Origin of the sequence: Rhodococcus sp. 15-725-2-2b (assembly GCF_002259075.1) — a bacterium.
In the GTDB taxonomy this organism is placed as follows: domain Bacteria; phylum Actinomycetota; class Actinomycetes; order Mycobacteriales; family Mycobacteriaceae; genus Rhodococcoides.
Window position 1 is genome coordinate 115,344 of the sequence record NZ_NPFL01000019.1, and the last position, 115,343, is coordinate 230,686.

Annotated in this window: 78 protein-coding genes (2 of these 78 cut by a window edge); 32 read left to right on the plus strand and 46 right to left on the minus strand. The window is 65.4% G+C overall.

Annotated elements, in window-relative coordinates; genetic code table 11:
• Positions 1 to 323, minus strand: partial view of an ATP-binding cassette domain-containing protein gene (locus tag CH306_RS21315; protein ID WP_094647890.1) — the beginning only. 2,062 nt of this gene lie to the left of the window's left edge; the window shows 323 of its 2,385 coding nt (coding positions 1-323); its start codon is at positions 321 to 323; its stop codon lies off the left edge, out of view.
• 6 nt (positions 324 to 329) lie between these two features.
• Positions 330 to 1,274, minus strand: coding sequence for a 4-hydroxy-tetrahydrodipicolinate synthase (dapA, locus tag CH306_RS21320; protein WP_094647891.1), 945 nt, complete (start codon positions 1,272 to 1,274; stop codon positions 330 to 332).
• 72 nt (positions 1,275 to 1,346) lie between these two features.
• On the opposite strand from dapA, the gene CH306_RS21325 reads away from it, so the two are divergent.
• Positions 1,347 to 2,246 carry a LysR family transcriptional regulator gene (locus tag CH306_RS21325; RefSeq protein ID WP_094647892.1) on the plus strand — a complete coding sequence of 300 codons (900 nt, stop codon included), beginning with the start codon at positions 1,347 to 1,349 and terminating at the stop codon, positions 2,244 to 2,246.
• Here the strand turns inward: CH306_RS21325 and helR are convergent.
• Together helR and CH306_RS21335 are read right to left on the minus strand one after the other, a co-directional pair.
• Positions 2,207 to 4,384, minus strand: a complete 2,178-nt coding sequence (helR, locus tag CH306_RS21330) for an RNA polymerase recycling motor ATPase HelR (RefSeq protein WP_094647893.1) — start codon at positions 4,382 to 4,384, stop codon at positions 2,207 to 2,209. The genes CH306_RS21325 and helR overlap by 40 nt on opposite strands.
• A 134-nt stretch (positions 4,385 to 4,518) precedes the next feature.
• Positions 4,519 to 6,714, minus strand: coding sequence for a sensor domain-containing protein (locus CH306_RS21335; protein ID WP_094647894.1), 2,196 nt, complete (start codon positions 6,712 to 6,714; stop codon positions 4,519 to 4,521).
• A gap of 285 nt (positions 6,715 to 6,999) precedes the next feature.
• Here CH306_RS21335 and CH306_RS29175 point away from each other — a divergent pair, with 285 nt between their 5' ends.
• The 3 genes from CH306_RS29175 to CH306_RS21345 all read left to right on the plus strand — a co-directional run bounded on the left by CH306_RS29175 (position 7,000) and on the right by CH306_RS21345 (position 9,945).
• Positions 7,000 to 7,167 carry a hypothetical protein gene (locus CH306_RS29175; protein WP_179272733.1) on the plus strand — a complete coding sequence of 56 codons (168 nt, stop codon included), beginning with the start codon at positions 7,000 to 7,002 and terminating at the stop codon, positions 7,165 to 7,167.
• A 42-nt stretch (positions 7,168 to 7,209) separates the two neighbouring features.
• Entirely contained in the window at positions 7,210 to 8,361 is a 1,152-nt protein-coding gene (locus tag CH306_RS21340; RefSeq protein ID WP_094648000.1) for a GNAT family N-acetyltransferase, read from the plus strand.
• Between the two features lie 501 nt (positions 8,362 to 8,862).
• A complete protein-coding gene (locus tag CH306_RS21345; RefSeq protein WP_094647895.1) occupies positions 8,863 to 9,945 on the plus strand; it encodes a GGDEF domain-containing protein in 1,083 nt (360 codons plus the stop codon).
• Positions 9,946 to 9,981: 36 nt separating this feature from the next.
• Here the strand turns inward: CH306_RS21345 and CH306_RS21350 are convergent, their stop codons facing one another.
• The 4 genes from CH306_RS21350 to CH306_RS21365 all read right to left on the minus strand — a co-directional run bounded on the left by CH306_RS21350 (position 9,982) and on the right by CH306_RS21365 (position 13,223).
• Positions 9,982 to 10,479: a DUF6328 family protein gene (locus tag CH306_RS21350; protein ID WP_032398097.1), complete on the minus strand. Its 498-nt coding sequence runs from the start codon at positions 10,477 to 10,479 to the stop codon at positions 9,982 to 9,984.
• Complete coding sequence (locus tag CH306_RS21355; protein ID WP_094647896.1) at positions 10,476 to 12,149, minus strand: cation:proton antiporter family protein; 1,674 nt, start codon at positions 12,147 to 12,149, stop codon at positions 10,476 to 10,478. The genes CH306_RS21350 and CH306_RS21355 overlap by 4 nt, the downstream gene beginning before the upstream one ends.
• A 195-nt stretch (positions 12,150 to 12,344) precedes the next feature.
• Positions 12,345 to 12,800: a tellurite resistance TerB family protein gene (locus tag CH306_RS21360; protein ID WP_032398482.1), complete on the minus strand. Its 456-nt coding sequence runs from the start codon at positions 12,798 to 12,800 to the stop codon at positions 12,345 to 12,347.
• A 90-nt stretch (positions 12,801 to 12,890) separates the two neighbouring features.
• A complete protein-coding gene (locus CH306_RS21365) occupies positions 12,891 to 13,223 on the minus strand; it encodes a hypothetical protein (protein ID WP_032398096.1) in 333 nt (110 codons plus the stop codon).
• Positions 13,224 to 13,415: 192 nt separating this feature from the next.
• On the opposite strand from CH306_RS21365, the gene CH306_RS21370 reads away from it, so the two are divergent.
• The 3 genes from CH306_RS21370 to pabB all read left to right on the plus strand — a co-directional run bounded on the left by CH306_RS21370 (position 13,416) and on the right by pabB (position 16,514).
• Positions 13,416 to 13,754 (plus strand): RNA polymerase-binding protein RbpA, encoded by a 339-nt coding sequence (locus CH306_RS21370; protein WP_027497120.1) that lies wholly within the window; start codon positions 13,416 to 13,418, stop codon positions 13,752 to 13,754.
• Positions 13,755 to 14,035: 281 nt separating this feature from the next.
• Positions 14,036 to 14,431, plus strand: a complete 396-nt coding sequence (locus CH306_RS21375; protein WP_230597022.1) for a chorismate mutase family protein — start codon at positions 14,036 to 14,038, stop codon at positions 14,429 to 14,431.
• Positions 14,432 to 14,441: 10 nt separating this feature from the next.
• The gene (gene pabB, locus CH306_RS21380; protein WP_094647897.1) at positions 14,442 to 16,514 is read left to right on the plus strand and encodes an aminodeoxychorismate synthase component I; all 2,073 of its coding nucleotides are present in this window, start codon (positions 14,442 to 14,444) and stop codon (positions 16,512 to 16,514) included.
• Positions 16,515 to 16,567: 53 nt separating this feature from the next.
• Here pabB and CH306_RS21385 read toward each other — a convergent pair whose 3' ends face one another.
• The 7 genes from CH306_RS21385 to CH306_RS21420 form a co-directional block, all read right to left on the minus strand.
• Positions 16,568 to 17,164 carry a hypothetical protein gene (locus CH306_RS21385; protein ID WP_032398095.1) on the minus strand — a complete coding sequence of 199 codons (597 nt, stop codon included), beginning with the start codon at positions 17,162 to 17,164 and terminating at the stop codon, positions 16,568 to 16,570.
• A gap of 100 nt (positions 17,165 to 17,264) precedes the next feature.
• Positions 17,265 to 44,039 (minus strand): non-ribosomal peptide synthetase, encoded by a 26,775-nt coding sequence (locus CH306_RS21390; protein WP_094647898.1) that lies wholly within the window; start codon positions 44,037 to 44,039, stop codon positions 17,265 to 17,267.
• Positions 44,040 to 44,705: 666 nt separating this feature from the next.
• Positions 44,706 to 46,268: an apolipoprotein N-acyltransferase gene (gene lnt / locus CH306_RS21400; RefSeq protein ID WP_094648001.1), complete on the minus strand. Its 1,563-nt coding sequence runs from the start codon at positions 46,266 to 46,268 to the stop codon at positions 44,706 to 44,708.
• Positions 46,269 to 46,287: 19 nt separating this feature from the next.
• Positions 46,288 to 47,841 carry an amidohydrolase gene (locus CH306_RS21405; protein ID WP_094648002.1) on the minus strand — a complete coding sequence of 518 codons (1,554 nt, stop codon included), beginning with the start codon at positions 47,839 to 47,841 and terminating at the stop codon, positions 46,288 to 46,290.
• Between the two features lie 59 nt (positions 47,842 to 47,900).
• Positions 47,901 to 48,437, minus strand: a complete 537-nt coding sequence (locus CH306_RS21410; RefSeq protein WP_094629971.1) for an FxsA family protein — start codon at positions 48,435 to 48,437, stop codon at positions 47,901 to 47,903.
• Between the two features lie 81 nt (positions 48,438 to 48,518).
• Positions 48,519 to 49,175: a response regulator gene (locus tag CH306_RS21415; protein ID WP_094647900.1), complete on the minus strand. Its 657-nt coding sequence runs from the start codon at positions 49,173 to 49,175 to the stop codon at positions 48,519 to 48,521.
• Between the two features lie 16 nt (positions 49,176 to 49,191).
• The gene (locus CH306_RS21420) at positions 49,192 to 50,355 is read right to left on the minus strand and encodes a sensor histidine kinase (RefSeq protein WP_094647901.1); all 1,164 of its coding nucleotides are present in this window, start codon (positions 50,353 to 50,355) and stop codon (positions 49,192 to 49,194) included.
• 17 nt (positions 50,356 to 50,372) lie between these two features.
• Here CH306_RS21420 and CH306_RS21425 point away from each other — a divergent pair, with 17 nt between their 5' ends.
• From CH306_RS21425 to CH306_RS21435, 3 genes are read left to right on the plus strand one after another with little or no spacing between them, the layout of a single operon-like run.
• Positions 50,373 to 51,140, plus strand: a complete 768-nt coding sequence (locus CH306_RS21425) for a TSUP family transporter (protein WP_032398089.1) — start codon at positions 50,373 to 50,375, stop codon at positions 51,138 to 51,140.
• Positions 51,122 to 52,678, plus strand: a complete 1,557-nt coding sequence (locus tag CH306_RS21430) for a TldD/PmbA family protein (RefSeq protein ID WP_094647902.1) — start codon at positions 51,122 to 51,124, stop codon at positions 52,676 to 52,678. Before CH306_RS21425 ends, CH306_RS21430 begins: the two co-directional genes overlap by 19 nt.
• Positions 52,675 to 54,051, plus strand: coding sequence for a metallopeptidase TldD-related protein (locus tag CH306_RS21435; RefSeq protein WP_094629974.1), 1,377 nt, complete (start codon positions 52,675 to 52,677; stop codon positions 54,049 to 54,051). Before CH306_RS21430 ends, CH306_RS21435 begins: the two co-directional genes overlap by 4 nt.
• A 16-nt stretch (positions 54,052 to 54,067) precedes the next feature.
• Here CH306_RS21435 and CH306_RS21440 read toward each other — a convergent pair whose 3' ends face one another.
• The 3 genes from CH306_RS21440 to cobN all read right to left on the minus strand — a co-directional run bounded on the left by CH306_RS21440 (position 54,068) and on the right by cobN (position 58,581).
• Entirely contained in the window at positions 54,068 to 54,493 is a 426-nt protein-coding gene (locus tag CH306_RS21440) for a VOC family protein (protein WP_032398478.1), read from the minus strand.
• Positions 54,494 to 54,576: 83 nt separating this feature from the next.
• Positions 54,577 to 54,957, minus strand: a complete 381-nt coding sequence (locus CH306_RS21445; RefSeq protein ID WP_094629975.1) for a PPOX class F420-dependent oxidoreductase — start codon at positions 54,955 to 54,957, stop codon at positions 54,577 to 54,579.
• A gap of 18 nt (positions 54,958 to 54,975) precedes the next feature.
• Positions 54,976 to 58,581: a cobaltochelatase subunit CobN gene (cobN, locus tag CH306_RS21450; protein ID WP_094647903.1), complete on the minus strand. Its 3,606-nt coding sequence runs from the start codon at positions 58,579 to 58,581 to the stop codon at positions 54,976 to 54,978.
• A 232-nt stretch (positions 58,582 to 58,813) separates the two neighbouring features.
• Between cobN and cobG the strand changes: the two genes are divergently transcribed.
• From cobG to cobJ, 3 genes are all read left to right on the plus strand, one after another.
• Entirely contained in the window at positions 58,814 to 59,944 is a 1,131-nt protein-coding gene (cobG, locus tag CH306_RS21455; protein WP_094648003.1) for a precorrin-3B synthase, read from the plus strand.
• Positions 59,945 to 60,012: 68 nt separating this feature from the next.
• Positions 60,013 to 60,639: a precorrin-8X methylmutase gene (locus CH306_RS21460; RefSeq protein WP_094647904.1), complete on the plus strand. Its 627-nt coding sequence runs from the start codon at positions 60,013 to 60,015 to the stop codon at positions 60,637 to 60,639.
• A complete protein-coding gene (gene cobJ, locus CH306_RS21465) occupies positions 60,636 to 62,129 on the plus strand; it encodes a precorrin-3B C(17)-methyltransferase (RefSeq protein WP_094647905.1) in 1,494 nt (497 codons plus the stop codon). Before CH306_RS21460 ends, cobJ begins: the two co-directional genes overlap by 4 nt.
• Here the strand turns inward: cobJ and CH306_RS21470 are convergent.
• The 3 genes from CH306_RS21470 to CH306_RS21480 are packed head-to-tail and all read right to left on the minus strand — an operon-like array spanning position 62,112 to position 64,860.
• Positions 62,112 to 62,876 carry a cobalt-precorrin-6A reductase gene (locus CH306_RS21470; RefSeq protein ID WP_094647906.1) on the minus strand — a complete coding sequence of 255 codons (765 nt, stop codon included), beginning with the start codon at positions 62,874 to 62,876 and terminating at the stop codon, positions 62,112 to 62,114. The two genes, cobJ and CH306_RS21470, sit on opposite strands and share 18 nt — an antisense overlap.
• The gene (gene cbiE, locus CH306_RS21475) at positions 62,855 to 64,129 is read right to left on the minus strand and encodes a precorrin-6y C5,15-methyltransferase (decarboxylating) subunit CbiE (RefSeq protein WP_256981230.1); all 1,275 of its coding nucleotides are present in this window, start codon (positions 64,127 to 64,129) and stop codon (positions 62,855 to 62,857) included. The genes CH306_RS21470 and cbiE overlap by 22 nt, the downstream gene beginning before the upstream one ends.
• A complete protein-coding gene (locus CH306_RS21480; RefSeq protein WP_256981231.1) occupies positions 64,102 to 64,860 on the minus strand; it encodes an SDR family NAD(P)-dependent oxidoreductase in 759 nt (252 codons plus the stop codon). The genes cbiE and CH306_RS21480 overlap by 28 nt, the downstream gene beginning before the upstream one ends.
• Positions 64,861 to 64,905: 45 nt before the next feature.
• On the opposite strand from CH306_RS21480, the gene CH306_RS21485 reads away from it, so the two are divergent.
• The gene (locus CH306_RS21485; RefSeq protein ID WP_045195190.1) at positions 64,906 to 65,319 is read left to right on the plus strand and encodes a TIGR03618 family F420-dependent PPOX class oxidoreductase; all 414 of its coding nucleotides are present in this window, start codon (positions 64,906 to 64,908) and stop codon (positions 65,317 to 65,319) included.
• 18 nt (positions 65,320 to 65,337) lie between these two features.
• Here the strand turns inward: CH306_RS21485 and CH306_RS21490 are convergent, their stop codons facing one another.
• Both CH306_RS21490 and CH306_RS21495 read right to left on the minus strand, forming a co-directional pair.
• The gene (locus CH306_RS21490; protein WP_032398474.1) at positions 65,338 to 65,916 is read right to left on the minus strand and encodes a nucleotidyltransferase family protein; all 579 of its coding nucleotides are present in this window, start codon (positions 65,914 to 65,916) and stop codon (positions 65,338 to 65,340) included.
• Complete coding sequence (locus CH306_RS21495) at positions 65,913 to 67,055, minus strand: M24 family metallopeptidase (protein ID WP_094647908.1); 1,143 nt, start codon at positions 67,053 to 67,055, stop codon at positions 65,913 to 65,915. The genes CH306_RS21490 and CH306_RS21495 overlap by 4 nt, the downstream gene beginning before the upstream one ends.
• A 27-nt stretch (positions 67,056 to 67,082) precedes the next feature.
• Between CH306_RS21495 and CH306_RS21500 the strand changes: the two genes are divergently transcribed.
• Positions 67,083 to 68,060 (plus strand): 5'-3' exonuclease, encoded by a 978-nt coding sequence (locus CH306_RS21500; RefSeq protein WP_094648005.1) that lies wholly within the window; start codon positions 67,083 to 67,085, stop codon positions 68,058 to 68,060.
• A gap of 19 nt (positions 68,061 to 68,079) precedes the next feature.
• On the opposite strand, the gene CH306_RS21505 is transcribed toward CH306_RS21500, so the two are convergent.
• From CH306_RS21505 to pafA, 7 genes are all read right to left on the minus strand, one after another.
• Positions 68,080 to 69,003, minus strand: coding sequence for a DUF4333 domain-containing protein (locus CH306_RS21505; protein WP_094647909.1), 924 nt, complete (start codon positions 69,001 to 69,003; stop codon positions 68,080 to 68,082).
• 94 nt (positions 69,004 to 69,097) lie between these two features.
• The gene (locus tag CH306_RS21510) at positions 69,098 to 71,884 is read right to left on the minus strand and encodes a DEAD/DEAH box helicase (protein WP_094647910.1); all 2,787 of its coding nucleotides are present in this window, start codon (positions 71,882 to 71,884) and stop codon (positions 69,098 to 69,100) included.
• Between the two features lie 27 nt (positions 71,885 to 71,911).
• A complete protein-coding gene (tatC, locus tag CH306_RS21515) occupies positions 71,912 to 72,883 on the minus strand; it encodes a twin-arginine translocase subunit TatC (RefSeq protein WP_032398078.1) in 972 nt (323 codons plus the stop codon).
• Between the two features lie 110 nt (positions 72,884 to 72,993).
• Entirely contained in the window at positions 72,994 to 73,260 is a 267-nt protein-coding gene (tatA, locus tag CH306_RS21520; protein ID WP_032398077.1) for a Sec-independent protein translocase subunit TatA, read from the minus strand.
• 86 nt (positions 73,261 to 73,346) lie between these two features.
• A complete protein-coding gene (locus CH306_RS21525; RefSeq protein ID WP_094647911.1) occupies positions 73,347 to 74,342 on the minus strand; it encodes a helix-turn-helix transcriptional regulator in 996 nt (331 codons plus the stop codon).
• Positions 74,339 to 75,331 carry a helix-turn-helix transcriptional regulator gene (locus CH306_RS21530; RefSeq protein ID WP_032398075.1) on the minus strand — a complete coding sequence of 331 codons (993 nt, stop codon included), beginning with the start codon at positions 75,329 to 75,331 and terminating at the stop codon, positions 74,339 to 74,341. The genes CH306_RS21525 and CH306_RS21530 overlap by 4 nt, the downstream gene beginning before the upstream one ends.
• 61 nt (positions 75,332 to 75,392) lie before the next feature.
• Positions 75,393 to 76,751 (minus strand): Pup--protein ligase, encoded by a 1,359-nt coding sequence (gene pafA / locus CH306_RS21535; protein WP_176459280.1) that lies wholly within the window; start codon positions 76,749 to 76,751, stop codon positions 75,393 to 75,395.
• Positions 76,752 to 76,849: 98 nt separating this feature from the next.
• On the opposite strand from pafA, the gene CH306_RS21540 reads away from it, so the two are divergent.
• Positions 76,850 to 78,319 (plus strand): bifunctional phosphatase PAP2/diacylglycerol kinase family protein, encoded by a 1,470-nt coding sequence (locus tag CH306_RS21540; RefSeq protein ID WP_094647912.1) that lies wholly within the window; start codon positions 76,850 to 76,852, stop codon positions 78,317 to 78,319.
• A 33-nt stretch (positions 78,320 to 78,352) separates the two neighbouring features.
• Here CH306_RS21540 and prcA read toward each other — a convergent pair whose 3' ends face one another.
• The 5 genes from prcA to arc all read right to left on the minus strand — a co-directional run bounded on the left by prcA (position 78,353) and on the right by arc (position 83,795).
• Positions 78,353 to 79,126 carry a proteasome subunit alpha gene (gene prcA, locus CH306_RS21545; RefSeq protein ID WP_094647913.1) on the minus strand — a complete coding sequence of 258 codons (774 nt, stop codon included), beginning with the start codon at positions 79,124 to 79,126 and terminating at the stop codon, positions 78,353 to 78,355.
• Positions 79,123 to 80,064: a proteasome subunit beta gene (prcB, locus tag CH306_RS21550; protein ID WP_032398071.1), complete on the minus strand. Its 942-nt coding sequence runs from the start codon at positions 80,062 to 80,064 to the stop codon at positions 79,123 to 79,125. The genes prcA and prcB overlap by 4 nt, the downstream gene beginning before the upstream one ends.
• Positions 80,061 to 80,255, minus strand: a complete 195-nt coding sequence (locus CH306_RS21555; RefSeq protein WP_008716348.1) for a ubiquitin-like protein Pup — start codon at positions 80,253 to 80,255, stop codon at positions 80,061 to 80,063. Before CH306_RS21555 ends, prcB begins: the two co-directional genes overlap by 4 nt.
• A gap of 194 nt (positions 80,256 to 80,449) precedes the next feature.
• Positions 80,450 to 81,949, minus strand: a complete 1,500-nt coding sequence (gene dop / locus CH306_RS21560; RefSeq protein WP_032398070.1) for a depupylase/deamidase Dop — start codon at positions 81,947 to 81,949, stop codon at positions 80,450 to 80,452.
• 82 nt (positions 81,950 to 82,031) lie between these two features.
• Positions 82,032 to 83,795: a proteasome ATPase gene (arc, locus tag CH306_RS21565; protein ID WP_045199741.1), complete on the minus strand. Its 1,764-nt coding sequence runs from the start codon at positions 83,793 to 83,795 to the stop codon at positions 82,032 to 82,034.
• 184 nt (positions 83,796 to 83,979) lie between these two features.
• On the opposite strand from arc, the gene CH306_RS21570 reads away from it, so the two are divergent.
• Entirely contained in the window at positions 83,980 to 84,465 is a 486-nt protein-coding gene (locus CH306_RS21570; RefSeq protein ID WP_094648006.1) for a hypothetical protein, read from the plus strand.
• Between the two features lie 34 nt (positions 84,466 to 84,499).
• On the opposite strand, the gene CH306_RS21575 is transcribed toward CH306_RS21570, so the two are convergent.
• The gene (locus tag CH306_RS21575) at positions 84,500 to 85,366 is read right to left on the minus strand and encodes a tRNA (adenine-N1)-methyltransferase (protein WP_045199744.1); all 867 of its coding nucleotides are present in this window, start codon (positions 85,364 to 85,366) and stop codon (positions 84,500 to 84,502) included.
• Positions 85,367 to 85,724: 358 nt separating this feature from the next.
• Here CH306_RS21575 and CH306_RS21580 point away from each other — a divergent pair, with 358 nt between their 5' ends.
• Positions 85,725 to 86,564, plus strand: a complete 840-nt coding sequence (locus CH306_RS21580) for a RecB family exonuclease (RefSeq protein ID WP_094648007.1) — start codon at positions 85,725 to 85,727, stop codon at positions 86,562 to 86,564.
• A complete protein-coding gene (locus CH306_RS21585) occupies positions 86,561 to 87,373 on the plus strand; it encodes a thioesterase family protein (protein ID WP_094629986.1) in 813 nt (270 codons plus the stop codon). Before CH306_RS21580 ends, CH306_RS21585 begins: the two co-directional genes overlap by 4 nt.
• 69 nt (positions 87,374 to 87,442) lie before the next feature.
• On the opposite strand, the gene hisG is transcribed toward CH306_RS21585, so the two are convergent.
• Genes hisG through metH form a run of 4 tightly spaced genes read right to left on the minus strand, consistent with a single transcriptional unit; the run spans position 87,443 to position 92,897 of the window.
• Complete coding sequence (gene hisG, locus CH306_RS21590; RefSeq protein ID WP_094647914.1) at positions 87,443 to 88,294, minus strand: ATP phosphoribosyltransferase; 852 nt, start codon at positions 88,292 to 88,294, stop codon at positions 87,443 to 87,445.
• Positions 88,295 to 88,340: 46 nt separating this feature from the next.
• Positions 88,341 to 88,604, minus strand: a complete 264-nt coding sequence (locus CH306_RS21595) for a phosphoribosyl-ATP diphosphatase (protein ID WP_032398466.1) — start codon at positions 88,602 to 88,604, stop codon at positions 88,341 to 88,343.
• A gap of 50 nt (positions 88,605 to 88,654) precedes the next feature.
• Positions 88,655 to 89,335: an HAD family hydrolase gene (locus tag CH306_RS21600; RefSeq protein ID WP_032398068.1), complete on the minus strand. Its 681-nt coding sequence runs from the start codon at positions 89,333 to 89,335 to the stop codon at positions 88,655 to 88,657.
• Positions 89,328 to 92,897 carry a methionine synthase gene (gene metH / locus CH306_RS21605; protein WP_032398067.1) on the minus strand — a complete coding sequence of 1,190 codons (3,570 nt, stop codon included), beginning with the start codon at positions 92,895 to 92,897 and terminating at the stop codon, positions 89,328 to 89,330. The genes CH306_RS21600 and metH overlap by 8 nt, the downstream gene beginning before the upstream one ends.
• A gap of 173 nt (positions 92,898 to 93,070) precedes the next feature.
• Between metH and CH306_RS21610 the strand changes: the two genes are divergently transcribed.
• From CH306_RS21610 to CH306_RS21645, 8 genes are all read left to right on the plus strand, one after another.
• A complete protein-coding gene (locus tag CH306_RS21610; RefSeq protein WP_032398465.1) occupies positions 93,071 to 93,973 on the plus strand; it encodes a PAC2 family protein in 903 nt (300 codons plus the stop codon).
• Positions 93,974 to 94,073: 100 nt separating this feature from the next.
• Entirely contained in the window at positions 94,074 to 94,421 is a 348-nt protein-coding gene (locus tag CH306_RS21615) for a hypothetical protein (RefSeq protein ID WP_032398066.1), read from the plus strand.
• Positions 94,421 to 96,910, plus strand: a complete 2,490-nt coding sequence (gene nirB, locus CH306_RS21620; protein ID WP_094647915.1) for a nitrite reductase large subunit NirB — start codon at positions 94,421 to 94,423, stop codon at positions 96,908 to 96,910. The genes CH306_RS21615 and nirB overlap by 1 nt, the downstream gene beginning before the upstream one ends.
• Complete coding sequence (locus tag CH306_RS21625) at positions 96,907 to 97,206, plus strand: Rieske (2Fe-2S) protein (RefSeq protein WP_094647916.1); 300 nt, start codon at positions 96,907 to 96,909, stop codon at positions 97,204 to 97,206. The genes nirB and CH306_RS21625 overlap by 4 nt, the downstream gene beginning before the upstream one ends.
• 46 nt (positions 97,207 to 97,252) lie before the next feature.
• A complete protein-coding gene (locus tag CH306_RS21630) occupies positions 97,253 to 98,776 on the plus strand; it encodes a TIGR02677 family protein (protein ID WP_094647917.1) in 1,524 nt (507 codons plus the stop codon).
• Positions 98,773 to 100,224, plus strand: coding sequence for a TIGR02678 family protein (locus CH306_RS21635; protein ID WP_256981232.1), 1,452 nt, complete (start codon positions 98,773 to 98,775; stop codon positions 100,222 to 100,224). Before CH306_RS21630 ends, CH306_RS21635 begins: the two co-directional genes overlap by 4 nt.
• 4 nt (positions 100,225 to 100,228) lie before the next feature.
• Positions 100,229 to 104,413, plus strand: coding sequence for a TIGR02680 family protein (locus CH306_RS21640; RefSeq protein WP_094647918.1), 4,185 nt, complete (start codon positions 100,229 to 100,231; stop codon positions 104,411 to 104,413).
• Complete coding sequence (locus tag CH306_RS21645) at positions 104,403 to 105,641, plus strand: DUF2399 domain-containing protein (protein ID WP_256981233.1); 1,239 nt, start codon at positions 104,403 to 104,405, stop codon at positions 105,639 to 105,641. Before CH306_RS21640 ends, CH306_RS21645 begins: the two co-directional genes overlap by 11 nt.
• A 12-nt stretch (positions 105,642 to 105,653) precedes the next feature.
• Here CH306_RS21645 and mshC read toward each other — a convergent pair whose 3' ends face one another.
• From mshC to CH306_RS21670, 5 genes are all read right to left on the minus strand, one after another.
• On the minus strand, positions 105,654 to 106,895 hold the full coding sequence (gene mshC / locus CH306_RS21650) for a cysteine--1-D-myo-inosityl 2-amino-2-deoxy-alpha-D-glucopyranoside ligase (RefSeq protein WP_032398059.1): 1,242 nt from the start codon (positions 106,893 to 106,895) through the stop codon (positions 105,654 to 105,656).
• Between the two features lie 24 nt (positions 106,896 to 106,919).
• Positions 106,920 to 107,693: an SCO1664 family protein gene (locus CH306_RS21655; RefSeq protein WP_179272770.1), complete on the minus strand. Its 774-nt coding sequence runs from the start codon at positions 107,691 to 107,693 to the stop codon at positions 106,920 to 106,922.
• Positions 107,694 to 107,728: 35 nt separating this feature from the next.
• On the minus strand, positions 107,729 to 108,319 hold the full coding sequence (locus tag CH306_RS21660; protein WP_032398057.1) for a DUF3090 domain-containing protein: 591 nt from the start codon (positions 108,317 to 108,319) through the stop codon (positions 107,729 to 107,731).
• A gap of 135 nt (positions 108,320 to 108,454) precedes the next feature.
• The gene (locus tag CH306_RS21665) at positions 108,455 to 109,162 is read right to left on the minus strand and encodes a histidine phosphatase family protein (RefSeq protein ID WP_094647919.1); all 708 of its coding nucleotides are present in this window, start codon (positions 109,160 to 109,162) and stop codon (positions 108,455 to 108,457) included.
• Positions 109,163 to 109,223: 61 nt separating this feature from the next.
• The gene (locus tag CH306_RS21670; RefSeq protein ID WP_371828408.1) at positions 109,224 to 110,054 is read right to left on the minus strand and encodes an undecaprenyl-diphosphate phosphatase; all 831 of its coding nucleotides are present in this window, start codon (positions 110,052 to 110,054) and stop codon (positions 109,224 to 109,226) included.
• 211 nt (positions 110,055 to 110,265) lie between these two features.
• Between CH306_RS21670 and CH306_RS21675 the strand changes: the two genes are divergently transcribed.
• The 4 genes from CH306_RS21675 to CH306_RS21690 are packed head-to-tail and all read left to right on the plus strand — an operon-like array spanning position 110,266 to position 114,144.
• Positions 110,266 to 111,198 carry an aldo/keto reductase gene (locus CH306_RS21675; RefSeq protein ID WP_032398054.1) on the plus strand — a complete coding sequence of 311 codons (933 nt, stop codon included), beginning with the start codon at positions 110,266 to 110,268 and terminating at the stop codon, positions 111,196 to 111,198.
• A 35-nt stretch (positions 111,199 to 111,233) separates the two neighbouring features.
• Positions 111,234 to 112,241: a heme/hemin ABC transporter substrate-binding protein gene (locus CH306_RS21680; RefSeq protein WP_094647920.1), complete on the plus strand. Its 1,008-nt coding sequence runs from the start codon at positions 111,234 to 111,236 to the stop codon at positions 112,239 to 112,241.
• Entirely contained in the window at positions 112,238 to 113,305 is a 1,068-nt protein-coding gene (locus CH306_RS21685; protein ID WP_094647921.1) for a FecCD family ABC transporter permease, read from the plus strand. Before CH306_RS21680 ends, CH306_RS21685 begins: the two co-directional genes overlap by 4 nt.
• A complete protein-coding gene (locus CH306_RS21690; protein ID WP_094647922.1) occupies positions 113,302 to 114,144 on the plus strand; it encodes a heme ABC transporter ATP-binding protein in 843 nt (280 codons plus the stop codon). Before CH306_RS21685 ends, CH306_RS21690 begins: the two co-directional genes overlap by 4 nt.
• Here the strand turns inward: CH306_RS21690 and CH306_RS21695 are convergent.
• Positions 114,119 to 114,484, minus strand: coding sequence for a hypothetical protein (locus CH306_RS21695; protein ID WP_052683718.1), 366 nt, complete (start codon positions 114,482 to 114,484; stop codon positions 114,119 to 114,121). The genes CH306_RS21690 and CH306_RS21695 overlap by 26 nt on opposite strands.
• Before the next feature lie 161 nt (positions 114,485 to 114,645).
• Between CH306_RS21695 and CH306_RS21700 the strand changes: the two genes are divergently transcribed.
• A protein-coding gene (locus CH306_RS21700) for a YncE family protein (protein ID WP_094647923.1) crosses the window boundary here: on the plus strand, positions 114,646 to 115,343 show its 5' portion. The gene runs 328 nt beyond the window's last position; the window shows 698 of its 1,026 coding nt (coding positions 1-698); its start codon is at positions 114,646 to 114,648; its stop codon lies beyond the right edge, outside the window.

Sequence of the window (115,343 nt, forward strand, 5' to 3'; positions counted from 1 at the left end):
CCCATGCGCTGTTGATCGACGATGATGGCCGTGGTGAGTCCGTCCATGACGTCGACATCCGGTCGGCCCAGCGTGGGCATGAATCCTTGAACGAAGGCACTGTAGGTCTCGTTGATCATGCGCTGTGATTCGGCCGCAATCGTACTGAAGACCAGCGAGCTCTTGCCGGAGCCGGAGACGCCGGTGAACACGGTCAGTCGGCGCTTGGGTAATTCGACATCGATGTCCTGAAGATTGTTCTGCCGCGCCCCCTGCACACGAATCAAATCGTGACTGTCGGCAGCATGCGGTGCCGAGCCCTGCGTGACCTTCTTCGTCGCCATGAGCAGTCAGGCTAGTCGTACCGGAACGTGCCTGCTTCTCGATTCCTGATCGATTCCGGTGGCCGACAGGGCAGCGTCGAGTCGTCTCAGATCTGCCGCCGAGGACTCCAGAAGTGGGCGTCGCACGGTCGCGTCGGAGATGACGCCGATCCTGGCGAGCGCGGCCTTGGCCATGACGGCTCCCTGCGTCGTGCGCATGACGGCATCGGTCAACGGCAGCAGTGACCGCTGTACTGCGTTCGCCCGGGGCAGGTCGCCCGCGCGGACCGCATCGATCAGCTCGGCGTAACGGTCTGCCACCACATTGCCGGTGACGCTGACCAGTCCTGTTGCACCGGAGGCTAGGTAGGGGAGCGCGAGTTCGTCGATTCCGCAGTAGTAGGCGAGGTCAGTCGAGGACATGACGGTCATGGCCTCGTACAGATCACCCTTCGCGTCCTTGACGGCACCGATGAGAGGGTGACGGGAGAGTTCCGCGAGCGTCGACGCCTCGATGGCCACACCTGTGCGCCCCGGGACGTCGTAGACCATGACGGGCAGCCCACCTGCCTCGGCAATGGCGACGATGTGCTCTGCGATGCCGGTCTGGGTGGGGCGCGAGTAGTACGGAGCGGTGATCAACAGTGCGTCGGCACCGGCTGCCGCTGCGGACCGAGCCATCTCGATCCCCGTGGAGGTGTCGTTGGTGCCGACTCCCGCGGTCACACGAAGAGCGTGATCGCGATGACGACGTGTCCGGGAAATCAGCTGCGAGATTTCGTGGCGCGTCAGGGTAGGTGCTTCTCCGGTCGTTCCGTCGACGACGACGCCATCACACCGTGTTGCCGACAGATGCGCGAGAAGGGCATCGACGCCCCCTCGGTCGAGCGATCCATCGGGGTGCATGGGGGTCGCCATGGCGACGACGTTCGTGCCGAAGCTCGTCGAGGCCGGCGACGCAGTGGTGATCATGGTCCGAGTGTGAACCGCCCGATAGATGAGGTCCAGCGATGCATTTTCGGTAATACTGCGTATTTTTGCTTAATGATCGATGTCAGTGCTCTGCACGCCCTGCGGGCCGTCGCAGCCCTGGGCACTCTTGCGCGGGCGGCCGACGAACTCGGCTACACCTCTTCGGCGATCTCCCAGCAGATCAAACGACTCGAACGGCAGATCGGTACCCCGGTGCTGGCGCAGGCCGGTCGGGGAGTCGTGCTCACCCCCGCAGGTCGGGCGGTGGTCGAGTCCGCGGGGGAGGTGTTCGACGCTCTCGAACGGTGCGTCGAGGCGGCTCGATCCGCAGACGAGGGCGTGCCACGTGGGGTCGTTCGGCTGGTCGGATTCTCGACCGCGGTGCGCGGCTTGCTGGCACCCGCGCTGGTCGAGCTGAATCGACGGTATCCGGATCTGACCGTGCACATCAGCGAGGAGGATCCGGATCGTGCACTGCACAGCGTGTATGCCGGTACCGCCGACCTGGCGTTGGTGCACGACGCAGACGGGGTATGGGTGCCCGCTCCTCCCTCGGTCGTTCGGCAACCGATTCACACGGACTTCGGCGACGTGATCATGAAGCGAACTCACCCCCTCGCTCGACGGAAGACCGCGTTGACCCATGCCGACCTCGCTCGGTACCCGTGGGTGACGAGCCCGGCCGGGACGGTATGTCACCAGTGGTTTCGTCGGCTGTTCGCCGAGGCGTCCGCCGAGGTCGACGTTCGCCATCTCGTCGACGACTTCTCCACGCAACTCGCGCTGGTCGAAGCCGACGATGTTCTCGCTCTGGTACCTCGCCTCGCGCGTCCGCTGCTCGGAGCCGGTCTCGTCGCGGTGCCGCTCGAGCACGCTCCCGCTCGTGAGGTGCAGGCTGCGTGGCGGCGCAGCGCCGACGCCAGCCCGGCCATTCATGCCGTGCTGGACGTCCTCGATGCGGCCTCGCGCTGAGTGGTCAGCAGCACCAGCCGTCCGGTCGCGCGTGTCATCGCCACGTACGTGTCGACGGCACCCTCGATTCCTGTCCCGAAGGAATCCGGGTCGATCAGAACGACCAGATCGAATTCGAGTCCCTTCGACAACTGCGGAGTCAGGGATCGGATTCGCTCCGACTCCGGAAATGCAGGATTGCCTATGACGCACGCGATTCCGGAGGGATTCGAGTCCAGCCATCGGTCGAGAATCGATGCCAGATCTGCCGTGTCTGCGTATTCGACGGGCACACCGGTGCTGCGGATGGAGACCGGAACATTGGCGTCCGGCAGCGCCGCGCGAATCACCGGCTCGGCCGCGGCCATGACTTCCCGCGGGGTGCGGTAATTGACACCGAGGGTGGCGATCCTCACCCGGTCGAGTCCGACCCGTCCGAGCCGTTCGACCCAGGACTCGGCGAACCCCTGCCGCGCTTGCGCCCGGTCTCCGACGATGGTGATGCTGCCCGACGGGCATCGTCGCAGGACCATCTGCCACTGCGCGTCGGTCAACTCCTGCGCCTCGTCGACGACGATGTGTGCGAACGGCCCCGCCGAGGGATCCGTCGGGATCTCCTCGAAGCCCGCCGAATCGACGAGTGCATCGCGAATTCCCTCCTGCCGCAACTGTGCAGCCATCATCTCGTCGTCGTCCGCGGCCATGAGTTCGTCGACCACGCGGTCCATTCGCGCACGCTCCGCAGCCGCGGCCAACTCGCGACGTCGAGTGCGGCGTGAATGCTCGGGATCTCCGAGCCGCATTCGTGCGGCGTCGAGCAGTGGCAGATCGGACACCGTCCACCGCGTCGGATCGGGTCGCTGGAGTGAACGAATCTCCTCGGGACCGAGCCAGGGTGCGCACCTACGGAGATACGCCGGAACGCTCCACAGATCTGCGACGAGGTCGGCAGCGTCGATGATCGTCCAGGATCGTTCGAGCTCCGTGCGCAGAGGCTCGTTGTTCTGCAACGACTTCCGTATCTCGGTTGGGTCCTCGTCACCGGCGTAGCGGTCGGACAGAATCGTCAGTAGCAGGTCCCAGACCTGTTCGCGAGCCTCGTTGTGCGCAGTGCCGGGATCGGGTGCCTCGAACGCCTCGGCCCAGTCGTCCGGCGTCAGCCTCAGGTCGGCCCACTCCGTCTCCACGATCATGTTCCGAGTCGGCGGCTGCTCGTAGAACGCAACGGCCGCCTCTATCGCCACGCTCATGTCGGCGGATGCCTTCAGCTGCGCGACAGCAGGATTCGGCTCTTCGACCACGTCCGTGCCTTCGGCGACGAGATCCCGGAGCGTGCAGGTCCGCACACCGTCCTCACCCAGACTCGGAAGGACGTCGGAGACGTAGGCGAGGTACGGCTCGTGTGGGCCGACGAACAGCACGCCGCCGCGGCTGTGTCCCAGACGCGATTCCGTGTACAGCAGATACGCCGTGCGATGCAGTGCGACCACGGTCTTCCCGGTTCCCGGGCCACCGTCGACGACCAGCGCGCCCCGGGCGTCCGCTCGAATGATGGCGTCCTGATCTGCTCGAACAGTGCCCAGCACGTCACGCATTCGCGGTGAACGTGCCGTACCCAGACTGGCGATGAAGGCAGACTGATCGTCGAGCGCAGCGTCGGTGATCGGTCCGGTCAGGTCGAACACCTCGTCCCAATAGTCGGTGATGGTGCCGTTCGTCCACCGATATCGTCGACGACTCCGCAGCCCCATGGGATTGGCGTGAGTGGCACCGAAGAAGGGTTCGGCCGCGGGGGAGCGCCAGTCGACGAGGAGTTGTTCACCCGATGTCCCCAACAATCCGAGTCGTCCGATGTATACCGGCTCGTCCGTACCGGAGGCCACGACTCGACCCAGGCACAGATCCACCCCGTACCGACGAAGTGAACGGAGACGTCCGCCCAACCTATGAATCTCGAAGTCCCGCTCCATCACCTCTCGGCCCATTCGGCCCGACGACTTCTGCGCGGCCGCGAGCTGCGCCGCGGTATCGGATCGAGACTTCTCGATGCTCGAGCGTATCGCGGAGAAGTGTCGTTCGTCGTGGCCGATCAGCGCTGGATCACGTTTGCGTGCGAGGCTGTCGGGTAGGGCGAAAATGCTTGGGTGCACATGCTTCACAGGACTCCGATCGAATGGTTCTCGGTTGCAGCGAGCCATTCTGAGCCCTGCACGGGGTCTTGCCGCAAGCCCCGGGGTGCGCTATATGTTGAAGGTGGAAAGGCGTGATCGTCGCTTTCCGATTCCTCCGCGATTCATTCGGCACCGAGAAGCAGATCGGCGATGGCACCGGCACCGACCGGCCGGCCCAAGAGGTATCCCTGCGCGAAGTCGCAGCCGGTAGCGGCCAGTGCCTCCAGTTGCTCCTCGGTCTCGACGCCCTCGCCGACGACGGTGACGTCGAATGCGCGTGCCAGTGCCACGATGGCCGAGACGATCGCGCGAGCTCTGGGAGCGGGCAGCCGAGCTATGTACGACTTGTCGATCTTGAAGCACTCGAACATGGGGTAGCGGTCGAGATACGACATGGAGCTGTGGCCTTTACCCATGTCGTCGAGGAGCAGAGCCACACCCATCGCGTGCAGGGCAGAGACGGTGTCGGCCACGCGTTCGGTGTCCGCGACCCACACGGTTTCGGTCACTTCGAGTCCGAGAGCGAAGGCAGGCAGTCCTGTCTCTGCGAGTATGGAAGCGACCTCGGCGGGAAAGTCGGGATCGCGGAGTTGCAGCGCGCTGACGTTGACGCGAACCACGATGTCGGAGAACGTCCGCCATCGCGCCGCGGCCGTGCATGCGGTACGCAGCGCCCATGCGCCCAATGGTGTTGCAAGACCTGTTCTTTCGGCGACGCCGACGAACTCGCTCGGTTCGATGGGCCCGAGCTCATGGTGATTCCAGCGGGCGAGTGCCTCCACCGCGACGATGTTCCGCGACGCGATGTCCACCAACGGTTGGTACGCGAGAGTGAGCTCGTCGGCGCGCAGCGCCGCTCGCAGATCTATCGACAGTGACCTGATGCGATCCGCGTCGTAGAGATCGGTGGGATCGAAAACGGCATGCCCGCCGGTCCCACTGTCCTTCGCGCGGTACATGGCCAAGTCGGCGCGGTGGATCAGCTCGTGCCGAGTCGAATTCGGTTCGGAAACCGCGATACCGATGCTGGCGCTCAAGGGGATGGGCACGTCCTCGGCCGAGAAGGGAACCGCAATGGAACTCGTGATGTGTCGCGCCAATTCCTCTGCATGAGCCACGCTGTCCACACCCTCGCAGACGATCAGGAATTCGTCGCCGCCCAGGCGCGCGATGGTGTCGGCGGCTCGGATCGCCGAGGCGAGCCGTTCGACGAACTTGACCAGCGCCCTGTCTCCGGCGTCGTGTCCCAAGCTGTCGTTGATGATCTTGAAGTCGTCGATGTCGAGCAGCAGAAGAGCCACGGTGCCGGACTGTTGTCTCGCGCGGTTCAGTGCCGAATCGATGACCTCGTATGCGAGGGTGCGGTTGGGTAGACCGGTCAGGGCATCGTGCGTACTGCGTCGTCGCAGTTGAAGTTCGAGGTCGATGCGTCGTATGGCCGCGGATACGATGCCGGCCACCGAACTGAGGAACGACACCTCTTCGTCGCGGTAGAGACGGGCCTCGACGCTGTGAATGGAGAGAACTCCCCACGCTTTTCCGGCAGCGGTGAAGATGGGAACTCCGACGCCGCTGCGCAGGCCGAGCGAGATCATCGTGTCGGTCCGGAATCGATTCTCGGTGTGACAGTCGTTGCACACGACAGGCTCCGAGAGGGTCAGGGCGAGTCCCACCAACGAACCGTCCCCGGAGGGAATGTCCTGACGCATACCGAGTACACCGCTGGCCGCGTCCATGGTCAAGTACGGGTCGGAAGGGTGCTCGAGGTGGGCGATGGCAGAGTTTCCCACGCCGATCAGGGTGGCTGCGGTGGCGGTTGCTGCGGTGAGCAAACTGGGTAGCTCGGCGATGACGGCGAACCGGCTCAGATCGGCCAGAGCCTTCTGCTCCTGAGCATGACGACCGGCGACCACTGCATCGGCCGCGATCCTGGCATTGCGCTGCTCCACCGTATGTCGGTGCCGAATGGTGGATGCCACCACGTCGGCACCGCCGTCGTCACGAGGGATCACATAGGACGACACCACCACTGGCATGCCGGTCCCGGTCACGTGATGGCGCAGCTCGCAGTACCCCTCCCATTTGCCTTCGGAGAGCAGCCCGGCGGCGATGTCGTCGGTGAGATCGACTCCGTCTGAGGTGAGCAGTTCCAAGGCCGAGAGTTGGCCGATATCGGCCACGTCATCGAGTCCGATCAGGGTTGATCCTGCGGGATTGATGTACAGAATTCTCCCCGTGAAGTCGGACAGCGCAACGAAGTCCGGAGAACGTTCCAGGAAGGATCGAAGACTCACCGGATCGTCCGGGAGATCGAACATCGGCCCTCCGATCCGTTTCGCTCGGGATACGAGCGCATCGCACCCATGTTATTCGTGGTTCACGTTCCAAGGGTACGAACACGGCGTAGACCTGTGTGGGCGGGGCGGACGGATTCGCTCGTCGCCGCTCGTCGGTCTGTCCACCATGGGCGTCGAGGGGACGTTCATCGACGAAGATCGCCACGTCGCCCACCATCGTGACCTCGACCCGCTCGAGTCTGTCGGACGGCGGAACGGTCACCACACCACCGTCCTGTACTCGACACGAACGCGACCGAAGAATCGATGACGTCCCCGGAGAGGAACGCAGCTGATCGTGACAACGATCTCGCAGTCGTCCCACACGGTCTTTGGCCGAGCGGGCTCACGGTGTCGATCACCTGGGTGGACGCCGACGTCGAACTGACGGTGCGCTTCGCGCTGTCGAGTGTCATGACGCCCGAGAATTCGTGAGCGTTGCAGGGGGCGAGACTGCAGTCCAAACTGGGACCCATCATGACGAACTACGATCTGCGCGCGAATCCACGAAAACTGCGGCCGCGTCCTGCGGTCCCGCGCGAGGCTGCGATCGAACTGACGTCCAGCGGGGTGCCTGTTTCCGAGCGTGACTTCTTCATCGAGGAATTCCGCGGGGTCACGATCGTGATTGCCCTTCCCGTGTTGAGCATCGCTGCGCTCGAGGCAGTGAAACGAACGGTCGGGGAGTTCGGTCCTGGTGATACGCGATTCATTTTCGTGGTTCCGGTCGACCACGTTCCGCAAGTCGCCGCCGCAGTCAATGGTGTGGCCATGGCGAGTGGAACTGTCTGGAACGACGAGTCCGTCGCCCGTCTGTGGCTCGCCATCGCAGACTCGGAATGCGTCGTGATCGGGGCGGAGGCAACCGCGGTCGCGCGCACCGCAGGCACCGTGTCTGCGAGCGTGCGGGCTTCGAAGATGGTTCTGACCGACCCGGGAGGAGGTTGGGGCGATCCTCCTCGCAGCTTCGCCGATTTGGACCTGCACCGCGAGCGTCTGGTCGCTCATCTGGCCGAACGGGGTCTCGACGATTTTCCGTCCGCGGCCGAGGCGGCACTTGCCTGCGGTGCATACAGCGTAAACCTTTGCCGCGGCGAGGATCTCGAGTTCGAGCTGTTCACATTCGACGGCCGGGGGACCGTCCTCACCCAGGGCCGCTACCTCCACTTGGCGTCCTTGCAGGTCGACGATTTCCCTGCAATCGAATCGTTGGTCGCACAGGGAGTGCGAGAAGGAGTTCTCAAGCAGCGCAGTCGGATAGAGATTGCCAGGATGGCGGTCGGAGGACTCGGTGCGCGGGTACTGCGTACCGGGCACCTCGCCGGTATCGTCGGGCTGGAGATAGACCGTTACGCAGGAACGGGATTCGCTGAAGTGTCGGGTCTGATCACGGTCGCCGAGTTCTCCGGACTGGGAGCGGGTGGCCTGCTGATGGACGGACTGTTGGAGGAGTGCCGCACGAGGGGCATCGCAAACCTTTTTGCGGTCACCGTCAGCAGTGAAGCCGCGGAGTTCTTCGTCAAACGCAATTTTGTCGAAGTAGGGCACCGGGATGTCCCTGCGGCGAAATGGGATGACTACGACGCCCATCGACTCGAGGCTGCGCGGTGTTTTCTTCGATCCGTCTAGACGGATCCCTATGAACAGTCACGGGGCAGCGCCTGCACTCGGTCCGGTTGCGACTACTTGACATAATGTTGATTATCGGCAAAAATGGCCCAGCTCGGAAGCTGACCGGCCGGTCGGCACGGCCGTCCGGTTCGTGTGAGTCGAAATGTACGGGTGTGTCGGCGTCCACTCTTCCACCGGCGTGCGCGCAGTTTTCGAGCGTCGCGTCGGCCATCCGCCGTCGGCCGGCTCGGCTCTTCGCTGTGATTGGATGACGTGCGTATCCCACCTGATCCAGGCCACCTCTCGGGCCGCTCCTGGGTCGGCCCCGTTTTCACTACTACGAAACGTCACAGTGACGTTTCGAGGTGATGCGGCGGGAGCTGGAATCTTCTCAGTGCGACGGTGATCATGTCGAAAACGGTCATTTCGATCGGTATTGGCTGAACGAGTGGTCGAAGAGCACGTTTCTGCTACTGTCCGTGAAATTGCTCGGTGCAGATACCAGCCGAAGGTCACCCGATGTGCGCCGTTCGTCCGTTCATCTCGGCCTCGGGTCGACGTGTGTCGTCGCAACAGCGCGCGGACGGTTCGGTGGCGGGGCTGTTGGATCTGGACGCGACTCGAACTCGCGTCATTCGATTACTCGTCGGCTCGGGGACGTTGTCGATCGGTCTCATCGGTTTACTGAGCGCACCGTCCGAGGAATACAGCGGTTGGCGAGTACATGCGGTGGTAGCAATCAGCCTGACCGCGTTTCCGGTCGCGTTGCGTTGGTTCTTCGGTCGATGGCCGGGACCGCGTCTGCTGACTGCATTCATCGTGTATTCGGATGTATCGATCGCCGCCGGTCTGTTGTTGAAGGACACGACAATGACTGCGATCGGCGGCACGGTACTCTTCGCCGTCATCACCACTCTGGCTGTGGTGGCGGTGCCGCTACTCCCCTGTCTCGTGCACATCGTTTTCGCCACCGGCGTCCTTGCGGTGGTGGCCGTACTCACCGTGCACGCGGACGTCGCCAGCGGCTGGGTCGTTGCCGCACACAGTATGACCATGCTGTTGATGTTCGCGTCTCCGCTCATTCTGATGGTGTACGTGAGCGAGCTCAGATCTCGGGCGCGGGAGTCGCTGGTGGACCCGCTGACCGGCCTGCACAACCGTCGCGGGCTGTTCGCTGCAGTAGCTGCTACCGCGATGACGACGCCGGATGTGGAACCGAAGGTGATATGCGCCGTCGCCGCCGATGTCGACGGGATGAAGGGTGTCAACGACAGCTACGGACATCACACCGGCGACGCGGTTCTCGTCGATGTGGCCCAGCACATGCGAGCGCTGGCGGCCAACCGCTGGATCGTCGCACGACTGGGCGGTGACGAGTTCGCGTGCATCGCCGTCGGGCGACCTGCCGACCTCGCCGACCGAACTGCAGAGCTCGTGGAGCGCCTCGGACGGGCCCGGATGTTGTCCGGACTCACCGTCAGTGTCGGGTCGGCAGTGGTACCCGTCGACGCGGACAGTGATGTGCGGCAGTCCGCACACGACGTACTCCGCATCGCGGACTCGGAGATGTATCGAGCGAAACGCAGTCGCTGGCCGGCGTGAGAGCAGACACCGAGCGAATTTGTCGTCACCGCAACGTCATCGAGTTTTCAGATACCACCGTGGGAGTGCCACCCACAACGTGAGGAGAAGGGTCAGAGCGACCAGTGCCGCTACGATGCCGACGAGCGGACCGACCACGAAGTCGAACGTGAGAGCCACTACTCCCACCAGTGCGATGCCGAGCATGAACAGGCCTGCGATCGCGAGTCGGTTGCCGACCCGTACGAGTACATCGATTTCTTTGTGACGGAACAGAATTCGGTGCATTCCCACCGGCGCAATCAGCAGGATGGTTGCAACGATCGACGCACTGACGGTGATCAGATACACCGCTCGGCCGAATGTGGACACGTCGTCGAACCGTTGTTGGAACGGCAGGGTCAGGAGAAATCCGGTCAACAGCTGAACCCCGGTCTGTTCGACGCGCAGTTCCTGAAGTAACCCGAGCCAGTTCCTGTCGAGCTGCTGAGTCGGCGTCTCTCCCCTGGCCCGTGCATTCCACTCGGCATTGGGAGGTATCGACCGATCGGTCACGGGCTCTCCTTGTGTGTTGCCGGTTCGGTCACCGGTCGGGTGACGCCGTCGACGGCGGGTGTACCACGATCGTCGGCGAGAGCGTCGTTGCCCTGGACCGGGGACGCATGGCCAACCTGGTCCGCCAGCTCCAAGCCCGCTCCCGCGTAGACGTTGAAGGCGATGTCGACACCGTGATCCCTGGCCCACTGCACTTCGTCGTCGTAGCGCGCGACAGCAGCGACCGTGCCACTGAACCCGGATTCGCGCAGACAGGCGAGGGCAGTGACGTTGGCGCCGTGACGCGGCATCGCCAGCACCGCGATTCGAACCGACTCGGAGTGGCGTAGTTGGTTCCAGAAGTCCAGGTCGGTCGCGTCGCCTTCGATCACTCGCAGGCCCTGGTCGGCGAGTCGGCGAATGCGTGGCCCGTCGTAGTCGACACCCACCACACCGAGGCGGTAGTGGTCGGTCAGCCGCTGATACGCCGCGAACCCGACACGCCCCATCCCGATCACGACGACCTCTGCATCGCCGGCGTCACCGGAACGTTCCTCCGGATGCAGACTGTTCTCGTCCTGCTCGGGCAAACGAGTCGCAATCTTCTCGACCATCAGGTGCCCTCGTCCGTTGACCAGCGCCGACGCCACGAAGCTCAGGGCCACGGCTATCGACATCTCGACCAGCCATGCCGGTGCCAGCAGGCCGGTCGTCACTCCGACCGAGACGACGATCAATCCGAATTCCGAATAGTTCATCAGGCTCAACCCGGCAAGGAGAGCTGTTCGATATCGCAACTTCATCAGGGCGAACAGCGCGAGATACAGCACGGACTTGAGCGGCAACAGAAACACCATCAGCAGTGCGACGCCGAGACTGGGCAGGTCGGGTAGACCGGACAGACCGATCGAGACGAAAAAGCCGACCAGCAGCAGTTCCTTGATGTGGAACAACGATCGAGACAGCTCGGACGATGCCGGATGCGACGCCAGCAGCACACCGATGATCAGTGCACCCAGGTCTCCTTTGAGACCCAGTGCGGAGAACAGCGCGTAACCGGGCACCAGCGCCATCACGATGCCGAAGAGGGATTGCATCTCACCGTGACCCAGTCCGCTCCATACTCGTCGGAGGATGCGAGTGACGGGCCACAGCAGCACCAGCATCAGCGCCCAGGGACTGGGCAGCGTGCCGCTGGTGACGGTCAGGAACACCACGGCGACGATGTCCTGCATCACCAGGACACCGATCGCCACCCGTCCGTAGAGGGCGTGTGACTCCCCTCGCTCCTCGAGGACCTTGACCACGAAGACGGTGCTCGAGAACGACATGGCGAAGGCGAGCAATGCGATCGTCATCAGGCTCTGCCCGGACAGCATGGCCAACCCCGCCACGGCAGCCAGCCACAGAACGGTGGTACCGACCACGACGCTGATCACCAGATGCACCGAGGTGGTCAGCCACACTTCCCGGCGCAGCAGAATACGAACGTCGAGCTTGAGACCGATTGCGAACAACAGCAGCGTCACACCCAGATCAGCGAGCAGCTCGAGCTGGGGCACCTCACCGACGTCGAGTGCATTGACGACGAAACCGGCAGCCAGAAATCCGACCAGTGGAGGCAGCCGTACCACCATGGCAAGTCCACCCAAACCGAAGGCGATGACGAGGTAGATCGCGGCAACTGTCATGCACGGTCCCTTTGCTGGTGGGCTGCAACCGGATCTCCAACGGATCGTTCGACATCGGCACATGCCGTCGGAGTGTCCTCAGTATCCCGGCAAGACCGCGATTTCACAGCGCACGAGGCTCGACAGGAACGGCGGTCGACGAAGCGGATTGCTTCGTCGACCGCCGTTCCTACGTGATACTTCGGCTGGGAACTCTCAGAGCTCGAACTCGGCCGGATCGATTCCGACCGCGAAGCACGCGTTGCGCACTGCGGCCTTCTCGTGATCGTCGAAATGGCCGTCTGCGCCGCCGATGATGATGCCGATCTGGATGACGGCTCGTGCTTGGTCGGGCTTCGATTTCAGTTTGCCGATCGTGGCTGTCGCCTCGACCTTCCCAAAATCGAAATCTCCCTGCAGCTTGTCGCAGTACCAGTCGAATTTCTGCCGAAGTTCGTCGGGCTCGAACACTCGCAGTGCCTCGTTACCGGCGATGAGAGATGCCGTCTTCTGGCGCTCGGCAGGATCGATGGTGCCGTCGGCCGCCGCGATCAGGGCGCACATGGCCATGCTGCCGTTGGCGAATTCCTTGTTCTTGAACTGGCTGGTCTTCGTCTGCAGCTGGCCGTTCAATTCCTGTGCCTTGGACTTGAGTTGATCCCAGAACGCCATGGAGCTCCTCACTAGGTGGTACTCGCCCGCACAGTCGCGCGGGCTTCGACCATTGTCCACGTAGTCCGTGAACTGGAGAGGAACTCCAGCTCAGCGCAGCCGTTCTGCATCGTGCGCCTTGGCCAACAGTTCGACGCACAGTCGGTGCAATTCGGCGGCGTCGGCACCCTCCGTCACCGCAGTGCTGACGTCCTCGGCAGCACACCGAACTTCGAACGCTCTGTCGGCCGCCGCCGATACCTCCTCGGCGGTCAACACGACAGCGTCGTCGGGAATCGACGTCCCTTTGGTCGCGCTGCGTTGCTCGTAGGCGCGTTGACGGCACGATTGACGGCAGTACCGCCGCTTCCGGCCGGTTCCGGAATCGGCGACCGGGCGTCCGCACCAGGTGCATGTCTGGTCGCGGCGGGTTCTGACGGACATGGTCGTTCAGCCTACTGCGGCCGCGAGGTAAGATCGCCCGATAAGCTGCGCCGATCGGACCGCGCCTGGACCCATCGGCTCGGGAACGAACCGGCGTGCGGCGACGTTGTAGATCAGTGGGTAGACGGTGTAGTTCGAAGTCGACGGATGGCTTCGGCGCACGTACCTACTATCGATGGAGAGGACTTCACCATGGCAGATCGTGTACTTCGAGGTAGTCGGCTGGGAGCGGTCAGTTACGAGACCGACCGTGATCACGACCTGGCACCCCGCCGCGTTGCGCGCTACCGGTGCGACAACGGCGAAGAGTTCGACGTACCGTTCGCCGACGATGCCGAGATTCCGGGTACCTGGGCATGCCGCAACGGCCTGGAAGGGTCGCTGATCGAAGGCACCGCGCCGGAGGCCAAGAAGGTCAAGCCTCCCCGCACCCACTGGGACATGTTGCTCGAGCGTCGCTCGGTCGACGAGCTCGAAGAACTCCTCAAGGAACGCTTGGACCTGCTGAAGGTGAAGCGCCGCGGGGCATGACCGTCGCCGCTCACTGCACCGCCTGATTGGAAACAATCCGGCGGTGCAGTTTTTTTGTGCTATTCGAACCTGCTGAATGTTTCGATGTGCTTTGTCGCATTAATTGTCCACCGAACGAGGATTCCAATACGATCGACTGGCGGTGTCAGAGTCCGAGGTGACATCATCGAGTATCGGTTGTCACACAAGTGGACGATTCGTGAACGGTTGCCGTAACAGTTATCGGACAATATCGATAAACAGCAGGCACCGGAGTCGAATAAACCAGGGGGCATCAACACGTGAGCCAGGATTCTGATCAGCGCTCGACCGACGCCTTGCGTACGGCGGCCTCCGATGCGAAATCGGAAGGTCATCGCGCAGTCGGCGAGCAGAAGCTTGCGGAGTTGAGGCGCGAGTTGGACGGAATCGACGAGGTTCTGCGCGCTGCAATTCGAGACCGCATCGATGTGTGTGTACGAGTTGCACACGTAAAACGTGAACATGACATTCCGATGATGCAACCAGGCCGCGTCGGACTGGTGACCGAACGAGCACGAGAATTCGCGTCGGCCAATGGACTGTCTCCCGATTTTCTCGAAGATCTGTATCGATCGATGATTGCAGAGGCATGTCGCGTCGAGGATTCGATCATCGATTCTCCGACGCCCGGGCCCGGCCTCGACAGTGAACGGTAGAAGCACTCCGATGACGATCCATACGCTCCTGGTGGACAATTACGATTCGTTCACCTACAACCTGTACAGCCTTCTGACCGAGGTGAACGGCCGACCGCCCACTGTGGTCAAGAACGACGTCGAGTGGACGTCGCTGAATTTCGACGCCTACGACAACGTCGTGATCTCGCCCGGTCCCGGGCGTCCGGATGTGGAGCAGGACTTCGGGATCAGTGCCCGCGTGATACCCGAGTCGGGTCTACCGATACTCGGCGTGTGCCTCGGGCATCAGGGTCTGTGCCATCTGTTCGGTGGCAGTGTCGATCTCGCGCCCGCGCCGATGCACGGCAGGATCACCGACATCACCCATACGGGTGTGGATCTGTTCGAAGGGATTCCGTCGCCGTACTCCGTGGTGCGATATCACTCGCTCGTCGTGACCCGCACCCCTGCCGACTTCGAGGAAGTCGCGTGGACGCCCGACGGACTGGTCATGGCTGTTCGTCACCGCAGTAAGCCCATGTGGGGAGTTCAGTTCCATCCCGAGTCGATCAGCACCGAATACGGCCGCGAACTACTCGCCAATTTCCGCGATCTGACGTTGGCTCGATCGAGCGCATCGAGTGCTGCGCGTACTCAGGATTCGATGTTCACCATCGAAACACGTTCGCTGGAAGGAGCATTCGACTCCGAGCAGGTCTTCGAAGCTCTGTTCGCGGACGGCTCGAAGAGTTTCTGGCTGGACGGCAGCGCGGCTCTCGAACCCGACTGCAGATTCACCGTCATGGGCGACTGCTCGGGTCCCCATGCGGAGTACGTGACCTATTCGGTTGCCGAGACCACGGTGACCGTGCAAGGTTCAGACGGTACGACCGAGCGCGTTCACTCGACGTTCTTCGACTACATCGACGACCGTTTACGAGAGCGGGCCACTCCCCCTCGGCACGACCTACCGTTCGCTTTCGGTCTCGGTTACGTGGGGTACCTGGGCTACGAACTCAAGGCCGACACCGGTGGGCAACTGGTGCACACCTCTGCGACTCCCGACGCGTCGATGGTCTTCGCAGACCGCGCGTTGGTGTTCGACCACGAGGCAGGCACCCTCTATCTGATGGGGTTGGCGACCACCCCCGGGGATCCTGTGTTGGCGACGTGGTTCGACTCGGTCACCGATACCCTGCATGGTCTGTCCCGAAAGGTCGCCCCCGACAACCGTCCGGGTGTGCCCGCCTCCGGCACTCCCCTGCTCGGAGCCGATCGGTCGCTCGAACCCCGCCTACGCCACGACCGTGCCCACTACCTCGATCTGATTTCCCAGTGCCTTGCCGAGATCCGTTCCGGTGAGACGTACGAGGTCTGTTTGACCAACACGGCGACCGTGGCCGGTTCCATCGACGCGACCGCCACCTACTCGTACATGCGTGAAATCAACCCCACTCCGTACAGCGCCCTGCTGAAGTTCCCCGAGCTGTCGGTGTTGAGTGCGTCTCCGGAACGCTTCCTGCGCATCGACGCCGACCGCATAGTCGAGTCGAAGCCGATCAAGGGAACTCGTCCTCGCGGAGCCACCGCGCAGGAAGACAACGCACTGAAGGCCGATCTCGTCGCGAACGAGAAGGACAAGGCCGAAAACCTGATGATCGTGGACCTGGTGCGCAACGACCTCGCCCAGGTCTGCGTGCCGGGGTCGGTGCACGTGCCGAAGCTGTTCGATGTCGAAACCTATGCTCCCGTACACCAATTGGTCTCGACGGTTCGTGGGCGCCTACGCGACGACGCGTCGGCCGCGGACTGTATCCGCGCTGCGTTTCCGGGTGGATCGATGACTGGAGCTCCGAAGATCCGCACGATGGCGATCATCGACAAACTCGAAGACGGACCGCGGGGGGTGTACTCGGGTGCTATCGGTTACTTCTCGATCACCGGCACCGCGGATTTCTCGATCGTCATCCGCACGATCGTGGCCACCGAACACGAAGTGACGTACGGCGTCGGCGGCGCGATCGTCGCTCTCTCCGATCCCGACGAGGAGTTCGAGGAGACCATGGTCAAGGCTGTGTCGATGCGCCGCGCGCTGACCGGAAGAACCGAAAACAGCGGGTAGGGCATTGACGCCCTACCCGCTGTTCGACACTCCCCGACTCGGGGTCGACGTGCCTACGGAGTGGTGAAGTACTCGAACACTGCAGGCTGAGCCTGCGGGTTTCCGTTGCTGGTACCGATGACTGCGCCCGCGACCGTACCGATGACGGTTCCGATGATGCACCCGGAGATGAAGTTCGGGAAGATCGACACACAGCCGATGGCGAAACCGAGGCCTGCGCCGATCGCCGTGCCGACACCACCACCGTTGTTCCAGCCGATCGCGAGCTGGTTGACCATGTTGTCGAACGCCTGCTGCTTGGTCCGCGGACCGGCGACATCGGCGACGGGAACCGTCTGCGGAGTCAATGTCAGTTCGCGACCCTCGGCACCGATCAGCGGTGCGATCGAGTAGACGGTGCCGTTGACGGTGTACTCCAGCGGGACAGATGCAAGCGTGGCACCGGCCTGGTCGATGACGGACACGGTCTCGCTTGTGGCGTCGACCCGGAACAGTCCGGCATCGAGGATGGTCGTGACCGTTCCGTCGGGGTTGACCGACGTCTCGTAGTTCACCGTGTCCGACGACGGGTCTGCCACAGCATGGCCCGCTCCGGTGGCCACCGCAGCGGTCAACGCCACCGCTACCGTTGCTGTTCTGATCAGTTTCACTTATGTCCCCTGGTGTTGGTTATTCGCCTTCGGCGGCATTCGTGCCGAATGCCGATGGTATTCGCAGATGTGCTCTTCGACGTGAAGAACACACCAATCGTTACTCGGGTGTATTTCCGAGATGAGAATCGACGACAGGCCCGATCACGTTGGCAGCGTCCGCATTGGTCATCTCGTTGTGGAAAACGTCGACATCGTGGATGACGATATCTCCTGTGACATACGGCCGCCATTCCTGCGGGGATCGAACAATTCCATCGCTCGCGCCCTTCGTTGCCGAGAAGAACAAAGCATCTCCGTCGAAGACGTCCGGGATGAACTCGGCCATCATTCGAGTCGAGTTCTCGAATCCCGCATTGATACGACGGAGGTGATCGGCGGAGACGCCGGTCGTCTGACCCAACGACTCGTCGAGCAGTTCGACCCCCCGTTCGTAGGTCAGTGGCTCTGTCGACGCCTGAGCCGACAGGTCGAGCCCCAATCCGGCGAGCAGATTCTCGACGCTCAACGCTCCCTCGGCCTGTTCGCCGTCGTGTCCGTCCACGTAGCTGTCGAGGAGAGCAAGGGTGGCGACGTCGCTGCCGGTGCTGCGCAGTTCCACCGCTATCGCATGAGCCAGTGAGCCGCCGAGCGACCACCCCAGAAGGTGGTACGGACCGACCGGCTGGACGGCGCGGATCTCGTCGGCGTACCGGTGGGCGAGATCGCGAATGGATCCGAAGCTCGACCCTTCCACGATGCTCGGCAGCTGCAGGCCGTACACGGGACGGTCGTCGCTCAGGTGTGAGACGAGACCGGCGTATCCCCATGACAATCCGATTCCCGGGTGGACACAGAACAACGGGGCCTTGGACCCGCTGCCGCGCAGCGGAATCACGACTCCGAACACAGAATCGAGGTCGGCGCCCCCCGCGTCGGCATCCGCGGCGACCCGCGCGGCCAACCCTGCCGGCGTCGGATCGACGAACAGTGCCTGCAGCGGCACCCGAACCCCGATGGCGTTCTCGATGGCAGGCACGATCTTCGTGGCCACCAGCGACGTTCCGCCCAACTCGAAGAAGTTGTCGTCCATGCCGACCCGTTCGACCCCGAGAACCTGAGCGAACGCGTCGGCGATCGCGGCTTCGACATCGGTGCCCGGTGCCCGGTACGGAGTTGTCGACACGGTCAGCTCGGGAACCGGCAGCGCCCGTCGATCGAGCTTGCCCACCGGAGTGAGCGGAATGTCGTCGAGCTCGATGATCGCCGACGGAACCATGTGCCGCGGGAGCACTTTGGCCACGCGATCGCGAAGTGCCTCGGTGTCGACCGATTCGCCGTCGGCCGCGAGAACGTAGGACACGAGGACGGTGTCACCGGACGCAGCCGTGTGACCGATCGTGGCGGCGAATCCGACCTGTTCGTGCTCGGTGAGAGCGGAGTCGATCTCGCCGAGTTCGATACGGAAACCGCGCACCTTGACCTGGAAGTCACTGCGCCCGACGAACTCGACGGCCCCGGCACTGCCCCAGCGCACGACGTCGCCCGTTCGATACATCCGATCGCCCGGAGTGCCGAAGGGATCGGCGACGAAACGCTCGGATGTCAGTCCGAAACGACCGAGGTATCCGCGGGCGGTGCCTGGACCGGCGATGTAGAGCTCGCCCGACACTCCGGCCGGGACCGGTCGGAGTCGTGCGTCGAGCACCACGAACCGGAATCCGGTTCCCGGCTTGCCGACATCCACTGTGCCACCGGGCATTAGAGGTCCGCCGACGCTTGCCTGGATCGTGGTTTCGGTCGGACCGTAGCCGTTGAACATCTTGCGGCCCGGTGCCCATTTCGCCACCAGCTCGGGAGTGCAGGCCTCGCCGCCGACCGCGAGGACCCGAACGGTGCCCAGACGTGTCTCGTCGATCGACGACAGCGCCGCCGGCGTCAGGAACGCATGCGTGACGTGTTCGGATTCGAGCAGGTCGGCCAAGTCGCCGCCGCCGAAGACTCCCGGCGGCACGATGACGACGGTGGCACCGACGCCGAACGCCATCGTCAGCTCGTAGATCGATGCGTCGAAACTCGGCGACGCGATGTGCGAAACACGCGAATCCCGAGTGGGGCGGAATCGCTCGATCACCTCGGCCTGGAGGTTGGCCAGGCCACGGTGCCGTACCGCAACGCCCTTCGGCCGACCGGTCGAGCCCGAGGTGTAGATCAGGTAGGCCGGGTGGTCGATGTGCAGGGTGGCCGTGCGATCGGCATCGGTCACCGCGTCCGCCGGATAGCGAGATAGCTCCGCGGAGGTTTCCGGATCGTCCAGAACCAGCCACGGGACCGTGTCGGGCAGCGAAGCCCTGTTATCGATGTCGGTCAGACCCATTGCGGAATGGGAATCTTCGAGCATGTGCGCGATTCGGTCCGCCGGGTAGTTCGGATCGACAGGCAGGAACGCGGCACCGGTCTTCGCCACAGCCCACACCGACAGCACCGACTCGATCGACCGAGGCAGCGCCAACGCGACGAACGTTTCGGGACCGACCCCGTAGTCGATCAGCATCCGAGCGATCCGGTTGGACCAGCTGTCGAGATCGGCGTAGGACAGGCTGATGCCTCGGTAGGTCACGGCCACTGCGTACGGATCGAGCGCGACCGCCGCCGCGAGCAACTCCGGCCACGTCCGAACTGCCGCGTCGGCGTTTCCTCGCGCAGGCACCAACGTGCGCTGCTCGTCGGCACCCAGAAGTTCGATGTCTCCGACCACCGCGTGTCGGTCGCGTCCGACGGCAGCGAGAACTCGGATCAGTCGCGCCGCGATGGCCTCGACGCTGGACGCGTCGAACAACGACGTGGCGTAGTCGAATGCGGCCTCGAAGCCGGACGGACGCCCCTGGTCGTCGAAGGTCTCGGACAGCAGCAATTGCAGATCCTGCTTGGCCACCGGAACGTCGAAGTCGAAGCCTTCGACGCGTAGGTTCGGCAGCTCGAGCGAGGCCTTCTCGTTGTTCTGGAACGACAGCGCGACCTGTGACAGCGGAGCGTAGGCCGTCGATCGCGTGGGATTGAGAACCTCGACGATTCTCTCGAAGGGCATTTCGGTGTGATCGAATGCGTCGAGGTCGTGTGTCTTGACCTGGTTCAGCAGATCGTCGAACGTCGCGGACTCGTCCACTCGGCTGCGCAGCACGAGCGTGTTGACGAACATGCCCACGAGGTCGTCGAGCGCCGCGTCACCGCGCCCGGCCACCGGGGTTGTGATCGCGATGTCGTCGGTGCCGCTCAGTCGTGCCAGAACGACCGCGAACGCGGCGTGCAGAACCATGAACATGCTGACGTTCTGTTCGCGCGTGATGGCGACGAGGGCGCGATGGATGTCGGCATCGACGGTGAAGCGGACTCGGCCGCCGCGGAAGTCCTGAGTGGTCGGCCTCGGTCGGTCCGTCGGCAACGGCAACAGATCGGGAAGACCCGCAAGCGCGGTGGACCAGTGCTCGAGCTGAGCCGCAGCCACACTCGACGCGTCCTGCTCGTCACCCAGCAGCGAACGCTGCCAGATCGTGTAGTCGGCGTACTGGACGGGCAGCGGCTGCCAGCTCGGTGCGTGACCGGCACTGCGCGCCGAGTAGGCGAGCACGACGTCGCGAGCGAGAGGTGCCATCGACGCGCCGTCGGCGGCGATGTGGTGCACCACCATGGCGAGTACGAAGACGGGATCCTCCGACGCGTCGTTGTCGGCGTCGAGCACCTCGAACAGCTCGACGTGCACCGGGATCTCGGTGGTCACGTCGAATCCTCGACCGGCCAACAGAGCCACGCGATCGGTGAGAACAGCGGCATCGATCCGTTCGGATTCGACCGCGGGCGCGACCTCGGCAGCCGGGTGCACGAGCTGCACCGGGAACTCGGGGCCGTCGGGGAAGGTCGTGCGCAGGGACTCGTGGCGCCCCAGAACATCGACCACCGCGTCGGCCAGCGCAGCGGTGTCGAGCCGTCCGGTCAGTTTGACGACCAACGGCACGTTGTACGCCGCCGACGAGGTGTCGAACTGGTTGATGAACCACATCCGCTGCTGTGCGAGCGAGAGCGGAATGTGCTCCGGACGCGTCGCGGCAACGAGGGCCGGCCGCTGCGTACGTGGGTCGGCCGAGCCGACTGCGCTCGCCAGACCCGACACCGTCGGGGTCTCGAAGATCGTGCGGACCCCGATCGATGTACCGAATTCGGCATTGACGCGAGCGATCACTCGCGTTGCGCTGAGAGAGTCGCCACCGAGCTCGAAGAAGCCGTCGTCCGCACCGACTCGACCCACCTCGAGGATCTCGGCGAAGACCGCCGCGACCGTCAGCTCGGCAGGCGTGCTCGGCTCGCGGTACGACGTGGCCGTGCCGAACTCCGGTACCGGAAGTGCTGCGCGGTCGAGCTTGCCCACCGGTGTGAGTGGAATCGACTCGAGCACGACGATGGCGCTCGGAACCATGTGCGACGGCAGCGCGGCGGCGAGATGATCGCGCAGAACGGCCGTGTCGAAGGTATCGACCGTCTCGGTCGGGTCGTCCCCCGTCAGGCGAACGTAGGCCACGAGAACGGTGGCACCGGTCGGCCCGGGAGTTCCGAATGTCGCCGCGAAGTCGACCGCCGGATGAGCAGAGAGCGCTGCGTCGATCTCACCGAGTTCGATGCGGAAGCCACGGACCTTGACCTGGGAGTCGCTGCGACCGACGTACTCGATGGTCAGATCCGGCGACCAGCGCACCACGTCTCCGGTGCGGTACATGCGCGCACCGGGAGCACCGAACGGATCGGCGACGAATCGTTCGGCCGTCAACCCCATCCGATCGTGGTAGCCGCGGGCCAATCCGACGCCCGCGAGATACAGCTCACCCACCACCCCGATGGGAACCGGCTGCAGTCGCGAGTCCAGAACCACCTCGTACACACCCCGTACCGGTCCGCCGATCGAGACCGGCTCGCCGGCCACCATCGGTGCACTGATGTTGGACATGATCGTGGCCTCGGTCGGTCCGTACCCGTTGAACAGGTTGCGGCCCGGAGCCCACTTGGTGACCAACTCGGCCGGGACCGCCTCGCCGCCGACGACCACGTCGGCGAACGTGTCGAGCCCCGAGGGATCGACAGAGGCGAGGGCGGACGGGGTGATGAAGCCGTGAGTGACCGATTCCTCGGCCAGCAACGATGCCAGCTCGGCTCCGCCGTACACGGTGGGCGGAACGATCACCATCGTGGCTCCGACGCCGAACGCGAGCAGGTACTCGAGCACGGACGCATCGAAGCTGGGCGACGAAACATGGAGTGTACGTGAGTCCTTCGTGACTCGATAGCGCTCGCGTTGCTCGGTAGCGAAGTTGTCGAGGCCGGAGTGGGTGACCACGACCCCCTTCGGAACACCCGTCGAACCCGACGTGTAGATGGTGTACGCGGCACTCGAGAGGGTTACGCGACCGTGGCGTTCGTCGTCGGCGATGGGCTCGTCGCTCACCGCGTTCGGGCCATCGGTGGCGAGGTCGTCCAGAACGATCCACGGCACGGTCGACGGCAGATCGTCGAGGTGACTGCGGGTGGTGACACCGAAAGACGCTCCGGAGTCGGCCAGCATGTGCTCGATGCGATCGGCCGGGTAGTTCGGATCGACCGGCACGAACGCGGCACCGGACTTGGCGACGGCCCAGACGGTCAGCACGGACTCGATGGATCGTGCGATTCCGAGCGCCACGAACGTCTCGGTACGAACACCGTGACCGAGCAGGATGCGGGCGAGACGGTTCGACTGTCGATCCAGCTCGCGGTACGTCAGCTCGCCGTCGACGCTGCGCACCGCGACGGCATCCGGGTCGACGGCAGCTGCGTCGGAGAAGATCTCCGGCAGCAACCGAGTCGATCGGCCTTCGAGTCCGAATACCGGTGCCAGCGAACCGAGTTCGGCATCGGCGAGCAGACTGAGCCGAGCCAGCGGCTGCTGCTCGTCGGCCAGTACCGCATCGAGTACCCGCTCGACTCGATCGACGATCGCGTGCACGTCCTCGATCTCGAACAGTTCGGGCAGGTACTTGGCCTTGAGGTTCAAGCGCTCGTCCACCGACGACACCAGGGTGAGCGGGTAGTGCGCGGCATCGGTTCCGAGGATGTCGGTCACCTGCATGCCGGCGAAATCCGTTGCCGCAGAAGCTCCGGCGCGGTCGACCGGGTACGACTCGAACACGGTGAGCGTGTCGAATGCGACGCCGGCACCGGCTGCGCGCTGGATGTCGGTCAGACCGAGGTAGTGGTGGTCGAGCAGTGCGGCCTGTTCGGCCTGCACGCGATCGACCAGAGCACCCAGAGTCTCGGCCCGATCGAGCGTGACCCGAACGGGCAGTGTGTTGATGAACAGCCCGATCATGCCTTCGATGCCAGGGACCTCGGGCGGCCGACCCGACACCGTGGCACCGAAGACGACGTCTTCGCGTCCGGTCAGAGTGGCGAGCACGATGCCCCACGCGGTCTGAACGAGGGTGTTCAGAGTCGAACCGCGGCGCGCTGCGAAATCGCGCAGTGCCGCTGTGGTCTCGATCGACAACGACCTTTCCGTCTCGCTCGAGACGGTGGACAACTGTAGGCCCCGATCACCGGTGACCAGCAGTGTCGGCTCCTCGACACCCGCCATCGCGCTGACCCACTGCGCCGTGGAGATGGCGACGTCGCGTTGCCGCATCCACGCGAGGTAGTCGCGGTACGCGGGCACGCGCGGCAGCATCGAATCGTCGGACTCGGTGACGTAGAGCGTGATCAGTTCCTTGACGACCAGAGGCGTCGACCAACCGTCGAGCAGGATGTGGTGGTTGGTCAGCAACAGTCGCCAGTGATCGTCGGCGAGGGTGATCAGCGTGAATCGAAGCAGCGGCGCCGAGTCCATCTCGAACCGCACACCGCGATCGGCGGCGAGCACGGCCTCGAGCGCGGAGTCGACGTCGGCCTCACCGCGTAGATCGACCTCGGCCCAGGGAACCGTCACCGAATTCTGCACGATCTGCAGGGATTCGCCGGCGCTGTTGTGCACGAACGCTGCTCGTAAGTTCGGATGGCGAGAGACGAGCTTGTTCACGGCGGAGTGCATCCGCTCGGCATCGACGACGCCACGCAGCTCGAGGCCGAGCTGCACCATGTAGGCGTCGACGCCCGCAGTGTCACTGCCGACCTCGCCGGCGAGGCGCGCGTGGAACAGCAAGCCGGCCTGCAGCGGCGACAGCGACCACACGTCGTCGAGGTCGGGGAACTGCTGCTCGAGCACCTCGATGGAGCGCTGATCGATGTCCACCAGCTCGAGGTCGGACGGGGTCAAGCCTCCCGCACCCTGCACCGAGGCGTGCTCGGTGATCGCGGTCAGCGCCTGCGTCCACAGTTCGATCAACCGATCGACCTCGTCGGAAGCGAGGATGCCCGCCGGGAACGCGAAGGTGGCGTCGAGCTGCGGACCGTCGGGCGTCGAGGTGGTGACGGCGTTGATGTCCAGCGCAGCCGGCACGGGCATGTCCGGATTCTGCGCGTCGCCGAGCTCGGCATCGGCGACGGGAATCCAACCAACGTCGGCCATGCCTTCGGTGGAGCCGGTCGAGAATCGTCCGAGGTAGTTGAAACTGACCTGAGGCGCGGCGAAACCGGAAAGCGCCTCGGTTCCAGCCGAATCGAGGTACCGCAACATGCCGTAGCCGATTCCGTGATCCGGGATCTCGAGCAGCTGTTCCTTGACCGCCTTGATCAGTGCACCGGCGGAGTCGCCACCTGACAACGCGTCGGCGACGTCCACCGAACCGAGGTCGAGTCGCACGGGGAAGATCGTGGTGAACCAGCCGACGGTTCTGCCGAGATCGGCTCCGGGAACCACGGCGTCTTCACGGCCGTGGCCTTCGAGCGTGATCAGGGCGCTGCTGACAGCGGCTCCCCGTTCACGACGCCACGCGGTCAGTGCCAACGCCAAGCCGGCCAGGAGGCCGTCGTTGACGCTGCCACGGAAGACGTTCGGCACCGTGGTCAGCAAGCGCTCGGTCACCTCGACGGGAAGTGATGTGCGGATGCGCTGCACGGTGGCGTCGACGTCGATGCGCTTGTCGAGTGGTCGCGAACCGATCGTCGGGTCGGCACCGCTCAGAATGCGCTGCCACAGCCCGATCTCGTCGGCGCGGCTCGCCGTGACCTCGGCCAAACCGGTGGACCACCGCCGCATCGATGTGCCGATCGGTGCCAGCGCAGGCGCGTCGCCGGCGATGATCTGGCTCCATGCCGTTGCGAGATCCGGCACGAGGATGCGCCAGGACACGCCGTCGATCACGAGGTGATGCGCGACGACGAGCAGTCGGCCGGACCCGTTCGGGCCCTGGAACCACACCATCTGAACCATGACGCCGTCGGCTGGGATCAGTCGATCTGCTGCGGCGTCGAGCTCCGTTGCGGCGCGGGAAGAGAATGCGGCACCGTCCACGGAATCGACCGAGACCGCATGGATGACCGACGCGGCGGACACGGTGCCGATCGGAGATACTTCCTCGTGCCAGATGCCGTCGGCATCCTGGTACAGCCTCGACCGGAGCATGTCGTGACGATCGAGCACGGCCTGGACGGTGCGCTCGAGCGTCTCGGTCTCGATGCCGACCGGAAGCTGAAGCAGGGCGGTCTGGGTGTAGCGGCCGAAGTCGGTGCTGCGGTCCAGCATCCAGCGAACGACGGGTGTCAGAGGCAGCGAGCCGACTCCCCCACCGTCGAGCTCTTCCAGCACGACGGCGTCGCCCCCGAGAACGACGACCTCGGCCAGCGCCGCAACGGTCTTGCGCTCGAAGATGTCGCGCGGAGCCAGGACCAGACCGGCCGCCTTGGCACGTGAGACCAGCTGGATGGACATGATGCTGTCGCCGCCGAGCGCGAAGAACGAGTCGTCGACGCCGACGGTGTCGAGGCCGAGCACGTCGGCGAACAATCCGGCAAGGATCGACTCGACTTCGGTTGCAGGCAAACGGCTTTCGGTCACGTTGGCCGAGAAGTCCGGAGCCGGCAGTGCACGGCGATCGAGCTTTCCGTTGGCAGTGAGCGGCAGCTCGTCCAGCACTATCAGCGCAGCCGGAACCATGTAGGACGTCAGCGAGTGCCCGACGAAATCCAGAACGGCGGAGTGGTCGAGGGTTCGACCCGCCTCGGCGACGACATATCCGATCAGGCGATCACCGGATCCGTCGTCACGGACCGAGACCACGGAGGCCGCGACACCGTCGTACGCCAGCAGAGCACTCTCGATCTCGCCGAGCTCGATGCGGAAGCCGTGCAACTGCACCTGCATGTCACTGCGGCCCAGGTATTCCAGTGCACCGTCGCGATTCCATCGCGCGGTGTCGCCGGTGCGGTACATCCGGGCACCGGGGTCTCCGGACGGATCGGCGACGAAACGGGTGGCCGACAGCCCGGCCCGGCCGAGGTAACCGCGAGAGAGCTGTGCCCCCGAGACGTACATTTCACCGGTCACACCCGGCGGCACCGGATTGAGACGGGTGTCGAGAACCGCGACGTGCAGCGCGGGAATCGCCTGACCGATGACGCTGGCCGAGGCCGAGGCGGCGAACTGTTCTGTCAGGGCCAGGTGACTCACGTGGACGGTCGTCTCGGTGATGCCGTACATGTTGACCAGAGTCGGAGCGGATTCGTCGTGCCGGGCGTACCAGCGAGCCAACTGACCGAGATCGAGTGCTTCTCCGCCGAAGATCACGTACCGCAGCGACAGATCGGAGTCCGCGGTTCCGGCGAGGTTTCCGGTCGCAACTCGATCCGCTTCCGCGAACTGGTAAAACGCCGTCGGTGTCTGGTTGAGAACCGTGACCTTCTCGCGTACCAGCAACTCGCGGAACAGCTCCGGGGAGCGCGCGGTGTAGTAGTCGACGACGACGAGTGTTCCGCCGTGCAGCAGCGGTCCCCACAGCTCCCATACCGAGAAGTCGAACGCATACGAGTGGAACATCGTCCAGACGTCGCGATCGTCGAAATCGAAGAGATCGGCTGTGTTCGCGAACAGCGTCGCCACGTTGCGGTGCGCGATCTGCACGCCCTTGGGGCGACCGGTACTGCCCGAGGTGTAGATGACGTACGCGATCGAATCCGCGCTGGTGCCACCCGAGCGGTCCGCATCGGTCAGCGGGGCACCCGACATGACGTCCAGTTCGGCGATCAGCTCGGGCGAATCGATCTCGAGGACATCGAGATCCGAGGCGGGCACTGCCGCACTGTCGGCAACCGTGGAGATCACACAGACGGGCGAGGCGTCCTCGAGCATGAACGCGAGCCGATCCGCTGGGTAGGACACGTCGATCGGAAGGTAGCCTCCACCGGACTTGATCACCGCGAGCAGAGCGACGATCAGCTGCTCGTTGCGCGGCATCGCGACCGCCACGAGCGATTCCGATGTCACACCGCGCTGGACCAGAAGCCGCGCGAGTCGGCTCGACCGGTCGTCCAACTCGGCGTAAGTCAGCGTGTGATCGCCGAAGACGACCGCACGCGAGTCGGGGTATCGCGCTGCTGCGGTGGCGAATCGATCGGCCAATGTCGCGTCGGATGCCACGAGACCTGCGTGGTTCCACTCACCCGTCATGGCATCGAGCTCGCCCGGGAGCAAGAGGTCGATGTCGCCGACTGCGCGCTCGGGATCCGTCGTCACCGAGGCGAGCACAGCACCGAATCGTGCCGAGAACTCCCGGACGGACGATTCCTCGAACAGATCGACCGCGTAGGTGATCGCGGCGGTCATCCCGGCCGGCGCACCGGACTCGTCGTACTGCTCGGCGACGGTCAGCTGCAGATCGAACTTCGCGACGTGCGCGTCGATGTCGACGGCCTCGACCGTGAGCTCCGGTAGTTCGAGCGCGGCCGAGGTGTTGTTCTGGAATTCGACCAGCACCTGGAACAGCGGCGAACGGTCCGTCGAACGCGCGGGATCGAGAACGTCGACCAGTCGCTCGAACGGGACATCGGTGTTATCGAACGCCGCCAGATCTGCTGTGCGGGTGGCACGGAGCAGATCGTTGAACGAGAGCCCAGGCGTCACCTGGGTACGCAGAACCAGCGTGCCGACGAACATGCCGATCAGATCGTCGAGCGCGGCCTCGCCTCGACCGGCGATCGGCGTTCCGACGGCGATGTCCTCGGTGCCGCTGATGCGTGCCATCAGAATCGACCATGCCGCGTGCACGGCCATGAAGACGGTCGCCTCGTTGGTGCGCGCCGACTCGACCAGTGCCGAATGGGTTGCTCGGTCGATCTCGAACCGAACACTGTTGCCGCGCATGGACTGCCGAGTGGGCCGCGGGTGATCGAGCGGCAACGGCAGTACGTCGGGAAGATCCGCGAGAGCGGTCTTCCAGAAATCCAACTGCTGCGCGGCGAGGGACGCGGGATCGGCCTCGTCGCCGAGGACGGTGCGTTGCCAGATCGCGAAGTCCGCGTACTGAACGTCGAGTGGTGCCCACATCGGAGCGCCGGTCGCTACGCGAGAACCGTAGGCGACCATGACATCTCGCGCCAAGGGTGCCATGGAGGCACCGTCGGCGGCGATGTGGTGCACAACGATCGACAGCACGAATTCGTCCGCTGCAACCCGATACAGCACCGCGCGGAACGGTAGATCGGTCGTGACATCGAAACCTGTTGCGGCAGAGGCAGAGATGGCCGACACGATCTCGTCGGCGGCCAGATCGACGACGGCGAGATCGGTTCTCACCGTCTGCGCATCGAGGATCTTCTGCTCGGGGCGCTCACCGTGGCTCGGGAACACCGTGCGCAGCGACTCGTGCCGTTCGAGAACGTCCCCGACCGCCGCACTCATCGCGTCGATGTCGAGTCGACCCGTCAGCCGGACCGCAAGCGGGATGTTGTAGGCCGCAGAGTCGACGTCGAATTGGTTGATGAACCACATCCGTTGCTGCGCGAGCGACAACGGAATCGAATCAGGTCGCGGCTTGGCCACGAGTGCGGGACGGCGCTCGGTGCCGGTCAGATCGCTGTGTACGCGCACCGCAAGCGACTCGACAGTGGGAGCCTCGAACAGTGCACGCACGCTGATCGTGGTGTCCAGGGCGGCATTGACCCGAGCGGTGAGTCTGGTGGCGCTGAGCGAGTCCCCACCGAGGTCGAAGAAGCTCGAATCGATTCCGACACCGCCGTCGATCCCCAGTACCTCGCCGAAGATGTCGGCAATGACCTGCTCGGTGTCGTTGCGCGGTGCACGCGAATCGTCCCCGAGATGAAGATCGGGTGCGGGCAGGGCGTTGCGGTCCAGCTTGCCGGCCGGTGTCAGCGGAATCGATTCCAGGGCGACGAAGGCCGTCGGGATCATGTGGGTCGGTAGCGAATTCGACACATGACTGCGCAGAGACACCGCATCGATCTGCTCGCCGGACCGCGGAAGGACGTAGGCGACGAGAATGGTGTTACCGGCCGGACCGTCGACACCGACGGTGGTCGCGAACTCGACGGAAGGATCATCGGTCAGGACGGCGTCGATCTCGCCCAGTTCGATGCGGAAACCGCGCACCTTGACCTGGAAGTCGCTGCGCCCGACGTATTCGAGCGTTCCCGACTCGGTCCACCGGACGACATCGCCGGTGCGGTACATCCGCGCACCCGGCTCGCCGAAGGGATTCGCCACGAAACGCTCGGCCGTCAGGCCGAATAGGCAGTGGTAACCCCGGGCGAGCGCCGGACCGGCGAGATAGAGCTCACCCGCAACACCGACGGGTACCGGGTGCAGTCGCGAGTCGAGGACGACCTCGCTGAACCCGATTGTCGGCGAACCGATGTCGATCGTCGAATCGATATGCAGCTGATCGCTGACGGACGAGAAGATGGTCGCTTCGGTCGGACCGTACGCGTTGAACATCCGGCGGCCCGGTGCCCAGCGGGCGACGAGTTCCGGAGGACAGACGTCGCCACCGGTCGCGACGACTCGCAGCTCCGTCAGGCCCTCCGGATCCACCGATGCAAGCGCGGCTGGGGTGACGAACGCATGCGTCACCTGCTGTGCAGCGAGCAGCTGAGCCAATTCGGCTCCACCGTAGACCGACGTCGGCGCGATGACCATCGTCGCGGCACCGGAGAGCACCATCAGCAGTTCGAGAATCGAGGCATCGAAGCTCGGAGACGCGAACGCCAGAACCCGAGCGTCCGGGGTCACCTCGAAACGAGTGCGCTCCTCCTCCGCCAGGTTCGCCAATCCCCGGTGAGTGACGGTGACGCCCTTGGGGACACCGGTCGAGCCGGAGGTGTAGATCAGGTACGCGACCTGATCGATGTGCATCGGGCGGATACGGTCGCCGTCGAGAACCGGCGCGGTCGAGTGACCGGCGATGTCGGCGCTCGTGTCGTCGTGATCGAGAACGGTCCACCGGGCGGATCCCAGACCCTCGACCGCGGATGTGTGCGCGGACACGGTCAGGCCGAGCGAGGCGTTCGAATCGACGAGCATGTGCTCGACGCGATCGCGCGGGTAGTTCGGATCGATCGGCAGGAATGCCGCGCCGGTCTTCGCGATCGCCCAGATTCCGAGTACCGATTCGATGGAACGTGGCAGAGCCAGTGCGACAACGGTCTCCGGACCGGCACCGCGAGCGATCAGCGTTCGGGCGAGAGCCGAGGACTGCGCGTCGAGCTCGGCGTAGTCGACCGTGCGCCCGTCATTCCACAGAGCGGTGCCGTGCAGGTTGCCCGCAGCAGCGGCGGTGAGGATGTCCGGGAGCAGTCGAACTGCTTCGGCAGCCGGCCCCTGGACCGGTGCCAACCGGACCAGTTCGTCGTCGGACAGCAACGACAGGGACCCCACGAGTCGACCGGTGTCGGTGGCAATGGCGTCGAGGACCCGCACGATCCTGTCGACCGTCGCCTCGACGACGCTGTGCTCGAACAACTCCGGCAAGTACTTCGCCTCGATGTGCAGCCGGTCGTCGACCATGGCGACCAAGGTCAGCGGATACTGCGCTGTGTCGCTGCCGTCGTGCACGTCGTGCACCTGCATTCCGGCGAGGTCGGTCTCGGCCGACAATCCCGCGCGGTCCATCGGGTAGGACTCGAACACCGTCAGGGTGTCGAAGGCGACGGCCGGTCCCACCGCACGCTGGATGTCGGTGAGGCCGAGGTAGTGGTGATCGAGCAGAGCGGCCTGTTCGGCCTGCACCCGCTCGAGGTACTCGCCGAGTGTCTCCGACGGATCGAGCACGATCCGCACCGGCAGAGTGTTGATGAACAGACCGACCATGGCCTCGATGTCGGAGACCTCCGGCGGGCGTCCGGACACGGTGGCACCGAACACGACGTCGGAGCGTCCGGTCAGAGTGCCGAGCACGAGGGCCCACGACGCCTGCACCATGGAGTTCATCGTCACGCCACGTACACGAGCGACGCTGCGCAGCCGGTCCGTCTGCTCCACATCGAGCGAGACCAGCGACCGACCTGCCAACGTCGACTCCTGGCGTCGGCTCTCGACCGGCGTCAACAGGGTCGGCTCGGACAAGCCTGCGAGCGCGTCGGTCCACGCGGCCAGTGCCGACGAACGGTCACGCTTCGCCAGCCATGACAGGTAGTCGCGATAGGCGGGAACCCGCGGGAGCACGGTTTCGTCGCCGTCGACCACGTAGAGCGTCAGCAGGTCCTTGAGCAGCAACGGTGTGGACCAACCGTCGAGCAGGATGTGGTGGTTGGTCATCACCAGACGCCACTCGCCGGGCGCCACCGTGATCAGCATGAAGCGCAACAGAGGTGCCTGCGCCATGTTGAATCTGGTGGCGCGATCGTCGTGTTCGATGCGATCGAGCTCGACGGCTCGATCGTCGGCGTCCAGTCCGGTCAGGTCGATCGACGACCAGGGAGCGTCCACGTCGTGGTGAACGATCTGTATGGACTCGCCGTCGTCGTTGTGAACGAAGGCAGTCCGCAGGTTCGCGTGTCTACGCAGGAGCGCTCGGGCAGCACGTCGGAACCGTGCCTCGTCGACGCTTCCGCGCAGCTCCAACACGAGTTGGACGATGTAGGCGTCGACGGACTGATCCGACAGCTCGGCGTGGAATAGCAATCCGGCCTGCAGGGGCGTCATGGACCAGATGTCGTCCAGCGTGGGATAGACCCGTTCGAGGTGGTCGATGGAACTCTGATCGAGCCGCACCAGATCGAGGTCGGACGGCGTGAAGCCACCGGCCCCCGGTCGCTGGGCGAGCTGTGTCAGCGCGGTGAGGGCCTGACGCCACAACTCCGCCAGTTCGGTGACCTCGGCGGCGGCGAGCACCCCGGTGGGGAAAGCGAACGTCGCCTCGAGGCGCGGGCCGGTCGGCGTCGCGGTGGTGACGGCATTGATGTCGAGCACTGCTGCTACCGGTAGATCGGCGTCCTGCGAATCGCCGACACCGGAGTCGTCGACCGGCAGCCAGCCGTGTCCACGCAGCTCGTCCGGAACGTCGGTGCTGTAGCGCCCGAGATAGTTGAAACTGACCTGGGGAGCCGGGAAGTCGCGCAGAGCAGCGGCGCCGTCCTCGTCCAGGTAGCGGAGCATGCCGTAACCGATGCCGTGATCGGGGACCGCCAGCAACTGCTCCTTGACCGTTTTGATCAGTCGTGCTGCGTCGGCACCGCCGGCGAGTGCGTCGTCCAGGTCCAGACCGGCGAGGGTGAGCCTGAGCGGGTAGATCGTGGTGAACCAACCGATGGTCCGGCCCAGATCGGCACCGGGTACCACGTGGTCCTCGCGGCCGTGACCCTCCAGCGAGATGAGAGCGTCGTCCACGGTCACTCCCCGACCACGTCGCCACACCGCCGTGGCGAGCGCGAGTGCGGCGAGCAGACCGTCGTTGACGCTGCCGTGGAACGCATCGGGCAGTGCTGTCAGTAGCCCCTCGGTGACGTCGGTGGACAACGTCATCTCGATCTTGTCCACCGTCCTGTACACGTCGATCTCGCGATCGAGCGCGCGTGATCCGATGAGCGGATCCGGTTGTGCCAGAACGTCGCGCCAGATCGCCAGCTCGTCACCGCGGGTGGCGGTGACCTCACGCAACCCGTGCGACCACCGACGCATGGAAGTGCCGACCGGAGCCAGCTCAGGAGTGTTCCCGCCGATGATCTGGGCCCATGCCGACGCGAGGTCCGGAACCAGGATTCGCCAGGACACGCCGTCGATGACCAAGTGGTGGGCGACGACGAGCAGACGGCTCCCCTCGGGGCCGGCGTCGAACCACACCATCTGGATCATCACACCGGAATCGGGTGCCAACCGGCCGACTGCTGCTTCTGCCTCGGCCGTTGCCTGCTTCGAGAACCCTTCTCCCCGAACGGTCGTCGACGCCACGCGGTGCACGACCGAGTTCGCCGCGATCGATCCGGCGGGAAGCACCTCCATCGTGGGGTGCTCACCCCGGTGCAGAACGCCGCGGAGCATGTCGTGGTGATCGAGGACCGTTTGCACGGTTGCCTCGAGCACATCCAGCTCGATATCGACCGGGAGGGTGAGAACCGCCGTCTGCGTGTGCTTGTCGAGGACAGCCGTCCGATCGAGCATCCAGGCGACGATCGGAGTCAGCGGTACGTCACCGACACCGCCACCTGGCAATTCCTCCAGTACGAGAGGTGCAGTGCCGTCTCCGGACGCGACCACCTCGGCCAGTGCCGCAACGGTCTTGTGCTCGAACACATCTCGTGGCGACAGAGACAATCCGGCTGCCTTGGCACGCGAGACCAGCTGAATCGACATGATGCTGTCGCCGCCGAGCGCAAAGAACGAATCGTCGACGCCGACGCGGTCCAGTCGAAGAACCTCGGCGAACAATCCGGCCAACGTCTTCTCGACCGCGTTGTCCGCATCGCGACCGGCCGTGACCTGAGCGGACCAGTCCGGTTCGGGGAGTGCGTTTCGGTCCAGTTTGCCTGCGGGAGTGAGAGGAATGGACTCGAGCATCACGAACGCCGAGGGCACCATATGCGCAGGCAACACCGAACCGGCATGCTCGCGCAACGCATCCGCCTCGACCCCGGCACCGGCCACCGGCAACACATACGACACCAACACCGTTGCCCCAGCAGCACTCTCACGACCGATGGTGACCACGAAATCGACACCCGGCACCGCAGCCAACACCGAATCGATCTCACCCAACTCGATCCGGAAACCACGCACCTTCACCTGGAAATCGCTACGCCCCACATACTCCAACGCACCCGAAGCATTCCACCGCACCACATCACCGGTGCGATACATCCGCGAACCCGCACCACCGAACGGATTGGCCACGAACCGCTCCGCCGTCAAACCCAACCGCGCGTGATACCCACGAGCCAACGCCGGACCCGCCAGATACAACTCACCCACCACACCCACCGGCACCGGATTCAACCGCGAATCCAACACCACCTCCGCGAAACCGATCGTCGGCGAACCGATATCGACCGACTCCCCCACCACCAACGCCGACGAGATCGACGAGAAAATCGTCGCCTCCGTCGGACCGTACGCATTGAACATCCGCCGACCCGGCGCCCACCGCGCCACCAACTCCGGCGCACACACATCACCACCGGTCACCACCACCTCGACCGACTCCAACCCCACCGGATCCACCGACGCCAACGCCGCAGGCGTGACGAACGCATGAGAGACCCGCTCCTGCGCCAACAACGACGCCAACTCCACCCCACCGAACACCAACGGCGGAGCAATCACCATCGTCGCCCCACCCGAGAACGCCAACACGAACTCGAGAATCGAGGCATCGAAACTCGGCGACGCAAACGCCAACACCCGCGACGACGGACCCACACCGAACCGAACCCGCTCCTCGGCAGCCAAGTTCCCCACACCACGATGAGTGACCACCACACCCTTGGGCACACCCGTCGAACCCGACGTATAGATCAGATACGCCGCATCATCGAGCCGCAACACACCCGAACGCTCGGCATCCAACACCGGAGCAGACGACCGAAACGCCAGATCCGCCACCACATCGGCATCATCGAGCACCACCCACGACACCCCACCCACACCCGACAACACACCCACATCGGCACCCAACGTCACACCCACCACAGCACCCGAATCGACCAACATGTGCTCGATCCGATCCACCGGATACTTCGGATCCACCGGCAAGAACGCACCACCGGCCTTCGCCACCGCCCACACCGCCACCACGGACTCCACCGACCGCGACAACGCCAACGCCACGAACGACCCCGGACCCACCCCACACGACATCAACATCCGCGCCAACCGCGACGACGCCGCATCCAACTCACCATACGAAACAGACCGCGACCCCGACACCACCGCAACACCACCGACACCAGCAACACCCACAGCACCAGCCAACAACTCCGGCAACACCACACCCGCCACAGACCGCGGCCCCCGAACCGGAGCCAGCGAGTCGTACTCGTTGGCAGACAAGATCTCGATGTCACCGACTCGGATGGACGGCACGGCGGTCACGGCGTCGAGGATTCGTACCAGGCGATCGGCGAGAACTCGGACGGTATCCGCGTCGAACAGTTCTGTGGCGTAACGGAATCCGGCTTCGATGCCGACCGGTGCGCCGGACGCGTCGAATTCCTCCGAGATCGTCAACTGCAGATCGAAGTTGGAAATGTCGTTGGGTAGCTCGATGCTCTCGATCGACAGTCCGGGCAACGTCACGGTCGGTCGGTCGGTCTGCTGGAACTCGAGCATCACCTGGAACAACGGCGCATGGGCAGTCGACCTCGCGGGATCGACCGCGTCCACCACCCGTTCGAACGGGACATCCGAATGCGTGAACGCGGCCAGGTCCACGGAGCGAACGTCCGAGAGCAGGTCCTCGAACCGCATCGAGCCGGGAACCTGAGTGCGCAGAACGAGGGTGTTGACGAACATGCCGACGAGTTCGTCGAGTGCGGCGTCTCCTCGGCCCGAGATCGGCGTTCCGACCGAGATGTCCTCGGTACCCGAGAGTCGGGCCAGCAGTACGGCAAGAGCCGCGTGCACGATCATGAACGAGCTCGAATTGTGTTCGGCGGCAACAGTAGCGAGGCGGGCATGAACCGAGGCGTCGATCTCGAACGTCACGCTGTCGCCGCGCAGGGAAGCCACCGCGGGACGCGGTCGGTCGGTCGGCAGCGTCAGAACCTCGGGGCTGCCGGACAGTGTCTCGACCCAGTAGGCGAGCTGCTTGGCCATCAACGACTCGGGATCGGACTCCGCGCCGAGGAACCGGCGCTGCCACAGTGCGTAATCGGCATACTGCACCGGCAACGGTTCCTGGCTGGGTGCATGCCCCGCGGCGCGGGCACTGTAGGACACCATCAGGTCGCGGGCCAGCGGGGCGCTCGAGAACCCGTCGGAGGAGATGTGGTGCACCACCATCACGAGCACATGCTCGTTCTCGCTGACCCGAACCAGTCGAACTCGCAGCGGAACATCGGCCACGACGTCGAAGCCCGAGCCTGCGACGTCGGCGATCAACTCCATGACGTGGCGCTCGTCGTTCGCGAGGATCGGAGTCAGATCCGGCAGTGCAGATTCCACGTCGAGGATCGACTGCACCGGAGCGTCGTCGGTCAGCGGGAACATCGTGCGCAGCGACTCGTGTCGACCGAGCACGTCGGCGATGGCCGAGTGCATCGCATCGACATCGAGCGCGCCGCTCAGGCGCATGGCGAACGCGACGTTGTAGGCAGCCGATTCGGTGTCGTACTGATTGATGAACCACATCCGCTGCTGGGCCAGCGACAGGGGCACTGCATCCGGTCGCTCCTGCGGGACCAGCCGAGGGGCGGCTGCAGCGTCGTGCTCACCGAGTTCGATGCCTGCCGACAGCGCTCGCACGGTGGGGGCGTCGAACAGATCCCTGATACCGATATCGGTTCCGAGTGCCGCATTGATTCGCGCGACCAACCGCATCGCGATCAGCGAGTTGCCGCCGATTTCGAAGAAGCTCGACGTGACACTGACCTGGGCCATACCGAGCAGATCGCCGAAGACTCCGGCGACGATCTCCTCGACCGGGTTCTCGGGCCCGAAGAATTCCGATGCAGCGACAGTGAATTCGGGCGCAGGCAATGCCTTCCGGTCGAGCTTGCCGCTGGCGTTGACCGGCAGCGAGTCGAGTACCACCACGTGTGAGGGCACCATGTACCCCGGGAGACGGCGCGCGGCCTCTGCGGTCAGATGCGCAGGATCGACGGCGTGGCCGGGCGCACCGACCACGTAGGCCACGAGGGTCTCACCGGTGTTCGGGTCCTTGTGCACCAGTGCGATCGCCTGTGCGACCGATTCGGATCGAAGGAGAACCGCTTCGATCTCTGGCAGTTCGATCCGGAGCCCTCGCAGCTTGACCTGAAAGTCCGTGCGGCCGATGTACTCGAGCTCGCCGTCGGCGCGCCAGCGCACCAGATCACCTGTGCGATAGAGCCTCTCGCCCGGCTCGCCGAACGGATCCGCGACGAAGCGATCCGCTGTCAGGTCGCCTCGGCCGACGTACCCGCGAGCGAGTTGTACACCGGCGAGATACAGCTCGCCGGGAGCACCGATCGGAGCCGGTCGCAACGACGCGTCGAGCACGTACAAACGCGTGTTCCACACCGGTGCGCCGATGGGAATCGAGACGGACTCGCGCCCGGTCACGTGGTAGTAGCTGACGTCGACTGCCGCCTCGGTCGGACCGTAGAGGTTGTGCAGTTCCGCGAGTGAGAACTGCGCGAACTGAGCCGCGGTGGCAGGTGGAAGCGCCTCGCCGCTGCAGAAGACCAGTCGGAGCGAGACACATTCCGCAGCCCGTGCACCTGCTGCGAACACCGCGAGCATCGACGGCACGAAGTGCGCCGTGGTGATGTGCTCCTGCGCGATGATGCGGGACAGATACACGGGATCGCGGTGTCCGTCGGGTTCGGCCACGACGAGCTTGGCACCGACCTGTAGGGGCCAGAAGAACTCCCACACCGAGACGTCGAACGTCGCCGGAGTCTTCTGCAGAACGGTGTCCGCAGGCTCGAGGTGATATTCGTGCTGCATCCACAGCAACCGGTTCACGATGGCCGAGTGCGTGACTGCGACACCCTTGGGCCGACCGGTCGAGCCGGAGGTGTAGATGACGTATGCGGTGTTCGAGCCGTGCAGTCTTCCCAGTCGGTCCGAGTCGGTGACCGTGGAGTGGTCGCGATCGGAGACGTCGAGCAGATCGACGGCCAGGACCGGAGTTGCAACCGGGATGTTGATCCAGTCGCGACTGGTGGTGAGGATGCACACGGGCTGGGCGCTGGAGAGGACGTAGGACGACCGCTCGACGGGATGGTCCGGGTCGATCGGTACATAGGCACCACCGGCCTTGATGATCGCGTACATGCCGACGAGCAGATCGATCGACCGGCGAATCGCCAGGCCGACATGGGATTCGGGGGTCACGCCGAGCGAGATGAGATGACGCGCGAGCTGATTCGCGCGTTCGTCCAGTTCGAGATAGGTGATGTGTTCGTCCTCGAACACGAGCGCTGTCGAGTACGGACTGCGCTGTACCTGTCGGTCGAACAGACTGCTGAGCGTCATGTCGGCGCCGCCGGCCGGAATCTGCTGGTGGACCGGAGGTTCGATCAGACGTGCGGTGTCGTTCCACTCGAACAGGACGAGTTCCCGCTCCGCGGCGGACAGAATGTCGATGTCTGCGGTGCGTACGTCCGTCGACGTTCCGATGGTCGACACGATCCGCAGGAAGCGATCGACGAACCGGTCGATGGTTTCGGGATCGAACAGATCCGTGGCGTAGGTGAACGACGCCGACAGTGCACCGGACGGGTCGACAGGCTCCTGATCCACACGCAGCTGTAGATCGAATTTTGCCGTGTCGGTGCCGATCTCCTCGAACCGAACGGTGAGATCGGGCAGCTCCAACGTGACGGCTGCATTGTTCTGGAACTCGAGCAGAACCTGGAACAGCGGCGAGTGGTCGGTCGACCGCACCGGATCGAGTACGTCGACCAGACGCTCGAACGGGATGTCGGTGTTGTCGAAGGCGGCGAGGTCGGAGCGACGAGTGTCGGCGAGCAGATCGGTGAAGGTTGCTTGCGGCTCGACCTGTGTTCGCAGAACGAGGGTACCGACGAACATGCCGACCAGGTCGTCCAGGGCCGCGTCGCCTCGACCGGCGATCGGCGTACCGACAGCGATGTCCTGAGTTCCGCTCAGCCGCGCGAGCAGGAGTGCAAGCGCCGAATGAACAACCATGAACAGGGTCGAGTCATGTTCGGCAGCAACCGAACTCAATCGTGCGGCGACGTCGGCCGGAATCGTGAACGGGGTGACGCTGCCGCGCATCGACTGCCGGATGGGACGCGGACGATCGAGCGGCATCGGCAATACGTCCGGCAGATCCGCCAGAGCCGACTGCCAGAATTCGATCTGCCGCGACGCCACCGAGGTGGAATCGCTCTCGTCGCCGAGAACGGCGTGCTGCCACAACGCGAAATCCGCGTACTGGACGGCGAGTGGCTCCCACACCGGAGCCGAACCGGCGGATCGGGCACCGTAGGCGACCATCACGTCTCGGGCCAGCGGTGCCATCGACGCACCGTCCGCCGCAATGTGGTGGACGACGATGGAGAGTACGAAATCTTCCGAACCGGTCCTGTACAGCACCGCACGGAAGGGAAGATCGACCGTGACGTCGAATCCTGTTGTCGCGGCAGCACGGACGAGCGCATCGACCGAGCCGGCGTCGACGTCGACCACATCGAGGGGCAGCGTCGATCCGGTGACGTCCTCGACCGGTGTGATGACCTGGTTCGGCAGATCGCCCACGGTCGGGAACACGGTGCGCAGCGACTCGTGCCGGGACAGAACGTCGCCGACGGCCGCAGCCATCGCATCGACGTCCAGTCGACCGGTCAGTCGCACGGTGAGCGGGATGTTGTACGCGGGCGAGGACACATCGAACTGGTTGATGAACCACATCCGCTGCTGTGCGAGAGACAGTGGGATCGAATCGGGCCGGTCCACGGCGACGAGCGCCGGACGGCGATGCAGCGATGCGCCCTTGGCCTCGGCGCGTTCGGACAGGGTCCTCACGGTCGGCGCCTCGAAGAGGTCCAGCACCTTGAGATCGGTTCCGAGAGCCGAATTGACCCGAGCGATCAGACGCGTTGCCACGAGGGAGTTTCCGCCGAGATCGAAGAAGCTGTCGGTCACGCCGACCCGGTCGACCTCGAGAACGTCGCGGAACACGGTCGCCACTGCGGCCTCGTACTCCGTTTCCGCGGCCTCGAATGCACCCTGCGAACCGAGTTCGGGTTCGGGGAGTGCGTTTCGGTCCAGTTTGCCTGCGGGAGTGAGAGGAATGGACTCGAGCATCACGAACGCCGAGGGCACCATATGCGCAGGCAACACCGAACCGGCATGCTCGCGCAACGCATCCGCCTCGACCCCGGCACCGGCCACCGGCAACACATACGACACCAACACCGTTGCCCCAGCAGCACTCTCACGACCGATGGTGACCACGAAATCGACACCCGGCACCGCAGCCAACACCGAATCGATCTCACCCAACTCGATCCGGAAACCACGCACCTTCACCTGGAAATCGCTACGCCCCACATACTCCAACGCACCCGAAGCATTCCACCGCACCACATCACCGGTGCGATACATCCGCGAACCCGCACCACCGAACGGATTGGCCACGAACCGCTCCGCCGTCAAACCCAACCGCGCGTGATACCCACGAGCCAACGCCGGACCCGCCAGATACAACTCACCCACCACACCCACCGGCACCGGATTCAACCGCGAATCCAACACCACCTCCGCGAAACCGATCGTCGGCGAACCGATATCGACCGACTCCCCCACCACCAACGCCGACGAGATCGACGAGAAAATCGTCGCCTCCGTCGGACCGTACGCATTGAACATCCGCCGACCCGGCGCCCACCGCGCCACCAACTCCGGCGCACACACATCACCACCGGTCACCACCACCTCGACCGACTCCAACCCCACCGGATCCACCGACGCCAACGCCGCAGGCGTGACGAACGCATGAGAGACCCGCTCCTGCGCCAACAACGACGCCAACTCCACCCCACCGAACACCAACGGCGGAGCAATCACCATCGTCGCCCCACCCGAGAACGCCAACACGAACTCGAGAATCGAGGCATCGAAACTCGGCGACGCAAACGCCAACACCCGCGACGACGGACCCACACCGAACCGAACCCGCTCCTCGGCAGCCAAGTTCCCCACACCACGATGAGTGACCACCACACCCTTGGGCACACCCGTCGAACCCGACGTATAGATCAGATACGCCGCATCATCGAGCCGCAACACACCCGAACGCTCGGCATCCAACACCGGAGCAGACGACCGAAACGCCAGATCCGCCACCACATCGGCATCATCGAGCACCACCCACGACACCCCACCCACACCCGACAACACACCCACATCGGCACCCAACGTCACACCCACCACAGCACCCGAATCGACCAACATGTGCTCGATCCGATCCACCGGATACTTCGGATCCACCGGCAAGAACGCACCACCGGCCTTCGCCACCGCCCACACCGCCACCACGGACTCCACCGACCGCGACAACGCCAACGCCACGAACGACCCCGGACCCACCCCACACGACATCAACATCCGCGCCAACCGCGACGACGCCGCATCCAACTCACCATACGAAACAGACCGCGACCCCGACACCACCGCAACACCACCGACACCAGCAACACCCACAGCACCAGCCAACAACTCCGGCAACACCACACCCGCCACAGACCGCGGCCCACGAACCGGAGCCAGGCGAGCGCGTTCGGCGGTGGACAGCAGGTCCACATCGCCGATCCTCAGATCCGGCTCGCCGATCACAGCGTCGAGCACGCGTACGAGGCGGCGGGCGAGCTGAGCCATGCTCGCGGCTTCGAACAGTTCTGTGGCGTAGTCGAAAACGACCGCGACATCGTCGGACTCGTCGACGGTGACTACCAGGTCCATGCCAACCCCGTCACGCGGCAGCGCGGACGGACCGAACCGGAGCGCAACCTGGGCAAGGGGGCTGTACGACTCCGAGCTCGGCAGACCGAGGGCCGTGACGACGTCCTCGAAGGACGTCTCCCCGTGCGCCATCGCAGCATCGAAGTCGGTTCCGGACGCATCGACGAAATCGGCGAACGAGTGCCGAACGTCGGGTCGGGACCGCAGCACCACGGTGTTGCCGTCACCCGCAGGCACGGCGATCGACACGTCGTCGGTGTTGGCCAGTCGCGAAAGCAACACGGCGAGAACGGATTCGAGCACCACGAACGGAGTCGTGGAACGTTCGGCGGCCAACCGAGCCACTGCGGACCACGATTCGGATCCGATGGTCACCTCGTGGGATGCGCGAACATGACCGATGCGCGAGGGGCGCGAACGGTCGGTCGGAAGATCGAGGAGATCGGGGGCATCGGCGAGCCGGTCGGTCCAGTAGGCGAGCTGGGCTGCGGCGCGACGTCGACGTTGGCCTTCGCGTGCGCTGTCCGGATGTACGTCTAGAACGGCGACATCGGGTCCGGCCGCGATGAAGGATTGCACCATGTCGACGAAACTCGAATGGTGTGCGGTGAGATCGTCGTCGTCGTACCGGTTGGGGTTGGCCCTGAAATCGACGAACGTCCTTGCCGGAGAACCGCTCTGATAGACGTTGACCAGAAGGTCCTCGACAGGACCCGAGGTCACGATGTTGAATTCGCCGACGATCGAGCCGAGTTCGATCTGCTGATGGAACAGCATCATGTTGACCATCGGGCCGGACAGTTGCTTGTCGCTGCCCGAAGCCGCCAGCTCACGCCGGATGTCCTCGATGCTGAAACGCTGGTGCCGCAGGGCCCCCATCAATTCGAGCTGGACCTGCTGAACCAGCTCGCCGACGGTCGCGTCCTGGGGCACATGGATCGAAATGGGTGCGACGTTGACGAGCATCCCACCGGATCGGCGAAGCAGCGCGGTGGTGCGCGCGGACACCGGGATGTTGACCGAGACGTCCTCTCGCCCGGTCATCCGCGAGAGGTAGCAGCCGAAGGCGGCGATGAACACCGCGGCCGCGGTTCCGCCCTTGGTCGCGTCGGACGCTTCGAGCTCGGTGACGACATCGTCGGGGAGAGCGACGCTGCGCAATTTACTGGCGGCGATCGTGCGCCCGGCAGTATTGGACAGGGTGGCTCCGTCGTGGATGTCCGCGGCGCGAGCGGTCCAGTACTCCTTGTCCGTCTCGAAGCGAGACGACGTCCGGTATTCCTGATCGAGCTCGTAGAGCCGCCGAAGCTCGGCCGCCTTGTTGGGGGCAGGCTCGACGTGTTCGACGGCCGCGGTGTACAGGGCTGCGGTTCGATTGACGAGCGTCATCGCGCCGTAACCGTCGAGTGCGACGTGATGAATCTTGCTGTACCAGAGGTTGCGATCGTCCTCGACCTGAATGATCCAGCTCTCGACGAGTGGATCGTGTTCCATGTCGACAGGTTGCACGTAGTTCTCTTCGATCCAGGCCAGCGCAGAGGTCATGGGATCGTTTTCGCCGCGCAGATCCAGGTAGTGCACGGACTGGTCGATGGAGTGATCGACCATCTGGACCGGTTCGCCGTCCACCTCGGCCAGTCTCAGGTAGGCGGATTGAAATTCGTGTGCTGCGAGAGCCGACGCGTCCTGGAGAACGGCGATGTCAAGATCGCCGCGGAGGTCGACGTATTGCGCGATACAGACCGGGACGTCAGGAGCGAGCTGTTGAGCGAACCACATGCCACGCTGAGCGGACGACAGCGGGAACCCGTTCTCGAAGCCGGGGCCGGTCGGAGGCGTCTGAGACCCACCGGTGATTGCGGCGCGCATTCAGATGCCCTTCGGCGGCACGGTCACGACGACAAAGGCCGACGTCGAGTCGATCGACTCGGAGCCCTCGGGTCGGTTGGGAGTGTCGAGCCGCGGCGGCCTGTGCGCGCGATTGAGCAATTCTGGCTTCCGTTCTGGTCTGCGTTCGTGTCGTTTCACACACGTTCGGTGGTGATATGGCTCTGTATCAATTCGTCGCGCATCACCGATCGGATTGAAACAGGGAGAGAACCCGGTTCTACCGGATGGAACAAACCGTGAGTTCCACGAATGAGTGTGTGGTGACTCTCGAATCCATTGTCCTGTACGACACGAACTCCCCTCCCCGCCAGGCGTACGACACGCTCGACACTGTCGGCGTCGGTGCAGCGCTCACATACCAACGCGAGACTGTCGGTCATCCACTGAAAGTCGAGCCCGGAAATCCCGCGTCGAGCATCCCAGCGGCTTACAAAGATACAACATCGGCAAGGTTCTTTTGGACGGTAATCATAAGAACCATCGATCGCCGTCTCCAGCCTGTTACAGAAGTGACCGCGAGTGCTACTCGAACAGATGCTATTCGGTCGATCGAATGACTCCGCGTGCCGGGTCGAACGACTTTGCCCTACTCGTATCCGACTCGGCGACGCGAAAAACCCACTGTTCACCGACTCGGCGATTGTTTCACGAGGCGGAACGGCGGCGCCCGGACAGAAGCGTTGCGCCGAGTGCTCCGACGGCTGCCAGACACAGCACCAGTTCCGATCCGACGCCGATTCGTGTCGCGACGGTGAGGGATTGTCGCAGTACGACACTGGACACCAGCACGTCAGGGGTGAACAGCGGCGTCTGCTGCAGAACGTGTCCGTCGGGCGACACGATCGCGCTGACGCCGCTCGTCGCCGCCACCACGACTGTTCTCCCGTGCTCGACGGCGCGCACTCTGGACATCGCGAGTTGTTGGTAGGTCATTTCGGTGTCACCGAAGGTCGCGTTGTTGGTGGGTATGGCGATGAACTCTGCGCCCGATCGGACCGATTCCTCGAGGGCGCGATCGAATGCGACTTCGTAGCACGTCGCTATTCCGGCCGCTATTCCCCCGGCGCGTACCACTCCATTTCCGTCGCCGGGGACGAAATAACCCGCTCGGTCGGCATATTCCGAGAACAAGCGGAAGAAACTTCGGAATGGCAAGTATTCGCCGAACGGTTGAATTATCTTCTTGTCGTGCCGCTCACCGGGCCCATCGGTACCGTTCCACGCAATCACCGAATTGGTGTTCGTGCCATCGGCATTGACCAGTACCGTGCCGACGAGAATCGGAGCCCCCACGGCCACCGACGCCTCTGTGATGAGAGTCGCAGCGTCGGCATTTCTCAACGGATCGATATCGGACGCATTCTCGGGCCATACGACGAGATCCGGAGCAGGCTGCCTGCCGGCCTCGACGTCAGCGGCCAACGTCATCGTCTCCCGCACGTGATTGTCCAGCACCGCTCGCCGCTGTGCGTTGAAATCCAGACCCAGCCGCGGAACGCTTCCCTGGACCGCCGCGATCGTCACCGTCCGTTCGTCGCCCTCCGGTGCAGCGTTGCTGTGCAGCGTCGGTAGCAGCATCAGCGCCACGATGGACGCCACCGTCGTTGCGGCGACCGGTCCGAGGTACGAACGCACTCCTCCTCGTCGACCGACCGCGAACAGCAGAGCAGCCGCTCCGGTTCCGGTCAGCGCCACCCCGAAACCGAGCAACGGTGCACCCCCGATGCTCGCCAAGGGAAGCAGCCAGCCCTCGGGTTGTCCGAATGCCAGTCGACCCCACGGAAAGCCACCGAAGGGAACACTCGATCTGAGCCATTCGGTCAGGCTCCAGGCCAATGCCATGGACAACGGCCACCATGCACTCCGTGCCGCCAACACCCCGAGCACTCCGAACAGGCCGACGAAGACCGATTCGGCGAGGGCGAGCGCCAGCCAGGGCATCGGTCCCACGTACACACCGATCCATGGGAGCAGCGGAACGAAGAATCCCAGGCCGGCGGCACAGCCGTAGCCGAATCCCGCTTTCAGCGATACCGAGCCACGGCCGCCGAAGCCGGTCAGAACGAGGGCCAGCAGCGCGATACCCAGCGGTGCCAGGAACCACAGGGTTCGCGGCGGAAAGCTCGCGAATATCAGCGCACCACCGGCAACTGAGAGCGCAGTGGACAGTGCGGCCCGGCGCAGCCGCTCCGCCGATGACACCACCATCTCGACACCCGAAGCGGACTCAGTTCTCATGGATGACCTGTCCGCGATGCACGGTCATCGAGCACCGTGGAGCCGTGGACGACGGGTCGAGACCGGGCAAGGGGGATACCCCCGCGCGTGGGTCCGTCGACCACCGTTGCACGCTGTCCTTGGGTGCTCGGACGACGAGCTCGTCGACCTCCCACACCGCAAAGGACGCGGGAGCCCCCGGCACCAATGTCCCTGCCAATCCGTCTCGGACTCCGCCCGCGCGCCATGCTCCGCGGGTGGAGGCCGAAAACGCTGCCCGGGGCGAGATGGCACTGCCCGGCGTGCGGTGATCGACCGCCGCCCTGACCGTCGCCCACGGATCGAGTCGGGTGACCGGCGCATCCGACCCGAACGCGAGCGACACCCCCGCCGACGCCAAGCGCGCGAACGGATGCAGCGCCGACGCCCGGTCTGCGCCGAGCCGTGCCGAGTACAACCCTTCCGTGCCGCCCCACAGTGCGTCGAACATCGGTTGCATGCTGGCGATCACGCCCCACGACGCCAATCTGTCGGCCTGTTCGGGTGCGACCATGGCCAGATGTTCGAGCCGGTGCCCGCACGCGGCGACGGTAGGAGTTCCGAGTTCGGCCACCACCTGCTCGAATGCAGTGACGGCAGCCGAAATCGCCGCGTCACCGATGACGTGGAAACCAGCCTGCACTCCTGCCGTCGTGCACGCCGAGATGTGTGCTGCGATCGCATCGACGTTCTCGTACGACACGCCCGATCCGGCATCGTCGGCGTACGGCGACGACAACCATGCGGTCCGCGACCCCAGCGAGCCGTCGACGAAGATGTCGCCGGCCAACCCGTGGGCACCGGTGCTCTCGAGAAGCTGTCGGGCCTGCTCGGCCGTCTCGACCAGCTCGCCCCAGTATCCGCGCACCTCCACTCCGTGTCGGGTGGACATCAGTTCACGGAAGTCGTCGATCCCCGACACGATCGGACCGGCACATTCGTGGACAGCGACGATTCCCTGCGCCGCAGCACTGTCGAGCGCAGCCGTTCGAGCCCGATCCCGGGTATCGGCCGTCATCATCGACCGCGCGGTCAGCCGGGCGAGGTGATGAGCGGCAGCGGTGAGCGGAGACTGCCCCGCGAAGCCGCTGGTCGATTCGATACCGGCGGCGGCAACGCGCAACGGCGTCGAGACGGCGGCCGAATGCGCATCGATGCGAGCGAGATACACCGGGCGCCCGGGCGCGGCCGCATCGAGGTCGGCTGTCGACGGTGCGCGACGTTCGGGCCACTCGGTTTCGTCCCACCCGTGTCCCCAGACGAGAGCGTCCGACGACGACGATGCGTGGTCGGCGAGCACCCGCATACAGTGTTCGAGCGAGATACAGCCGGACAGATCGAGTCCGACCAACGACAGCCCCAGGTCGGTGACGTGCACGTGAGTGTCCACGAACGCCGGTGCCACGAAGGACCCGGCCAGATCGGTGATGCGGACCCCTGGGTGGAGCGCTCGCCCGGTGCGATCCTCACCGATCCAACTGACGATTCCATCGGTCACGGCCATGGCGGTGGCGTCGGAAGCCATCGGACTGTAGATCCGTCCGCCGCAGAACAATTCGGTGGTCACGAACGACCAGTCTGCCCCTACCGGTGTGGCTTCCGGAAATCCCCACCGGCGGGATCGAACCGGTCCGCCTCGATCACCTGTCCCTCGAGGATCAGCGCAGAACCGGATGCATTCGGCGCGCGAGTACTCCTGTCGACGTCATCGTCGAGGATCTCACCGTCGATGACGGTGGGGCGCATGCGCCGGGTCGCGGTCGCAACCTGCGGCAACCAGCGTGCGGCGGCCCACATCACCGCTGGGCGTAGCAGCCACCTGGTCGGCGGGATCATCAAGAGCAATCCGATCACCGTGGTCACCAGACCCGGCACGAACATCGCGACCGACCCTGCGGCGAAGAGAGCTCCATCGGCCACGGCTCCGCCGGCCGATCGTTCGCCTCTCGATGCCCTCTGCAGACCGTCCAACACGCGTCTGCCCTGCGATCGCACCAGCAGTGACCCGACCAGCGATCCGCCGATCAGCAACACCACTGTCCAGAGCACACCGAGTGCGCTTCCCACGGCGACCAGCGCTGCGACCTCGACCACGACATAGAGTACGAACAGAGCGAGCATGACGGTCCTTTCTTCGCTTCATCGGTACAACGCGCGGGGCATCGAAATCGCTCCCGGTGTGACCGGTTTGCCGGGAGATTCTCAGGAACCCGGCCGCACGAGTCCGGTTTCGTACGCCAGCACGACCGCCTGAACTCGATCACGGACACCCAATTTCGTCAGAATTCGGCCGATGTGGGTCTTGATCGTCGCCTCGGACAGATGCAGCGCGGTCGCGATCTCCGCATTGGACAAGCCGGTCGCCAGGTGCACCAGCACCTCGCGCTCACGGCCGGTGAGAGCGTCGAGAACGGAGGCGTCGGTGGTCGACGGAGTCTGTGCGACGAACCTCGAGAGCAAGCGCTTGGTCACCTTCGGTGAGACGACGGCGTCGCCTGCGGCCACGCTGCGAATCGCGGAGACCAGGTCCTCCGGTGGAGTGTCCTTGAGAAGGAATCCACTGGCCCCCGCCCTGAGTGCACCGAGGACGTGTTCGTCGAGATCGAAGGTCGTCATCACCAGAACCTTGGCGTCCGAACCGGATTCGGTGATGGTGCGGGTAGCGGTCACGCCGTCGACACCGGGCATCCGGACGTCCATCAGCACCACCGCCGGTGCCAGTCTCGCTACGGCTTCGACGGCACCTGCCCCGTCGGCCGCCTCCCCCACCACCTCGATGTCGTCCTGCGCCTCGAGCACCATGTTCAATCCCATGCGCATGAGTTCCTGGTCGTCCACGACGACAACGGTGATCGACACCGACCCAACCTAGCCCTCACTCGATCGGCAGTGTCGCCCGCACGAGCCAAGTGCCGTGTGGCGTCCGACCCGCATGCAGGGTTCCTCGAAGCACCGCTACTCGCTCACGCATTCCGAGCAGTCCGTGCCCACCGCCGTCCGCGGACGTCGGTGCGCCCGAGCCGGTGCCGTTGTCGGAAATCTCGACGGTGACCGTCTCCTCCTCGCGAACGACCTTGACGACGGCGCGCGGCGCATGGCCGGCGTGCCGGAGAACGTTGGTCAGCGATTCTTGGACCAACCGATGAACTCCGAGGCTGATCGCCGGGCTGATGTCGTCCAGATTTCCGGTCTGTTCGAGTTCGACGTTCAACCCGGCCCGACCCATCATCTCGACGACACGCGCCAGTCCCGCTGTCCCGTACTGGGGCATGTCGTCCGAGTCGGGCGACGTCCGCAGCAACGCGACCGTTCGACGCAATTCCGCGAGCGCCGACCGGCCCGTGGCGGAGATGTTGGCAACGGCCTGCTCTGCGCGCTCGGGGTTGCGTCTGATGGCATACGAGGCACCGTCGGCCTGGACCACCATGACACTGACGCTGTGGGCAATGACGTCGTGCAGCTCGCGTGCGATGCGCGTGCGCTCGGAGATCACGGCCTCCTCGGCGCGTCGGTCCCTGTCGTACTCGGCCACGACGAGACGGGCCTGCGTCGCTTCGTCGTATGCCCTGCGGGCACCGAGAAATTCCGCCGCAACCCACGACAGCGCGTACATCAGCGCGCTGAACAACAGCGTCGTGAAGACCGGTTGGTCGAACAGGTACAGGCTCGCGGCGGTGTACGCAGCGAGCGCGGCGGCATAGATGCCGGCCTGGATTCGACCGACGTACGCAACCAGGGTGTAAAGCATGATCGGCAGGGCCAGAGCGGCCGGGTGACCGTTGTACGCATCGCCCGCCAGGCTGCCTGCTGTGTCGGAGGCGAGCGCGGTGACGAGAGTGAGCGCTGCGATCGAGCGCGGCAGACGGCGCCGCCATGCAACGGGAATCGTCAGCACGACCGAGAACACCAGGAACAACGGTGCGTTGAGACCGTCGACCGAGCTGACGAACACCAGAATGTCGAGGACGAACAGCCCGGCCGCCAGCAGGGCGTCGGCCACGAACGGCTGCCCACGGAGCCACAGACTGAATCGACGCATGTGATTGAGTTTGCCGTATGACTGCTGCCGACTGGGGATTGCTGATGGTCGCTGCCACGGCCGCCGGTTGGGTCGACGCCGTGGTGGGCGGAGGTGGTCTCATCCTGCTGCCCGCCATCCTTCTCGTGGCCCCTCAGCTGACGCAGCAGGCGGCGCTGGCGACGAACAAGGCAACTGCCGTGTTCGGTACCGTCGCCGCCGTCGTCACCTTTTCGCGCAAGGTCCCGCTGAACTGGCCGGTGCTGATTCCGGCCGCCGTCCTTGCCGCCGTGGCCTCGGCCGCAGGCGCTGCTGCGGTGTCGTTGATCGATCGCGAGCTGTTCATCCCGATCATCATGGTCGTTCTCGTCGGTGTGGCCGTACTGGTCACCTGCCGTCCGACCATCGGCCGAACGGCGGCACCGTCGCCGCCGACCCATCGCAAGGTTCTGATCGTCATCGGCTGCGCAGCCGCCGGAATCGGCTTCTACGACGGCATTCTCGGGCCCGGCACCGGAACGTTCCTCATCATCGCCTTCGCCACGCTGCTCGGTACCGAGTTCGTGCGCAGCGCCGCGATGGCCAAGGTGATCAACGTCGGGTCCAACGTCGGTGCCCTCGCCTTCTTCGCGGTCACCGGCAGCGTCTACTGGCAACTCGGAGCGGTCATGGCGGTGTGCAACGTGTTCGGTGCCGTCCTCGGGTCGCGTACAGCGGTCGCCCGCGGTGCCGGATTCGTGAGAATCGTCCTGCTCGTCGTGGTGGTGGGGATGGTCGTCCGACTCGGATGGCAACAATTCGGCTAGCGTCTTCAGGCGTGACGAGACAATCGGATCGGTCGGTCGACGCCGACTTCCTGGCTCTGCCCCTGCAGGCCCTCGCGGACGCCGCCCTGAGCACGGCACGGACCGCCGGGGCAACGCACGCCGATGTTCGCGTGCAGCGCTCGACGACTCAGTCGATCTCGCTGCGCGACGGCTCCGTTCAATCCGCCGTCGACGCCGGGGAGATCGGTCTCGCCGTGCGGGTCGTCGTCGACGGGACCTGGGGTTTCGCATCGCACGCCGAACTCGGCACCGACGCAGCCGCAGCCACGGCCCGGAGCGCAGTCGAGGTGGCCACAGCGCTGCGCGCACTCAATCGTGAACGCGTGGAACTCGCTGCCGAGCCGGTGTACTCGAACGCAACGTGGGTGTCGGAGTACGACATCGACCCCTTCGAGGTACCCACCGCCGAGAAGGTGTCACTGCTCGCGGAGTATTCGTCCCGGCTGGCCGCGTCGGATGGCGTCGACCACGTCACCGCCTCGGTTCTGCAGGTCAAGGAGCAGTCGTTCTACGCGGATCTGGCCGGCAGCAGCATCATTCAGCAGCGGGTGCGACTCCATCCTCAGTTCGAGGCCACCACCGTGGATCGATCCGCCGGTGCGTTCGAGACCATGCGTACCCTCGCGCCACCGGTCGGACGAGGCTGGGAGTACCTGGGTGAGAACGGCACCTGGGACTGGGCCGACGAGCTTGCGCAAATACCCGAATGGTTGGCCGAGAAGGTGAAGGCACCGTCGGTCGTGGCAGGACCGACGGATCTCGTCATCGATCCGACCAACCTGTGGCTCACCATTCACGAATCGATCGGGCACGCAACGGAATACGATCGGGCCATCGGCTACGAGGCCGCTTACGCCGGCACCTCGTTCGCGACTCCGGACCAGCTGGGTACGTTGCGCTACGGATCGCCCATCATGCACGTCACCGCGGACCGAACCGAGGTCAACGGTCTGGCCAGCATCGGCTGGGACGACGACGGAGTGGCATCGCAGAAATGGGATCTGGTGCGCGGCGGGACGTTGGTCGGCTACCAACTCGACCGAGTGTTCGCCCCGAAACTCGGTCTCGAGCGGTCCAACGGGTGCTCGTACGCCGATTCTGCGCATCACGTGCCGATCCAGCGTATGGCGAACGTGTCGCTGCAGGCCGACCCCGACACCGATCGATCCACAGCCGACGTCATCGGTGAGGTGGAGGACGGCATCTACGTCGTCGGCGACAAATCCTGGTCGATCGACATGCAACGGTACAACTTCCAGTTCACCGGCCAACGCTTCTACCGAATCCGCAACGGCGTGCTCGACGGCCAGGTGCGTGATGTGGCGTACCAGGCGACCACCACCGAATTCTGGGGTTCGATGGAACTGCTCGGTGGACAGTCCACGTGGCGACTCGGCGGCGCATTCAACTGTGGCAAGGCCCAACCCGGGCAGGTTGCCGCCGTCAGCCACGGCTGCCCCGTCGCGTTGTTCCGCGGCGTCAACGTCCTCAACACCCGATCGGAGGCAGGCCGATGATCGCTCCGCAGCTCGTGATCGAACGTGCACTCGCCCGCGCGAGTGTCGACGACACCATCGTGATCGTCACCGACTCCAGTGACGCAACGTTGCGGTGGGCCGGAAACTCCATGACCACCAACGGAATCGCCACCTCGCGGCGTTGGGAGGTCATCTCGATCGTGCGCGGGGCGGACGGCACTCGAGTCGGTACCGTGTCGTCGACGAGTGTCGACCCGGACGACATCGAGGCGGTGGTGCGGGCGAGCGAATCGGCAGCACGATCGGCAGAGACCGCGGAAGACGCGATGCCGCTGCTGCCTTCGGATTCGGTCGGGTCCGCTTCCGGAACGGAGAACTGGGACCGCGGTGCGACGCACACGTCGATCGACGTGTTCGGTTCGCTGGCAACGGAATTGAACGTCGGATTCGACGGCGAGGACACGCTGTACGGATTCGCGCAGCACACCGTCGACAACGTCTGGCTCGGAACCTCGACCGGTGTGCGCCGTACGTTCACCCAACCCACCGGATCGGTCGAGATCAACGGCAAGCGATCCGGGGCAAGCGCCTGGGTGGGCACAGGAACAACCGACTTCCGGGACGTCTCGGTCCGAACCATGTTGGCGGAACTGTCCACCCGACTCGGCTGGGCCCGGAACACCGTCGAACTGCCCGCCGGTCGGTACGAGACTCTGCTGCCCCCGTCGGCGGTGGCCGATCTGATGATCTACCTGATGTGGACCATGGAAGGCCGCGGAGCGCAGGAAGGCCGCACCGCTCTCTCGCGGGCCGGCGGAACGAGAGTCGGTGAGAAACTCACCGACCTGCCGCTGACGCTGTACTCCGACCCACGCGCATCCGGACTCGAGTACGCGCCGTTCGTGATCGCCGGCTCGTCGAGTGATGCGGTATCGGTGTTCGACAACGGCATGGACATCGAGCGGGTCGACTGGGTGCGCGACGGTTCGGTCGCGGCCCTGTCCTACCCGCGTGCCGCCGCGCAGAAGTTCGGGGCACCCGTCGCGGTGCCGGGCAACAATCTCGTCATGACCGGCGGCACCGATACTCGGCTGGAGGAGATGGTTGCCGCAACCGAGCGGGGCCTGCTGCTGACCACGCTCTGGTACATCCGAGAGGTCGATCCCACCTCGCTGCTGCTCACCGGGCTGACCAGAGACGGGGTCTACGCCATCGAGGACGGTCGGATCACCGGCGCAGTGAACAACTTTCGCTTCAACGAGAGCCCGCTCGATCTGTTGCGACGCGTCACCGAGGCGGGCGCAACGGAGGCGACACTGCCGCGCGAGTGGAAGGACTGGTTCACTCGCACGGCGATGCCGCCGCTACGCATCCCCGACTTTCACATGTCGTCGGTGAGCGCCGCGCAGTAGGGCTCGGTAGCGCGACCTACTTGTCGGGGCCGGAGAGCTCGAGTGCGATGTTGTCGGGGTCGCGGAACTCCACGATGGACAGTCCGGGCCCGGCGTCCTTGATGCCCTCGTGCGCGATACCCAACTCGTCGAGTGTCTTCACGGCGTCCTCGAGGGCGGCGCGGGTGTCGACGGTGAAACTGAGGTGATCGAGTCCGCAACGGTCCTCGGCGAATGTGTCGTCGCTCGGTGCGACCGGGCGCAGACCGAGCAGGCCACCACCGAATTTGTAGATGACGCCGCCGAAGAGGAACCACAGCGCCTTCTTGGTCTCTTCGTCCGCGTCGGGATCCCAGGCGTACGCGACGTCGAAGCCGAACACCGAGTCGTAGAACGACCGGGACCGTTCGATGTCGCTGACGGTGAGGCGAACATGGTTGTAATCGGTCACTGCGATTGGCACGTGGTGCTCCATTCCGGCAGCAGGGGAAGCTGCCTCACGAAGCATTCGGAACCGCGCATGCGAACGATGGCACCAATCGCGACTCAGGCGGCGGTGATCGCCAATCCGACGGAACCGCTCTTGCCCCGTCGCAGCACACTTCCCTTGACCGTGAGCCATCCGATGAGTCCGTACTTCGACGCGATCGCCGAGCGAGCCTTTTCCGTCTCGGCCCCGTCGAGAATCTCGGCCCGCGCGTCGACCGCGTCGCCCTGAGGGTTACCGCGCATGTCGCACGGTGCCAGCGTGACTGCGGGGTTGCGGCGAATCCGTTTCACCTTCCACGAATCGGCCACCGTCCAGACCAGCAGCCGATTCCCGTCGAGGGCACCCCACAGCGGAGTCGGAACCCCTGTGCCGTCTTTCTTGAACGTCGTCAGCAGTACGTATTTGCCTTTGGCAATGTCTTCGAAGGTGGCAGCCATACTGCTCAGAATACGTCGCTATTCGCCCTCGAGCTCGCCCTCGGTTTCCAGATACACCTTGCGCAACCCGTCGAGAACCTGCTTGTCCGGCTCGGCCCACATCTTCCGTTCGGCCGCTTCGAGCAGCCGCTCCGCGATACCGTGCAGCGCCCACGGATTGGACTGTTGCATGAACTTCTGGTTCTGCTCGTCGAGCACGTACGTCTCGGCCAGCTTCTCGTACATCCAGTCCTGCACCACGTCGGTCGTCGCGTCGTAGCCGAACAGATAGTCCACGGTCGCCGCCATCTCGAACGCGCCCTTGTACCCGTGCCTGCGCATCGCCTCGAGCCACCGCGGGTTCACCACCCGGGCGCGGAACACTCTCGCGGTCTCTTCCGAGAGCGTGCGCGTGCGAACCGATTCCGGCCGCGTGCTGTCACCGATGTACGCCTCGGGCGACTTCCCGGTCAACGCACGCACGGTTGCGACCATGCCTCCGTGGTACTGGAAGTAGTCGTCGGAATCGGCGATGTCGTGCTCACGCGTATCGGTGTTCTTGGCGGCAACGGCAATGCGCTTGTAGGCGGTGCGCATGTCGTCCGAGGCGGGAACGCCGTCGAGACCACGGCCGTACGCGAAGCCGCCCCAGGTGGTGTAGACCTGCGCCAGGTCGTCGTCGCTGCGCCAGGTCTTGCTGTCGATCAGCTGCAGCAACCCGGCACCGTACGTCCCCGGCTTCGATCCGAAAATGCGTGTGGTGGAACGCCTTTCGTCACTGTGCTCGGCGAGATCGGCCTGCGCATGCGCTCGAACGTAGTTCTGATCGGCCGGCTCGTCCAACGCGGCGACCATCCGAACCGCATCGTCGAGCAATGCGAGCACATGGGGAAATGCGTCACGGAAGAACCCGCTGATGCGGACCGTCACGTCGATGCGGGGTCGGCCGAGCTCGACGAGATCGATCACCTCGAGCCGAGTGACTCGGCGCGACGCCTCGTCCCACACCGGTGACACGCCCAACAGTGCGAAGACTTCGGCGATGTCGTCGCCGGAGGTCCGCATGGCCGACGTGCCCCACACCGACAGCCCGACCGATTTCGGCCACTCGCCGTGGTCCTGGCGGTAGCGAGCGAGCAGTGACTCCGCCATCGCCTGACCGGTCTCCCACGCCAACTTCGACGGCACGGCCTTCGGATCGACGGAGTAGAAGTTGCGGCCGGTGGGCAGAACGTTGATCAGCCCGCGCAGCGGTGAACCGCTGGGCCCTGCCGCGATGAAACCGCCGTCGAGCGCGTGCAGTACCTGGGCGATCTCGCGTGAGGTCCCGCGCAGTCTCGGAACGACCTCGGCTGCGGCGAACTCGAGAATCTGTGCAACCACGCCGCCGTGCTCGCCCGCCACTCGCGCGGCCGCTGCGGGATCCCACTGAGTTGCCTGCATCGCCGCGACCAATCCGTGGGCGACGGCCTCGATACTGTCGACGCGGGTGCGATCCTCGTCTCCGTCCTCGCTCAGACCCAGCGCCTCGCGCAGACCTGGAACCGTCTGCTCCCCGCCCCACATCTGCCGAGCACGCAGCATGGCCAGAACCAACTCGACCTCGGCATCGCCGACGGGTTCCTGGCCGAGAATGTGCAGGCCGTCGCGGATCTGCACATCCTTGATCTCGCACAGCCAGCCGTCGACGTGCAACAGCATGTCGTCGAACACTTCCTCGTCGGGGCGCTCCTCCAGTCCGAGGTCCTTGTGCATCTGCGCCGCGGTCATCAGCGTCCAGATCTGCTGGCGGATGGCAGGCAGCTTGGCCGGATCGAGTGCCGAGATGTTCGCGTGCTCGTCGAGCAATTGCTCGAGCCGGGAGATGTCACCGTAGCTCTCCGCACGCGCCATCGGCGGAATCAGGTGATCGACGAGAGTGGCGTGCGCTCGACGCTTGGCCTGCGTGCCCTCCCCCGGATCGTTGACGAGGAACGGGTAGATCAACGGCAGGTCGCCCAACGCCGCATCGGTTCCGCAGGAGGCGGACATACCGAGTGTCTTGCCCGGCAGCCATTCCAGGTTGCCGTGCTTGCCCAGGTGGACCATGGCGTCCGCACCGAAGCCGCCGTCGGCCTCGGTGGCCGAGATCCACCGGTAGGCCGCCAGATAGTGATGGCTCGGCGGCAGGTCCGGGTCGTGATAGATCGCAACCGGCTTCTCGCCGAATCCCCGAGGTGGCTGCACCATGATCACCACGTTGCCGAATTGCATTGCTGCGATGACGATTTCACCGTTCGGATCGGCAGACCGATCGACGTAGAGATCGCCCGGCGCGGGGCCCCAGTGCTCGATCACGCCGTCGCGCAGATCTGCGGGAAGCTGCTCGAACCACCGGCCGTACTGCGCGGCCGAGATGCGAATGGGATTGCCCTCGAGCTGGGCGTCGGTGAGCCAGTTGGGATCCTGGCCGCCGCGGGCGATCAACGCGTGAATGAGTGCGTCACCGTCGCGAGCAGCCAGACCGGGCACCGAATCCGGGCCGTCGAGCGGTCCGAGGTCGTAGCCGGCGGCGCGCATGTCCGACATCAGCGCGATCGCGCTCGCCGGAGTGTCGAGACCGACGGCGTTGCCGATCCGCGCATGTTTGGTGGGATAGGCCGAGAACATCAGCGCGATGCGGCGGTCGGCAGCGGGAATATGCCGCAGCCGGGCGTGCCGCACCGCGATGCCCGCCACCCGAGCAGCACGCTCGTGGTCCGGAACGTACGTGGTCAACCCGTCGTCGTCGATCTCCTTGAACGAGAACGGAACCGTGATGAGCCGGCCGTCGAACTCCGGGACGGCGACCTGAGTGGCCACGTCCAGAGGGGAGAGTCCGTCGTCGTTCTCGGACCACGTCGCGCGAGAACTCGTCAGACACAGTCCCTGGAGGATCGGGACGTCGAGGGCAGCGAGTTCGGCGACGTCCCAGGCCTCGTCGTCCCCGCCTGCCGACGCTCCGGCCGGTTTGGTGCCTCCCGCGGCGAGAACGGTGACGATCAGGGCATCCGCCGACTTCAGCGTGTCGAGCAGGTCGGCTTCCGCGGTGCGCAGCGACGCGCAGTAGATCGGGAGCGCGGTGGCACCGGCGTTCTCGACCGCGGTGGCGAGAGCGTCGATGTACGTGGTGTTACCGGCAAGATGTTGGGCGCGGTAGTAGAGGATGGCCACCGTCGGACCGTCGGAGCTCGCGGCGGAGTGTCGCTCGAGGTGACCCCACGTCGGGAGGTGTCGTGGGGCGTCGAAACCGTGCCCGGTCAGCAACACGGTGTCGGAGAGAAAGTTGTACAGCTGACGCAGGTTGTCGGACCCACCTTCGGCCAGATAGTTGTGCGCCTGCGCGGCGACGTTCGCGGGGACCGTCGAGATCTCCATCAGGTCGGCGTCGGGTGCCTGCTCGCCGCCGAGTACGACGACGGGCAGTCCGGTGGCGAGGACGGCGTCGATGCCCGACTCCCAGGATCGACGAGACCCCAGGATGCGCACGATGATCAGCTCTGCCGTCGCAGCCATCGCCGGTATGTCCTCGGCGAGAAGGCGAGAAGGGTTTCCCCAGGTGAAGTCGGCTCCACTGGCACGGGCACTGAGCAGATCGGTGTCCGATGTGGACAGCAGCAAGAACACGGGTAACGCCCTCCTCGGGGGTTTCGCGCCCCTGGAAATCGGTGTGTCGGTCTTCGACTCGTCGGCGAGAGGGTCTGACTCCTGCCCCGTCCCGAGGGACTGGATGGGGCGTCACAGTGGCGCGACCGTACCGGATTCTCGCCGGTTTCCTCTCGGCCTGAGCCGTGGACATCGAATGCTACCGGGGCGAGCATGGAATCGGGCCACCCGCTGCGCTTGTAGCCTGGTGACCATGAGTTCGCCAGAGAGGTCGGTGCCCGACGGCTGCCCCGGAGCGCTGACGACCCATCTGGCCGCGGACGGGCCGCTGGCACGAGTTCGGCTGCCGGGCGGAGTCGTGTCGCCGGGCCAGATGCAGGTGCTGGCGCAGGCCGCTGCGGAGCTGGGTGACGGCACATTGGAACTGACCTCGCGGGGCAACATCCAGGTGCGCGCGGTGTCGGATCCGGACGGCTTCGCGAGCAGGCTGGCCGACGCAGGATTGCTTCCGTCCTCGACGCACGAGAGGGTCCGCAACATACTCGCCTCTCCACTGTCGGGCCGGGTGGGCGGCCTCACCGACGTGCGCGCGCTGATCGGCGCGCTGGACGAAGGCCTGTGCGCACGAGCCGACCTGGCCGAACTGCCGGGGCGAACGCTCTTCGCGCTCGACGACGGCCGCGGCGACCTGTGCGGACTGGAACCGGACTTCGGTGCCTACGCCCAGCCCGACGGTTCGTTCGCCGTGCTGCTGGCGGGCCGGGACAGCGGCGTTCGCGTGGACCGCGACAAGGTCGTCTCGACGCTGCTGGACTGCGCCGGTGCCTTCGTGGAACTGCGGCAGTCCCAGTGGCGGGTGGCCGAACTGGATGACGGCCCGGCGCAGATCATCGACCGTCTCGGGCTCTCGGCCGGCCACGCCCTGACGTTGCCCGCACCCGTGGAGGTGCCACCGATCGGATGGCTCGACCAGGACGACGGTCTGGTGGTGCTGGCCGCAGGCTTGGCCAACGGTGTTCTTGGGGCGCGGCTCGCCGAGTTCCTCGCCGCCATCGACCGTCCGTTGATCATGACGCCGTGGCGATCGCTGATCGTGTGCGACCTGGACGAGGAACCGGCCGAACAGGTCGTCCGCGTGCTCGCCCCGATGGGACTGATCTTCGACGCAGCATCTCCGTGGATTCGGGTGAGTGCGTGCACCGGATCGCCGGGGTGCGAGAAGTCGTTGGCCGACGTGCGAGCCGACCTCTCCGCGGCAGTCGATGCCCGGATGACGCCGCGCGACGAGCGGCAACACTGGTCCGGGTGCGAACGGCGTTGTGGACGGCCCAAGGGCGAGGTGACCGACGTCATCGCGACGGGAATCGGCTACCGCGTGTCCTGAGTGGGTGCCTTCACCCCAGGTGCGACCGGTTTTCTGCTGAGGGGTCCCTCTCCCCTATCGTGAAACGCATGCACGACTACGTCCGCGACGGCGCGGAGATCTATCGGCAATCGTTCGCGACGATCCGAGCCGAAGCAGATCTGTCTCGGTTCGCACCGGACGTGGCACAGGTCGTCGTGCGCATGATTCACGCGGTCGGAGAGATCGATCTGACCGAGACCATCGGCTACACCCCCGCGGTCGTGGCCTCCGCTCGCGCGGCACTGAACTCGGGCGCGCCGATTCTGTGCGACGCCAACATGGTTGCCGCCGGTATCACCCGTCGTCGTCTTCCGTCCGACAACGAGGTGCTGTGCACCTTGTCCGATTCGCGGGTGCCGGAGCTGGCGAAGCGGATGGGCACCACGAGAACCGCTGCGGCGCTGGAGTTGTGGGGCGACAAGCTCGACGGTGCCGTCGTCGCGATCGGCAATGCACCGACTGCGCTCTTCCACCTGATGGAGATGCTCGCGGCCGGAGCGCCGAAGCCGGCGGCCATCGTCGGCGGCCCGGTCGGATTCATCGGGGCGGCCGAGTCGAAGGAGGACCTGATCGCCGCGGACCTCGGCGTCGAGTATCTGGTCGTTCGAGGCAGACGGGGTGGCAGTCCGATCACCGTCGCGGCCGTCAATGCCATCGCGAGCGAGCAGGAATGACCACTACTGGAAAACTGTGGGGTGTCGGCGTCGGTCCCGGCGATCCGGAGTTGTTGACGGTCAAGGCCGCTCGTGTGATCGCCGAGGCCGATGTGGTCGCTTTCCACAGTGCGCAGCACGGTCGCAGCATCTCCCGCGGACTGGCGGCCGGGTACATGCGGGACGGGCAGCTCGAGGAACATCTGGTCTATCCGGTGACCACCGAGACCACGGCGCATCCCGGTGGATATCAGGGTGCGATCGACGAGTTCTACGAATCCGCTGCCGCACGGCTGGCGGCCCATCTCGATGCGGGACGCTCCGTAGTGCTTCTCGCCGAGGGCGATCCGCTGTTCTACAGCTCCTACATGCACATGCACAAGCGATTGGCCGACCGCTTCGAGGTCGAGGTCGTGCCCGGCGTGACGTCGGTCAGTGCGGCCTCGGCCGCGCTGGCAACTCCGCTCGTGGAGCGAGACGAAGTGTTCACCGTGCTTCCCGGCACGCTGCCCGCGGACGAACTCACGCGCCGACTGCGCGGCACCGACGCGGCCGTGATCATGAAGCTGGGCCGGACCTACCCCACGGTGCTCGAGGCACTGGAGCGTTCCGGCCGGTTGGGTGAGGCGCGCTACGTCGAACGCGCCAGCACGCCCCAGCAGCGAGTACTCGACGCCGCAGACGCCGACAACGTGCCCTACTTCTCGATGATCGTCGTGCCGAGCCCGTCCAACCGAGCCGAAACGCGCACCGGCACCGGAGAAGTGGTCGTCGTCGGCCTCGGTCCAGGCGACGACGCATGGACGACCGACGAGGTGCGCGCCGAACTGGCCGCCGCCACCGATCTCGTGGGCTACGTCACCTACATCGATCGGGTACCTCCGAGACCCGGACAGGTTCGACACGCCAGTGACAACAAGGTCGAATCCGAACGCGCCGCCTTCGCACTCGATCTCGCCAAACAGGGTCGCCGAGTGGCCGTGGTCTCCTCCGGCGATCCGGGGGTGTTCGCGATGGCCACCGCCGTGATCGAAGTGGCAGCCGAGCAGCAGTGGAACTCGGTACCGGTACGGGTGGTGCCCGGAATGACGGCCGCCAACGCCGTCGCCAGTCGAGTGGGCGCACCGCTCGGCCACGACTACGCCGTCGTCTCCCTCTCCGACCGCCTCAAACCCTGGGACGTCGTCGCAGCACGGCTCTCGGCGGTAGCCGGAGCCGACATGGCGATCGCAATCTACAACCCGGCCTCGAAATCACGAACGTGGCAGGTTGCGGCGATGAAAGACATTCTGCTCGAACACCGTTCGTCGCAGACCCCCGTGGTCATCGGACGCGCAGTTGGCAGCGCGCAGGAATCCGTTCGCACCGTCACTCTCGGCGAACTCGACCCGGAGTCGATCGACATGCGATGCCTGCTCATCATCGGATCGTCGATGACGACGGTGGTCGAGACGGGAAGCGGACCGAAAGTGTTCACCTCCCGCCGGTACCCGTCAGAGGGTGGAGCGTAATCGATTCGTCAGCCAGTCCACGGCGGCCGCGATGTCGAACACCGTCGGCGCCGAACCGGTGCGCGCAGGACGGTCGACCACGATCACCGGAATCGATGCCGCTCGGGCAGCATCGAGCTTGGCCCGCGTCATGTCGCCGCCGCTGTTCTTGGTGATCAACAGGTCGATTCGGTTGTCCGCGAGCATCATCGCCTCGTGGTCGACGTCGAACGGCCCACGGCTCAGGTGCAGTGTCATGTGCGGCGGGACCGGGCCGGTCGGAGGGTCGATCGCTCGGACCAGAAACCACGAGTGATCGACACTCGCGAAATGATGAACACCCTGCCTGCCGGTCGTGAGGAACACCCTGCTTCCGGGGGTGATCGCCGACGCCGCGCCGGGCAGTGAGGCTACCGAGGTCCATCGATCACCCTCTCCCGCGGTCCACGGTGGCCGAGTCAGAACCAGCAGCGCGACCAACGCTTCCCGCGTGGCCTGCTCGGCGTGTGCACCGATGGTGGAGGCGAACGGATGTGTCGCGTCCACCACCACGTCGATTGCGTTGTCTCGCAGCCACACTGCAAGGGCGTCCGGACCACCGAAGCCACCGATTCGCGTCCGTCCGACGGGCAGAATCGGCTCGGCAACCCGTCCGGCCAACGAGGTGATCGTCTCGATCCCCTGCACCGCGCCCAGAGCGACCGCGAGTGCCCGCGACTCCGTCGTACCACCGAGAATCAGGACTCTCACCGTTCGGTCGCAGTCCATTGTTTTGTCGCACACCATTGCGTGACCGGCAGCTGCGGTCTCCACGTCGTGAACGCGCCCAACGGTTCACCGCGATAGATCTGGAACCTGCGGAGCTCTCCGCCGTACTTCGCCGCCGCGGTCAGCAACAACGAATCCGATTCTGCGGTCACCGAATTGGCGACCAGTCGTCCGCCGGCGCGCACCGCGTTCCAGCACGTCTCGAGCATGTCGGCCCCGGTCAACCCGCCACCGATGAACACCGCATCCGGCACCGAATCCGAGTCGGAGACCGCAGCGAAGCTCCCCGGGGCATCGCCGTGCACCACGAGCCCCGGAACTCCCAGGCGCATTGCATTGGTCTCGATCTGCTCACGGCGTGCCTGCGAGCTCTCGAACGTCACTGCGCGACAGGATCGGTCGGTCCGCATCCATTCGATGGCAATGGTTCCCGAGCCGCCTCCGATGTCCCACAGCAACTCTCCGGGTGCCGGTGCCAACGCGCTGAGAGTGAGTGCTCGAACCTCCCGCTTGGTCATCTGGCCGTCTCCGGTGTACGCAGAGTCGGCGAGGCCGGGATTGCGGGTGTGGCGGGGCGCGTCGGGATCTCGGACACACAGCAGTGCAACGACATTGAGTGGATCGACGCCCTCGAACGTCGACTCTCGGGCGATTCCGCCGACGACCCGCTCGGCCGGTCCGCCGAGCTGCTCGAGGACGGTCAGTTCACTCGATCCGAAGCCGTTGGCGCACAGCACAGCCGCGATCTCGCCCGGCGTACTGCTGCCCCGGCTCAACACCAGTATCCGGCGACCGTCGGCCAACTCGGGTAACACCGTCTCGGCCGGGGTGTTCACCAGGGACACCGTCGAGGTGTCCTGTAGTGCCCAGCCCAGTCGCGCGCATGCCAGTGACACCGAGGACGGTGCCGGGTGGACCCGTACGCGATCGGCACCGAACTCCCGCACCAGCGTGACCCCGATGCCATGGAACATCGGATCCCCGCTGGCCAGCACGCAGACGCGAGCACCTGCGCAGGCGTCGAGCATCGGCCGTAGATTCGGCACCAACGGACTGGGCCACGTCCTGGTCTCGGTGCAGTGCTCTCGCACCTCCGCGATCTGGCGGGCCGAGCCGAACACCACATCGGCGTGCTCGATCGCCGTGCGGGAACCGACAGACAGTCCGTCCCAGCCATCCGCACCGATTCCGACGACCACGATCGGGTTGGGCACCGGTGCCACCATCAGCGCGGCATCCTGCGCCAGAGCCATTGCGGCAGTAGACGCATGCCGAAGAACACCGGTCGCAGAGTGCCGGGGATCCACACGGTGGCCCGACGCTTGCCCAGCGCGGTGACCACGCCGTCGGCGACCTGATCCGGTGTACTGGACATGGGCGCGGGTGTCATCCCCTCGGTCATGGAACCGATGACGAATCCCGGACGAACGAGTAGGAGATGCACCCCGCTACCGTGCAGGGAATCGCTCAGTCCACCGGCGAACCCGTCGAGACCGGCCTTTGCCGACCCGTACACGTAGTTGGCGCGCCGCACTCGAACTCCCGCCACCGACGAGAACACGACCAGGTCGCCGCTCCCCTGCGCTCGGAGCAACTTCGCCGCATGCGTCAGCACCGAAACCTGAGCCAGGAAGTCGGTGGTGATGACCTCGAGAGCGTGCTGAGCGTCGTTCTCGGCGCGCGCTTGATCCCCGAGGATGCCGAACGCCAACACCACGATCCCGATCGGACCGTATCGCTCGGCAATCCGGCTCACGAGCTCGGCGTGGGTGTCCATCGCGTTCGCGTCGAACTCGACGGTGTGAACGGCGTCCGCGCCTGCCTGCTGCACTCGTCGTTGCTGGGCATCGAGGTCGCTGCTGCGCCGAGCTGCCAGTACGACGGTTCGGCCGGAGGCGAGTCGGGTAGCGACCTCCAGTCCGATCTCGCTGCGCCCACCCAACAGCAACAGCGTTCCGGCCGCGGGTTCTGCTCGTCTGCTCACGCCGACCAGTCTTGCCGATGAAATCGCATTCACTACAGTCGGGGCATGGCCGCCATTCCCGCAGACGCGACTGCCCTCGCCGACGACGCATTCGAGTTCCTTGCCGAGCGGCATCTGGCCACTCTGACGACACTGCGACCCGACGGAACCCCGCACGTGGTCGCCGTCGGGTTCACCTACGATGCCGAATCCCGCTGCGCTCGGGTCATCACCAACGACGTATCGCAGAAGGCGATCAACGCCGGCCGTGGCGCCTACGCCGCCGTCACCCAGATCGACGGCGCCCGCTGGCTGACGTTGGAGGGCCCCGCGTCGGTCCGAAACGATCGTGAATCGGTCGTCGATGCGGAGAACCGCTATGCGCAGCGCTACCGCGTACCCAGGGAGAACCCCACCCGAGTCGTCATCGAGATACAGGTCCAGCGGGTACTGGGTAGCCGTTCGCTGCTCGACCGGTAGCGGCCGTCCCGTCTGCTTTCACCGCCAGGGAAGCACGGTCAGGTTCGGCCATTCGGTCGTCCACCGGGCAGCCTTGGCCTCGTACACGTGCCGCATCGGCAACCGCGGGTTCGGCCGCACGATTCCCGCGAAGAGATCCTCGAATCCGTGCGGTGCGTACACGACGTCCGTACCGCCCTGGTCGGTGGTGATGCCGAAGCAGCACGTCGTGGAGACGAAGTGATCGATCGCATCCTCGGTGCTTCGGTACGGTGCGATCGCAGTGCCGAAATGCTGCTCGTACCACAGGTGTACCCGCGCCTCGTTGCGTACTTCGACGTCCACACCGAGGTCGGCGAACACCGATGCCGCGCGCTCGATCACCTCGTTCTCCGATTCGTAGGACAGATCGGAGTCGTCGAAGTAGAAGAAGTCGTAGTCCCGGATACCCGCACGAAGGTCCCTACCGGCCAGGTGGTTCCAGACCGTCTGGAACAGGCCACCCGCCGTCAGGTACCACCCGGGAAGCTTCAGTTCTGGTGCACGTCGAAGTATCTCGGCGACAGCAGGATTGGATCGAACGATCGAGACGAACTCGGGCTCGCCTCGATTCGTCACGCCGGCAGGACGGCCAGGCCGTGCGGCCGCAGGTTGACCGACTCGCACCCGTCCGCGGTGACGACGACGATGTCCTCGATGCGCGCACCCCACTGTCCGCGGAAGTAGATTCCCGGCTCGATGCTGAACGCCATTCCTTCGGTCAGCGTGATGTCGTTGCCGGCAACGATGTACGGCTCCTCGTGCACCGACAGGCCGATCCCGTGCCCGGTCCGGTGCAGGAACGCCTCGCCCAGACCGGCGTCGACCAGCACGTCGCGGGCTGCCGTATCGATGGACTGCGCCGTGACGCCGGGCACCACCGCATCGACAGCTGCCTGCTGGGCCCGCTCGAGTACCGCGTACTGCTCGGCGATCTCTGCCGAGGGCTCGCCGAGACTGTAGGTGCGGGTCGAGTCGGAGTTGTATCCCGGTGCAACGGGTCCCCCGATGTCGATCACCACGATGTCGCCTGCCTCGACGACTCGATCGGAGACCTCGTGGTGCGGGTCGGCACCGTGAGGCCCGGACCCGACGATGATGAATTCCGGTGCTGTGTGGCCTTCTTCGACGATCGCGGCCGCGATGTCCGAGGCGATCTCCGCTTCCGTGCGGCCTACTCGAAGCCACTCGCCCATCCGGGCGTGCACGCGGTCGATGGCGTACCCGGCGCGGCGCAACGCGTCGATCTCAGCCGCATCCTTGACCATTCGAAGTTCGCGAAGCACGTCGGTGGCCAGCACCGGGACCGTGCCGAAGACACCCGCCAACGGCACGAAATGCAGGGCAGGCATGGCGTCGGCGACGGCTGTTCTCGTTCCGCCGGGAACTGCCGCTGCCACCAGTGCGTACGGATCCACACCGTCGACCCAGTCGACGAGCGTCAGAGACAGCTCCTGCGCCGCGGAATCACCCAGTGCGGCGAGCTCGAGCCGCGGAACCACGACCGTCGGGGTGCTGCCGTCTGCCGGAACGACCAGAGCGATGAGACGCTCGAACGAGCTGGCCTTCGATCCGATCAGGTACTGCAGATCGGGACCCGGGGTGATCAACAGGGCATCCAAGCCTGCTTCCGACGTCAGGCGAGCCGCGCGGGCGAGTCTGGACGCGTAGACATCGCTGGAGAAACGTGAGGAACTGACCGAAGAATCGACACTCATACCTTCAGGCTAATGCCGTACGGCAAGATGAGCCCCATGACCGCCCCCGGAAAGTCTCCGTTGCTGCTCCTCGACGGTGCGAGCCTGTGGTTCAGGGCCTACTACGCACTGCCCGAGTCGATTACGGCCCCCGACGGGCGACCCGTCAATGCCGTTCGCGGCTTCCTCGACATGATCTCGGCGTTGATTGCGCGCACCGAACCCAGCCGACTCGCTGTGTGCCTCGATCTCGACTGGCGCCCACAGTTCCGCGTCGACCTCGTGCCGTCCTACAAGGCGCATCGTGTTGCCGACGCTGCCCCGGAGGTCGCCGAGAGCGAGGAAGTTCCGGAGACACTGACACCACAGGTGAACATGATCATGGATGTGCTCGCCGCATTGGGGATCGCGACCGCAGGCGCAGACGGTCTCGAAGCCGACGACGTGCTGGGAACCCTGGCAGCACGCGAGCGTCAGGACCCGGTGGTCGTGGTCAGCGGGGACAGGGATCTACTTCAGGTCGCCGCGGACGAACCGAACGAGGTGCGCGTTCTGTACGTGGGACGCGGTTTGGCCAAGGCCGAATTGTTCGATCCCGCACTGGTTTCCGAGCGCTACGGTGTTCCCTTTCATCGAGCGGGTGCGGCGTACGCGGAACTCGCCCTGCTGCGCGGCGATGCCTCGGACGGCCTGCCCGGTGTCAAAGGGATCGGTGAGAAGACGGCATCGACGTTGATGCTGAACTACGAATCCGTCGCTGCGTTGCGCGCTGCGGCCCTCGACCCGGCATCGGACATGGCCAAGGGCATCCGGGCGAAGCTGGCCAATGCGAGTGAGTACCTGGACGCCGCACTTCCCGTCGTCCGAGTTGTCACCGACGCCGATGTCGTCCTGTCGAAATCCGACGAGATTCCGGCCGAGCCCGCCGATCTCGACGCGCTGAACACACTCGCCGAAACCCTCGGTATCGAGAACGCCGTGGCCCGCCTCGTCGCTGCCATGGCGGCCACGGCCTCGACAGCCTGAACGGCCGACCGACGCGGGACTACTTGGGTAGGGAGACCTCGTAGTTGGCGTCGTCGTCGAGGAAGGTCAACGTCACCGTCTTGAACGCACCGTCGACCGTCAGGGTGCAATCGACACTGGTCTTTGCCTTGACCTCGATGTTCTGGGGGCAGGACACACCGGAGACGTCGGACGCCCCGTAGGACTCGGTGACGACCGTGCGAATGCCCTCCTCGGCCGCCGCGGTATCGAGGGTGGTCGTGCGGCCGAAGGCGAAGAACAACACCACAGCGATCACTGCGACCACGGCGACGACGGCACCCGCGATGATCAGAGGCTTCTTGGACTGTGATCCGGCCCGCCCTGGCCCCTGCTGATTCGGGTATTGCTGATTCGGATACGGCTGGTTGGGATTCCAGGGCTGCTGCGGCGGCTGTCCGTACTGCCCTTGTCCGTACTGCCCACCACCGAATTGCTGTGGTGCGTAGGGGTTCTGGTAGGCCGCATCGCCCGAAGCAGGCACGCCGGCACCGGGATAGGGCGCGCCGTACTGCTGACCGGCCGGATACTGACCGGTGGGGTTCTGGCCCTGGGGGTAGCCGCCCTGCGGATTCGTGCCCTGGGGGTAGCCGCCCTGCGGATTCGTGCCCTGGGGGTAGCCACCCTGCGCGTTCGGGGCCTGGGGGTATTGACCCTGCGGGTAGCCGGCAGATGGGTACTGGCCCTGGGGATACTGGCCCTGGGGATACTGCCCCTGCGGGTACTGGCCGCCGGGCTGCTGCGGGCTCTGCCCGTACGGCGTGGCCGGCGGCTGTCCGTACTGACCCCACGCCGACGGCGTCGGTTGATCGGCCGAGGGGCCGCCGGGTTGCGTCTCCGGCGTGTCGTTCGCGGCACCGTCCTGCTGATCGGGCTTGCGCGACCAGCTGTTGTCCGGATCGGTCGGACCGTATGGGCCGCTCATCTCGCCTCCACTGAAAATTCGGATTCGTCGGGGGTACAGTATCCCGCCCGTACGACTCTCCGCTGTACCGACCCGGCAGTCCGATTCGCTCCTGTCATGCGGCATCGACGGCGACCACACCGCGGCGCAGAGCCGCGATCGCCCGCGCCGCAGTGCGCGAGAGTTCCGGCTCCGGGGCCGCGAGCCGAACCTGATCCAATAGGTCGATCACCTGCCGACACCAGCGCACGAAGTCTCCGCCCGACAGTGCTTTGCCGTTGTCGCCCGCGGTGACGAGAGCATCGACCAACGAATGGTTCGACGCCCACTTGTAGATCGCCTTCACGAATCCCATGTCGGGCTCTCTCGTCGGCGGAAGCTTGTGCCGAACTTCGTCGGACCTCAACTCGTGCCACACCCGCACCGTCTCGGTCAGCGCGTGTCGAATCGGACCCGTCGGACCGTGCGGAGTGATATCGCCCTCCGACCTGGACTCGTAGACCACCGCCGAGACCACCGCCGCCAACTCTGCCGGAGAAAGGCCTTGCCACAGGCCGCCGCGCAGGCATTCGGCGACCAGGAGGTCGGACTCCGAATAGATCCGACTCAGCCGTGCGCCATCGTCGGTGACCTTCGGATCCTTGCCTGCCGTCACGTACCCGCGGTCGGCGAGCAACGCCAGGATACGGTCGAACGTTCGGGCGAGGGAGTTCGTCGTCGCCGATACCTTCTGGCGCATCGTTTCGGTCTCCCGAGCCAGCCGGTTGTAGCGCTCACCGGTGCGGCCGAGCTCGTCGCGATCGGGGCGCGCGTGCACCGGATGCGATCGAATGGCTCTCCGAAGCGTGGCCAGTTCCTTGTCGTCCGCTGCGGTCGATTTGCGGCGGACTCGGTCCGACGGCTGCGAGATTCCGCGTGTGACCAGGGCGGCCGCGAGATCGCGCCGGGTCTTGGCGGTGCGATGATCGACGAAGCGCGGAAGGCGCATGGTGCCCAAAGACGTTGCAGGCGAGGGGAAGTCCGCGGCCGAAAGCCGCCCGGCCCATTTGTCCTCGGTCAGTACGAGCGGCCGCGGATCGGCCCGGTCGTCATCCGCCTCCAGGACCACCGCGAGACCGCTGCGGCGACCGGTCGGCACCGAGATCACGTCGCCGCGCCGCAAGGCACGGAGTGAATCGACTGCCTTGTCCCGTCGATCGGACCTGTTCTGGCGTTCGAGGGTCTTCTCACGATCCTTGAGCCGCTCACGCAGCCGCGCATACTCGAAATACTCGCCGTCGGGGCCGCCGAGGCGTGCCCCGAGCGCCTCCAACGTCTGCATGTTCTTCTCGATGCCGCGCACCATCCCGACGACGGACCGGTCGGCCTGGAACTGGGCGAAGGACCGTTCGAGCAACAGACGCGAATCGGCCGCACCGAACTGTTCGATCAGGTTGATCGACATGTTGTATGCCGGCGCGAACGAACTGCGCAGCGGGAAAGTGCGGGTCGACGCCAGACCGGCGACCTCGGTCGGCTCCGTACCGGGCTGCCACAGCACGACGGCATGCCCCTCGACATCGATACCGCGCCGCCCGGCCCGGCCGGTCAGCTGGGTGTACTCCCCCGGCGTCAACTCGGCGTGTGTCTCACCGTTGAACTTGACCAGCTTCTCGAGCACGACGGTTCGAGCAGGCATGTTGATCCCGAGAGCCAACGTCTCGGTGGCGAAGACCGCCCGGACCAGGCCCTTGACGAACAACTCCTCGACGGTATGCCGAAAGACCGGCAACATCCCGGCGTGGTGAGCGGCGAATCCACGCTCGAGCGCGTCGCGCCACTCCCAGAAGCCCAGGACCTCCAGGTCCTCGCGTGGCAGCTCCGAGGTGTGCTTCTCGACGATGTACCGAATCTCCTCGGCCTGCTCGGGCGTGGTCAGCACCAGCCGCGAACGCATGCACTGGGTCAGCGCGCCGTCACAGCCTGCGCGGCTGAAGATGAATGTGATCGCCGGGAGCAGACCTTCTTCGTCGAGTTTGGCGATCACATCGGGTCGGGCCAGTGGGCGGTTGTTCGCTCCGCTGCCGTGACCGCCACCGCGACCTCCGCCGCCTGCCCGACCGCCTGCCCGACCGCCTCGGCCTCTGCTGTGTGGTGCATGCCAGCGGTCCATCGAGTCGAGGGACTGACGTTGTTTGACGTGTCGTACGAGTTCCCGATCGACGACGATCTTCTGACTGCCGTCCGCCGACTGGGCTCGCGTGTCGAACAGATCGAACAATCGGCGACCCACCATGATGTGCTGCGACAGGGGTACTGGGCGGTTCTCGTCGACCACGACCGAGGTGTCTCCGCGGACCGTGCTCATCCAGGCACCGAACTCCTCGGCGTTGCTCACCGTGGCCGAGAGGCTGACCAGTCGAACGTCGTCGGACAGGTGCAGGATGACCTCTTCCCACACCGCGCCTCGGAAACGGTCGGCGAGGTAGTGCACCTCGTCCATGACGACGTGCGAGAGACCTCGCAATGCGTCCGAGGATGCGTAGAGCATGTTGCGCAGCACTTCGGTCGTCATGATGACGATGGGGGCATCGGGGTTGATCGACGAGTCTCCGGTCAGCAGCCCGACCGTGTCACGCCCGTACCGCGCGGTCAGCTCGGCGAACTTCTGGTTGCTGAGCGCCTTGATCGGGGTGGTGTAGAAGCACTTGCGCCCGGCGGCGAGCGCCAGGTGCACCGCGAATTCGCCGATGACGGTCTTGCCTGCACCGGTGGGGGCGCAGACCAGAACGCCGTGACCGTTCTCGAGTGCCGTACACGCGTCCACCTGGAACCGATCGAGCGGGAAACCGAGTTCGGACGAAAAGCGTTGCAGCTGGGTGGGTCGGGGGCTCGTCCCCGTATCGACGATCGGCTCGGTCATGCGATCGACCCGACGGTTCGGCCGCGGTCAGATCGTGTCGTCGTACTGTGCCTGCACTCGGGTCGCGGTACCGAAGCCGCTGGACGGCGGTGTCGGAGCGACGGCATCCGGTGACTCGATCGAACTTGCGCCGTCGATGCGCGTTGCTTCGTCATCTGACACATCACCCCATTCGTCTCTTCTCTTGCGCAACTTACGCTTGTCGTGAATCCGCGCAATCTGCACTGCCATCTCGAAGAGCACCGTCAACGCCAAGGCCAAGGCCAGCATCGAGAAAGGGTCCTGCCCCGGAGTCGCGATGGCCGCGAAGACGAACAGCCCGAAGATGAGACCTCGACGCCACGCCTTGAGTCGCTCGTAGGTGAGTACGCCGACGAAATTCAGGGCGACGACCAGCAACGGAATCTCGAAGCTGACGCCGAAGATGATGAGGAGGTTGATCAGGAATCCGAAGTACTGGTCACCGCTGAGCGCGGTGATCTGGACGTTGTCACCGATCGAGAGCAGGAAGTGCAGGCCCTTGGCCACCACGAAGTAGGCCAGGACGGCTCCGGTGACGAACAGCGCCGCGGCTCCGGTCACGAACGAGACCGCGTATCGACGTTCGTTCGCGTACAGACCCGGGGTGATGAACGCCCAGATCTGATACAGCCAGATGGGACAGGCCAGGACGACACCGGCGGTGAACGCGACCTTGAATCGCAACAGGAACTGATCGAACGGCCCGGTCGCGAGCAGACGACACTGGTCGTCGTTGCTCAGATTCGCGCGGAGGCTCGGATCGAGCGTGCAGTAGGGACCTCGTAGGAGGTCGCCGAGGCTCTCGACGCCGAAGATGGTGTGCGAGTACCAGAAGAACCCGAAAGCAGTCGTCAGCGCGACGGCGACCAACGACCACAGGAGCCGGGTTCGCAGCTCGTACAGGTGATCGACCAACGACATCGTGCCGTCGGGATTGACTCGGCGCTTGCTACGCCGCGGATCGAACGGAATGCGCATGGTGTTCTACGGTCAGCCTTCTTCGGTCGGACGACGGCGCGGAGCCGTCACCGACAGCAGTGAACCTTCGGTGCCACCTGGCACCGAAGGTGTGCTGAGCGGCCGTGCGCTCAGGCAGACTTCGCGTCGTGCTGGGTCTCGGTGTTCGGCTGCACGACAGGCGCAGGCGAAGGCAGCTGAGCGGGAGCGGTCGGCTGCTGCGCCGTCGCGGTGTCGGCGTCGGACTTGCCGTCGTTCTGCATCTCCTTCACCTCGCTCTTGAAGATGCGCAACGACCGGCCGAGTCCGCGAGCAGCCTCGGGCAGCTTCTTGGAACCGAACAGAATGATGACGACCACCGCAACGATGGCCCAGTGCCAAGGACTGGTGAATCCCATGCGAACCTCCTACAGATCAGATGAATCGAGCGTACCCGACCGCGGGCATCGCCTCCGGCAGCAGCGGGTGTCGGTTTGCCCCGTGTTCACGTCGGGACGGTGCCGTCCGCGCTGGTGGCATCGAGCTCGGCATACGCATCCAGGGCCGAGCGGGCACGATCGCGGACGGAGTTCACCAAGGATTCAGGTGTCAGTACCGTGACGCCGCCGCCGAAGCCCAAGGTCAATCGAGTCATCCACTGCAGCGTCGCGAACCTCATCGTGACCACGATGGAACCGTCGGCATCCGCGGCGACCTGCGTCATCGGGTAGTAGTCCAGAATCCAGGTGAAGGCCGGCGACACCTTCAGCCGGGCCTGCGAAAGCGAGGGATCGTCGTTGAAGATCTCGAAGGCGTCCTCGTCCTGCACCGATTCCGGAGGCGCGGCGGGTTCGTCGAGTTCGGTTGCCGAGTCGATGCGGTCGAATCGGAACAGCCGCACTCCCTCGGCGCTTCGGCACCACGCCTGGACGTAACTGTTGTCGTCGACGACGACCGTCCTGATCGGGTCCACGGTCCGTTCGGTGACGACATCCCGCGATGCGGAGTAGTAGGTCAGCTGCAGGGCATGCCGGTGACGCAGCGCAGAACGAACGGTACTCGAGACCGGTCCCTCCTCGGCACCTGCGCTGTCGTGATCCGACGAGAGCGGCACGTTGGCCGCAGCCGAGCCCGCTGCGGTCTCGATCTTCGCGATAGCGCGCTGAGCGGCGGACGGGTCGACCATGCCGGGCATGGACGTCAGGGATCGAAGCGCAACCAACAGGGCCGTCGCCTCGGTCGACGTCAGGCGCAGCGGTCGATCGATTCCGGCCGAGAACGTGACGTCGATGCTCTCCTCGGAGAACGACAGATCGATGAGATCACCCGGACCGTAACCGGGCAGACCACACATCCAGAGCTGATTGAGATCGGCCATCAAAGTCGCCGTCGACACCCCCAGCTCACGCGCGGCCTCCTCGGCACTCAAGCCGGGATTGGCCATGAAGAACGGCACCATGTTGAGCAACCTGGCCAGCCGAACCGACAGTCGCGCGCTCATCGCTGGTTCTCCACGTCGGCCGCTGTCTGCAGGGTCGAGATCACGTCGGCGCGCAATTCCGCGGGTTCGAGAACCACCGCATCCGCGCCGTGACCGGCGATCAACCGCGAGACCCAATCCCAGGACCGCACGGGCACCTCGACGACCGTGCCGCTTCGGGTGCCGAGACTCTGCACGCCCACCACCGTTCCCATTCTGCGCAATTCCAGCGCCCTTCCGTCCTGCAGCCACACTCGGGCCGTGCCCGATACCGAGGACGTGCCCGCCACTCGGCGGACGATCTCCTGCAGATCGACACCGTCGGGCTTGCGGACGCTCTGCGGGGTGCCGAACGACTTGACCTCGTCGCCGATTCGGGACAGGCGAAACGTGCGGGTGTCGTCGCGGTCCACGTCGTGCCCCACCAGATACCAGCGGCCGCGAAACGTCACGACGCCCCACGGCTCGACGGTTCGGGTGGTGAACGGCTCGGTCAACGACGGGCGGTGTTGGAACCGTACCGACTTTCCGTCGTCGATCGCGGCCAGCAGGGCACCCAGGGCGGGTTCGGAGCCTCGGGTACGGGCGGGAACCGCGGTCACCGCTGCGGCGGACTCGTTCTGGTCGACCTGAATTCCGGCGGCGCGGAGTTTGAGCAACGCACTCTGTGCCGCCGAGGTGAGCTCCGGCGATTCCCACAGTTTGACCGCTACTGCGACGGCGGCCGATTCCTCGCTGGTGAGGTCGATGTCGGGAAGTTCGTAGGCATCGCGGTTGATGCGATAGCCCTCGACGCCGCCGAACCTGGTGGCGGTACCGGTTTCCAACGGGACACCGAGGTCACGCAGTTCGTTCTTGTCTCGCTCGAACATTCTGCTGAACGCTTCGTGGCTGGTGGAGTCGTCGTATCCGGCAACGCTCTCGCGGATCCACTCCGCGGTCAGGAACTGACGTGTCGACAGCAGACAGATGACCAGATTCATCAGGCGTTCGACTTTGGTGGTGGCCACGACAGTCGAGCCTAGTTGCTCACCGGTGGACGCAGCGGTAACGACCCGACTGCGTCCGGCACTACATCGACGCGATCAACCGTTCCACTCGCTCGTCGACCGATCGGAACGGGTCTTTGCAGAGCACGGTTCGCTGAGCCTGGTCGTTCAACTTCAGGTGTACCCAGTCGACGGTGAAGTCGCGACCCGCTTCCTGAGCGGCCGTGATGAATTCTCCGCGCAGCTTGGCCCTGGTGGTCTGCGGCGGCAGGTCGACGGCCTCGTCGATCTGCTCGTCCTCGGTGACTCGCTTGGCCAGACCCTTGCGCTGCAGCAGATCGAACACTCCGCGGCCGCGCTTGATGTCGTGGTAGGCCAGGTCCAGCTGAGCGATCTTGGGATCGGACAGCTCCATCGAGTAACGGTCCTGGTAACGCTGGAACAGTTTGCGTTTGATGACCCAGTCGATCTCGGTGTCCACCTTCGCGAAATCCTGTGTCTCGATGGCGTCGAGCGTTCGTCCCCACAGGTCGACGACCTGCTCCACCTGAGTGTTCGGCTCGCGAGTCTTGAGATGCTCGACGGCTCGCGAGTAGTACTCGCGCTGGATATCGAGGGCGCTGGCCTGTCGTCCCCCGGCGAGTCGAACGGGGCGACGTCCGGTGAGATCGTGACTGACCTCGCGGATTGCGCGAATCGGATTGTCCAGCGCGAAATCTCGGAAGGACACGCCCGCCTCGATCATCTCGAGAACGAGGGCTGCTGTACCGACCTTGAGCATCGTCGAGGTCTCGGCCATGTTCGAGTCGCCCACGATGACGTGCAGTCGGCGGTACTTCTCGGCGTCGGCGTGCGGCTCGTCGCGCGTGTTGATGATCGGCCGCGAACGAGTGGTGGCCGAGGAGACGCCTTCCCAGATGTGCTCGGCGCGCTGCGACAGGCAGAACGTCGCAGCCTTCGGCGTCTGGAGCACCTTGCCAGCGCCACAGATCAACTGACGCGTGACCAGGAACGGCAGCAGAACGTCCGAGATTCGGGAGAACTCGCCGGCACGTTGGACGAGAAAGTTCTCGTGGCAGCCGTAGGAGTTACCCGCCGAGTCGGTGTTGTTCTTGAACAGATAGATATCGCCCCCGATGCCCTCTTCGGCCAGGCGCTGCTCGGCGTCGATCAGCAGGTCTTCCAGTACCCGCTCGCCTGCGCGGTCGTGGGTTACCAGCTGCAACAGACTGTCGCACTCGGCGGTGGCGTACTCGGGATGCGAGCCCACGTCGAGGTACAGGCGGGCTCCGTTGCGCAGAAATACATTCGAGCTGCGACCCCACGAAACGACTCGGCGGAACAGATAGCGAGCCACTTCGTCCGGACTCAGCCGTCGATGTCCGTGGAAAGTACATGTGACACCGAACTCTGTCTCGATGCCCATAATTCGTCGCTGCACACTTCGACACTACAACGCAACCCGCGGATCGATGTGTCGGAGCGCCCCGATGTCGTCCGTCCGTGAGGATGCCGTCGCACGTGCCTAGGCTGGGCGTCATGACATCCACGCGCACCCCGATCTCAACGGCCGTCCACGCGTGGGATCTGTCCCTGGTGGCACGAAGCGCCGCCCTGCGGCAGAGCAGAGCGGACGGTGGACTGCGTGCCCTGAGCAACGCCGCCGATCACGGTCGTCTGTGGCTCGGGGCGGCTGCGCTTCTCGTGGCCGCAGGTGGCCCGGCCCGACGCGGCGGCGTCCGGGGGCTGGTGGCGCTGGCCGGTGCGAGCTCCGTGGCGAACGGGCTGCTCAAACCGCTGTTCCCGCGGACTCGTCCCGATTCCGAGTCCGTTCCCGTCCTGCGTCAGGTTCTGGCTCCGCCGGTGTCGTCGTCGTTTCCCTCGGGCCACTCGGCGTCCGCAGCTGCGTTCGTCACAGCGGTGGCGATCGAATCCCCCGTCGCAGGCGTGCTGCTGGCACCCGTTGCGGCCGCGGTGTGTTACTCGAGGGTCCACGTGGGCGTGCACTGGCCGACGGACGTCATCGCCGGCGCCGCTCTCGGCTCGGCCATCGCGTTGTCCACTCGTCGGTGGTGGGCCGTGCGATCGGAAAAGCCTGCCGATCTCGGCTCCCCGGTCCAGGTCGAGCCACTGCCGGGCGGCCGGGGGCTACTGGTACTCGTCAATCCGGGGTCGGGCACCGATTCGGACGCGGTGCCCGACGCGATCCGTCGAGCACTTCCCGATGCCGATCTGTTCGTGCCGAATGCCGATCAGGACTTCAACGAACAACTGGAGCAGCGCATTCGGAACACGTCCCCACGTGCCCTCGGTGTCTGCGGTGGTGACGGAACCGTGGTCAGCGTCGCCGCATCCGCGGTGCGCAACGGATTACCGCTCGCAGCATTTCCGGGTGGCACCCTCAACCATTTCGCGCGCGACACCGGATTGACCGTCGTGCAGGACACCGCTGCCGCCGTGGAAGCGGGCACCGCCGAACTGGTCGACATCGCCGAGGTGTCCGTCGACGGCCGCAGTGTGTCGTTCGTCAACACCGCAACGTTCGGTGGCTACCCCGACTCGGTTCGGCTACGTCAGAAATTGCAACGCCGAATCGGCAAATGGCCCGCGGCCGCCATCGCGATGACGCGGGTCCTGGCGGCTGCGGAACCACTGAACATCGGGCTCGACGGCACCGAGCAGTCGGTCTGGATGCTCTTCGTCGGCAACGGCAACTATGTACCGGCCAACCAAGTACCCATGTCTCGCAGCAGTATTCACACCGGCACCCTCGATGTCCGGTTTCTTCCGTCCGAGCCGAAAGCGTCCAGGACCAGACTGCTGTGGGCAACGTTGACCGGCACCCTCGGGTCCTCGCCCGCCTACGTCCGTCGAGCGGTGAAGGAGTTGACCGTCGAGGTGGAGGGTGCCCCCGTTGCCCTCGCGGCCGACGGTGAAGTGGTGGGCGACGGACGAAGGTTCGAGTTCACCAGTGACAAGAACGGCCTCGCGCTCTACCGAAAGCGATAGCGCGCGAGGCCGAACGAGTGTCGGGACCATCGGTCAGGACGGCGGTGCACCTTCGATGTCGGGTGCCGTCTCGACCGCTGCAGTCGGCGCCGGCAACATGTCCTCCAGCGCAGCCCCGGCAATGCGTCTGAACGCTCGTCGCGGCCGCGCCTGGTCCAGCACAGCGACCTCGAGCGCCGACACCTCGAGAACCTTCTTCTCCGGCTCGCCGCCCGCCGCGGGCGGCGCAGTCGGACCTGCCGTGAGTGCGTCGACGGCCACACGTACCGCGTCTGCCAGGTCCAGCCCGGCGCGGTAGGTGTCCTTCAGTGCGGCCACGATCGGCTCGGTCGTCCCGCCCATGACGACGAAATCCTGCTCGTCGACGATGGATCCGTCGTAGGTGATGCGGTAGAGCTGCGTGGCGATCGGCTCGTCCTGGTGCGACACCTCCGCGACACAGATCTCGACCTCGTACGGCTTGAGCTGCTCGGTGAAGATCGTGCCGAGTGCTTGCGCGTACGTCTTGGCAAGCGAACGGCCGGTCACGTCGCGCCGATCGTAGGTGTAGCCCTTGATATCGGCGTGCTGGATACCGGCCTTGCGCAGGTTCTCGAACTCGTTGTACTTGCCCACGGCCGCGAAGCCGATCCGGTCGTAGAGTTCGCTCACCTTGTGCAACGCGGTCGAACGGTTCTCGGCGACGAAGAGGACCCCGTCCGCATACGTCAGCACGATGACGCTGCGGCCGCGGCCGATTCCCTTGCGCGCCAACTCCGAACGATCGCGCATGATCTGTTCGGCAGATGCGTAGTACGGCATCGTCATGGTGCGCTACCCCCTTCGCTCACTTGCTGGCCGGCCCGAGTGTGGTGCTCGGCACCACCGGAATGCGCTGCACTCTCCGTCCGCTCCGCGAGAACCGACCGAGCTGCAGCCGAAATCCTCTCGTGTGCAACGTCGTCCGCCCCAACACTGGTGATGGCAACTGCCGTCGGGTAGATCCCGCGGGTGACGTCAGGACCGCCTGTGGCCGAGTCGTCGTCGGCGGCGTCGTACAGCGACTCCACCGCTGCACGAATCGCCTCCTCCTCGGTCATTCCGGGGCGATAGAGCTTCTTGAGCGCGGACTTGGCGAACAACGATCCCGATCCCACGGCGTGGTAACCCGAACGCTCCTCGTATCGCCCGCCGACCACGTCGTAGGAGACGATGCGTCCGGCTCGATCCGGGTCCGAGATGTCGATGTCGAATCCGACCAGCAACGGGACGGCGGCGAGCCCTTGCATCGCGGCACCGAGGTTGCTTCGCACCATCGACGACAGCTTGTTCGCCTTGCCGTTGAACGTGAGCGGCACGCCTTCGATCTTCTCGTAGTGCTCGAGTTCGACGGCGAAGAGCCGAACCAGCTCGATCGCGATGCCCGCGGTTCCGGCGATACCCGCGGCGGAGTAGTCGTCGGTGACGTAGACCTTCTGCATGTCGCGGTTGGCGATCAGATTGCCCTGCGTGGCTCGCCGGTCACCCGCGATCAGAACACCGCCTGCGTAGGTCAGTGCAACGATCGTCGTTCCGTGTGGAGCGATCCCGGACTTGTCCGAGCCGCCGTTCGCAGTGTTGGTCGCCAGATCCGCCGCGATACCGCTCTCGGGCAACAGATGAGGGGCGTGCCGACGAAGATAATCGGAGAACGACGAGCTGCTCGTCCCGAATGGGATCGCCGTTCCGTCGCCTGCCGACCGTGGGTCCGAACGATCCACCGTCACTGGCCGCCCTTCTGAACGTAGGCGCGGACGAAGTCCTCGGCGTTTTCCTCGAGCACGTCGTCGATCTCGTCGAGAAGGTCGTCGGTCTCCTCGGCCAGCTTCTCGCGTCGTTCCTGACCACCGGCTCCGGTGTCGCCGGGAACCTCATCGTCGTCGCCGCCGCCAGAGCGCCGTGTCTGCTCCTGTGCCATAGTCGCCGACCTCCTCCGTGTATCGAGAAAACAGATCTACTGCACTCTCACCGGTCGATCCGAGGTGCACCGTCGTGGATGTGCAAGTGCAACCGAACGTTCCGCCGAAAGTGCACGGACCTTTACCCTACCGACTGACCGACTCCGCCGGTCGACAAGACACCGCCTTTGGTCGGCGTCGGTCCCGGGGTGCGTCAGTTGGTGAGCTGATCGACGAGCTCTGCGGCGCTGTCGACCGACTCCAGCAGTGCACCGACGTGCGATTTGGTGCCCCGGAGCGGCTCGAGAGTCGGGATGCGAACGAGGGAGTCACCGCCGAGATCGAAGATGACCGAGTCCCAGCTCGCCGCAGCGATGTCTGCCCCGAACTTGCGCAGGCACTCGCCGCGGAAGTACGCCCTCGTGTCCTCCGGCGGCGTGCCGACGGCATCGAGCACCTGCTGTTCGGTGACCAGTCGATCCATCGACCCACGAGCGACCAGCCGGTTGTACAGGCCTTTGTCCAGCCGAACATCGGAGTACTGCAGGTCGACCAGATGCAGTCGCGGAGCCGACCACCCGAGCCCCTCGCGCTGGCGGAATCCCTCCAGGAGGCGCAGTTTCGCGGGCCAGTCCAGCAGATGGGCGCACTCCATCGGATCCCGCTCGAGAAGGTCGAGGACCATGGCCCACTTGTCGAGCACGTCGAGTGCGCGCGCATCGTCACTGCCCTCGGCAGCGACGAACTTGGCAACGCGCTGGTGGTAGATCCGCTGCAGCGCAAGCCCGGTCAGTTCGCGGCCGTCGGCGAGAGCGACGGCCTTGCGCAGCGTCGGATCGTGGCTGATCTGATGGACTGCGGTCACCGGCCTGGCCAGCTGCAGATCGGACAGGTCGACGCCGGCTTCGATGATGTCGAGCACGAGCGCTGTGGTGCCGACCTTGAGGTAGGTCGACATCTCGGCGAGATTGGCGTCGCCGATGATGCAGTGCAGGCGGCGATACTTGTCCGCGTCCGCGTGCGGTTCGTCGCGCGTGTTGATGATGCCGCGTTTGAGGGTGGTCTCGAGGCCCACCTCCACCTCGATGTAATCCGCCCGCTGCGAGAGCTGGAAGCCTGCTTCGTCGCCGGACTGGCCGATTCCGACGCGTCCGGACCCGGTGATGACCTGCCTCGAAGCGAAGAACGGCGACAGACCCGCGATGACCGCCGAGAACGGCGTCTCGCGCGACATCAGGTAGTTCTCGTGAGTGCCGTACGACGCGCCCTTACCGTCGACGTTGTTCTTGTACAGCTGCAGGCGCGGCGCTCCCGGGACGCTCGACGCATGGCGGGCTGCGGCTTCCATCACCCGCTCGCCTGCCTTGTCCCAGATGACTGCGTCCAGCGGGTCACGTACCTCCGGAGCCGAGTACTCGGGGTGGGCGTGATCGACGTACAGGCGAGCACCGTTGGTGAGAATCATGTTGGCTGCGCCGATCTCGTCGGCGTCGATCACCGGTGCGGGGCCACTGAAGCGTCCGAGGTCGAAGCCGCGAGCGTCACGCAGAGGCGATTCGACCTCGTAGTCCCAGCGCGTGCGCTTGGCCCGGGGAACTCCGGCGGCCGCCGCGTAGGCGAGCACTGCCTGGGTCGACGTCAGGATCGGGTTGGCGGTGGGTTCGGTGGGCGAAGAAATGCCGTACTCGACCTCGATACCGATGATGCGCTGCATGTGTCGAGCCTAGACGTCGACCGAAGAGCGCTTTCGGGGCGCGCCCTGTGCGGACGCGCCCCGAAAGTGGTGTTCGACGAAGCTACAGGTACTGGCCGGTGTTGGCCTCGGTGTCGATCGCCCGGCTCGCGCTGGCGTTCTTGCCGGTGACCAGCGTGCGAATGTAGACGATCCGCTCGCCCTTCTTGCCGGAGATTCGAGCCCAGTCGTCCGGGTTCGTGGTGTTCGGCAGGTCTTCGTTCTCGGCGAACTCGTCGACGATGGAGTCGAAGAGATGCTGAATCCGCAGACCGCTGTTTCCGGTTTCGAGTACCGACTTGATGGCGTACTTCTTCGCGCGGTCCACGATGTTCTGGATCATGGCCCCGGAGTTGAAGTCCTTGAAGTACAGAACCTCCTTGTCGCCGTTGGCATACGTCACCTCGAGGAAGCGGTTGTCGTCGCTTTCGGCGTACATGCGCTCGACGACGCGGTCGATCATCCCTCGGATGCAGGCTGCGCGGTCTCCAGCGAACTCCGCGACGTCGTCGGCGTTGACCGGCAGCGAATCGGTCAGGTACTTGGAGAAGATGTCCTGTGCCGATTCGGCGTCGGGCCGCTCGATCTTGATCTTGACGTCCAGGCGACCGGGCCGCAGGATCGCGGGGTCGATCATGTCCTCACGGTTGGAGGCACCGATCACGATGACGTTCTCCAGCCCCTCGACGCCGTCGATCTCGGCGAGCAGCTGCGGAACGACCGTCGTCTCGACGTCGGACGAGACGCCCGAACCGCGGGTTCGGAAGATCGAGTCCATCTCGTCGAAGAACACGATGACCGGGGTGCCCTCGGACGCCTTCTCCCGTGCGCGCTGGAAGATCATGCGGATGTGCCGCTCGGTCTCGCCGACGAACTTGTTGAGCAGTTCGGGGCCCTTGATGTTGAGGAAGAACGACTTCGCTTCCTTGGCGTCCTGCCCGCGGGCCTCGGCGATCTTCTTGGCCAACGAATTGGCAACGGCCTTGGCGATCAACGTCTTTCCACAACCGGGAGGGCCGTAGAGCAGCACACCCTTGGGCGGACGCAGGGAGTACTCGCGGAACAGATCCTTGTGCAGGAACGGAAGTTCGACGGCGTCGCGAATCTGCTCGATCTGTCGCCCGAGACCACCGATGTCCTCGTATCCGACGTCCGGCACCTCTTCGAGGACCAGGTCCTCCACCTCGGCCTTGGGGACACGTTCGAAGGCGTAGCCGGCCTTGGTGTCGACGAGCAGGGAGTCGCCGGGGCGAAGTTTGCGGGACGGTTCGTCCGGGTCGATCGGACCTTCGTCGTTGACCATGTCGATCAACGGCTTGGCCAGCCACACGACTCGTTCCTCGTCGGCGTGACCGACGACGAGTGCCCTCGATCCATCGCCCAGAAGCTCACGCAGAGTGCTGATCTCGCCGACCTGGTCGAAGGTGCAGGCCTCGACGATGGTCAACGCTTCGTTCAGTCGCACCGTCTGTCCCGGTGCGAGTGAATCGGCCTCGATGTTCGGTGAACACGTCAGCCTCATCTTGCGTCCCGAGGTGAACACGTCGACCGTTCCGTCCTCGAACACGCTCAGCAGAACGCCGTAGCCGCTCGGTGGTTGGCCGAGGCGATCCACCTCCTCCCGGAGCGCGATGAGCTGCTGTCTCGCCTCTTTGAGGGTGTCCATCAGTTTTGCGTTGCGCAGAGACAGTGAATCGACGCGACCTTCGAGTTCGCGTACCTGCTCGGGGGACTCCCCCAGTTGACGGCGCAGCGAAGCAGCTTCGGCTCGCACGGCGTCCAGTTCGGCTCTGGCCGCGGCCACATCCGGATTGTCTGTTGAGCTCATGAGCGACTCCTCCCAGTGACGATCTTTCAACGCTACCGGCACCGGCCCGAATGTGCGGACCGACACCACGATCGGGTCGTGTGAGCACTGCGTCTCGACCGCACCGAGCGTCGGTCGAATTCATGTTAGCCTCACCTGACCAAATGGCAGACCGACCATGGAATCAGGGGCTTCACCAGTGAAGATGCGTAATTTCTCGGTAGCTGTCGCGCTCGCGACGGCGGTGATGTCGGTAGCCGGGTGCAGCTCGGCCGATGAATCCGATCAGACCGATCACAATTCGACGTCGGCCGCGGAGAGCAGCGTTCCGGCAGCCGATGCGCCCGCCGTCGCGCCGCCGACATCCGGTGATCTCGAAGTATCTCTGCTGCAATTGGTGGCCCCGAACGTCGACGCGGCGACGAAGGCGGCGTCGGTCGAGAACGGGCAGGCACGCCTGACCAACCTCGAAACGATGACCGCGGCCCTGGCGAACTACGGCGCGATCACGTTCGAGGTTGCCGAACCGACGGTCGAGGGCGAGACGTCGACCGCCGACGTCGCGATCGCCACCCCTCGGGGAACGGCAGCTCCGTCCCCTCAGACCTGGGTGCTGATCGATGGCGACTGGAAGCTCTCCGATGCCAGCACCTGCCGGATTCTCGCTATGGGGCAGGCTCCCTGCGCCTAGACCGAGAGGTCGGAATCCTCGCCGACGCCGATCGTCATCCCTTGCCGGATCGACGCTGCGGCTTCGGCGTGACAGTGCCCTCGGCGAGGCGTCGAACACTCACGAGGAATGCGGTGTGCCCCTGCATCCGATGCTCGGGCCGAACCGCCAGTCCCACGACGTGCCACCCGCGCACCATCGACTCCCACGAACGGGGTTCGGTCCAGCATTCCTGTGCGCGTAGGGCTTCGACGACCTTGGACAGCTGCGTCACCGTCGCGACGTAGACCAACAGCACTCCGCCCGGAACGAGAGCTTTCGATACGGCGGGCAGTGCGTCCCAGGGGGCCAGCATGTCGAGAACCACCCGATCCACCTGCTCCCCCGGTCGATCGACACCGAACCGATCCACGTCGGCCACCGTCAGGTGCCAGTTGGACGGCCGCTCGCCGAAGAACGTCTCGACGTTCTTGATCGCGTAGTCGGCATGGTCCTGGCGGATCTCGTAGGAGATGACCGTTCCTTCCGTACCCACCGCACGCAGCAGCGAGCACGTCAGAGCGCCCGATCCGGCACCGGCCTCAAGCACTCGCGCCCCGGGGAACATATCGCCCTCGTGGACGATCTGGGCTGCATCCTTGGGGTAGATCACCTGCGCGCCACGCGGCATCGACAGCACGTAGTCGGTCAACAGCGGCCGAAGCGCGAGGTAGGGGGTGCCGTTGACGGACGTGACGACGCTGCCCTCGTCGGCCCCGAGCAGTTTGTCGTGCGTGATCCCGCCCCGGTGCGTGTGGAATTCCTTGCCCGCCTCGAGCACCACCGTGTAGTGACGGCCCTTGCCGTCGGTGAGCTGGACTCGGTCTCCGACGCGGAACGGACCGCTGCGGGCGGGTCCGGTCGGTACCGGCTCGACGGGCATCCCGTCGTCGATCGTCGTAGCGTCGTCGAGTTCGATCTCGTCGACGGTCGCGGTGACCACCTCGTCTGCACCTGGAGCCGGAACGTCGACGATCGCGTCGACCTTGGAACCGTCGCTCGCCGCGGACGCGGAATCACCGAAGGACACAGCATCACCGGACGGCACAGCGGAACCTGCTTTCGTTGCTCTGTTCGACGCCCGACCTGTTGGTCCGACACCTGGGACGACTCGACGTGCCAGACTACGGCCTTGACCGAAGATGTCGGACCAACGGCATAGTCTCGCAGTCGTGAGTATTTCCGTGTCGACGCCCATCGACTTGCCTCTACTCGACCTCGGCGACAGCGCGCGACCGCCGCTGGCGGTGCCGAGCCCCCGCAGCACGCCGGCGTTGTCGCCCTCCCGCGCAGGCGATTTCAAGCAGTGTCCTCTCCTCTACCGCTTTCGCGCGGTCGACCGCATTCCGGAGGTCTCCACCGAAGCTCAGGTCAAGGGAACTGTGGTGCATGCCGCACTGGAGGCTCTCTACGCGTTGCCTGCGCAGGACCGAGTGCCGACGACTGCGCGCGACCTGGTGGATCCGGCGTGGGAGCGAGTGGTTGCCCAGTCGCCCGCCATCGAGTCGTTGGTTCCTGCCGACGAGCGGACGGCTTTTCTCGATCGCGCTCGGGCTCTGGTCGCCGGATACTACGAACTCGAGGACCCGACTCACTTCGAGCCCGAGTCCTGCGAGCAACGGGTGGAGATCGATCTGGACGACGGCACGCCGCTTCGGGGATTCATCGATCGAATCGACGTCGCACCCAACGGCATGATCCGCGTCGTCGACTACAAGACGGGCCGGGCTCCGCGGGAGTTCACCGAGTCCAAGGCGCTGTTCCAGATGAAGTTCTACGCCCTGATGATCATGCGCATGCGCGGCGTCGTTCCGGCGCAACTGAAATTGATGTATCTGGCCGACAAGCAGGAACTGACCTACGCTCCGGACGAAGACGAGCTGCGCAGGTTCGAGCGCATGCTGTCTGCCATCTGGAAAGCGATTCTGGCCGCAGGCGAGACCGGCGACTTCCGCGCCAAGAAGGGCGCACTGTGCAAGTGGTGCGACCACCAGGCCCTGTGCCCCGAGTTCGGCGGCACTCCCCCGCCGTATCCGGGTTGGCCGCAGACGGCCCAGGCTTCTACGGTGTCCGAGCAGTGACGATTCCGAACGCCTTCTTCGTCCCCGCCGGTGTCGGCAGTGAAGGCCACGAGAGGGTCACCGCCACCGAGCACACCGTCAGCCTGTGGGCACCGACGATGCAGCACGGGGCACCGCCGTCCGCCCTGTTGGTCCGTGCACTCGAGCGCGTCGACGCGCGCGAGGACACCCGGATCAGTCGGGTGGCCGTGGACATCCTCGGACCGGTTCCGGTCGGCGACATCGAGATCCGAGCATGGACGGAGCGTCCCGGTACCAACATCGAGCTCGTCGTGGCGGAACTCTGGGCGGCCGGTGCCTCGGGAACTGCGCGCGCTGTCGCCCGGGGCAGCGCATGGCGTATGCGCACCACGCCGACGGACGACGTGGCTCACTCGGGCGATCCGGTGATGCGACCGGTGAGCGACGGTGTCGACTACACCTTCGGTGGCACCTGGTCGTCGGGTTATCTCGACGCCGTCGAGTTCAAGATCCTCACCGGACTCGGAGCCGACGGACCGGGTGAGATCTGGGCCAGGCCCACACCCGTTCTCGTGCAGGGTGAATCGATGACACCCCTGGAACGACTCTTCTCGATTGCGGATATCGCCAACGGCATCGGTGCGAAACTGCCGATCGACGAATGGACGTTCTTGAACACCGACCTGACCGTGCACGTGTTCCGAGTGCCGCAGGGTGAATGGGTAGGAGTCTCGGCGGAGACCTCCACCGGTCCCGACGGTATCGCCATGTGTGCAGGCACGCTCAGTGACGAACTGGGACCGGTCGGGCGCATCGCGCAGACGGTATTGGTTCGGCGTCGCACCTGACGAGCGACAACGATCGGGGCACCCGCGGCGCGCACGCAACGCGCGACACGACCCGTCGGCTACCCGGACTCAGAATGCTCGACAGGACCTGATGTCGGACGCGAGGATCGCCTTGGCACCCAGCTCGGCGAGCTGATCCATGACGTTGTTGTGGACCTTGCGAGAAACCATGGCGCGCACGGCAACCCAGTTGTCGTCGACCATCGGGGCGAGGGTCGGCGATTCGATTCCCGGGGTGATCTTCACGGCCTCGTCGAGGATCGCCTTGGGGCAGTCGTAATCGAGCATCAGGTACTGCTGCGCGAAGACGACGCCCTGGACACGGGCGATGAGTTGCTTGCGTGCGGAGTCGGTGCCCGGAGCGCCTGCTCGTTCGATCAACACACCCTCCGAATCGCAGAGAGATTCGCCGAAGGCCACGAGATTGTTCTGACGCAACGAACGTCCCGACTCCACCACGTCGGCGATCGCGTCGGCCACACCGAGCTGGATGGAGATCTCGACCGCACCGTCGAGGCGGATGACCGTAGCCTCGAGTCCTCTGGCGGCCAGATCCTTACGCACCAGGTTGGGATAGGACGTGGCGATGCGCAGTCCGCCCAGGTCCTCGGGTACCCACTGCTTGCCCGCGGGTGCGGCGTAGCGGAAGGTCGATCGGCCGAACCCGAGTGCCAGCCGTTCCTCGACCGCGGCACCGGAATCGAGCGCCAGGTCGCGTCCGGTGATACCCAGATCCAATTGCCCGGATCCGACGTAGATCGCGATGTCCTTGGGGCGGAGAAAGAAGAACTCGACGCCGTTCGCCGGATCGAGAACCGTCAGGTCCTTCGAGTCGCTTCGGCGTCGGTAGCCGGCTTCACTGAGAATTTCGGCGGCGGACTCGGAGAGAGCGCCCTTGTTGGGTACGGCTACGCGCAGCATGGAGTGTCCTTGTTCGACGAGTTCGTGAGCGACAAGCGGATCGAACTCACAGATGTTTGTAGACGTCCTCGAGTTCGAGGCCTCTGCCCACCATCATCACCTGGACCCAGTAGAGAAGCTGCGAAATCTCCTCGGCGAGCGCCTCGTCGCTCTCGTGCTCGGCAGCGATCCACACTTCACCTGCTTCTTCGAGGACCTTCTTGCCCTGGAAATGAACTCCAGCGTCCAACGCTGCGACGGTGCCCGAACCCTCGGGACGGGTCTTCGAGCGATCGGTGAGCTCGGCGAACAGCGAATCGAAAGTCTTCACGACTGGATATTCTTTCACGTCGTCACTCGGGTACACGAATACGGTCGAGATTAGGGCGTTCGGCCCGACCAGGCCCGGCGAACGTCCTCGGCAGTGAGTCCGACGAGACCGTCGCGAATCGTGTATCCGGGTGCCGCCTGCACTGCGATCTCGGAGGGAACCACCAACACCGGACACCCCGCCGTGTGGGCAGAGAGCGATCCGGTGGGCGAATCCTCGACCGCAAGGCACGACGCGGCCTCGAGTCCGAGCAACGCAGCACCGCGCAGGTACGGTGCCGGGTGCGGTTTGCCTGCCTCGACCTCGTCGCCGGTGACGGTGATGTCGAAGTACTCGCGGCCCAGGGTGTCCAGTGCCCGCTCGACCAGACCGCGTTCGGTGTTGGTGACCAGCCCAGTGGACAGGCCCATCTCGCGCACGAGCGCAAGGGCGTCCTTGGCACCTGGTCGCCACGGAATCCCCTCGGCGAACAGGTCTCCGACGCGGGCGGTCAGCCATTCGCGCCCCTCGGCCAGATGATCGTCGGTGACCTCCACCGAGGCGTTGGCCAGCACCTTGCTCAGCGCGTCCCGCATCGAGTTACCGAGGGTGCTCTCGCGTACTTCCGCGCTGAGTTCGGTTCCCAGGGAGCGGGAGTACTCACCGATAGCGACGTCCCAGATCTTCTCCGAGTCGAGCAGTGTGCCGTCCATGTCCCACAGGACACCGTGCAGGTGAGTTGGACTAGACATTGAAGTACTTGGCCTCCGGGTGATGAAGCACGAATGCATCGGTCGACTGTTCGGGGTGCAGCTGCAGTTCCTCGGAGAGCTTCACGCCGATCCGCTCGGGTTCGAGAAGCGCGGCGAGCTTGATGCGGTCCTCGAGATCCGGGCAGGCTCCGTAGCCGAACGAGTAACGCGCACCGCGATATTCGAGTTTGAAGAAGCCTTCGGCCTCGGTGGGATCCTCCGAGGCAACGGAATTGCCGTCGGACAGCTTGAGTTCCTCGCGTACCCGGCGATGCCAGTACTCGGCCAAGGCTTCGGTGAGCTGAACTCCGATTCCGTGGACCTCGAGGTAGTCGCGGTACGAATCGGCAGCGAACAGCTCGTTGGCGAAGTCCGCGATGGGCTGACCCATCGTCACCAGGTTCATCGGCAGAACATCGACCTGGCCCGATTCCCGCGCAGCCGAACGCGATCGAACGAAGTCCGCGATGCACAGGAACCGGTCGCGGTGCTGACGCGGGAACGTGAATCGGAAGCGTTCGGGCGCGTCGGGTTCGGGTTCGGTGAGCACGACGACGTCGTCGCCCTCGGACACCGCCGGGAAGTATCCGTACACCAACGCCGCATGCGCGAGGATGCCGTCGGTGCTCAGGCGATCCAGCCAATAACGCAGGCGCGGTTTGCCTTCCGATTCCACCAGATCCTCGTATGTGGCGCCTTCGCCCTTACGTGCACCGCGCAGACCCCACTGCCCCAGGAACAGAGCCCGCTCGTCGAGCAGCCCCGAGTACTCCGACAGCGACACGCCCTTGACGATGCGCGTGCCCCAGAAGGGTGGCACCGGGATGTCGATATCGGCAGCGACATCGGATCGCTCGGGCACGACCACCGGTGCCTCGGCGGCCTTGCGCTTCTCGGCGATTCGCTTGGAGCGCTCGTGACGTTCCTTGCGCTCGGCCGCCTTGGCCTTCGCGGCGAGTGCCTCGGGGCTGTCCGGAGCCGGACCGCCGCCACGCTTGGTGGTCATGATGGTGTCCATCAACCGAAGACCTTCGAACGCGTCTCGCGCATAGTGCACGTCGCCTTCGTAGACGTCCTGCAGATCGTTCTCGACATAGGACCGCGTCAGCGCGGCTCCGCCGAGGAGCACCGGGAATTGCTCGGCGACACCGCGCGAGTTGAGTTCGATCAGGTTGTCCTTCATGACCACCGTCGACTTCACCAGCAGCCCGGACATGCCGATCACGTCGGCGCGCTTGTCGATCGCGGCTTCCAGAATGGTCGAAATCGGTTGCTTGATACCGAGATTGACCACCTCGTAGCCGTTGTTGCTCAAGATGATGTCGACGAGGTTCTTGCCGATGTCGTGCACGTCGCCCTTGACGGTACCGAGCACGATGCGGCCCTTGCCGTCGTCGTCGGTCGCCTCCATGTGCGGCTCGAGGTACGCCACAGCAGCTTTCATCACCTCGGCGGAGGCGAGCACGAACGGCAGCTGCATCTGCCCGGAGCCGAACAGCTCGCCCACGGTCTTCATCCCCGAGAGCAACGTCTCGTTGATGATCTCGAGCGGCGGCTTCTCGGTCATCGCGGTGTCGAGATCGGCGTCGAGGCCGTTGCGTTCACCGTCGACGATGCGCCGTTCGAGTCGCTCGAACAGCGGCAGTCGGCCGAGTTCCTCGGCGCGGGATTCGCGAGCGGAGGCCGCGGAGACGCCCTCGAAGAGCTGCATGAGCTTCTGCAGCGGGTCGTAGCCCTCGCTGCGGCGGTCGTACACCAGGTCGAGTGCCGTCTCGCGCTGCTCGTCGGGAATCTTGTTCATCGGCAAGATCTTCGACGCGTGCACGATGGCGGTATCGAGACCGGCCTGCGTGCATTCGTGCAGGAACACCGAGTTGAGCACCTGGCGTGCAGCGGGATTGAGGCCGAACGAGATGTTCGACAGCCCGAGGGTGGTGTGCACCTTCGGGTACTTCTCCTTGAGCTGCCGGATCGCCTCGATGGTCTCGATGCCGTCGCGTCGCACCTCTTCCTGGCCCGTCGAGATCGGGAAGGTGAGGGTGTCGACGATGATGTCCTCGTGGCGCAGGCCCCAGTTCTCGGTGATGTCGGTGATCAACCGGTCCGCGACTCGCACCTTCCACTCGGCCGTACGTGCCTGTCCTTCTTCGTCGATGGTCAGAGCGACGACAGCGGCACCGTGCTCCTTGACCAGACGCATGATCTTCTGGAACCGCGAGTCGGGCCCGTCGCCGTCCTCGTAGTTGACCGAGTTGACCGCGCTGCGGCCACCGAGGTGCTCCAACCCTGCTTCCAGGACGGCAGGTTCGGTGGAGTCGAGCATGATCGGCAGGGTCGACGCGGTCGCCAGGCGGCTGGCCAACGCGGCCATGTCTGCGGCACCGTCGCGACCGACGTAGTCGACGTTGAGATCGAGCATGTGGGCACCGTCGCGCGTCTGATCCTTGGCGATGTCGAGGCACTTCTCGTAGTCCTCGGCGAGCATCGCGTCGCGAAATGCCTTGGACCCGTTGGAGTTGGTGCGCTCACCGATCATCAGGATGCTCGCATCCTGTTCGAACGGAACGGCGGTGTACAGCGAGGACACGCCCGGCTCGGGTGCAGGCCGACGTTCCAGTTTCGTTGCCCCGTGGACCATGTCGGCAACCTGGCGGATGTGTTCGGGCGTGGTGCCACAGCAACCGCCGACCAGAGCCAACCCGTACTCGTTGACGAAACCGCTCAGAGCCTCGGCCAGTTCGGGGGCGGTCAGGGGGTACTCGGCACCCTTCGCGCCCAGCGTCGGCAGGCCGGCGTTGGGCATGACCGACACCGGAAGTCGTGAATGCTTGGACAGATGCCGCAGATGCTCGCTCATCTCGGCCGGACCGGTCGCACAATTGAGCCCGATCATGTCGATACCGAGGGGTTCGAGTGCGGTCAGTGCGGCACCGATCTCGCTGCCGACGAGCATCGCGCCCGTCGTCTCGACGGTGACGTGGGTGATGATCGGGATGCGGACGCCGAGGCGGTCCATCGCATGCTGACTGCCGATGATCGCAGCCTTGACCTGCAGTAGATCCTGGCAGGTCTCGACCAGGATGGCATCGGCACCGCCGTCGATCATGCCGAGGGCGGCCTCGGTGTACGCGTCGCGCAGTCGGGCGAAGGGAGCGTGTCCGAGGGTGGGGAGCTTGGTGCCCGGGCCCATCGAGCCCAGCACGTAGCGGCCCATTCCATCGCGGCCGGGGCCCATCTCGTCGGCGGTCTCGCGCGCGAGACGGGTGCCCTTCTCCGCGAGTTCACGGATGCGGTCCTCGATGTCGTAGTCGGCGAGGTTCGGCAGGTTGCACCCGAAGGTGTTGGTCTCGACGGCGTCCGCGCCTGCCGCGAAGTACTCGCGGTGGATCTCCCGCAGGACATCCGGCCGGGTGTCGTTGAGGATTTCGTTGCAGCCTTCGAGACCGATGAAGTCGTCGAGAGTCAGCTCGGCATCCTGGAGCATCGTGCCCATCGCGCCGTCGCCGATGACAACGCGACGTGAAATCGCATCGAGCAGACTGGGCTTGTGTTCAGCGGGCATCACTACAGAGTAGTGGGCACCGAAGTTACGTCGGGTCGTAGGCTGTCGTGGTGAGTCCCCGAAACCTCGATGGCCAGTCCCCGATCGACGACGGTACCGAAAATACGGACATTTCAGGTGCCGGATCGGATGTGCCTCTCGATGCTGCATTGATCGAGGCCGTCCACGACGCTGTGGCCAACGCCACAGATCCCGACGATCTCGATGATCTCGACGACGACATTCCCGAGTTGCGCTCCCCGATCCTGGTGGCTGCCTTCGAGGGGTGGAACGACGCAGGCGATGCGGCCAGCGGTGCGATCGAACATCTGGAGCTGATCTGGGACGCCAGCCCGTTGGCCGAGCTGGACTCCGAGGACTACTACGACTACCAGGTCAACCGCCCGACCGTCCGCCAGGTGGACGGCGTCACTCGCGAGATCGAGTGGCCGTCGACGCGGCTGTCGGTGTGTTCGCCTCCCGGCAGCTCACGCGATGTGGTGCTGCTGCGCGGAATCGAGCCGAACATGCGCTGGCGCAGCTTCTGCGACGACCTGCTCGAATTCGTCGAACAGCTCGGCGTCGAGACCGTGGTGATCCTGGGAGCCCTGCTGGCCGACACCCCACACACCAGGCCCGTTCCGGTGACCGGCACCGCCTACAGCACCGAGTCGGCCGAACAGTTCAACCTCGAACAGACCCGCTACGAGGGACCGACCGGAATCACCGGCGTACTGCAGGACGAGTGCGTCAAGGCCGGGGTGCCCGCGGTCTCCTTCTGGGCTGCTGTTCCCCACTACGTCTCTCAGCCGCCCAACCCCAAGGCGACCGTGGCGCTGCTGCAGCGGGTCGAGGACGTGCTCGACATCGAGGTACCTCTCGGCGAACTGCCGACCCAGGCCGAGGAATGGGAAGAGGCGGTGACCGAGATGACGAAGGAAGACGAGGAGATCAGCGAATACGTCCGCAGCCTCGAGGAGCGCGGCGACGCCGAGGTGGACATGTCCGATGCGATCGCCAAGATCGACGGCGACGCCATCGCGGCCGAGTTCGAGAAATACCTGAGGCGACGCGGTCCGGGCAACTTCGGACTCTGACCGACCGCACACGAGGGACCGGGAGCCGGTGAGGTCTTTCTGATCCCGACGTAACGTCACCGCAGCGGTGACGTCACCCCGACCCCGCAACCTCGTGGGTATGGCCAGCACACCGCGATTCCTGCACGGCATCTTCTCCTTCACCGGGCACGGTCTGGACAAGCCAGAGCTGATCGATCCCAGCCTGAGCTTCGTCGTCCCCGAGGGTGCGACTGCTCAGCCCCTGTACTTTCGCGGCGGAAACTCGAGCGACGAGCTGGTGGTCGTGACCCTGCTACGCGACGGCAGCCCGATGCGCATGTTCCCGATGGGTGCCAAGAGCGGAGTGAACATTCCGCTGCGCGTGGTCGAGGACGTGGACCCGGACACGGTGCTCGAACTGGTGATTGCCGCCCCTGCCGGAACCAGCGGAGAGGTCGTCGTCGATTTCGGTCTGGTGCTGATCTGATGACCGCAGGCAAGCAGCGACTGTTGGTGGTCGGTAACGGGATGGCCGGCGCCAGGGCCGTCGAAGAAATCATCAAACGCGACGGCAGTTCGCTGTTCGAGATCACCATGATCGGCGACGAGCCGTACGGCAACTACAACCGAATCATGCTCTCGCACGTGCTGTCCGGCGAGGCCACCGTCGACGACGAGGATCTGATCCTCAACCCGATGAGCTGGTACAGCGAGAACGGCGTCACGTTGCACGCCGGGGACCGCGCGGTCACGCTCGACCGGTTCTCCAAGACCGTCGTCTGCGAGAGCGGGCGGTCCGTCGACTACGACGTGCTGATCATCGCCACCGGCAGCAACACGTTCTTCCCGAACATGGACGGCCTGCGCGAGTCCGACGGCAGGCTGGCGCGCGGCGTGTTCGGCTTCCGCACCATCGCCGACACCAACGGCATGCTGCAGATGGCGCAGTCGCGTGACGACGTATCGGCGGTCGTCATCGGCGGCGGACTCCTCGGACTCGAAGCCGCTTACGGCTTGCGCACGCAGGGTCTGGAGGTGAACGTGGTGCACTCCCCCGGTCACCTGATGAACCAACAGCTCGACGAGCGTGGCGGACGGGTGCTGCGCAACAAGATCGAGTCCCTCGGCGTGGGCGTGCACACCTCCAAGCGGACCACGTCGGTGTTGCGATCCGAGGACGGCGTCGTCACGGGCGTCGGGTTCAACGACGGCACCTCACTCGACGCGGACATGGTCGTGGTCACCGCGGGCATTCGTCCCAGTGTCGATTTCGCTCGCGCCGGAGGTCTGGTGATCGAACGAGGAATCGTCGTCGACGACCAATTGCGTTGCGAAGACGAGGGTTCCATCTATGCCGTGGGTGAATGCTGTCAGCATCGCGGCGAGGTCTACGGTCTCGTCGCGCCGCTGTGGGAGCAGGCCGTCGTGTTGGCCGACGTGCTCACCGGAGCCGATCCCACTGCGGCGTATCACGGTTCGCGGCTGACCACCAAGCTCAAGGTGGCAGGCGTGGACGTCGCCTCGATGGGGATCACCGCGCCCGAACGCGACGACGACGAGTTCGTCCAGTTCTACGAGCCGCGCAGTGGCACCTACAAATCGGTGATCGTCCGGAACAACAAGCTGGTCGGTGCCACCCTGCTCGGCGACATCTCCAAGGCCAACTTCCTGACGCAGGCGTTCGACGAGAAAGTGCCGTTGCCCGACGAGCGCATCAGCATGCTCTTCGACATGGGAACTCCCTCCGCGGCAACGGGAGCCGCCGAACTGGCCGACGACGTGCAGGTGTGCAACTGCAACGGTGTCACCAAGGGTGCCATCGTGGCCTGCGTGCACGCGGGCGCGAAGAACCTGAGCGACGTGACCGCGAAGACCCGTGCGGGCAAAGGGTGCGGATCCTGCAAGGGTCTGGTCCAGGACATCATCGCGTGCGCTGCGGGCGGTGCGGTCGAGGCCGATCCCACCGCCGACTGGTACGTGCCCTGCATCCCCATGACGAAGCCCGAGCTGATCGACGCCGTTCGGGCGCAGGATCTTCGGGCGGTATCCGCGGTGTTCGCGGCGCTGGCGACCGAGGGAACGGAGGACGCCGCCGCCAAGATGCCGTTGGCATCGTTGCTGCGGACGGTGTGGGGCCCGGACTGGGTCGACGAGCGCGGCGCACTGTTCATCAACGACCGCGTCCACGCCAACATCCAGCGCGACGGCACGTTCTCGGTGGTGCCGCAGATGAAGGGTGGCGTCACCACCCCGGATCAGTTGCGCAGGATCGCCGACGTCGCGGACAAGTACCACGTTCCGCTGGTCAAAGTCACCGGCGGACAGCGGATCGACCTTCTCGGCATCAAGAAGGAGGATCTACCGAAGGTGTGGGGCGATCTGGACATGCCCTCCGGCTTCGCCTACGGCAAGAGCATGCGCACGGTGAAAACCTGCGTCGGCAGCGACTTCTGTCGCTTCGGCCTCGGCGACTCGACAGCCCTGGGCATCGCCCTCGAAGAGCGGTTCCAGGGCCTGGAGACCCCCGCGAAGTTGAAGCTTGCGGTCGCGGGCTGCCCGCGCAACTGCTCGGAGGCACTGTGCAAGGACTTCGGCGTCGTCTCGGTCGGCGAGGACAAATGGGAGATCTACGTCGGTGGCGCGGCAGGCGCACACATCCGCAAGGGTGATCTACTGGCCACCGTGACAGGGGCCGAGGAGGTTCTCACCGTGGCAGGCAGGTTCATCCAGCACTACCGCGAGAACGCTCAGTGGCTCGAGCGAACGTACGCATGGGTCCCGCGTGTCGGCCTGGAAGAACTGCAGGCCGTGCTGATCGACGACCGCGACGGCATCGTCGCCGGACTCGACGAGCGGGTGCAGGCATCGGTGGACGGGTACGTCGACCCCTGGCAGGACCGCGCGGCACCGAAGTCGCCGGCCCAGTTCACCCCGTCGCTGCCCCTGCTTCCGCTCCCACAGGTACCGGTCCGATGAGTGTGCCGGTCGGGGCCGTGGAGGACATGACACCCGGCGAGGGACGCGCCTACGTGGTGGACGGCAAGCAGGTTGCCGTGTTCCTGCTCAGCGACGGCTCGGTGCGGGCGATGGATGCCGTGTGCCCGCACAAGGGTGGGCCACTGGCAGACGGTCAGATCGACGGATCCATCGTCGTGTGCCCACTGCATCAGTACACGTTCTCGCTCGACGACGGCACCTGCCCCAGCGGCATCCGCTCCGTGCGCACCTACCCCGCCGCAGTGGTGGACGGAAAAGTGACCGTCGAACTCTGACCGGCACGGTTGAACGACTGGCACTCCTACCCCCTACCCTGTTCCAGTGAGCGATTCAGGTGAGGACGCGCGGCGGGGAGTCGCGAACGCGTTCGTAGAGGAAGATCGTCTCGGTCTGTTCTCCTTCGCCGTTGCCGAGAAGCGATCCGAGTACCTGGCCGTTCTCCGGGCATTCGACACCGCACGAGCCAACTACGTCGTCCTGCTGCACTCAGGAGACGTGGCCGACCTCATCGCACGCAGCCCGGGTCGGCACGACGCACTGACCACCCTCGACATCGCACCCCTGCTCGATCAGCTCCACGCCTGGGGTCTGCTCGAACGCAGCTACGACGGCACCCGCGCCGCGACACTCGCCGAGTACCGCAACCGTCACTTCGTCTACCAGTTCGGTCAAGCCGGCTACAAGGCCTACCGCGCGGTCGAGGACGTGCTCGGAGCCCGCCTGGACGACGCCGCGCTTTCGCGGCTGGTGCTGCCCGAGCTGCTGGCCGACATGCACGAGCTGGCCGAGGCGAACCGTCAGGCCGACGGCGATCGCATCTACCGCAAGCTCAGCCGACTCGATTCGACGCTGTCGGAGATGGCGACCCGCGCTGCCCACTTCTATCTCGTCCTCGGTGACCTCGTGCGCACCACCGAGATCACGCCGGAGTCGTTTCTGGTCCACAAGGACGCCCTGCTGACGCACATGCGTGAATTCAGCTCCGATCTGACCCGCTACGCACCGAAGCTCGCCGAGGCGATAGCACTCGTCGAGAGCACCGGGATCGAGGAACTGGTCGAGCGAGCCGCGATCAGCGACGAACGAGTCTTCCTCACCGTCGCCGAACGCCGCGCCGACTGGACCGATCGCTGGGCGGGCCTGTCGCACTGGTTCGTCTCGGCCGAGTCCGAACTCAGCGAGTCCGAGCGACTCCGCGAGGGCACGATGAGCGCGATTGCCGCCGTGCTGTCGCTGCTGCGCCGCGTCACCGAAACCCGCAGGGGTGGCGTGAGCAGGGAAAGCCAACTGCGGCATCTGGCCGGCTGGTTCGCTGCCACGCCTACCGAGGACAGCGCGCACGCCCTGTTCCATGCCGTGTTCGGCCTCGGCAGACCCAGACACCTGTCGATGGTGCATCCCGACGCCGACATCATCTCCACGTCCCGATCGTGGTGGGAGGCACCGCCGGTCGAGATTTCGCGCACCCTGGCCGAGACCGGACGCACCCCCACGCCCGGCGTTCCGGGTCGGGTACAGCGCAACGACGGCGGCATCAGACGGCTCAGGGAACAGCAGCTCGAATCGCAGCGATCACGAAGTGCCGCAGCGCAGTCGCTTGCGTCGACCGGAATCCACGACCGAATTCTGAACGAGCAGGAAACCGAGGTGCTCTTGAGCCTGCTCAACGCTGCGTTGACCGCGCGGGTGCGCGTGAGCGGTCGCACCTCCGACTCGTCCGGATCGGACAGCGGCGTGCGCCTGACGCTCAGCGACAGCGACCGTTCGACGGTCGTGCGGACCAGCAGAGGCCGACTGCATCTGGACCGCCTCGCGCTCGAGGTCAGCGAGGTGGCACGCCGATGAGAGCTCGTGAGATCTCCACCCTCGCACTGGATTCCTACCAGCGGGCCGCCCGAGTCGCGCTGTCGAACCACCTGGTGACCACGACGTATCCCGACAGGATTGCGCTGCCTCTGCTGCGTCGATGGGCGACCGAACTGCGCGAGGACCTGCTCGAACTGTTCGGATATCGCCTCGAGGTCACCGAGACCACGGCACGTCTGTACCCGGTGATCGATCGGCTCGACGACAGCCAGCCCGCGCGAACGTCCACCGACCGAATCTTCGACCGCCGCAGATACGCGTATCTGGCACTGGCACTGGCGGCCCTCGGCCGGGCGGGCAACCAGATCACCCTCTCCGAGCTGGCCGATCATGTTGCGGCAGAAGCAAGTCAAGTAGACGGAGTAGAGCTGACGACCGACCGAGCAAGCGACCGAGACGCGTTCGTCGACGCGATCGGGTGGCTCGCTACACGCGGAGCCATCGCGTTGGCCGACGGTGATGCGACCGGCTGGGCGAACAACCCGTCCGCAGGCGAGGCCCTCTACGACATCGACCGTCCCGTCGTCGTCGCCATGTTCCGGCCGCCGCGCGCCGTGCAGCACCTGCGATCGATTCGTGGTCTACTGGCCGGCTCGGACTCCCCGATCGATCCCGAGGATTCGGACCCGGGACAGGCCGACTCCGGGCGTGAGGCAGATCCGAAGGAAACGCTGCGCGCGGTTCGCCGAGCGTTGGTCGAGCAACCGGTCGTCTATCACGACGATCTCGACCGAAACGGCCGATCCGCCCTGGCCGCGTCGCGCACCGTTGCGGACGTCGAGTTGCTGACCGGCCTCGTTGCCGAGCGTCGCGCCGAGGGAGTCGCCCTCATCGACACCTCGGGACGACTGTCGGACCACCGGTTCCCCAGCACCGGAACCATTGCCCAGGTCGCACTTCTGATTGCGGGCGAGATCTCGGACCGAGTGATCGATCCGGATGCACCTGCGCTGGCAACCCATCCCCTTCCCGACGGCGACGCCCTGATCGAGCAGCTGGACGGCGCCATACCCGACGGCGGGATCTTCGGCGATCTCGCCGAATTCGGGTTCGGTTCCGATGCAACGGCATTGGAAGATACGGACGAGAAGAAGCTGTATCCGTTGATCGAGGACAGTTGGCTGACAACGGTCGTCGACGATCTCGTCGAACGCTTCGGCCGCACCTTCGCAGCTCAGTGGCAGACCGATCGAGATGGACTACGAGTGCGGGCGATCGCGCTGCTGCACCGACTTCGCCTGATACACAGCGTTTCCGGCGGCGTACTGGTGCTGCCGGTGATCGCGCGCTACCGCGACGTGATGGTCAGCGTGCGTGATCGAACTCCACAGGACTCACTGTTCGGCACCGAACGAACCACCGGCACCGCAGAAGCACCCAGAACCGCACAGTCCGTCAGTAACGAATCGTCCGAAGTAGAGGCCTGAGTAGATGACCGCACACTCGACACGCTTTCGGCCGACACGAGCAGGGATCGTCAACCTGTGGGACTACCGCGATCAGGAGTTCTCGTTCGCCGACGGTCGCCTGGTACTGCGCGGCCCCAACGGATCCGGCAAGACCAAGGCACTCGAAGTGCTGTTTCCCTTCGTCCTGGACGGCCGCATCGAACCACGCCGGCTCAATCCCTTTGCGGGAGAAGAACGGACGATGAAGTCCAACCTGCTCTACCGGGGGCAGGAAAGCGCGCATTCGTACGTGTGGATGGAGTTCGGCCGCGGATCTCGTGAGGATCCCGAATCGGTGACTGTCGGAATCGGAATGCGGGCGAGCCGCCACAACGACAAGGTGACCCGCTGGTACTTCGTGGCCGACGGCCGAGTGGGCGTGGACTTCTCGTTGCTGGGTTCCGACGACCGACCGTTGACGAAGAAGCAGCTCGGTGAGCAGCTGGGCACCGACGCCTTGACCGATCGCCCGGTGGACTATCGCGCCGCGATCGATGCCCGCATGTTCGGGCTGGGCGCGCAGCGATACGACCAGCTGATCAATCTCATTCTGACGCTTCGCCGCCCGCAATTGGCGAAGAACCTCGACCCCAAGGGACTCTCGCAGGCGTTGACCGACGGACTGCGACCGTTGGACGAGCAGCTGGTACTCGAGGCTGCTCGCTCCTTCAGTGACATGGAGGAGGTGGGCCGGGCGCTCGAAGGATTGGCGCAGGCCGATCACGCCGCCAGGAACTTCGTTTCGGTGTACTCCAAATACCTTCGGGTGCAGACTCGATCGGATGTCGAGCAGGTCTCGCGCCGGCTGGAGGCGGTGACTCACGCGACCACCGCACACTTCGCCGCTGCCGCCCTGAAGGACCGGCGCCTGCTGGAACGGGCGGCTGCGGAAACCCGATTCGACGAGGCCGAACGCGCACTGGATCAGGCCGTTGCGGACCGCGAGACTCTGCAGCGCTCGAGCGCATACGAGGGCAAGCAGCAACTGGACGACCTGGCCGAATCCGCCGCGAAGCTGGAGATCTCGACCGCCCAGCAGGCCGACCGCGCCCGCAAGGCGCACGCCGAACTGGAACAGCGCACCACCGAGGCGGCGCGTGCCGACGCCGCACTCCGGGACTCCGTCGCCGCGGTTACCCGTGCCGAAGAGGAACTGCAGACCGCCGCCGAGGACGCGGGCATCGCCTGGACACCACTGCCCGGAACAGCCCGCAGCGATCAGATCGGCACTGCTCTGCGCGGCCATGCCGAGGAACGCGACGGCGACGTGCGGGCGGTTCGCGAGGCGCTGGGAACCGTCGAGAAGGCGTCGACCGAGCGCGCCCGTGCGGAGAAGGCCGCATCGAAGGCTCGCGAGATGCTCGAGGCGGCGTCGGCTGCGGTCACCGAGGCCGAGGCGACCGTCGACCTGGAGAAGGCGCAGTTCGCATCGGGACTGCGGGCCTGGTGGTCGAACAATTCGGCGCTGTACTCCTCGGCGGGTATCACCTCCGCAGCGTTCGAGGCCCTCGATGCCGCGTTGGCGGGCATCGGCGACGACGATGCCCCGAGCCTGGAATCGGTGCTGGCCGACCAGACCGCAGACGCGGTCGACACCCTTCGTGCCCGCCAGGCCCAGGCGCACGTGGATGTGTCGACCCGCACGGCCGAGCTGAACTCGCTGCGTGACGAACTGTCTCTGGTTCGGGCCGAACACGACGACGCGCCGCCGCCGTTCGCGGCACGAACCGACTCTCGCGCCGACCTCGCCGGTGCGCCTCTGTGGCAGCTGGTTCGGTTTGCCGACTCGGTCTCCCCCGCCGATGCGGCAGGGATCGAATCCGCACTGCAGGCGGCGAATCTGCTCGACGGCTGGATCCACCCGATCGCGGACTTCCCCGTCGACTCGAGCTCGGAGCAGTATCTGTCGCCGCTGCCGGAGGCCTCGAGGCCGACCGGAACCACGCTGGCGTCCGTCCTCGAACCCGAGCCCGGCACCGCCGTATCCGAATCGCGGATCCTGGACGTTCTGAATTCGGTTGCACTGCAGCAGGATCGAGGTGCCGACTCGGGTGGTGCCGTCTCGATGAGCGTCGACGGTCGGTACCGGCAGGGGGTGCAGCAGGGCCAACACATCAAGACCGATGCCGAGTACATCGGCGCGACGGCCCGTGCACGGCGCCGAGAGCAACGGATCACCGAACTCGGTGCCGCGATCGATGCCGCGACAGCCGCACTGGAGGCCGCGGCGGCCGACGAGCGAACTGCCCGCGAATCGGTACAGGCACTGGCCGCGGCGGCCAAGCAACTGCCTCGTGTCTCGGCCATCGTGAAAGCGCAACGCGCCGTCACCGCCGCCGCAGGGGCGCTGCGCACCTCGACGCAGAGTTCGGCAGCAGCGGACCGAGAGTTCGACCAGGCGATCGCAGACCTGTCCGCGAAGGAGAAGCAGCTGCGTACCGTCGCCGTGGCTCACCGCACCCCACACATCGGTCGAGACATCGATGCCCTCGCCGCGGCGATCAGGCATTTCGAGCACCAGGGCTCGGTGGTGATCCGCAAGCGCGGCGATCACACGCGCGAAGCAGAACGCGCCCGCGAAGCAACCAACCGACTCGAAGAAGCGAGTGGCCTGGCCGAGGAGCTCGCCGAGGAAGCCGCGATCGCCGACGAGAACTACCGACAGCAGGTGCAACGCCTCGAGCTCCTCAGCGAGAAGCTCGGTGCCACCGCCGAACAGATCGACACCGATCTCGAGAACGCACGCGAACGCATCGAGAAGTGCCGCGCCGAGCAGCGGGCCGCACGCAAAGCGGACAAGGAAGCAGGCGAAGCGATCGGCAAGGCCGAGGGGGCCTGCAACACAGCACTGGAAAGCCTGCGCGGTGCCGTCACCGAAACCCTGGGTGACGCCGTGCGGCTCGCGCCCTACGCTCGCAAGGACCTTCTCGGCATTCTCGGCGTCCACGAGGCATACACCTGGCCGGCGAGCGACTCGGCGTGGTTGAGCGTGGAGCAGATTCTGTATCGAGTGCAGCAGGCCGAGGGTCCCGACGACGAGGTCCCAGTACTTCCGCCCGTCGTGCGCGCTCTGCATTCGGCGCTCGATGCAGCGACGGCGTCGGTGAAGGTCAGTGACTCGAGCCGAAAGTCGACCCGGACAGCCCTGACGAGTGCGCTGCAGGAGTTCGACTCGCAACTCGCTGCGTCGGGTCAGGACTATCGACTGCAGTGGGATGCGCCGGACGGTTTGACCGTCGTCCGTGTTCAGGACGAGCAGGGCTACTCGTCGGTCGGAGATTTCGCCGACCGAATCGGTGCGGCGAGAGCCGATCAGGAGTTGTTGCTGACCGAGCAGGAGCGCCGAATTCTCGAAGACGCGTTGCTGACCGGCCTGGCGCAGCAGATTCACGAGCGCACCGTCGACGCACGCGAGCTGATCGCGCAGATGTCCGCCGAGATGAAGCAGCGCCGCATGTCCTCGGGCAACACGATCGGTGTGCACTGGGTGCTCGCGGACAACCTCGACGACGGTGCCAGGGCGGTGTCGAAGCTGCTCGACCGCGACGCCTCGGCGTTGAACCAGGACGATCTGGCCGCGATGCGCGCGCACTTCGCGTCGGAGATCAGGATCGCTCGCGCGGCGCATCCGGAACGGTCCTACCCCGAGATCCTATCCACGACACTGGACTATCGCCGCTGGCGCGTGTTCGCCTTCACCCTCATCAGCGGCGACGGCAACGAGGATCGTCTCACCGTCGCACGCCACAGTGCGCTCTCGGGCGGTGAGCAGTCGGTGTCGCTGCACCTGCCCCTGTTCGCCGCTGCGCACGTGATGCTCTCGTCCGCCGATCCACATTCACCTCGGCTGCTGGCGCTGGACGAGGCCTTCGCCGGAGTCGACGACAACGGCCGCAGCGAATTGCTCGGCCTAAGTGTGCAATTCGATCTCGATCTGTTCATGACCGGATACGACCTGTGGATCACCTACGGTGACGTGCCCGGTTGCGCGCACTACGATCTGGCGCATTCGGCAGCCGAGAACACCGTCAGCGCAGCTCTTCTGGTGTGGGAGAACGGCGAACTGTTCGCCGAGCACGACGGCACCGACCTCGCGGCCGCACTCGGGTCACCGCTGACACGCCGTGTGCCGACCCGAACCGAAGGTGGGCTGGAGTTTGACCGGTAACAGCGAATGGCGAGGCAGCGCCGAATTGGCTGCACTGCTCGATGCGGCACGAAAGAAGTTGGAGTCCAACTGGCTTCGCGTCGGTGGCAACATCACCGTCGACCTGAGCGAGGCCCCGGAACTGTGGCGTCTGTGCAGCGCGATCTCTCGGTCCAACTCCAGTCTGCATTCTCGGGCGCGCAGCGCCAGACTCGACCTCGAGCGGTTCGACGCGTGGCTGAGCCATCCGCTCAACGGTGGCCTCGGACTGATCGACACCCTCTCGCGGCAGGCTCCGTTGCAGGACAAGAAGCAGATCGCAGCCGACAAGGCTCGGGTACGTGCCGAGGCACTCGATCGGGCCAGGGAGGTTCTCGGTGGCGGGACCGATCGCGAGTGGGTCGAGTACTGGATCGCCTCCTTGCTCAATCAGGACGGCACTCTCGGGGGCCGCGTCGCCGTCGACGCGCTCGCGGTGGCGACACAGGTCCTGGTGCTGCTTCCTGTCGACGGGATGTCGCTGACCGAACTCGCGGAACTGGCCTGCGGTGATACGAAGGCGCTCTCGGGCGGCGGTGCCCCGAAGCTCGTCCTCGACGCTCTGTCGTTGCGCGAGAACGTGCCTCGGCCCGTCGATCCGGTGGGAATCAGGGCATTGTGGGAGACCGCGGGCGTGTCGGTCGACTCGGTGTCCAGCCGGGTGCTGGTGCTCGGCTACCGCGTCGACGAGGCCCACACGGTGGCTCGTTGGCTGAACGACGCAGCGGACGAGGGCATCCCCTTCCCCGTCACCGTGGACATGCTCTCGCGCGGCCCGCTCACCAACAGCTCGTCCACAGTGTTCGTCTGCGAGAACGTCGCCGTGCTCGCCGCCGCAGCCCGCACCCTCGGCTCGAACTGCGCGAGCCTGATCTGCACCGACGGTCAACCCTCCGCAGCGGTGCACCGGCTGCTGGCCTCCCGAGCGCCCGGCACCACGATTCGGTGGCGAGCCGACTTCGACTGGGCCGGAGTGCAGATGGTGACCCGAGCCATCTCCCGATACGACGCGGTGCCGTGGCGGATGGACGTCGATTCCTACCGACGCGCACTCGATGCACGCAATTCCGAACCGCTGAAGGGCCATCGAACGGACAGCCCGTGGGATCCGGAACTCGCTGCCGCCCTCCGTGACTCGGGCCGAGCAGTCACGGAGGATCGACTGATCCCGGATCTGCTGACGGATCTGCGGCTGGGACCTGCGACCTAGTTCGGGACCAGATCAGCGCAGCGCAACCCCGAGCAGAGCATCGACCGCATCGGCGAAGGCACCGGGCGCGCCCGCATCCGATCCGCCGCGTTCGACTGCGAAACTCGCCCACGCGTCGAGCGCATCGAGAGCCTTGGGGGTGTCCAGATCGTCGGCCAGGTGCTGCCGCAACCGGTTGATCACGTCGTCGGCCGATGCAGCGCTGTCGAGCGCCGCGGCCCGACGCCACAGTGCGAGCCGAGTGTGAGCGCGTTCGAGAACCTCGTCGGACCACGGTCGATCCTGGCGGTAGTGCCCGGCGAGCAGACCGAGTCGGACAGCTGCGGGGTCGACGTTCTCGGCGCGGAGCTTGGAGACGAACACCAGATTGCCGCGGCTCTTGGACATCTTCTCGCCGTCGAGCCCGATCATCCCGGTGTGCACGTAGTGCCGGGCGAAGCGCGGATCACCGGTCGCCGCCTCGGCGTGCGCGGCCGAGAACTCGTGGTGCGGGAAGATCAGATCGCTTCCGCCGCCCTGAATGTCGAAGCCGGTACCGATGCGGTTGAGCGCGATGGCTGCGCATTCGATGTGCCACCCGGGCCGCCCCGGACCCCACGGCGACGGCCACGACGGCTCGCCCGGCCGTACTGCGCGCCAGAGCAGCGCATCGAGTGGATCCCGCTTACCGACCCGATCGGGGTCGCCCCCGCGTTCGGCGAAGAACGTGTCCATCGTGGCTCGGTCGTAACCGGACTCGTAGCCGAACTGCTCGGTGGCATCGGCACGGAAGTACACATCCGGGTATTGGGCGTCGTCGACGACATACGCCGCACCGGACGCGACCAGCTTCTCCACCAGTTCGACGACCTCGTCGACGGACTCGACGGCACCGATGTAGTCGCGCGGAGGGAGCACCCGGAGCGCTTCCATGTCGGCGCGGAAGAGTTCGATCTCACGAGCTCCCAGATCGCGCCAGTCCTCGCCGTCGCGGTCGGCGCGCTCGAACAGTGGATCGTCGACATCGGTGACGTTCTGCACGTAGTGCACGTCCGTGCCCGCATCCCGCCACAGCCGGTTGATCAGGTCGAACGTCAGGTACGTCGCCGCGTGCCCGAGGTGGGTGGCGTCGTACGGGGTTATTCCGCAGACGTACATCCGAGCCGTCGAACCGGGGGTGACGGGACGGACCTGGCGGTCGGCGGTGTCGAACAATCGAAGCGCTGGACCCTGTCCGGGAATTGTCGGGATCTCCGGGCTCGACCAAGAATGCATGCGGTCGAGCCTATCCGAGCCCGATCAGAAGGCGGGCCAGGGTATGGGTCTGCTCGAGCGAGGTTCCGGCATGATCGGGCGGGCGATCAACTCCTGCGCCCGGTCGAGAACCGCGACCGTTTCGGTCAGGGTGATCTTGTCGACCAATCGAGGAGCGGTGACCGTGTCGAACGTCTCGACGAATCGCACCACGTCGGTCATCAACGCATCGTCCACCGCCTGGCCCGCCCAGCCCCACAGCACCGTGCGCAACTTGTTCTCGGCGTGCAGGCAGATGCCGTGATCGACCCCGTACACGTAGCCGTCGAGACCTTCGAGCGCGTGCCCGCCCTTGCGATCGGCGTTGTTGAGGATCACGTCGAGCACCGCCATCCGCTGCAGCCGTGGATCGTCGGCGTGGATGAGCGCGATCTCCTCGCCCTCGCCGTCGTACGCCTGCAGTACCGGAATCCAGCCCGCAGGTACGAGATCGGGACGGCAGATATCGACCAGGTCGACGCGTCCCTCGGCGTGATCGTCGGGCGTGTCGATCCACTTCTGCACCATGCCGGGACCGAACGGGCCGTCGCGTAGCACCGTCGGCGGGATGACGCCCCAACCGAGGGCCTCGGAGATTTCGTACGACGCCACTTCCCGGCCCGCAAGAGTGCCGTCCGGAAAATCCCACAGCGGGACTTCCCCGCGAACCGGTTTGTACACGCACCGGACGGCCTTCTCGCCCTCGCCCGCCTCGCACACCAGCGTGGCGTTGCTGGCCGACACCACCCGACCGACGACGGTCAGGTCGCCGGTCTCCATGGTTTCGCGGCCTTCGAACGGCGGCAGTTCGACGGTCAAGACTCGTCGACCTCGGTCACCGGACCGAACGTCGCGCCGCGTCGGTAACCGTTGGTTCTGATGCAGACGTGTCCCTCGGGAGCCAACGGCTGTCCGCACAGCGGGCACGGAGCACGGCCCGCCGCGATGACGCGTTCGGACCGCACCGCGAATTCACGGGCCTGTACCGGGGTGAGGAACACCCGAACGGCATCGGGGCCCTCGTCGGTGTCGTCGAGAACGACCGATTCGTCCACCTCGACCTCGCTGACGGCCAACAGCTCCACCACGACGGCGTTGGCATCGGCGTCCCAGCCGAGCCCCATCGTGCCGACACGGAACTCGGTGTCGATCGGAGTCAGCAGCGGACTCGTGTCGACCGTATCGGCCTCCTCGGCCGGTACCTCTGCCCCGAAACGACGGTGCACCTCTTCGAGGAGAAGCCCCATCCGGTCGGCCAGTACCTGGACCTGCTGCTTCTCCAGCGCAACCGACACCACGCGGGCGTCGTGCACCGCTTGCAGGAAGAACGTTCGGTCGCCCGGTTCACCAACGGTCCCGGCAACGAAACGATCAGGGGTGCGAAAAACGTGTATGGCGCGCGGCATTGCACCTCCTAACGACTCGAACAGCTCCGCGAAGCGATTCGCGGAACTTTCATTATCGGCCACGGATCGACCGTGGACGGTATTGCTTGCCCTCCAGCCTGCCACCGATCGGGGTGTCAGCGCCGAATCGGAGCTCTAGGTGCCTGCCCCACCACCGACGACGGCGTCCGAAGAGTCCGCGTTGCCCGCTTCCGGCGTGCTGGGCTCCTCGGCCTTGGGTACGAACACGCTCAGGTCGGACCCGGTGTCGTTGGTCCGCAGCACGAAGGGTCGCGTCGAGGTGTAGCGAACGACACTGATCGATGCCGGATCGGCGACGATGCGCTGGAACGAATCGAGGTGGGCACCCATCGCGTCCGACAGCACCGACTTGATGACGTCCCCGTGCGAGCACGCCACCCACAACACGTCACGGCCGTGATGGGCGGCCAGCCGTGCGTCGTGTTCGCGCACGGCCTGCACGGCCCGTTGCTGCACCGTGGCCAGTCCTTCACCCTCGGGAAACACTGCGGCCGACGGATGCTGCTGCACCACCTTCCACAGCGGCTCGGCCAGCAATTCCTTGATCGTTCGACCGGTCCACTGCCCGTAGTCGACCTCGACCAACCGGTCCTCGACCAGCGGCGTGAGCCCGAGCCTGGCAGCCAACGGCCCGACGGTCTGCTCGCACCGCAGCAGCGGCGAACGAACGATCTCCGCGACCGGCAGGTCGCCGAGACGGTCGGCGACCGCCTGCGCCTGTTCACGACCACGATCGTCGAGCTCGACTCCCGCGCTCCGACCCGCGAGCGTGCCTGCGGTGTTCGACGTCGAGCGGCCGTGCCGAAGCAAGATGACTGTCATTGCACCGAGCCTAACGACCGGGGTCTTCCCACTCCGCTCCGGAGGCCACTGTGCCGAACGACTAGGTGGCGGACACGACCCCGCCGGCCAACAGACCGAGCACCACGACACCCAGCACGATGCGGTACCCGACGAACCAGTACAGCGAGTGGTTCGCGACGAACTTGAGCAGCCAGGCGATCGAGGCGTAGCCGAGGGCGAAGGCGATGATCGTGGCCACCAGCAGCTGCGGACCCGACGCGGCCAGTCCCGAGCCCACCGGCTCGAAGGCGTCGGGCAGCGAGAAGAGACCGGAGGCCGTGACCGCCGGAATGGCGAGCAGGAACGAGAATCGCACCGCTGCCTCGCGTTCGAGTCCGAGAAACAGGCCGGCGCTGGTCGTCGCCCCGGAACGGGACACACCCGGGATCAGAGCGAGACACTGTGCCAGACCCATGACAATGCCGTCCCGGGTGGTCAACTTCTCGATCGGGCGTTCCTTCCGGCCGACCTTCTCGGCGACCGCGATGACGACGGCGAACGCGATCAACATGAACGCGATGAGGTACAGGTTTCGGGCACCGGTTCGGATCTGGTCCTTGAACAGCAGTCCGAGAACGCCGATGGGAATGGTGGCGATGATCACGTACCACCCCATGCGGTAGTCGAGTCCGCGTTCGTCCTTCTTCGTCAGACCGACGAACCACGCTTTCACGATCCTGACGATGTCTCGCCAGAAGAACAGCAGCACAGCGGCTTCGGTGCCCAGCTGGGTCACCGCGGTGAAGGAGGCACCTGCGTCCTCGTTCCAGAACACACTGGACACGATGCGCAGGTGCCCGGACGAGGAGATCGGCAGGAATTCGGTCAGGCCCTGCACCGCACCGAGGACGATCGCCTGCAGCCACGTCATGTCGATCATGCGGCGTCACCCTCCGAGATCGGTGTCGATGGACTGATCACTGTCGATGCGCGGCCGCCGGCCCGCCCCCTGAGTTCGCGATTCACGGGCACGACCGTACCCGGCGCGGCACGTACGCACCGGGCGGCGCGGCGCACTACTGTGCACTGGCGGCAGTGCAGTTCGACACCGACGATCACACGTAAAAGGACATTCGGCACATATGAAGCAGAGATCGGTCGGCACCAGCGGACTTCGAGTCTCCAGACTCGGCCTCGGCACCCTCGGATGGGGTAGCGGAACCGACGGTGACGACGCCGCGGCGCAGTTGTCGGCGTTCGCCGAGGCCGGCGGCACGCTCGTCGACACGTCTCCGGCGTACGGGGACGGACGCGCGCAACGAGTGCTGGCCGAGTTGCTCGACGACGTGGTCCCGCGGCACGAGTTGGTGATCAGCAGCGCAGCGGGTCTCAGTTCGCGCTACGGCCGCTATCACGTGGACTGCTCGCGGCGCGGACTGCTCGGACAACTCGACGCCACGCTGCGCGAACTGGGAACCGACTACCTCGATCTGTGGCAGGTGGCCACCTGGGACCCGATGACTCCGGTCGACGAGGTCGCCGCCACACTCGACTACGCCGTCACCAGTGGACGGGTCCGCTACACCGGAGCCCGTGGCTACCTCGGGTGGCAACTGGCGACGGCGGCAGGAGCAGCAGGGACCGGACGGATCGTGGCCACACAGGCGGAGTACTCGCTGCTGGCCCGCGGGATCGAGGACGAATTGATTCCCGCCGCAGACCACCACGGCATCGGTGTCCTCGCCGCGATTCCCCTCGCGGGCGGCGTGCTGACAGGCAAGTACCGCAGCGGAATACCGGCGGACTCACGCGGTGCCGACGAGGTGCACGCAGAGTCCGTGCTGACGTACCTGACCGACTCTGCCGTCAGCATCGTCGACGCCGCCGTCACTGCCGCCGACGGGCTGGCGACCTCTCCCCTGGTCGTCGCGCTCGCGTGGGCCCGGGACAGGCCGGGTGTGAGCAGCGCGATCGTGGGGGCTCGCGATCTGGCTCAGTTGATGGGCGCATTGATGGCCGAGGAACTCGAGCTGCCGCCCGCGATCGCGTCGGCCTTGGACGACGTCAGCGCCTGATCGCCTGCGAACATCGGACAGGCTAACCTTCGGTGGTGACCGTCAACCGTCTCGCCGCCGTGCTCCTCGTCGCCGGACTCCTGGTCGGCTGCTCGGCGAACACCCCCGGCGCAGGACCCGCGGACTCGATCGGCCCCCGCACCGCCGTCGTCGACGATCCGAATCCGGAACCCATCGCCGACGATCCGGCCGAGGTACTGCCCGTCACCGTGACCGGATTCGACGGCGTCGCCGTCACGGTCACCGACAACAGCCGCATCGTCGCTGCCGACCAGTACGGCACGCTGGCCGAGACCGTCTTCGCGCTCGGACTCGGTGACAACCTCGTCGGGCGCGACACCTCGGCCGCATTTCCCGCGGCCGAGAACGTGCCCGATGTCACCCCTACCGGCCATTCTCTGAGTGCCGAGGGGATTCTGGCGCTGTCGCCGACCGTCGTCCTGACCGATACCAGCATCGGTCCACGCGCCGTGCAGGATCAGATCCGAGCCGCCGGCATTCCCGTCGTGTACTTCGATCCCACCCGCACTCTGGCAGGCGTCGCCACCCAGATCGAGGCCGTGGCGGCCGCCCTCGGTGTGCCCGACGCCGGGGCTGCCCTCGCCGAACGAACGAACGCCGAGATTTCGGCAGCGGCGAACGAGCCACCCGAGTCCACCGAACCACCGAAGATCGCGTTTCTGTACATGCGTGGGCCTGCGATCACGATGCTCGCCGGGCCCGGCTCGGGAGCGGATGCACTGATCGAGGCTCTCGGAGCCAGGGACGCCGGTGTCGAATCGGGTCTGACCGAGCAATTCGTGCCGATCACCAGCGAAGCCCTGATCGCCGCAGCACCCGACGTGATTCTGATGATGACCAAGGGCCTGGAATCGATCGGTGGAATCGAGGGTCTGGAGCAGATCCCCGGAATTGCCCAGACCCCCGCAGGCCGAGAACGCCGGGTGGTGGACATGGACGACGGGACCATCCTCAGTTTCGGCCCGAACACCGGAAAGGTGTTGGTCGCACTGTCGAAGGCCGTGTACGACCCGGCGTCATGACCGACCGCACACCCGCCGAACGAGCCACGGGCCGAGGACGGGTTCTTGCCATTTTCGGAGCCCTGGTTGTGGCGCTGGTCGGCCTGGCGTTGATCTCGGCCGTTGTGGGGCAGGTGCCGACGACTCCGCTGGAAGTGTTGGGCAGCCTCGCGCATCGGGTGGGACTCGAGATCGGCCCGATGCCTGCACATCCCAGCGGCGAGGTGACGCTGTGGCAGGTCCGATTCCCACGGCTGACGCTGGCAATTCTCGTCGGCGCGTGTCTGGGCTGCGCGGGTGCGCTGCTCCAGGGGGTGTTCGCCAATCCACTGGCCGAGCCGGGTGTGGTCGGGGTCTCCTCGGGCGCTGCTGTCGGGGCCAGCTCGGTCATCGTGCTCGGCGGCAGCTTCGCGGGAGTGTGGAGCGTGGCGTTCGCCGCCTTCGTCGGCGGGCTCGTCACCACGGTCGCCGTGTACTTTCTCGCTCGCAACGCAGGCCGCACCGAAGTGGTGACGCTCATCCTCACCGGCGTTGCAGTCAACGCCTTCGCCGGCGGTGTCATCGCGTTCTTCACCTTCGTCGCCAGTCCCGCCGCCCGCGATCGGATCGTGTTCTGGCAACTGGGGTCGCTCGCGGGCGCAACCTGGCAGTCGGTGGCGGTGGTCGGCCCGCTCGCACTGCTCGGGATCGGCGCCTCCCTGGCGATCGCCCGCCGACTCGACCTGCTTGCGCTCGGTGAGAACGTGGCACGCCATCTGGGTGTGAACGTCGAACGACTCAGACAGTTCGCGATCGTCGTCGTCGCCCTGCTCGTTGCGTCCGGGGTGGCTTTCACCGGAATCATCCTGTTCGTGGGTCTGGTGGTTCCGCATGCCATGCGGATGGTGCTCGGCCCCGCGCATCGACTCCTCATTCCGGCCAGCGCCCTCGCCGGGGCGGTCGTGCTTCTTGCTGCAGACCTCGTGACGCGGACTCTCGTCGCGAACGTCGACCTGCCACTCGGCATGGTGACGTCGCTGGCGGGTGCCCCGTTCTTCTTCTGGCTGCTTCGCCGTACCCGGGCTCGCCAGGGCGGTTGGGCATGATGGGACGCACAGCACGCCGCGACATCCCGGTCATCCCTGAACCGGGTTCGAACGCCCTGGTCGCCCGCGGAGTCTCCGCACGACGTGGGGACGCGACGGTGTTGTCCGGGGTCCACCTCGACGTGGTGGCCGGCGAGATACTGGCGCTGGTGGGACCCAACGGCGCAGGCAAATCGACGCTGCTGTCGGTCCTGGCGGGAGACACCGAGCCCAGCGCCGGATCGGTGCTGCTGGGCGACGAACCGCTGTCCCGCATCCGCTCGGTGGACGTGGCGAGGCGACGCGCTGTGCTGCCTCAGCAGCACAGCGTCGGATTCGCGTTCACGGCCGGCCAGATCGTCCGGATGGGCCGAGCCCCCTGGGCCGGTACCTCGGCGGCACGCCACGACGACGACCGCATCGAAGCGGCCATGACTGCATGCGACGTGACGGCCTTCTCGCATCGACCGTTCGCATCGCTCTCCGGCGGCGAGCAGGCCCGGGTCGCACTGGCCCGCGTCATCGCCCAGGACACGGCGACGATCATGCTGGACGAGCCCACCGCAGCACTCGACCTGGGACATCAGGAGTCGGTGATGGCCGTGGTGCGTTCACTCGCCGCCGCAGGCCGCGCCGTGGTCGTCGTGCTGCACGATCTGGGCCTCGCGGCGGCCTACGCCGATCGCGTCGCGATCCTGGACTCGGGTGAACTGATCGCAACCGGTCCGCCGCGGGAGGTGCTCACCGCCGCAACGCTGGCCCGGGTCTATCGACACCCCGTCGACGTGTTCGATCATCCCGACACCGGCGAACAGCTGGTGGTTCCCCACCGTGTCAGAAACCCTCCAACACGGAATTGACCCGGTTGAAGAAGGACCGCACTGCCGTGGTGTCGCGCTGTGACGCATCGGACAGCTGCTGCGCGTGGGCGACCGCATCACGCACCACTCCGACGATGCTGCGCTCGTCCGTCAGATCGACTTCGGTGACCGAATGCTCGGCCACCGCTTCGACCTCGGACCGGTCCGGTACCGGGGATTGCACATCGGCGCGGTATATCTCCACGTACAGGGTGCTCCTGTGCACCCGAAACGCGAACGCCCGGCCGTCGTCGGTGCGCCCGAAGCCGTTCGCATGCGTTCCCGCGTTCACTTCCTCGACGACGAAGTGTGTTTCCTCGGTTCCCACGTCCACTCCCATGTCGTGCACTGACCTCGGACGATCACGCTACCGCGTCCTCCGCCGCGACCGAGCGGCGACCAAATCCGCCGTGGTGGATTTCGCCGAGATCGCCGCACGCTGGTACAGATGTGGCAGCGCCTCCACCGGCAGCATCTTCTCGAGGAAGTAGGTTCGGCCTCATGCGAACACCGTCGACCCGTTCGATTCGGGCGGCAGTCGCGTCCGCGCTCGCCGTCGTCACAGTCCTGTCGGTCGGCGGGTGCTCCAACGACGACGAGAACGCCGACGACATCACCGTCGAGCCCCTACCGCCGGCGGAGTCCCCCGAACCGACCGTGACCCCCGCCGGTACCGTCGGCGCGTTCGCGCCCGTGGACGCACTCAGTTTCGACCCCGTCACGCGAACCCTGGTGGCGCTGACCGACGCATCGACGACGGTGACCCTCGTCCGCGACGGCACCGCAGCCGAGACCCGCGTGGTCGACCTGGGCTCGACGGCAGCAGAACTCGTCGCCGGACGGGACTCGACAGTGCTCGTCCCGATGGACGGCGCCGTCGCGAGGATCGCCGTCGCGGACGGACAGCGCACCGACCTGACGGTCGACGCCGACGCGCTGTCCGCAGCAGACCTGCCCGACGGCACGACGGCCGTCGGCGACGACACCGGCGCGGTGCGCGTGCTCGATCCGAACGGTCAGGTCACCACCACGATCTCCGGCGGCAGCGTGACCTCAGCCGATGCTCTGGCCAGTACACCGAACGGTGTCTCGGTCCTCGATCGACGACAGACGTCGGTGACCGACCTGAATCTGGACGACGGCACCCTCGGAGTGGCCTTGCGCGCAGGCGAAGGTGCCGCGGAGATGACGAGCGACGA

What these genes read in the sequence shown, in the direction of transcription:
- CH306_RS21390 (WP_094647898.1), bottom strand. Translation starts at nt 44,039, where the DNA reads ATGCGCGCCGCAATCACCGGTGGGTCTCAGACGCCTCCGACCGGCCCC.
- CH306_RS21355 (WP_094647896.1), bottom strand. Translation starts at nt 12,149, where the DNA reads ATGACAGTTGCCGCGATCTACCTCGTCATCGCCTTCGGTTTGGGTGGA.
- CH306_RS21655 (WP_179272770.1), bottom strand. Translation starts at nt 107,693, where the DNA reads ATGGAGACCGGCGACCTGACCGTCGTCGGTCGGGTGGTGTCGGCCAGC.
- CH306_RS21625 (WP_094647916.1), top strand. Translation starts at nt 96,907, where the DNA reads ATGAGTGTGCCGGTCGGGGCCGTGGAGGACATGACACCCGGCGAGGGA.
- CH306_RS21570 (WP_094648006.1), top strand. Translation starts at nt 83,980, where the DNA reads ATGCGTAATTTCTCGGTAGCTGTCGCGCTCGCGACGGCGGTGATGTCG.
- lnt (WP_094648001.1), bottom strand. Translation starts at nt 46,268, where the DNA reads ATGGTGGTGTCATCGGCGGAGCGGCTGCGCCGGGCCGCACTGTCCACT.
- CH306_RS29175 (WP_179272733.1), top strand. Translation starts at nt 7,000, where the DNA reads ATGACGTCCCCGGAGAGGAACGCAGCTGATCGTGACAACGATCTCGCA.
- tatA (WP_032398077.1), bottom strand. Translation starts at nt 73,260, where the DNA reads ATGGGATTCACCAGTCCTTGGCACTGGGCCATCGTTGCGGTGGTCGTC.
- CH306_RS21470 (WP_094647906.1), bottom strand. Translation starts at nt 62,876, where the DNA reads ATGGACTGCGACCGAACGGTGAGAGTCCTGATTCTCGGTGGTACGACG.
- CH306_RS21325 (WP_094647892.1), top strand. Translation starts at nt 1,347, where the DNA reads ATGATCGATGTCAGTGCTCTGCACGCCCTGCGGGCCGTCGCAGCCCTG.
- CH306_RS21460 (WP_094647904.1), top strand. Translation starts at nt 60,013, where the DNA reads ATGCACGACTACGTCCGCGACGGCGCGGAGATCTATCGGCAATCGTTC.
- CH306_RS21430 (WP_094647902.1), top strand. Translation starts at nt 51,122, where the DNA reads ATGGCAACAATTCGGCTAGCGTCTTCAGGCGTGACGAGACAATCGGAT.
- dapA (WP_094647891.1), bottom strand. Translation starts at nt 1,274, where the DNA reads ATGATCACCACTGCGTCGCCGGCCTCGACGAGCTTCGGCACGAACGTC.
- CH306_RS21445 (WP_094629975.1), bottom strand. Translation starts at nt 54,957, where the DNA reads ATGGCTGCCACCTTCGAAGACATTGCCAAAGGCAAATACGTACTGCTG.
- CH306_RS21425 (WP_032398089.1), top strand. Translation starts at nt 50,373, where the DNA reads ATGACTGCTGCCGACTGGGGATTGCTGATGGTCGCTGCCACGGCCGCC.
- CH306_RS21675 (WP_032398054.1), top strand. Translation starts at nt 110,266, where the DNA reads ATGAAGCAGAGATCGGTCGGCACCAGCGGACTTCGAGTCTCCAGACTC.
- cbiE (WP_256981230.1), bottom strand. Translation starts at nt 64,129, where the DNA reads ATGGCTCTGGCGCAGGATGCCGCGCTGATGGTGGCACCGGTGCCCAAC.
- CH306_RS21510 (WP_094647910.1), bottom strand. Translation starts at nt 71,884, where the DNA reads ATGACCGAGCCGATCGTCGATACGGGGACGAGCCCCCGACCCACCCAG.
- dop (WP_032398070.1), bottom strand. Translation starts at nt 81,949, where the DNA reads ATGCAGCGCATCATCGGTATCGAGGTCGAGTACGGCATTTCTTCGCCC.
- CH306_RS21345 (WP_094647895.1), top strand. Translation starts at nt 8,863, where the DNA reads ATGTGCGCCGTTCGTCCGTTCATCTCGGCCTCGGGTCGACGTGTGTCG.
- CH306_RS21360 (WP_032398482.1), bottom strand. Translation starts at nt 12,800, where the DNA reads ATGGCGTTCTGGGATCAACTCAAGTCCAAGGCACAGGAATTGAACGGC.
- CH306_RS21600 (WP_032398068.1), bottom strand. Translation starts at nt 89,335, where the DNA reads ATGTCTAGTCCAACTCACCTGCACGGTGTCCTGTGGGACATGGACGGC.
- pabB (WP_094647897.1), top strand. Translation starts at nt 14,442, where the DNA reads ATGACGATCCATACGCTCCTGGTGGACAATTACGATTCGTTCACCTAC.
- CH306_RS21635 (WP_256981232.1), top strand. Translation starts at nt 98,773, where the DNA reads ATGAGAGCTCGTGAGATCTCCACCCTCGCACTGGATTCCTACCAGCGG.
- CH306_RS21525 (WP_094647911.1), bottom strand. Translation starts at nt 74,342, where the DNA reads ATGAGCGCGCGACTGTCGGTTCGGCTGGCCAGGTTGCTCAACATGGTG.
- CH306_RS21365 (WP_032398096.1), bottom strand. Translation starts at nt 13,223, where the DNA reads ATGTCCGTCAGAACCCGCCGCGACCAGACATGCACCTGGTGCGGACGC.
- CH306_RS21685 (WP_094647921.1), top strand. Translation starts at nt 112,238, where the DNA reads ATGACCGACCGCACACCCGCCGAACGAGCCACGGGCCGAGGACGGGTT.
- CH306_RS21405 (WP_094648002.1), bottom strand. Translation starts at nt 47,841, where the DNA reads ATGGCTTCCGACGCCACCGCCATGGCCGTGACCGATGGAATCGTCAGT.
- nirB (WP_094647915.1), top strand. Translation starts at nt 94,421, where the DNA reads ATGACCGCAGGCAAGCAGCGACTGTTGGTGGTCGGTAACGGGATGGCC.
- tatC (WP_032398078.1), bottom strand. Translation starts at nt 72,883, where the DNA reads ATGCGCATTCCGTTCGATCCGCGGCGTAGCAAGCGCCGAGTCAATCCC.
- CH306_RS21575 (WP_045199744.1), bottom strand. Translation starts at nt 85,366, where the DNA reads ATGCCCGTCGAGCCGGTACCGACCGGACCCGCCCGCAGCGGTCCGTTC.
- CH306_RS21640 (WP_094647918.1), top strand. Translation starts at nt 100,229, where the DNA reads ATGACCGCACACTCGACACGCTTTCGGCCGACACGAGCAGGGATCGTC.
- CH306_RS21665 (WP_094647919.1), bottom strand. Translation starts at nt 109,162, where the DNA reads ATGACAGTCATCTTGCTTCGGCACGGCCGCTCGACGTCGAACACCGCA.
- CH306_RS21335 (WP_094647894.1), bottom strand. Translation starts at nt 6,714, where the DNA reads ATGTTCGATCTCCCGGACGATCCGGTGAGTCTTCGATCCTTCCTGGAA.
- CH306_RS21555 (WP_008716348.1), bottom strand. Translation starts at nt 80,255, where the DNA reads ATGGCACAGGAGCAGACACGGCGCTCTGGCGGCGGCGACGACGATGAG.
- CH306_RS21485 (WP_045195190.1), top strand. Translation starts at nt 64,906, where the DNA reads ATGGCCGCCATTCCCGCAGACGCGACTGCCCTCGCCGACGACGCATTC.
- CH306_RS21695 (WP_052683718.1), bottom strand. Translation starts at nt 114,484, where the DNA reads ATGGGAGTGGACGTGGGAACCGAGGAAACACACTTCGTCGTCGAGGAA.
- CH306_RS21660 (WP_032398057.1), bottom strand. Translation starts at nt 108,319, where the DNA reads ATGCCGCGCGCCATACACGTTTTTCGCACCCCTGATCGTTTCGTTGCC.
- CH306_RS21540 (WP_094647912.1), top strand. Translation starts at nt 76,850, where the DNA reads ATGACATCCACGCGCACCCCGATCTCAACGGCCGTCCACGCGTGGGAT.
- metH (WP_032398067.1), bottom strand. Translation starts at nt 92,897, where the DNA reads ATGCCCGCTGAACACAAGCCCAGTCTGCTCGATGCGATTTCACGTCGC.
- CH306_RS21690 (WP_094647922.1), top strand. Translation starts at nt 113,302, where the DNA reads ATGATGGGACGCACAGCACGCCGCGACATCCCGGTCATCCCTGAACCG.
- CH306_RS21615 (WP_032398066.1), top strand. Translation starts at nt 94,074, where the DNA reads ATGGCCAGCACACCGCGATTCCTGCACGGCATCTTCTCCTTCACCGGG.
- CH306_RS21420 (WP_094647901.1), bottom strand. Translation starts at nt 50,355, where the DNA reads ATGCGTCGATTCAGTCTGTGGCTCCGTGGGCAGCCGTTCGTGGCCGAC.
- mshC (WP_032398059.1), bottom strand. Translation starts at nt 106,895, where the DNA reads ATGCATTCTTGGTCGAGCCCGGAGATCCCGACAATTCCCGGACAGGGT.
- CH306_RS21340 (WP_094648000.1), top strand. Translation starts at nt 7,210, where the DNA reads ATGACGAACTACGATCTGCGCGCGAATCCACGAAAACTGCGGCCGCGT.
- CH306_RS21435 (WP_094629974.1), top strand. Translation starts at nt 52,675, where the DNA reads ATGATCGCTCCGCAGCTCGTGATCGAACGTGCACTCGCCCGCGCGAGT.
- arc (WP_045199741.1), bottom strand. Translation starts at nt 83,795, where the DNA reads ATGAGCTCAACAGACAATCCGGATGTGGCCGCGGCCAGAGCCGAACTG.
- CH306_RS21370 (WP_027497120.1), top strand. Translation starts at nt 13,416, where the DNA reads ATGGCAGATCGTGTACTTCGAGGTAGTCGGCTGGGAGCGGTCAGTTAC.
- prcA (WP_094647913.1), bottom strand. Translation starts at nt 79,126, where the DNA reads ATGACGATGCCGTACTACGCATCTGCCGAACAGATCATGCGCGATCGT.
- CH306_RS21500 (WP_094648005.1), top strand. Translation starts at nt 67,083, where the DNA reads ATGAGCCCCATGACCGCCCCCGGAAAGTCTCCGTTGCTGCTCCTCGAC.
- CH306_RS21670 (WP_371828408.1), bottom strand. Translation starts at nt 110,054, where the DNA reads ATGACGTGGCTGCAGGCGATCGTCCTCGGTGCGGTGCAGGGCCTGACC.
- cobG (WP_094648003.1), top strand. Translation starts at nt 58,814, where the DNA reads ATGAGTTCGCCAGAGAGGTCGGTGCCCGACGGCTGCCCCGGAGCGCTG.
- hisG (WP_094647914.1), bottom strand. Translation starts at nt 88,294, where the DNA reads ATGCTGCGCGTAGCCGTACCCAACAAGGGCGCTCTCTCCGAGTCCGCC.
- cobJ (WP_094647905.1), top strand. Translation starts at nt 60,636, where the DNA reads ATGACCACTACTGGAAAACTGTGGGGTGTCGGCGTCGGTCCCGGCGAT.
- CH306_RS21495 (WP_094647908.1), bottom strand. Translation starts at nt 67,055, where the DNA reads ATGAGTGTCGATTCTTCGGTCAGTTCCTCACGTTTCTCCAGCGATGTC.
- CH306_RS21410 (WP_094629971.1), bottom strand. Translation starts at nt 48,437, where the DNA reads ATGCTCGCTCTGTTCGTACTCTATGTCGTGGTCGAGGTCGCAGCGCTG.
- CH306_RS21505 (WP_094647909.1), bottom strand. Translation starts at nt 69,003, where the DNA reads ATGAGCGGCCCATACGGTCCGACCGATCCGGACAACAGCTGGTCGCGC.